The following is a 111,556-nucleotide window of genomic DNA, read 5'->3' on the forward strand; positions in this document are numbered from 1 at the left end:
TGCTGCACGTCGTGACTCCCGCGGATTGGGCGCGCGACGGGATGGCTGCGGGCACCCCGTTCGCGCTGGCGCACACGTTCACTCAGACCGGGCCGTTCCGCCCGGCCAACACCTTGCGCGGCGTCGAGAACGTGGTGCTGGCGGGATCGTCGACCGTGCCCGGCGTGGGTGTGCCCACTGCGCTGCTGTCCGGGCGGCTGGCCGCTGACCGGATCACCGGGGCGGCCACCCGGACGACCGTTGCCCGCCTACCGGGCCGGCCGCGATGATCGGTTCCGAACTCGACGCCGCCGGCGTGCGCGACCCCGCGCTGCGGGCCGCGTATCGGCACTGCCGCCGCCTCAACGCGCGATACGGCCGCACCTTCTTCCTGGCGACCAGGCTGCTCGCGCCCGATCAGCGGCCCGCGGTGCACGCGCTGTACGGGTTTGCCCGGCAGGCCGACGACATCCTCGACGATTTCGACCCGGGGCTTAGCACCACCGAGCGGGCCCGGCGACTGCAATGTCTGGCCGCTCGGTTGGCCGACCGGCTAAGGCACGGCCACCGGACCGACGACGACCCGGCGTTGACGGCGGTGGTGCATACCGCCCGCGCCTACGCGATCCCGTGGCAGCTGTTCGATGCTTTCCTGGCATCGATGCGAATGGACCTGACCGTCACCGACTATCCCGACCGGGATGCGCTGGACCGCTACGTGCACGGCTCAGCCGAGGTGATCGGGCTGCAGCTGCTGCCGGTGCTCGGCACCGTCGCTCCTCGCGAAGAAGCCGCCCCGTACGCCGCGGCACTGGGAAAAGCGTTTCAGCTCACGAACTTTCTGCGTGACATCGACGAGGATCTGCAGCGCGGGCGGATCTATCTGCCCGCTGACGAGCTGGCCGCCCACGATGTCGACCGCGACGTGCTGATGTGGTGCCACACCCACCGACGCACCGACCCCAGAGTGCGGGCCGCGCTGGTCGAGCAGCACGCGGTCACCCGCAAGATCTATGACTATGCCCGCGGCGGCATCGCGATGCTGCAGCCGCGATCACGCCCCTGCGTGGCGGTGGCCTCGACCTTGTACTCGGAGATACTGGACCGCATCGAAGACATCGACTTCGCTGTGTTCAGCCAGCGCGCCACCGTCGGCACCGGGCGGCGGCTGCAGGTGGCCGGCGCGGGCCTGTTGCGGGCATGGGCGGCGCGGTTGCGCGGGGGTAAGGGCTAACCATGGACCGCTGGCAATACCTGGTCGTGCTGGCCTGCTGCCTGGCCGTCACCGCGCCGCTGGAGATGTTCGGCGCCGGCGTATACCGGCAGCCCCGGCGGCTGCTGGCCGCGGTGTTGCCGGTCGCGGCCGTGTTCGTGGCGTGGGACGTGGCGGCCATCGCCGCCCATGTGTGGACCTACAGCCCGCGCTTCACCACAGGTGTCGTGCTGCCCGGGCGCATCCCGATCGAGGAGGTGCTGTTCTTCCTCGTCATCCCGCTGTGCGGGCTCCTTACCTACAACGCGGTCAGTGCAATTCTGGGCCGGCTGCGCCGAATCCGGATCAGGTCGGTGCGGCGGTCATGAGCGGCCTGGGATACACGCTGCCCGCTGTCGCGTCGGTGGTCGCGGTGTGTGCGCTGGAGTTCGCGGCGCTGCACACCGGGTTGTTTCGCCGACTGGCGTACTGGATTTCCCTGGTGATCGTGCTGGGCTTTCAGATTCCGGTGGACGGCTGGCTGACCAAGCGCAGCGCGCCGATCGTCAGCTACGACGAGCGGCACACCAGCGGCATCCGGTTTCCATTCGATATTCCGGTCGAGGACTTCATGTTCGGCTTCGCGCTGGTGACCGCGGTGCTGCTGCTGTGGGAACACCAGCGGCGGCGCGACCGACAGGATGCCTCGTGACCTGCCGTTTCCGCGGGCTGCCGCATGCCGACGTGCCCGCCGCGTTCGACGCTTCCGCCGCGGTGTACGACAAACTCGTCGCGGCCAGTCCCGGCTATCACGAGCAGCTGCGACTATCGGTGCGCCGCATGCGGTTACCCGATGAGGGCCGCGGACTGCGGCTGCTCGACGCTGGCTGCGGGACCGGAGCATCCACCGCCGCCCTGCTCGCGGTCGCGCCGCACGCCCAGATCGTGGCGGTCGACGCGTCGGCGGGCATGCTGGCCCAGGCCGCTGCCAAGCCGTGGCCGCCGACAGTGCGGTTCGTGCTCGGCCGTGTCGAAGATCTCGGCACGGCCGACATCGAAGGACCATTCGACGCCGTCTTCGCCGCCTACCTGCTGCGCAACCTGGCCGACCCGGACGCTGGGCTGCGCACGCTGCGCGGGCTGCTGCGCCCCGGCGGATTGCTGGCGGTGCACGAATATTCGGTGCGCGACTCGGCGCTCGCCACAGCGGCGTGGAACATGTTGTGCTGGGCCGTGGTCATCCCCGCAGGATGGCTGGCCAGCGGAGACCCCAGCCTGTACCGCTACCTGCGGCGCAGCGTCAACGATTTCGACGGCGCGGCTGCCTTTCGGGACAGGCTGCGCGACAACGGGTTCAGTGCGGTAAGCAGCCAAACCATGCCCGGCTGGCAACGGCACATGGTGCACACGTTCCTCGCGGAGGCGCCGCGATGACTGATCGCCGCCGTGTTACGCATCCCGCGCCCGTGGGTTCGGCCGATGCGGCCACCTTGCCTAGACGGCCCCACGCCGTGGTCGTCGGCGCGGGCATCGCGGGCCTGGCCGCCGCCACCGGCTTGGCCGAGCGCGGGGTTACCGTCGACGTCATCGAGCGCCAACCTTATCTGGGCGGGCGGGTGGGCGGCTGGACCGAGACACTTCAAGGCGGCACCCCGGTAGCCATGAACCGCGGCTTCCACGCGTTCTTCCGCCAGTACTACAACCTGCGAAACCTGTTGCGCCGCATCGATCATGGCCTGAGCATGTTGCAGCCCTTAGCGGACTACCCGCTGGTCGACGCGCACGGCCGACGTGACACGTTCCGCGGCCTCCCCAAAACTCCGCCGTTCAACGCGCTGGTTTTCGCGCTGCGCAGCCCGACTTTTCGGCTGCGCGACCTGGCACGGCTCAACGCTCGGGCCGCGGCGCCGCTGGCGGCGGTGTCGGTGCCCGAGATCTACCGGCTCCTCGACCACCTGGACGCCCTAACATTCCTGCGTGAGATCAACTTTCCCGACGCCGCACAGCATCTGGCTTTCGAGGTGTTCTCCCGCAGCTTCTTCGCCGAACCCGCCGAGCTGTCAGCCGCCGAACTGGCCACCATGTTTCACATTTACTTCCTGGGTTCCAGCGAGGGCATCATCTTCGATGTGGTCAACGCCAATTTCGATGCGGCGCTGTGGAATCCGCTGCGTTGCTATCTGGAAGACCGCGGTGTGCGTTTCCACACCGGGGTGTCGGTGACCGCGGTCGAGCCGGGTCCACGATTTGTCGTGCGTTGCGAGGGTGAGTCCGACATGGCGGCCGACGGTGTGGTGCTGAGCGCCGACGTCCGGGGACTGCGCCAGATCGTATGCAATTCGATGGGATTGGGCACCGAAGATTGGCGGCGACGCATCGCCGCGCTGCGCACCGCGCCGCCCTTCGTGGTTCAGCGACTGTGGCTCGACCGGCCGGTGCGCGCCGAGCGGGCGGCTTTCCTTGGCACCGGCGGGCGCCCGCCGCTGGACAACGTCAGCGTGCTGGAACGCTACGAACACCAAGCCGCACAGTGGGCTGCTCGCACCGGCGGCTCGGTCGTCGAACTGCACTCGTATGCGGTGACCAGCCCGCTGGACGGCTTGGGTAGCCAGCTGCTGGGCCGACTGCACGAGCTGTACCCGGAGACCGCGGCCGCGCGATCCCTCGGCGAACGGGTGCTGTGCGCCGACGACTGCCCACGATTTGCCCCCGGCGATTTCGCTTGGCGCCCGGGTGTCGTCACGCCCCATCCGGGCCTGGCGCTGGCCGGCGACGGTATCCGGATCGACTTGCCGGTCGCGCTGATGGAGCGGGCCGCGACGACGGGCTGGGCGGCGGCGAACCATCTGCTCGCGCATTTCGGCCTGGCGGGTCACACGCTGCAGACCGTGCCGATCGCGGGCCGCTCGACGGTGCTGCGCTGGCTTGCCCAGAAGGCGGGGCGGCGCCGATGAGCATTTTCGACGGCCTGAAGTCGTGGTGGTCGAAAACCTCGCCGCTGCAGCCGCTGCCAGCTACCCAGTGGGCGGCGCAGCAACCGACCTTCGCCGAGGCGCAACCGGCCGTCATCGACGGCGCGGTGCGCCGGTCACAGCTGCGGCCCAGCGGCAACTGGTACGTGATCGCCGCCAGCGCCCAGATCGGCCGTCGCCCGTTCGGGACGACCGTCGGCGGTCGCGAAATCGTGGCCTGGCGTGGCGCAGGCGGCGCGCTTCACGCCGGGCCTGGCACATGTCCGCATCTGGGCGCCGATTTGTCCGCCGGCAAGCTCGACTGCGGTGCACTGATCTGTCCGTGGCACGGCCTTCGCCTCGACGGCGGGCCGCGGTTCGGCTGGGAGCCATACCCTGCATACGACGACGGGGTGCTGGCCTGGGTGCGCCTTGATGACCTCGGCGGTGAGCCGCCGAGCGACTGTCCGGTGGTGCCCGATCGCCCGGACACCGCCCACCTGCACGCCGTGGCGCGCCTGGTCGGCCGCTGCGAACCGCGCGACATCGTCGCCAACCGCTTCGACCCCTGGCACGGCGCCTGGTTGCACCCGTACTCCTTAGCCGCTGCGCGTGCTGAGCGCGCCGGTGCCCGGCGCCGACGTGCCCCAGGATTGCGATCGTTTCCTGGTCGCGGTGACGTTTCGGATCGGCCGGTTCGGGGTTCCGGTGGTCGCCGAATTCACCAGTCCCGAGCCGCGAACCGTCGTGATGCGCATCGTCGACGGCGAAGGCACGGGTAGTGTGGTCGAAACCCATGCCACTCCAATGGGTTTGGGTCCGGATGGCCTACCCCGCACGGTGGTGCTGGAAGCCGTCGTCGCGCATTCCGACCGACCCGGCTTCGCCCACGCGGTGCGGGTTGCGCCGCTGTTCACTCCGCTGATGCGCCGCGCCGCGGCGCGGCTATGGCGTGACGACATCGCCTACGCCGAACGCCGCTACCGCTTGCGCACCCGTCGAACTTGACGCCCGCGCCTGAAGCTTGGCTAAGCGGTCACGACCCGTTGCCGTGGGCCGCAGCGGCGCGGGCAGTGACGTTTCGGAATACTTGACGAAACCGGTTGCGGTGCAACGGCAAACCGACATACCAGTAAATGCGGCCGGCAATGCCGTGCGGATAGAAGATCGAGCGTTGCTCATAGTGGCTGCCGGATCCGGCGGCCTCGCGCACGCGCATCTCAAGCCAGGCTTGGCCCGGCCCCCGAGTATGGCTGCGCAAAAGCAGCAACTCGCCGGGTTCGAGTTTTTCCAGCCGCCAACGATGGTGAGCCGCCGCGTCGTTGATCGATTTCCACAGCTCGGCGGGAGTTGCAGGCGTCCAGGCCGAACGGCTGGCCGTGTAAGCAACCTCACCCGCCCATTTCGGATCGCTGGGCAACGGTTCGGATGGCTCACCGTCGGATGCGGCTGACCTCCAAGAGGATTCGACCTTCGCCTGGGTGGTGCGCAGCAGTGCCAGCTTGACCGCATCGCGGTAACCCGTAAGACCCGCCGCTGGTGGTGCGATCACGGTGTCGATGTCGTGATCGGCCATGACAGCATTGCAGTGCAAGGACTCCACCAGCGGTCGGGCCAGCCCCGCCGGGATGGGCGTCACCAGGCCGACCCACCAGCTGGCGATCGTCGGCGTCAGGAACGGCAAGACCACGATGACACGCCGCCGCAATCCGGCCACCTCGGCGTAGACCTGCATCATCTCGCCGTACTCCAGCACATCGGGTCCGCCGACGTCCCAGGTTCGCGACGTCGGCACTGTTGCCTCGGCGGCCTCGACCAGGTAGTGCATGACGTCGCGGATCGCGATCGGCTGAATCCTGTTGTGCACCCACTTGGGTGTCGTCATCACCGGCAGCCGGTCGGTGAGATGTCTGATCATCTCGAAAGAGGCGGAGCCGGAACCGATGATCACCCCGGCCTGCAGCACGAGAGTCTCGATACCCGAGCTGAGCAGAATGTCGCCGACAGTGGTCCGCGACTCGAGATGCGGGGATAACCGCGCGCCTGAGGGATGCAGCCCGCTGAGATAAATCAGCCTGCGAACCTCGGCAGCACGGGCGGCAGCTACCACATTCATCGCCGCGCGGCGCTCTTCCGCGGCGAAGTCCGCGCTGGAGCCCATCGAATGGACCAGGTAATAGACGACGTCGACGCCGGTGAACGCGGCAGGCAGGGTTTCGGCGGCGCTGAGATCACCACACGCCACCTCAGCGCTTTCACGCCAAGGAACTTCGTCCAGCTTCCGCGGGTTTCGAGCCAATACCCGCACCTGATAGCCGCGGCCTAGAAGCCTCGGCACCAGACGAGCACCAACGTATCCCGTCGCCCCGGTTACCAAGCAGCGCATCTCACCCTCGTCGTTCACTTCAGTCGGCATCGTGCCCGAGCTGGTGAGCCAGCGCCTGCTGCACCGTGGGGTGACGGAACCGGTGACCCAGCTCTTGCAGCCTTGCCGGCAGCACCCGCTGGTCGGCTTCGCCGAGTTCGCGAGCGCCTTGCTGGCCCAACAGGATTCGCGGTGCCAGGGACGGAACGGGCAAAGCGGCGGGACGGCGCAGCAGGTGCGCAAGGGCTTTCGTGTAGTCGCTGTTGCGAACCGGGACCGGGCTGACCGCATTGACGGGTCCGCTCAGCCGGGCGTCGTAGAGCGCACGGTAGTAGATGTCGGTCAGATCGTCCAGGCCGATCCACGACAGCCACTGGCGGCCGCTGCCGAGCCGCCCACCCACGCCGGCAAAAAACAACGGGCGCAACAACTTCAACGTGCCCCCGCGAGCAGCCTGCACGATCCCGGTGCGCACCAACACCACCCGCACACCCGCGTCGGCGGCGGGCGTCGTCGCGGCCTCCCAGTCGGCGACCACGTCGGCCAGAAAGCCGGTGCCGCGCGCACTGTCCTCGCCCAATGGCGTATCGCCCCGGTCGTACCCGTAGTAGCCGATGGCCGAAGCGCTGACGAATACGGACGGGCCGTTTTCCGCGGTCGCGGCCGCTGCGGCCAGCCGACGGGTGGGTTCGATGCGGCTGTCGCGGACGGCCGCCTTGTGCCGTTCGGTGAACCGGCCCGCGATCGATGCGCCAGCCAGGTGAACGACCGCGTCCACCCCACGCAGCAGGCCCTCGGCCGGGGCGGCCGGGTCCCACTCGCGTTCCTCGGCCGTCGTCGCCGCTCGACGGACCAGCCGAATCACCCGATGCCCTCCGGTGGTGAGAAACGCGGTCAACGCCGAGCCGACCAAACCGGACGCCCCGGTGAGCGCCACCACGAGCGGTCTCGTCACATGCTCGGCGGCGTCGCGGTGTGCGGCCAGATCGTCGGCGAGCTGACGATGCCGATACACGAAGGTGGACTTGAGCGCCGTGCTCGGCACCGGGGTGTCGACCCGGTCGCGCACCAGGGTGGTGCCGTCGCCGCCGTCGTTGAACTCATGTGTGTGCCGCCACCAACCGACCAACCGCGGCGGCCAAGACCGTGGCCCCGCTGACGAGATCACATCGACGAACTTGTGCGGCGGCTCGAACTCGTCGGCACGGTGTTGCGCCACCCACTGCAAGCCGCCGGGTAGCCCCAGCACAGCGCGCCCGTCGGCGATCGACTCGGCTTCGGCCAGCACTGTCATCGGCTGCCAGGGCGGGATCAGCCGGGCCATCGCGCCTGGCCGCGTGTGCCAGGCGAAGACATCGGGCTGCGGGTGCCCGACGATGCTGTGGTATTCGATGCCCATGGCTGACCTCTCAAGGTCCAAATGCCAGGCCCTCAGCGCAAAAGCGTTGGGGCGTTAACGATTGAGCCACCAAATTCTGGTGGACAGCAGCGTCGCGAACGCGCACCACAGCGGGTAGGCGGTCAGCGCAATCCCGGCCGGCTGATTCGCTTCACCGACGCGTCGGGCCAGGTCGGAGCTGCTGAGTGTCAGCACGGCGGCCGCGGCCGCGGAGGCACCCAGCTTGCGGTGTCTGAAGAACAGCCAACTCCACCCGGCGTTAAGGACAAGGTTGGTGGCCAACGCAGCAACCAATTTGCGGGCCTGCGGACCACGGTTTTCGGCGTTCAAGCGGTCGATGGCGGCAGCGGAACTGACGGCGATATCGCCGTACAGCGTGGTCCACGCCAGCGGGAATACGTAGTTTGGCGGAACGTAGCGGGGTTTGCGCAATCGCGCGTACCAGTGCTCGGAGCGGCGTCGGCTGGCGATGCTGCCCACGCCGGAAGCCGCGGCCACCGCGAGGCCCGTGCCGGTCAATGTTGTTTTGTTCAACGCAACTGTCCTTTCACTGCGTGGTGGGTGTAGCGCCGCTTCGGGCGGCTTTGAAGTCGGTGGCGGCTTCCAGGTGATCGACGATGCGCGGCGGATAATCAGGGGCTGCCCCGGGCCGTTGCCACGGTGTGTGGATGTCAGGGCCGCAAATGTCGGCCAGCTCAGGGATCCAGCGCCGCACGTAATCGCCGTTGGGGTCGTAGCGTTGGGCCTGCCGTATCGGGTTCAACACCCGGTTGGGTCGGGTGTCGGTGCCGGTTCCGGCCACCCATTGCCAGTTGAGTTGGTTGTTGGCCACGTCCGCATCGACCAGCAGGCTCATGAAGTGAGCGGCACCGAGTCGCCAATCGAGGTAGAGAGTTTTGGCCAGAAAGCTCGCGGTGATCAGACGAGCGCGGTTGTGCATCCAGCCTTCGGCAGCCAGCTGCCGCATCCCGGCGTCGACGATGGGATAGCCGGTGCGTCCATCGCGCCAGGCGTCCAGCCAGCGCGCATTGTGGTGCCAGCGGTCGTGGTGGGTTCGGTAGTCGGAGCGGGCCGCCTCCGGCCGCGCGGCGAGGACTTGATGATGGAAGTCACGCCAGGCCAACTGGCGGACAAAGGATTTACGTCCCTCGCTGGACTGCGTTGTCCGGTGCGCGATTTCGGTGGGCGACAGGCACCCGAAGTGCAGGTACGGCGAAAGGCGTGAGGTCGCGTCGGCGGCCAGGTCGTCGTGGCGGCTGTCATAGCGATCGACCCCGGTGTAAAGCCAGCGGCTCAGCAGCCGCCGCCCAGTGCTCTCCCCACCCGTGGCCAGCCGCGGCGAGGCGGCCCCTGGGCACAGCTCGCCGGCGCGGGGGATGGGCTCGCCGCGGCTGTGCGGAACGGTCAACGTGGTTGGGGCCCGCAACGGTTTGCGGCCCCGCGTGGCCAGCCAGCGCCGGTAGTAGGGCGTGAACACCGTGAAGTGATCGCCGCCGCTCGGCACGATGCTGCCCGGCTCGGCCACCGTGATGGAGCCGGCGTGGACATGCAGATCGCAGCCATGCCCGGCCAGCGCGCGGCGCAATCGCCGTTCGCGGCGCTGGCTGTAGGCGCTCACATCGGCGGCGATGTGGACGTCGGTAATCGACAACTCGTCGACGACGCGCAGCACTTCGTCGACGAACTGCCCGCGCCGCACGATCAAGCGGCCACCTCGGCGACGTAGTTCGTCGTCGAGGTCGGTGAGCGCGTCAACCAGGAACGCGGCCTTGTTGGGCGTGACATAGTCGCTGGACAGGATCGCTTCGTCGAGGACGAAGACCGGCACGACTGCGTCGCCGCCGCGGTGGGCGGCGGTCAGCACGGGATTGTCGTGAACCCGCAAGTCCCTGGTAAACAGGGCCATCGTCACGGTCATGGCTTCGAATCCTTCGCGCAGTAGCCGCCGTCAGCTCGAACGCGGCAGCGATCGGGCTGGGTCGCGCGGCACTGCAGCGCCGGGCGGGCTCACTTAGCGAATCTACCCGTCGCTCAGGACCAGCCAAACCAAATTTGCATCATTTATGCATCGTTAGCTCTAGTACGGGATGATCCCGACGAGGCAGTGCGGCATCCGCTGGCAGTAGTACCAGCCGTACAGCGGTGCCGCCGCCGCCACCGACGCGAACAGCGCCGACATCACCGCGATCGCTAGCGCCGAAAGCAGCGGCCTGTCGTGCACCATCGCCAGCATCAACCCTGCGACGGTGCAGACGACGACGTAGACCAGGACCGCGAATACCGCGGGGGTCTTGTTGATCGAGTGATACCACCAATAGAACAGGCCCAACCCGATCGGCGCCGCGACGACCCACACTGCGCCGACGAGCAGGGCGAGCTTCCACCACTTCAGGAAGTAGTACCGGCCGGGCACGATGACTGGCTGCACCGGCGCCGGTATGGGCTCAGACGGTGACGCCTCGGCTGTCGATACCGGATCGGGGGCCGCGTGTCGCCCGGTGGCCGCTGCCTGGTCCGCGGCGGATTCCAGCGGCTGGGAAATCGCGCCGGTGTCAAAGGTCGGCGTGTACGGCTCGGTCTTCGGCTGCGATTCGTCGTCAGGCATTGGCGCCCACCTGGATCGCGACGAGCAGCCCGAACCACCCCGGTGCCAGCGCGAGGAGAAACGCGCCGAGGGCGGTCACCCAGCGATGCCGGGATAACAGGATCAGCAACAGGCCCAGCGCACTGGGCACCCCGACCACCAAGGCGATCACGACATCCGGCCGCACCCTGGTATGGACACTCACGGTGGCCGCCGCTGCCGCCAGCAACCCCGTCGCGGTGCCGGCCAGCATGGCGCTGGCGAGCAGCCAGGCACGTGGAAGCGGAATCACGCCTTACGACCTTACTGGCGCAGCCGTCGGCTAGCGCGTCACTTCCCCGGCGCGCCTTGCGGGTACCGGACATGCGTCGGCGGCCTGCGCGACAACCGGGCCGCGCGACGGCGGGCGCTCACCACGCTCGTAGTCGGCGCCGGTGATCACCGGCGCGTCGCCCAGCAACGCGTTCTCGGCGTCGCTGAAGGCCCGTCCGCGGCTCAGGAAGCGCATCCCCTCCGGTGCTTCCAGGCTGAACCCGCCGCCGCGGCCCGGCACCACATCGATGACAAGCTGGGTGTGCTTCCACGTCTCAAACTGCGGACCCGAGATCCACACCGGGACCCCGTCGCCGATGTCGAGCACACCGAGCAGCACGTCGCGGTCGCCGACCAGGAAGTCCCCGTCCGGATAGCACATCGGCGACGACCCGTCGCAACAGCCGCCGGACTGGTGGAACATCACCGGGCCGTGGCGCTCTTGCAGCTGGCGCAGCAGCTGCGCGGCGGCCGCGGTGATCACCACCCGGGGCGGCGGTGTGTTCATCACGCGCACATCAGAAGAACCCGAGTGCCTTCTCCGAATAGGACACCATCAGGTTCTTCGTGTGCTGGTAGTGGTCGAGCATCATCTTGTGGTTCTCCCGGCCGATGCCCGACTGCTTGTAGCCGCCGAAGGCTGCGTGCGCGGGGTAGAGGTGGTAGCAGTTCACCCACACCCGGCCGGCCTGGATGTCGCGGCCGGCCCGGTAGGCGGTGTTGCCGTCCCTTGACCACACACCCGCGCCCAGCCCATAGAGGGTGTCGTTGGCGATCGCGATAGCTTCGTCGTAGTCCTTGAACGACGTGACCGCCACCACCGGCCCGAAGATCTCTTCCTGGAAGATGCGCATCTTGTTGTGGCCGGTGAAAATGGTCGGCTGCACGTAGTAGCCGCCGGAGAGGTCCCCGCCCAGTTCGGCGCGTTCGCCGCCGGTGACGATCTTGGCACCCTCGCTCTTGCCGATCTCGATGTAGGACAACACCTTTTCCAGCTGGTCGTTGGAAGCTTGCGAGCCCAGCATCGTCTCGGTGTCCAGCGGGTCGCCCTGCCGGATGGCCTTGGTGCGGATGGCGGCTAGTTCCAGGAACTCATCGTAGATGTCGGCCTGGATGAGGCTGCGCGACGGGCAGGTGCACACCTCGCCCTGGTTGAGCGCGAACATGGTGAAGCCTTCCAGCGCCTTGTCCTGGAAGTCGTCGTGGGCAGCCATCACATCCGAGAAGAAGATGTTCGGGCTCTTGCCGCCTAGCTCCAGCGTCACCGGGATGAGGTTTTGGCTGGCGTACTGCATGATCAGCCGCCCGGTGGTGGTCTCCCCGGTGAACGCCACCTTGGCGACGCGGTGGCTCGACGCCAGCGGCTTGCCGGCCTCGGCGCCGAACCCGTTGACGACGTTGACCACGCCCGGCGGCAGCAGGTCGGCGATCAGCGACATCAAATACAGCACCGACGCGGGGGTCTGCTCAGCCGGCTTGAGCACCGCGGCATTACCGGCGGCCAGCGCGGGCGCGAGCTTCCACGACGCCATCAAGATCGGGAAGTTCCACGGAATGATCTGGCCGACGACGCCGAGCGGCTCGTGGAAGTGGTAGGCGACGGTGTCCTCGTCGATCTGGGAGAGTGTGCCCTCCTGGGCGCGGATCGCTCCGGCGAAATACCGGAAATGGTCGGCGGCCAACGGGATATCGGCGGCCAGCGCTTCGCGGATCGGCTTGCCGTTGTCCCAGACTTCGGCCAGCGCGAGCGCCTCGCGGTTGGCGTCGATGCGGTCGGCGATCTTGTTGAGGATCGCCGCCCGCTCGGCCGGAGCTGTCTTGCCCCACGCCGGCGCGGCGGCGTGGGCGGCGTCGAGCGCCTTGTCGATGTCGGCGTCGTCGGAGCGCGGCACCTCGCAAAAAGTCTGGCCGGTCACCGGCGTCGGGTTTTCGAAGTAGCGGCCGTGCACGGGCGGGACCCACTCGCCGCCGATGAAGTTGCCGTACCGGGATTCATACGACATCAGCGCCCCGGCCGAACCCGGGCGTGCGTAGACGGTCATCGGTATCAGCTCCTCGTTGCTTGCTGTAACACAGCTCACAGTACCGCTGCGGCCACAATGTGTTCCATGGCCGCTGAACCGTTGGACGACCCGTATCTGTGGCTGGAGGACATCACCGGCGAGGATGCACTGGACTGGGTTCGGGCGCACAACGAGCCGACCGTGGCCGAGTTCGGCGGTCCGGATTTCGAGCGGATGCGCGCCGATGCGCTGGAGGTGCTCGACACCGACGCCCGCATCCCCTATGTGCGCCGCCGGGGCGAATTCCTCTACAACTTCTGGCGCGATGCCGCCAACCCGCGCGGCCTGTGGCGGCGCACCACGCTGGAGAGCTACCGCAGCGAAAAACCGGACTGGGAGGTACTGATCGACGTCGACGAACTGAGCCGCGCCGACGACGAAAACTGGGTGTGGGCCGGGGCAACCGTCCTCGAACCCGAGTACACCCGGGCGCTCATCGGCCTGTCCCGTGGCGGCTCAGACGCGGCGGTGATCCGCGAACTCGACATGGCCACACGTGAATTCGTCCCCGACGGGTTCGCGCTGCCCGAAGCCAAGACGTACATCAGCTGGGCCGATGCGGATACCGTCCTGGTGGGCACCGACTTCGGCCACGACTCGCTGACCGAATCCGGCTATCCGCGCCTCGTCAAGCGATGGCGGCGCGGGCAGCCGTTGACCGAGGCACAGACGCTGTTCGAAGGGTCGCGGAGTGACGTCCTGGTGGCGGCCTCGGTCGACCGCACTCCCGGTTTCGAGCGCACCCTGCTGCGGCGGGCAGTCGACTTCTTCAACGACGAGGTCTACGAGCTGCGCGGTGATGAGCTCATCCGAATCGACGCACCCACCGACGCGACCCTCTCGGTGCACCGGCAGTGGTTGCTGATCGAGCTGCGCACGGACTGGTCCACCGGCACCGCGTGCTACCCGGCCGGCTCGCTGGTGGCCGCCGACTACGAGAAATTCCTCGCCGGAACAGCGTCCTTACAGGTGGTATTCGAGCCCGACGAGCACACCTGCCTGCACCAGTACGCCTGGACCCGCGACCGGCTTTTCCTGGTCACGCTGGCCGACGTGGCCAGCCGGGTCGAGGCCGTCACACCGGGCAGCTGGGCGCGCCAACCGGTGCCCGGCCTGCCGACCGCCGCGACGACGGTGATCGCCGCCGCCGACGACACCGGCGACGAGATCTTCCTGGATTCCAGCGGATTCGACACCCCGTCCCGGCTGCTGCGCGGCACTACCGACGAGCCGCTGGCAGAAATCAAATCCGCACCGTCGTTCTTCGACGCCGGAAACCTCAGCGTCACACAGCATTTCGTCGCATCTAAGGACGGCGCGTCGATTCCGTACTTTGTCGTCCGCCCGCGCGACGTCTCGGGGCCCGGGCCCACGCTGTTGTCCGGCTACGGCGGCTTCGAGGTGGCGCGCACGCCAGGCTACGACGGGGTGCTGGGCCGGTTGTGGCTCGCCCGCGGCGGCACCTATGTGCTGGCCAACATCCGCGGCGGCGGTGAATACGGACCACGCTGGCACACCCAGGCCATGCGGGAGCACCGGCACCTGGTGGCCGAGGACTTCGCCGCGGTGGCAACGGATTTGGTACAGCGCGGCATCACCACTGTCGACCGGCTCGGCGCCCAGGGCGGCAGCAACGGCGGGTTGCTGATGGGCATCATGCTCACCCAGTATCCGCAGCTCTTCGGTGCGCTGGTGTGCCAGGTGCCGCTGCTGGACATGCGCCGGTTTCACCGGCTGCTGGCGGGTGCATCGTGGGTGGCCGAATACGGTGACCCGGACAATCCCGACGATTGGGAGTTCATCTCCGAATACTCGCCGTATCAACATATTTCCGCCGACGCGCACTATCCGCCGGTGCTGATCACCACGTCGACGCGCGACGACCGGGTACATCCGGGGCATGCCCGCAAGATGACCGCAGCGCTGGAGGCCGCCGGGCACCGGGTCTGGTACTACGAAAACATCGAGGGCGGACACGCCGGCGCGGCCGACAACGCGCAGATCGCATTCAAAGCGGCACTAAGCTTCTCGTTCCTGTGGCGGATGCTCGGCCAGGAGCATTGAACCTCTTGGCCGCGCCGACCGTCTCACCAATAGGAGTCGAGGAGGTCGAGATGAGTCCATTACTGCTGGCCTGCCTGTCGATTGGCGGCCCGGTGGCGGGCCTTGGCCTAGTCGAGCTGCAAGCGCGCCTCGAGCGATGGGACCAGGAACGCCACGCCGAGGACTAGCCTCAGGGCATGACCGTCATCACCGTCGACGCCGGACCCAAACAGGTGAGTCGCGCGGTTGAGGTCGCCGCGCCGGCCAGTGAGTTGTTCGCCATCGTCGCCGACCCGCGCCGCCACCATGAGCTCGACGGCTCGGGCACGGTCGGAGCGAACATCCGCGGACCCGAGCGTCTCGAAGCAGGTGCGCGATTTGCCACCAAGATGAAGATGTTCGGCATGCCCTATCGCATCACCAGCACGGTGACCGCGTTCGAACCCGACCGGCTCATCGAATGGCGCCACCCCGTCGGCCACCGCTGGCGCTGGGAGTTCGCCGCGATCACGCCCACCAAGACCCGGGTCACCGAGACCTTCGACTATCGCGACGCCGGACCGGTGAAGAACTGGCTCAAGTACTACGAGCTGACCGGCTTCGCCAAGCGCAACGCCGCCGGCATCGAAGCCACCCTGCGACGGCTCGCGGACCGCTACGGCGGCTGACCCCTACCGGCCCGCGGGCTGGCCGGGCGTCGTAGCGCGCCGTCCGCGCCCCGCTCGGCTCCGAATCCCTCATGTGCGACGACGATTCGATGCACCGGCACGCTCCGTCGCGGTGATCGGCAGCGGCGTGGCGGGCCTCACCGCAGCCTATGTGCTGTCGCGGCGAGACCGGGTCACCCTATATGAGGCCGACGCCCGGCTCGGCGGGCACGCACACACCCACTTCGTCGACCGCGGCGACGGCGTCGTGGTCGCGGTCGACTCGGCATTCCTGGTCCACAACGACCGCACCTACCCGACCCTGTGCCGACTGTTCGACGAGCTCGGTGTCACCACTCAGGAATCCGAGATGTCGATGTCGATCACCGACGAAAACAGCGGTCTCGAATATGGCGGCGCGCTTGGCATGCGGGGGCTATTCGCCTGCTGGCAGTCGCTTCGACCGAGCTACCTGCGCATGCTCGCCGAAATCGTCCGTTTCCACCGTGCCGCGAAGCGGCTGCTGCGCAACGGCGCCGACGACGACCTCGAAACCCTTGGCAGCTTTCTGGACCGACACGGCTTCTCCGCGTTTTTCGTCGACCACTTCATCACACCGTTGGTGGCGGGCGTGTGGTCCTGTGGCGGCGGCGACGCGTTGCGCTATCCGGCGCGGTATCTATTCGTCTTCCTGGCCAACCACGGGATGCTGTCGGTGTTTGGTTCACCGACATGGCGCACCGTCAGCGGGGGCTCGGCAACCTACGTAGCGGCAGTCGCCTCGCGGCTCGATGAGGTCTGCACCGGGACGCCCGTGCATTGGTTGCGCCGGCTGCCCAACGGTGTGCAGGTGCAGGCGGGCGAGGCCGCGCCGCGGTTCTTCGACGCGGCCGTCGTCGCGGTCCATCCCGACCAGGCGTTGCTGCTGCTCGACGACCCCTCGCCGTACGAGCGCGCGGTTCTCGGCGCGATCCGCTACTGCCCGAACCGCGCGCTGCTGCACACCGACGAGTCGCTGCTGCCCCGCCGTCGCCACGCCCGCGCCTCGTGGAACTACCTGATCACCTCTACCAGCGACCAAGTGCTGATCACCTACGACGTCAGCAGACTCATGCGGATCCCCGGCGGCCGGCGATTTTTGGTGACCCTCGGCGGCCATGACCGGGTCGATCCACGATCGGTGCTCGCCGAGACGATCTACGCCCATCCATTGTACACACCGGAATCTGTTGCGGCTCAACGGATGTTGCCGACCATCGACGACGACCACGTGGTGTTCGCGGGTGCCTATCACGGCTGGGGTTTCCACGAGGACGGGGCAGCGTCGGGGCTCCGCGCGGCCCGGCGTCTCGGCGTGGACTGGCCAGCGGCTGCCGCACCGAAAGAGGCCGTCGCATGCTGACCCCTGCGATTTATCGGACCACCATCACTCACAGTCGACAGGCCCCGGTGCGCCACCGCTTCCGGTACCGCAGCTATAGCTGGTATGTCGACATCGATGATCTCCCGCGGCTGCCGTGGTGGCTGAGCTCCTTCGCACGGTTCGAACCGCACGACCACCTTGTCGGTCACCCCGGTGATTCGTTGCGCGACAGGGTTTCCGCGTTCCTCGCCGAGCACGACATCACGCCACCCGCTGGCCCCGTCACGGCACTGCTGCAGGCACGGGTGCTCGGCTACGTCTTCAACCCGCTGTCGCTGTTCTGGTGCCACGACCGCGGCGGCGCCGTGCGCCGTGTGATCGCGGAGGTGCATAACACCTACGGCGGTCGGCATGCCTACCTGTTGCCGTCCGCCGAATCACCGGTGCGGGTCGCTAAGGCGTTCTACGTCTCACCGTTCAATCCGGTAGATGGGTACTACACAGTGCGGGCGCCTAGGCCCGGCAGCCACCTGCGGATCATGGTGGCGTTGCACCGTGATAGCCAGCCAGCTTTCGTTGCGACCTTGAGCGGCAAGCGATTACCGGCGACGGTGTGGCACGTGCTGCGGATGCAGATCGTGGCGCCGCTGGCGCCGATGATGGTGGCGCTGCGTATCCGGGTGCAGGGAATCAAGTTGTGGTTGCGACGAGTTCCCGTGGTACCGCGATGAACGTCACCGTCAGCAGGCCACGACCGCCGGCGATCGATGCCCGACGATGGCGGCGGTGGCGAAAGTGCCGTCGGGCCTCCTCGCCGCAGCGGGCGGGGCGATCGCCGAGTGGTTGCTACGCCGGGCGGCTGCGGAGCTGCCACTGCGGCTGGTCTACCCTGACGGCACTGTCGTCGGCGCGGGCGATGCCGCCTCACCCGCATTGGTGATCGCCCGGCCGGACCGTTTCGCGCGCCGGGTCGGCCGCTACGGACTCATTGGCTTCGGCGAGTCCTACATGGCCGGCGAGTGGCACTCCGACGACCTCTGTGGGCTGCTGACCGTCTTGGCGACCGTGGTGTCGGATCTGGTGCCGCCGCCGATTCAATGGTTACGCCCGATCGCTCACATCGCCCAACCTCGTCCGCCGCGCGACGGCACGGCTCAGGCTCGGCACAACGTGGCCGCGCACTACGACCTGTCCAACGAGCTGTTCGCGGAGTTTCTCGACGAAACCATGACGTACTCGTGCGCATTGTTCACCGACCTACCGGCGTCGTGGTCCGACCTGCCCGGGGCGCAGCGACGCAAGATCGACCGGCTGCTTGACGCTGCCGGAGTGCGTCGCGGCAGCCGCGTACTGGAGATCGGGACCGGTTGGGGCGAGCTGTGCATCCGTGCGGCCGCAAGAGGAGCGCATGTCCGCTCGGTGACCTTGTCGGCCCAGCAACAACGGCTTGCCAGCCAACGGGTCTGCGCCGCGGGACTGTCGGAGCGGGTGCAGATCGACCTGTGCGACTACCGCGACGTGACAGGCAGCTATGACGCGGTGGTGTCGGCGGAGATGATCGAAGCCATCGGGTACCGCTGGTGGCCGCACTATTTCCGAGCTTTGGAGCGGCTGGTGAAACCGGGTGGCCGCGTGGCGATTCAAACGATCACCATGCCACACGCGCGGATGATGGCCACCCGCAAGACACACACGTGGATGCAGAAGTACATTTTCCCCGGCGGCCTGATTCCCTCAGCGGAGGCCATTCTGGGAATCACCGCGCGCTACACCGCTTTACGTCCTGTTGACCTACTGGCGATGCGTCCGCATTACGCCGAGACCCTGCGGTTGTGGCGGGAGAGGTTCAGCCAGAGGCGAGACCGATTAGCAGACTTAGGTTTCGACGATGTCTTCGCCCGAATGTGGGAGTTGTATTTGGCATATTCGGAGGCGGGCTTTCGGTCGGGTTACCTCAACGTCTATCAGTGGACGTTCGCACGAGAGCACAGCCGATGAACTTCGCGGTGGTCTCCGGGGTGTCGGCTTTGGTGCTCGCTGTGCTGCACGCGGCTACCTTCTTCATCGGCCGGCGGCTTGGACGCTACAACGTGGTGGACGTGGCCTGGGGCGTCGGCTTCGGTGCGGTGGCCGTCGTCGCGGCCATGCTCGGCCGAGGTGACGCGTCGCGTCGATACCTGCTGGTGATGCTGGTCGGGCTGTGGGCGCTGCGGTTGAGCTGGCATGTATACCGAAAAACGGCCGGACGCGGCGAGGATCCCCGTTATGCCGACCTGCTGCGGGGTGCCACCTTGGGCCAGGTGGTGCGCAAAGTGTTTGTCGCCCAAGCCTTCGCGACATGGTTTGTCTCGTTGCCGGTGCAATTGTCGGCAGTCACCGGTTCGACGCCGAGACGGTTGCTCGCTATCCCGGCGATCGGTCTGGTGGTGTGGGCCGTCGGCGTCACCGTCGAGGCGGTGGCCGACTGGCAGCTGCGGGCATTCAAATCCGATCCCGCGCACCGCGGTCAGGTGATGGACCGGGGCCTGTGGGCGTGGACGCGCCACCCCAACTACTTCGGCGACGCCTGCGTGTGGTGGGGGCTGTGGCTGATCACGGTCACCGGGTGGACGGCGCTGGCCACGCTGCCCTCACCACTGCTCATGACCTATTTTCTGGTCTACGCGACCGGTGGTCGACGCACTGAGAAGTACATGCAGGGCCGCCCTGGCTTCGACGAATACAAGGCGCGGACATCGTTTTTCGTCCCCTGGCCGCCCAGATCGGCACGCAGATGACCATGGTTGCCGAGCGGAGGATAGGCTACCGGTCGATGACCGGAGCGCCGCGGCTGAGCAGCGACCTGGACGCATTGTTGCGTCGGGTGGCTCGTCGCGACGCGGATGCGTTCGCCCAGTTCTACGATCGCACCAGGGCACGCGTCTACGGGCTGGTGACCCGGGTGTTGCGCGATTCCGGTTACGGCGAGGAAACCACCCAGGAGGTTTACCTCGAGGTATGGCGCACCGCAAAAGACTACGACTCCACCAAGGGCTCCGCGTTGGCGTGGCTGTTGACCATGGCGCACCGGCGCGCCGTGGACCGAGTCCGCAGCGAGCAAGCCGCCAGTCAGCGTGAGTCACGCTACAGCGCAGCCAACATCGACCCGTCCAGCGACGTCGTCGCCGACTCGGCGATCGCTGGCGACGAACGCCGCCGGGTGGTCGAGTGCCTGGACGGGCTGACCGACGCCCAGCGGCAATGCATCGAACTGGCCTATTACGGCGGGTTGACCTATGTCGAAGTGTCGCAGCACTTGTCCGCTAATTTGTCGACGATCAAGTCGCGCATGCGTGACGCGATACGCAGCCTGCGCAATTGTCTGGGTGTGACATGACCGAGCCCACCGAATTCGACCTGCTCGAGATGGCCACACCGTATGCCCTGGACGCCGTCTCCGACACCGAGCGCGCCGACATCGAGAGGCAAGTCCAGGCCGCGCCGCAGCCGGTGGCCGAAGCCTTCCACGAGCAGGTGCGCGCCGTCCGCGAGACCATGGCGGTGGTGTCGGCCGCTACCGGCGCGGAGCCGCCGGCCCACCTGCGCTCGCTCGTGCTGGCGGCGGTGGAGTCCGATCGGCGTCGCCAGAACCGTTGGCGCACAGGACTTATCGCTGCAGCGGCGGCGGTTGTAGTGGGCTTAGCCGCATTCGGTGTCGGAGCGGTCGTGCGGCCGTTTGCATCGCCCACGGTCGCTGAACAGGTGCTGACCGCGCCGGACGTGCGCACGGTCACCGGGCCCTTGCTCAGCGGCGGGAGCGCAACCGTGGTGTTCTCCCGCGACAAGAACGCCGGAGTGCTGGTGATGAACAACGTCCCGCCCCCGCCACCCGGTTCGGTCTATCAGATGTGGCTGCTCGACGCGCATGGCCCGACCTCGGCGGGCACGATGGACACCAAAGCCGTCGCGCCGTCGACCACCGCGGTGATCCCCAACCTGGGAAGTTCGAGCGCGCTGGCGTTCACCGTCGAGCCCGGCAACGGCTCCCCGCGCCCGACTGGGCAGATGCTGACCGAGTTGCCGCTGACCTGAGCCGCGCCACGGTGGCGTCACCGCCTGCGCAGACCGCCCAGTATCGCGACCAGCGCGCCGACCACCACCAGCGCGCCACCCACCGCCAGGGTGAGGTTGAGCCAATGGTGCAGGCTGGCTTCGGCCGAGCCGAGCAGCGCCTCAGCGATCCGGCGAGTGTCGCCGCCCGCTTGGTTAAGCGCGTCGTCGACGCGATGGCGGCCGACCTCGATGCCCGCATAACCGACCGCTGCGACCAGCAGGGCGGCCACCCCGAGGCTGGCCAACGCCTTGCCACGGCGCCGAGCAGCGGCTAGCGTCAGCGCCGCGCCGCCCCCGTCAGCACCGTCGCTCCAAGACTCACCCACGGACCCCAAGTGGCAAGTGGGTGTAATTGGCCGGGCCGCAAAGACTTTGGTGCGGACACCGTCAGCGGAACCGCCGTGACAGCGGGTAGGTAGATGTTCATGTCGGCCAGCATCTGGCGAAATGCGGTGTCGTTTAGCAGGGGCGCCAAATCGATCACCCATGGGTCGGGGCCGGGCTCAGTGCCGGCGAACGCCCAGCCGTGCGCGATCCGGTTGGCCTGTGCGAATTGCGGCGGGAACGACGGTCCGGCGGTATAGGCCGTCGCCAGACCGCGCACCAGCCCGGCATCGGCGCGGGATCCGTGGTGGCTGACCAGCGAACACGCCTTGGCGGTCAGTTGCGACGCCACCGCGGACTGCAACGCCGGATCGGCCGCAGCCTGCTGGGCCATCGCCGCATAACCGTTGGCATCGACAACATTTCGCTGCGCCCATGTCGCCGGCACCGCCACCGCCAGTGCCACAGTGGTGGTCAACCACAACAGCACCGTCGCAACGAATCGCACTGCGCTGCTCCCATTCCCGTTGCGCTGCAGAGTAATCCGGCGGCGATGCTAGCCGCGTCGACAAGCGTCAAGTCCGGCCGTCTGGGGCAATCCCCCGCACGTAGGCGGCCTGGCCGAGATGTTGGGCGCAGTCGTCGATGATGCTGACCAGTCGCACGCTCGCCGTCACCGGCGGATCCCAGCGCTCGTCGACGATCCGGGACAGCTCGTCGGCGCTCACGCTGGCGATGTACTCCAGCGTCAGCTTGTGCACTGCGTGGTAGTAGCCGGCCAGCAGCTCAGCCGGGGCGCGCACTTTGGCCACGTCGTCGGGGCTGTGCCCGTAGCCGGTGTCGCCGCGGGGCAGGTCCAGCCCGAAGCGGTCCACCCAGCCGTCGCGCGTCCACACCTGCTCGACCCCGGCGATGTCGGCGACCTGGATGTCCTGCACCCGGGCGCTGTGCCAGATCAGCCAGGCGATGCTGTTGGCGGTGGGGCTCGGCCGGTAGCGGGATTTCTCGTCCGTCAGCCCGTCGGTGAGCTCGTCGACGTGTTCGATCAACCGGGTGAACAGGTCACGCAGCAACTCTTGGGCGGAGGCGGCGTCGGTGCTGGGCATATCGGCGAGATTACGGGCCGCCGCCCGCTCCGTGAAAGACCGCTTCGTTGTTGCCGTCGGGGTCGCGGACGAACGCGCCGAAATAGCGGGGGTGATATTCCGGCCAGAGCCGCGGCGTCGGCGAACCGTAGTCGATGGCCGCGCACGCGATACAGCCTGGCATGAGCCACCGACCCGGTCGTAGATTATTTAGATGACCTACGACCTGGTGATTCGCAATGGCAGCATCGTCGACGGGTTGGGCGGCGAACCGTATGTCGGGGACGTCGCCGTGCGCGATGGGGTAATCGCGGCGGTGGGCACGGTCGACGCTTCCGGTGCGCGGGAAATCGACGCGAGCGGATTGCTGGTCACGCCCGGCTTCATCGACCTGCACACCCACTACGACGGCCAGTCGATCTGGTCGGACCGGTTGAACCCGTCGTCGGCGCACGGGGTGACGACGGTGGTGATGGGCAACTGCGGTGTGGGCTTCGCCCCATGCCGCCACGACGACCACGACGTGCTGGTCGACGTGATGGCCGGGGTCGAGGACATTCCGGGCGTGGTGATGACCGACGGGCTGCCGTGGACCTGGGAGACCTTCCCCGAATACCTCGACGCGCTGGAGGCGCGGCGGCGTGATATTGATGTGGCCGTCTACCTGCCGCATTCGCCGCTGCGGGTCTACGCGATGGGTCAACGCGGCGCAGACCGCGAACCGGCCACACCTGAGGACCTGGCGAAGATGCGGGCGCTGGCCAAGGAGGCCGTCGAGTGCGGGGCGCTGGGGTTCGCGTCGTCGCGGCTAATGATCCACAAGACCGCCAGCGGTGCGCCGATCCCGAGCTACGACGCGGCCCGCGAGGAGATCCTCGAGATCGCCAAGGGCGTCGTCGACGGCGGCGGTGGGCTGATCCAGTTCGTGCCCGACGTGCCCGCGGGCGGCTATCAGCCGGTGCTGCAGCAGGTGTTCGACGTGGCCGAGGACGTCGGACTGCCGGTGACGTTCACGCTGGCGATCGGCAACGCCGGCGACCCGATGTGGCCGGACGCCATCACCATGATCGAGAAGGCCAACGCCGTCCGCGGTGACGGTCCGTCGGTGACCGCGCAGTTGCTGCCGCGGCCGATCGGGCTGATCGTCGGGCTGGAGCTAAGCGCCAACCCGTTCGTGCTGTATCCCAGCTACCGGGAGATCGCCGAGCTGCCGCTGCCTGAGCGTGTGGCCGAAATGCGCAAACCCGAAGTGCGCGAGCGCATTCTGGCCGACAAGCCGGGGCAGGGCCATCCGCTGATGTATCTGGCGCAGGCCTGGGACTGGATTTTCCCGATGGGCGACGACCCCGACTACGAGCCGCGGCGCTCGGACAGCATCGCGGCCCGGGCCCGCGCCCGCGGGGTGCGCCCGATCGAGGAGGCCTACGACCGGCTGCTTGACGACGACGGGCATGCCATGCTGCTGGTCACCACCAGCAATTTCTATGACTATTCGCTGGACACCGTCGGCGAGTTGCTGCGCCGCGACGACGTGGTGCTGGGCCTTGGCGACGGCGGCGCGCACTACGGGATGATCTGCGACGCCAGCTATTCGACGTACTTCCTGACGCATTGGGCCCGCGACCGGGCGTCCGGGCGGTTCAGCGTGCCCGAGGCCGTTCGCCAACTGACCTCCGTGCCGGCCCGGGTAGCCGGGCTGGGCGACCGCGGCCGCATCGCCGTCGGCTACAAAGCCGACCTCAACGTCATCGACCACGCGCGGCTGCGGCTGCACAAGCCGATAGTCACCTACGACCTGCCCGCCGGCGGGCGTCGTCTGGACCAGACCGCCGACGGCTATGTGGCGACGATCGTCGCGGGCGAGGTCATCGCCCGCGACGGCGTGCCGACCGACGCGCGGCCGGGCAAGCTGATCCGCGGCCGACGCTGACCGCTGGCGCGCCGACTGTGCAGGTTATGGGCGAAGAATCGCCGAAATCGCCGGCATAACCTGCACAGTCGGCGCTAGAGTGGGCAACCCGCCGCCCGCAGCTTGGCCGTCACCCGCTCGATGATGACCCGCGGGCGGGTCATCATCTCGGCGCTGACTCGGACGACAACCCAGCCGAGCGCTTCGAGCATCGCGACGCGGTCGATGTCCCACGACCGTTGATACCGGTCCGACCAGTGCTGCACGCCGTCATACTCGACGGCCACTTTCCATGCACGCCAGCCCATGTCGACGCGGATCCGGGTAACGCCGTACTGGTCGACGAACGGGATCTGAGTTTCCGGCGGGGGAAGCCCCGCGCGGACGAGCAGCAGGCGCAGCCGGCTTTCCTGCGGCGACTCAGCGCCGCCGTCGACCAGCCGCAGCGCCGCTCGTAGCCGGCGGACACCCCGAATGCCCGGCTTGCTCTCGGCGAGCGCAACAACATCCAAGATCTTGAAATGGGTCGCATTCGCCAACGCGTCTAGCACGGGAACCGCGCGATCCTGGGGCATTGTCCGGCCGATGTCGAACGCGGTACGTTCCGGTGTCGTGATCCGGATACCGTTGGCAACACGAACTTCTCGGCGATCCAACTCATAGGAGCGCACGACGATGCCAGGCGGGACGTGCCGATTGACGCGGATCAGCTCGGCGGGACTCTCGGGGTCGAGCCATTTCGTTCCCAGCACCGCGGCTGCCGACAGCCCGGTCAGCGTCGCGCGGCCGCCGGACCACAGCCAGGCCGCGCGGGCCCGCGTCAGCGCGCTCAGCGGTTGCTGCTTCGGCACGTAGACATTGCGATACACAGCTCGGTAGTCCTTCTCTAGCTGGTATTCCGAGATGTCGCCCCGCCGCACGGCCTGCCGCCCGAGAAATGGCCAATCGTCCCCACCCACAGCGGGCAGCATGACCGCGACCCGCGACAACCGCATACAGTTATCCACATGAGCGCAGGCGTGGATCTCGACCGGCTGGCTGACGCCCTGGGCAGCTACGGGTTCGCCTATCTGATCACCGTCACCGACGACTACCGCGTGCGCGCGGTGGAAATCGAGCCGGCTTTCAACGGGCGGGCGTTCGACATCGGGCCGGTCGGCGGGCACACCCGCGCCAACCTCGCGCGGCACGGCACCGCCACCCTGGTGTGGCCGCCACGCGACCCCGGCGAGTACTCGCTGATCGTCGACGCCGACACCGAAAAGCCCGTCGACCCCGAAGCGACCGACCCCGTGACGATGGTGCCCACGCGCGCACTCTTGCACCGACCGGCCGCGGGAGACTCCCCGACCTGTGCGCGCGGGCACACCTACGACTGCGTGATCTTCAAGGCATCGTCGCCAGCATCCGCGTAACGGAAAAGCCCGGTCCTCAAGGGGACCGGGCTTTTCCGGCTCTCCGGCTATTCCGATACGGACTTAGAAGTCCATGTCGCCCATGCCGCCGCCAGCGCCGGGAGCAGCTGCCTTCTCCTTTTCCGGCTTGTCGGCGACGACGGCCTCGGTCGTCAGGAACAGCCCCGCGATCGACGCCGCGTTCTGCAGCGCCGAACGGGTGACCTTGACCGGGTCGGCGACACCCGCGGCGAGCAGGTCCTCGTACTCGCCGGTCTGCGCGTTGAGGCCGTGACCGGCGGGCAGGTTGCGGACCTTCTCGGCGACCACACCGGGCTCCAGACCGGAGTTGAACGCGATCTGCTTCAGCGGAGCCTCCAACGCCAACTTGACGATGTTGGCACCGGTCGCCTCGTCACCTTCGAGCTTGAGCTCGTCGAGCGTCGGGGCGGCCTGCAGCAGTGTCACCCCACCACCGGCGACGATGCCTTCCTCGACGGCGGCCTTCGCGTTGCGCACCGCGTCCTCGATGCGGTGCTTGCGCTCCTTCAGCTCAACCTCGGTGGCAGCCCCGGCCTTGATCACCGCGACACCACCGGCGAGCTTGGCCAGCCGCTCCTGCAGCTTCTCGCGGTCGTAGTCGGAGTCGCTGTTTTCGATCTCGGTGCGAATCTGGGCCACCCGACCGGCGATGGCGTCGGTGTCACCGGCACCCTCGACGATCGTGGTCTCGTCCTTGGTGACGACGACCTTGCGGGCCCGGCCCAAAAGCGACAGGTCGGCGTTCTCCAGCGTCAGGCCAACCTCTTCGCTGATCACCTGGCCGCCGGTGAGGATCGCCATGTCCTGCAGCATCGCCTTGCGGCGGTCACCGAACCCGGGGGCCTTGACCGCCACCGACTTGAAGGTGCCGCGGATCTTGTTGACGACCAGGGTCGACAGCGCCTCGCCCTCGACGTCCTCGGCGATGACCAGCAGCGGCTTGCCGGACTGGATCACCTTCTCCAGCAGCGGCAACAGGTCCTTGATGGCCGACACCTTCGAGCTGACGAGCAGGATGTACGGGTCTTCGAGGACCGCTTCCTGACGCTCGGCATCGGTGACGAAGTAGCCCGAGATGTAGCCCTTGTCGAAGCGCATACCCTCGGTGAGCTCGAGCTGCAGGCCGAAGGTGTTGGACTCCTCGACGGTGATGACGCCCTCGTTGCCGACCTTGTCCATCGCCTCGGCAATCAGGTCACCGATCGCCTGGTCACCCGCGGAGATGGCCGCGGTCGCGGCGATCTGCTCCTTGGTCTCGACCTCTTTGGCCGTCTTGAGCAGGGTCTCGGTGACCTTCTCCACGGCCTTTTCGATCCCACGCTTGAGCGCCAGCGGGTTCGCGCCCGCGGCGACGTTGCGCAGGCCTTCTTTGACCAGCGCCTGCGCCAGCACGGTCGCCGTCGTCGTCCCGTCACCGGCGACGTCGTCGGTCTTCTTGGCGACTTCCTTGACCAGCTCGGCGCCGATCTTCTCGTAGGGGTCCTCCAGCTCGATCTCCTTGGCGATGGACACGCCGTCGTTGGTGATCGTGGGAGCGCCCCACTTCTTTTCCAGCACGACGTTGCGACCCTTGGGGCCCAACGTCACCCGTACCGCGTCGGCGAGGCTGTTCAGGCCGCGCTCGAGACCGCGGCGGGCCTCTTCGTCGTACGCAATTATCTTGGCCATTGCGAAGTGATTCCTCCCGGATCGGGGATGACACGTCCTGGCCGGGTGCAGTGCCCGCGACGGACGACCGCGCTGAGCTCGGTCTCACCGTCCCGACCTAGCACTCACCGGTCGCGAGTGCCAACTCATTCTTAGCACTCGCCCATGCCGAGTGCAAGAACTTGGGACTCGGGCAGACTGAGGCGATGTCGCTTGTCGTGCCGCCCTATCCGCCACCGCGCTACCTCGAAGACGAACCGGAAGTCAGCGCCTGGCTCAGGCGCGGCGACCAACCGCCGGACTACGAGACCTTCGGCGTCAAATACCACTACCTGGCCAACCAGCAGGCCACCGCCGGTGATTACGGCCTGTACCGCGTCGACATCGCCCCGGCCGCTGGCGGACCCGGTCCGCATTTTCACCGCGCCATTTCCGAAGCCTTCTTTGTGCTCGCCGGGACGATGAGGCTCTACGACGGCAACGAGTGGCTCGACGGACATCAGGGCGATTTCCTTTACGTGCCGCCCGGCGGAATCCACGGCTTCCGCAACGAGGCCGACGAGCCCGCCTCGATCTTGATGCTGTTTGCACCGGGCGCGCCGCGGGAGGCCTATTTCGAGGGCTTCTCCGCGTTGGCCGCTATGAGCGACGATGAACGCCGCGAGTGGTTCATCCGCCACGACAACTTCTGGGTCCAGTAGCCCGGTCCGCGGTCTACCACCCCAGGAGCGTCGGCAGGTCGGCCACCGAGTCGATCACATGGTCGGGCTGCGGCGCGGATTCGTCTGCGGCCCACCGGTCCAGCGTGTCCTGACGAAACTTGCCGGTGCGCACCAGCACCCCCGTCATTCCCACCGCCTGTGCTGCCAGCACGTCGTTGTGGAGGTCGTCGCCGACCATGTACATCTCCTCGGGGTCGGCGCCGAGTCGCGCCGCCGCGGCCAGGAATCCGGCCGGTGCGGGCTTGCCGATCGCGGTGGCCTTGCGACCCGACGCCTCTTCCAGACCGATCAGGTAGATGCCGGTGTCGATGCGCAGGCCGTCGGCGGTTTTCCATTCGGTGCTGCGATGCATCGCGATCACCGGTACACCCTGCACCATCCAGTCGTAGACCCGGCTGAGGGTGAGGTGGTCGAATTCGGGTCCCGCGCCGCCGAGCAGGATCACGTCCGGGGTGCCGGGAGCGCTGTCGCCGGGGTAGACGATGTCGATGCCGGGCATATCCGCGGTGATCTGCCCGCTGTTGACCAGAAAGCAGCGGGCGCCCGGATAGGTGTTGCGGACGTAGTCGGCGGTCAGCACCGCGGCGGTGATCACCTCGTCGGCGGCGACCGGCATGCCGGCGTCGCTCAGCGCGGCGGCGATCTGCTCGCGGGTGCGGCTGGTGGTATTGGTCAGATACGAGCGGGGGATCCGATGCTCGGCCAGCACTCGCAGCGTGTCGGCTGCGCCGTCGACTGGCTGCCACGAAATCACCAGGACGCCATCGATATCGAACAACACACCACCGACCGACATGCTGCGACAGTAAACCGCGCGCAAGGCGCCCGCTTGGGCGCGCTGGGCGGCGGCTACGGCACCGCCCACCTGCTGTCGGCTACCCACGGCGAGGCCTGCGCCGCGATCGTCCACGCCAGTTGCTCGGGCACGTCGATCACGTGGTAGCGCTTGGTGCCCGCCGCGGTGGCCGCCACCAGCGTGGCGACCCCGGCACGGCGCTGCAGTAGCGTCTGCCGCACGGTCCAGCCGACGATCCCCGCCGCGGCGACGCAATCGCGATGTCGCTCAAGGCTTCCCGCCCGCGCCACCAGCCAACCGCCGTCGACCCGATGTCCCAGCGCGCGCACACGGTCGGCGGCCAGCCATGCGCCGCACACCATCAGCACGGCCCACCCCAGCCACAGCCACGGCGCCACGCCAGCCGTTGCCGTTAACCCGGCCAGCACAACACCGACCGCCGTCGGCAGCCCGAGCGCACGTGTCCAGCGTCGGCGCGCCGCACTTCGGCCGTGACCGCGCAGCGGGCCGCTGACCACGCGGGCATTCCCGACGAGCGCGGTCAGCACCGACTCGGCGGTGTGAATTGGGCACGGGGGCAGCAGCATCGACGATTCGCCGGCACCGCCGACACCGGTCATGACCGCGTCCAGCCGGGCACCGCCGAACATGCGCACCAGCAGCGGTTGCCGCAGCGTCCCACCGCGCAGCCGGCCCATGTCGTAGGTGTGTTCGCGCACCCGCAAAAGGCCATGCCGCAGATGCAGCACCTCGGCCCGTCGGGTCAGCACCAAGTTGCCGTAGGTGGTCAGCGACCGCAGCACCGCCAACACGACCGAGGCCAGCAACACGACCACCGCCAGCAGGACCACCGTGGCGGCCACCCCGGCGCGCTCGACGGTGGTCAACCCGGACTGGCCCACCCACGAATGTTGGAGCGCCGCAGCAACTCCGGTCTGATAGATGCCGCCCACCGCAGCGGCGATCATCGCCAGGCCGGAAACGCTTAGCGGCGCGAAGCGTAACCAGGACGGCTGCCAGCGGGCCAGCACCACCTCCGGCGCCGAAGGCTCGGCCACGGCGGGAGCGGCCTGCAGCGGCTCGTTGAGCAGGATCGCGCGCAGCCGAGGAACCTGCGCCACCTCGACGGCGTCGAGCTCGAAGAGACTGTCGCCCTTGGCTTCTTGACCGGTGCTCACCCGAAGCACAGCTAGCCCCAGCAGCCGGTGCAGCAACCGCGCGTCGGTCTGCACCGAGCGAATCCGGTTGCGCGGCACCGAAATCACCTTGCGCTGCAGCACACCGGTGCGCAGCCGCACCTCGTCGGGTTCGATGCGATAGCCGGTGGTGAACCAGCGCGCAACGCCGAGCAGGGCCGTCACCCCCAGCGCCGCCAACGCCCAGGCCGGATTGCCGGTGGTCGAGCCCAAGACGATCCCGCCGACCAGTAGCGGCAGTTGCCGCAGCAACTCATGCACCGGATGCACCAGCAGCATGCGCGGGCTCAGCCGCTGCCAGGTCACGTCGCATCCTCGGCGCCGATCGCCGCGATATCGGTCAACTGTGCGACCACCCGGTCCGCGACGTGGGAATCCAGCGCCGCGATGTGCACCGCCCCCGCCGACGACGCGGTGGTAACGGTGACGTTGGCCAGCCCGAACAACCGCTCCAGCGGGCCGCGGTAGGTGTCGACCGTCTGTACCCGCGAAATCGGCGCGATCCGCCGCTCCTGCACCAGCCAACCGCTGCGCGTGTAGACGGCTTGCGGGCTGATCTCCCAACGGTGCACGCGATACCGCCACCATGGCACCACCACGGCGGAGACCACCAGGCCCGCCGCGGTGCCGCCCGCGGCGACGGCGTGCAGCCACGGCTCGCGCCGATCCACCACCAGCCACGCCAGCTGGGCTACCGCCAACACCAGCCAGGGAATCGCGCCGCTGACCGCCCACAACAGCGGTGCCTTGCGGCTGGGTGGATGCGCGGGGTCGGCCAGGCACACAACCGGGCTGGGCGTGCCGTTGTCCATAGCGTCGAGAATGCCACCCGGCGGGTTAGGCCATCGCACGCCCAATCGCCCGGCTCACCCTCGCCGCTGTGCGGTGCGCGACGGTGTCGGCAGGTCGGTATCGTTTTCGGCCATGGGCGCTAACGGCAAGTGGACCGTCGCTGACGTACCTGACCAGAGCGGCCGGGTCGCCATCGTCACCGGCGCCAACACCGGAATCGGCTACCACACCGCCGCGGTGCTCGCCCAGCGCGGTGCGCATGTCGTGCTGGCGGTGCGTAACCTGGAGAAGGGCAACGCCGCCCTCGCCAAAATCGTCGCCGCCAGTCCCGACGCCGACGTCACCCTGCAAGAACTCGACTTGAGCTCACTGGAGTCGGTGCGCGCCGCCGCGCACGCGCTGCGCCGCGCCTATCCGCGCATCGACCTGCTGATCAACAACGCCGGCGTCATGTACACGCCCAAGCAGCTGACCAAAGACGGCTTCGAGATGCAGTTCGGCACAAACCATCTCGGCCACTTCGCGCTGACCGGGCTGCTGCTCGACCGGTTGCTGCATGTGCGGGAGTCGCGGGTGGTGACCGTCAGCAGCAACGCTCACCGGTTTCGAGCCGCCATCCACTTCGACGATCTGAACTGGGAGCGTCGCTACGACCGGGTCGCCGCCTACGGGCAATCCAAGCTGGCCAACCTGCTGTTCACCTACGAACTGCAGCGACGGCTGGCGGCCAAGAATGCGCCGACGATCGCCGTGGCCGCCCACCCCGGCGCCTCCAGCACCGAGCTCACCCGCAACCTACCCATCGTGCTCAAACCCGCTGTGGCAGTGTTCGGCCCGCTGATATTCCAAAGCGCAGCGATGGGTGCGCTGCCGACACTGCGCGCGGCCACCGATCCCGACGTGCAGGGTGGTCAGTATTACGGCCCGAGCGGGTTGGGCCAGCAGCGGGGACATCCGAAGTTGGTGGAGTCGAGCGCGCAGTCTCACGACGAAGAGCTGCAGCGGCGGCTGTGGGCCGTGTCCGAAGAACTCACCGGCGTCACGTTCCCGGTTTGAGGCCCGGTCTGATGCGATCAGTCGAGGAGCACCAGCGCGTCGTCGCAGGCCTGATCACCGCCCGCCCGGCCACCGCCGCCGGGCTCGCCGACGCGCAAGGTCTGGCCCTGGCCGACGACGTGACCGCCCCGCTGTCACTGCCGGTTTTCGACAATTCGGCGATGGACGGCTACGCGGTGCGCGCCGAGGATGTGGCATCGGCCACCGCCGAGCATCCCGTGAAATTGCCGGTGGCCGAAGACATTCCGGCCGGAAGGACCGACACGCTCACGCTGGCGCCGGGCACCGCGCACCGAATCATGACCGGCGCCCCGGTGCCGCAGGGTGCGACGGCCGTGGTGCCGGTGGAAAACACCGACGCGGGCACCGAGACCGTGGCGATCTACGCCGCCGCCGGCAAAGGCCGCCACATCCGGCGGGCGGGTGAGGACGTCACCGCGGGCACCACAGTGCTGCGCGCCGGGCAAGTGGTCACCCCGGCGGTGATGGGACTGGCGGCGGCGCTGGGGCTCGCCGAGCTGCCTGTGATCCCGCGACAGCGGGTGTTGGTGATTTCCACCGGCTCGGAGCTGGTGTCGCCGGGCACACCCCTGCGGCCGGGGCAGATCTATGAATCCAATGCGGTCATGCTGGCCGCTGCGCTGCGCGACGCCGGCGCCGCCGTGGTCGCCACCGCGACCGCGGGCGACGACGTCACCCAGTTCGTCGCGGTGCTGGACCGCTACGCCGCCGGGGCCGACTTGATCATCACCAGCGGCGGGGTCAGCGCGGGCGCCTACGAGGTGGTCAAGGACGCGTTCGGCCGCGCCGGCGACCAGGGCGTGGAGTTCGTCAAGGTGGCGATGCAGCCCGGCATGCCGCAAGGAATCGGAAGGGTGGCCGGCACGCCGATCGTCACGCTGCCCGGCAACCCGGTCAGCGCGCTGGTGTCCTTCGAGGTGTTCATCCGCCCGGCGCTGCGGCGCGCCATGGGCCTGCCGGCGCCCGACAGGCCACGGGTCTCGGCGGTGCTCACCGAGACGCTGACCTCGCCGAGCGGTAAACGCCAGTTCCGCCGTGGGGTGCTCGACGCCGCCGCGGGCACCGTCACCAGCTATGGCCCGCCGGCGTCACACCATCTGCGCTGGCTGGCGTCGGCGAACTGCCTGCTGGACATTCCCGAAGATGTCACCGAGGTGCCGGCCGGATCGACGGTCGAAGTGTGGGAGCTGTCGGCTTCGTAAGATGTCCGCGTGGCACGACGCCCCGGCGACCTGGAATCCGGTCCGCAGCGCCTGGCCGCGTTGGTGCGCTCCGCGGTTCCACCGGTACATCCGGCCGGGCTGCCATTCATCGGCGCTGGACTGGCTGTCGCGCTGGCCGGACGCCGCTCGCGGTGGCTGCGCCGGGCGGGGCTGCTGACCGCGGGCGCCTGTGCGGGCTTTTTCCGCCACCCGCCCCGGGTGCCGCCGACCAGACCCGGTGTGGTGGTCGCAGCGGCTGACGGCTTGATCTGCGTCGTGGACACCGCTTGTCCGCCAAGCGAACTCGGCCTACCCGACGTGCCCCTCCCCCGGGTCAGCATCTTCTTGTCACTGCTGGACGCCCACGTGCAGCGCGCCCCGGTCGGCGGCGAGGTGATCAGGGTGTACCACCGGCCGGGTCGCTTCGGTTCGGCCGACTTGGCCGCGGCCAGCGAACACAACGAGCGCACCAGCATGCTGCTACGCACTGAAAACGGCGCGCAGATCGTCGTCGTGCAGATCGCCGGGCTGCTGGCACGGCGCATCGTCTGCGATGCCCGGGCCGGCGACAAGCTGTCGATCGGCGACACCTACGGGCTGATCCGATTCGGTTCGCGGCTCGACACCTACCTGCCCGCGGGATGCGAGCCGCTGGTCAGCGTCGGGCAGCGGGCACTCGCCGGTGAAACCGTGCTGGCCGAACTGTGATCACCGCCAAGCCGCGCGGTAGGCCGTCGGTCAACTTGCGCATCCTGCCCAGCTCAATGAGCGTGCTGGCGATCTGCGCGGGGCTGACCTCGATCCGCTTCGCGCTGGTAGGCCAGCCGCACGCCGCGATGGCGCTGATCGCCGCGGCCGCCATCCTCGACGGGCTCGACGGGCGGGTGGCCCGCTTCTTCGACGCCGAGTCGCGAATGGGCGAGGAGATCGACTCGCTGGCCGACGCGGTGAACTTCGGGGTGGCGCCCGCGATGGTGATCTACGCGTCGCTGCTGTCCGCGTCGCCGGCGGGCTGGTTGGTGGTGTTGTTCTATGCGGTGGCGATCGTGCTGCGGCTGGCTCGGTTCAACGCGCTGCTCGACGACGCCACCCTGCCCGCCTACACCCGGGAATTCTTCGTCGGGATGCCCGCCCCGGCCGGCGCGATCGCGGTGCTCGGGCCGCTGGCCGCCAAACTGCAGTTCGGCAGCGGCTGGTGGAGCTCGCCGTGGGTCGTGTGCGCCTGGGTGGCGGGCTGTTCGCTGCTGGTGGTCAGCCGGATCCCGATGAAGAAGATGCACGCGGTGGCGGTACCGCCGAACCTGGCCGCGTTGCTGCTGGCGGGGTTGGCGATCGTCGCGGCGGCCGCGTTCCTGTTTCCCTACGTGCTGGTGATGGTGGCCATCGCCGCCTACCTGTGCCACATCCCGCTCTCCGTCCGCAGCCACCGCTGGCTCGCCGAGCATCCCGAGGTCTGGGGCGAGCGGCCCAAGCAGCGGCGCGCTGTGCGGCGGGCGATCCGCCGGGCACAGCCCAGTCGCCGGTCGATGGCGCGGCTGGGTCTGCGCAAGCCCGCCGGCCGGACATGACGCGCCCACAGCTGACCCTCACCGCCCGGCTGAACACCTCGCCGGTCGACTCCCGCCGCGGTGTCGTCCGTCTGCACCCGAAAGCCATTGCCGCCCTTGGCATTCGGGAATGGGACGCGGTGTCGCTGACCGGGTCGCGGACCACGGCGGCGGTCGCCGGCGTGGCGGGAGCAGACATCCCGGTCGGCACGATCCTGCTCGACGACGTGACACTGTCCAATGCCGGCCTGCGCGAGGGCACCGCGGTGATCGTCGCCCCCGTCACCGTGTACGGCGCGCGCTCGGTGATGCTGAGCGGCTCACCGCTGGCAACACAATCGATCGCGCCGACCACCCTCCGCCAAGCCCTGCTCGGCAAGGTGCTCACCGTGGGCGACGCGGTGTCGCTGCTGCCCCGCGACCTCGGGCCGGGCACCTCCACGTCCGCCGCCACCCGCGCGCTGGCCTCCGCGGTCGGCATCAGCTGGACCTCCGAGCTGCTGACCGTCACCGGCGTCGAGCCCGCCGGGCCGGTGAGCGTGCAGCCCAACTCCTCGGTGACCTGGGGAACCGGTGTGCCCGAAGCTGCGCCGGAACCGACCGCTCGTCGGGTCGCCGTCGATGACCTCAAGGGCGTCCACCCGCAGGTGGCCAAGCTGACCGAATGGCTCAAGCTCGCGCTCGACGAGCCGCACCTGCTGCAAACCCTGGGCGCATCCCCGCACCTGGGCGTGCTGGTGTCCGGCCCGGCCGGGGTGGGCAAGGCGACGCTGGTGCGCGCGGTGTGCGCCGGTCGCCGGCTGGTCGAACTCGACGGCCCGGAGATCGGCGCGCTGGCCGGCGACGACCGGCTCAAGGCGGTGACGACGGCGACCGCAACGGTGCGCGACGGCGGCGGGGTGCTGCTGATCACCGACGTCGACGCGCTGCTGCCCGCCACCGCCGAGCCGGTGGCCACCTTGATCCTGGCCGAGCTGCGCGCGCTGGTGGCCACCAGCGGTGTCGCGTTCGTCGCCACCTCGGCGGTGCCGGACCGGCTCGACACCCGGCTGCGCGCCCCCGACCTGTGTGACCGGGAACTCGTGGTGCCGCTGCCCGACGCAGCCACCCGCGCCGCACAGCTGGCTGCCCTGCTGCGGTCGGTGCCGACACGTGACCTTAATTTTGACGAAATTGCCAGCCGCACACCGGGATTCGTCGTCGCCGACCTGGCTGCATTGGTGCGTGAGGCGGCGCTGCGGGCAGCGGCGAGAGCCAGCGCCGACGGAAAACCGCCGGCCCTGACCCAAGGCGACCTGATCGGCGCACTGCAGGTGATCCGACCGCTGTCGCGCTCCGCCACCGAAGAGGTGTCGGTCGGGACCGTGACGATCGACGACGTCGGCGACATGGCCGGCACCAAGCAGGCCCTCACCGAGGCGGTGCTGTGGCCGCTGCAGCACCCCGACACCTTCGCCCGCCTCGGCGTGGAGCCGCCGCGCGGGGTGTTGCTCTACGGTCCACCGGGTTGCGGCAAGACGTTTTTGGTGCGGGCGCTGGCCAGCACCGGGCAGCTCTCCGTGCACGCCGTCAAAGGCTCCGAACTCATGGATAAATGGGTCGGCGCCTCGGAAAAGGCGGTGCGGGAACTGTTTCGGCGGGCCCGTGATTCCGCGCCGTCGCTGGTCTTCCTCGACGAGATCGACGCGCTGGCACCGCGGCGCGGCCAAAGCTTCGACAGCGGCGTCACCGACCGGGTAGTCGCTGCGCTGCTGACCGAGCTCGACGGCATCAACCCGCTGCGCGACGTCGTGGTGCTCGGTGCCACCAACCGGCCCGAGCTGATCGATCCCGCGCTGCTGCGGCCGGGACGGCTGGAGCGGCTGGTGTTCGTCGAGCCGCCGGACACCGCGGCGCGTTACGACATCCTGCGCACCGCGGGCAAGTCGATCCCGCTTGCCGCCGACGTCGACATCGACGCGCTGGCCGGCGAGCTCGACGGCTACAGCGCCGCCGACTGCGTCGCCCTGCTGCGGGAGGCCGCGCTGGCCGCGATGCGGCGCTCCATCGACGCCGCGGACGTCACCGCCGCCGACCTCGCCGCCGCGCGTGAAACAGTGCGGCCGTCGTTGGATCCGCTTCAGCTTGAGTCATTGCGCGCCTTCGCGGCCTCGCCGTAGCTGACCAGCAGCGCGCGCGCCGCCGCGGCGACGTCGTCCTCCAGCCACGCGGGCATCGGGTCGTCGTAGGCGTGGCGGCGCACGACGGCATAGGGCAAATCGGCGACCGCCCGGGCGACGGCGTCGACACAGCGGGGATCGCTGCTGCCATACAACTCCCGGGCCAAACCGCGCACCCGCTGTAGCAGCGGCGCATTCCTGGCGGCCAGGGCTTCCCGGAATGCCGCGTCAGGTTCGCCGTCGAGCAGGTCACCAGGCCGAATCGTCAACAGCAGCCGGGCGTCTTCGCTCGGATTCGTCCTCAGCGAAGCGCGACCGGGCGAACGGTTCGCACTGAAAGGCCGCCACCTGTTCGCGGTCTACCGGTGGGTGTTCGAGGTGGAACCCGACGGGCCCGGCCAGACTCGCGTGCGCTCGGCGACCTGGGCCGCCTTTCCCGGCATGCACGGCCAGGTTTATCGCGCCCTTGTCATCGGCACCGGCACCCATCGCGTCGTGGTGCGACGGATCCTTCGGCGGATCGCCCGGCGGGCACAGGTCGACGCCGACTATGTCGATGTGCTCGAAGTCCCGATCAGTCCTGACGACGCGCGAACTGCCGAACAAGCGTTCCATGACGCGCTGGGACACGCCCCGCGTCGACTCGGACGTCTCGCGTCGTGGATCCACCAGCACGTCCTGCGGCTCCGGTTAGCTGTTAGCTCCGCATCCGTCGTCGGCGCATGTCATCGGCTGGGCGGTTAGGCGTTCGGTTGACGACGAGATCGTGCTCAGCGCGGACGGCCCGCTCATGTCCGGCGAGCTGACCCTGCGCCGCCGGCACGGACGTGCGGCGCTGACCACTCGGCTGCACTATCACCACAAAATCGCCGCCCGACTGGTCTGGGCTGTGATCGGCCCCCTGCACCGGCTCGTCGCCCCGCGCCTGATGCAGCGTAGCACCGGTCGCGGCATGACTGACATTGCGCACCAACGGTTTTGATCCAGCGGTGTGGGAGTGTTCACAGTTTGGCTGTTATCCACAAACGGTGGTTTTGCACGGCATCAACGTCGGTGGCGCCCGCTAGTATTCGAACATGCTAGCGAGTAGCCGGGACGAGATCGTCGAGGTGTTCGACGCCCTCGAGGCTGAGCTGGACCGTGCCCTGGGGTTGTCCGTTGATGTGTTGACCACCCCGGAGTGCCTGGCCATGCTGGAGCGCTGCGAAAGGCTGCGCCGGCGGCTGCCGGCCGTCGAGCACCCGTTGATCAACCAGGTCACCGCGCGGGCCGATGAGACCGAGCTGGGCGGCAAGTTGCCGTTCGCGTTGGCCGAGCGGTTGCGCGTCACCCGCGCTGAAGCATCCCGCCGCATCGGTGAAGCCGCCGATCTCGGGCCACGGCGTGCGCTGACCGGCGAGCCGCTGCAACCGCTGTTGGCTGCCACCGCCGCCGCCCAGCGGGCCGGCCGGATCGGGACCGGCCATGTGGCGGTAATCCGCAGCTTCTACCACCGACTGCCCGACTTCGTCGACGCCCAGACCCGCGAACAGGCCGAGGCGCAGCTGGCCCGCCTCAGCGGGGAGTTTCGGCCCGATCAGCTGGGCAGGCTGGCCGACAAGCTTGCCGATTGCCTGAATCCGGACGGAGATTTCACCGACGACGACAGGGCCCGCCGCCGTGGCCTCACTATCGGCAAGCAAGGCATCGACGGGATGTCCCCGGTCAGCGGGTTTTTGACCCCGGAGGCCCGCGCCACCATCGACGCGGTGCTGGCGAAACTGGCCGCCCCCGGCATGTGCAACCCGGCCGATCTCAACCCTTGCCTCGGCGGCACCCCGTCGCAGCCGGCCATCGAGTCCGACACCCGAAGCGCTGCCCAGCGCAACCACGACGCGCTAACCGCTGCCGGGCGGGCGTTGCTGGCGTCCGGTGATTTGGGACAACACAACGGATTACCGGCGACCATCATCGTGTCCACCACACTCAAAGAGCTCGAGGCCGGTGCGGGCACGGCGCTCACCGGTGGCGGCAGCCTGCTGCCGATGTCCGATGTGATCCGGCTGGCCTCGCACGCCTACCACTACCTCGCGATCTTTGACAAAGGTAAGGCGATCGGGCTGTACCACACCAAACGGCTGGCCTCACCTGGCCAACGAATCGTGTTGTACGCGAAGGACCGCGGGTGCACGTTCCCGGGTTGCGATGTGCCGGGCTACCTCACCGAGGTTCACCATGTCACCGACTTCGCGACCTGCCGCGAAACCAACGTCGATGACCTGACCCAGGGCTGCGGCACGCATCACAAGCTGGTCACCTCGGGCGGTTGGAAGACGCGCAAGCTGAAAAACGGTGATACCGAATGGATCCCGCCACCGCATCTCGACCACGGCCAAGCCAGGACCAACACCTTTCACCATCCTGAACGGCTCCTGCGCGATGGCGACGGCGATGACGACGATGATCCCTAGCCTGACCGGCTACTCGGAGAGCTGAAACTCCACCATCGCGGCGACGGAATCCACGGCCTCGCCCAGCGCCGCCAACCGCTCGGCCGCCGACGGTGCCGACAGCACGGAGTAGCGATCGGCCGGTCCGATCGGCACGCGGGATGCCAAGGCATACAGCCGCTCGCCGGCATCGCCTGCTGGCTGCCGGCGGTAGCCCAAGACCGTTTCACGGTCTGGCGGCCGGACGCCGCGGGCGGTCGCGACCCGTTCGAACAACGCCAGCACCCGGTCCTCGAGCTCACCCAGCTGCGCATCGGTGACCGGCTCGCCCGGCTGGTCGGGCCAGCTCTGCACGACGGCCCGCGGGTAGGGGTCGTCCGGCAGCCAGCGGCACACCCGGATCCGCTCACCCATCCGGCAGCGCAGCAGGTAGCGACCGGAGCCTGCGTCCACGCACTCGGTGATATGGGCGAGGGCGCCGACGTCGCAGCGGGTGTCTCCACCGCCGACCTCGCGGCCACGAGAGATCAACACCACACCGAAGCACGGATCGGCCTGTCCCATGCAGTCACGCACCAACGCCGTGTAGCGCGGCTCGAAAATCCGCAGCGGCAGGTCATCACCCGGCAAGAACGCCGATTCCAGTGGAAACATCGGCAGTTCAACGGGTTTTGATCCCATCAGATGTCCAGCTCGGCAATCAGCGCGTCGACCACAGCACGCAAGTCTCCGTCATGCTCCTCGGCCACCCGACGCTGCCGCTGATACGACGCCCCTAACCGGGGAATGTCGGCGACGGAAGCTAGCTCGTCGGCGCAATGCAACGACTTCGCCACCGGCTCCAGACGATTGAGCACATCGATCAGATCGTCGGTGACCAGGCGTTCGTTGCTGTCGGCATCCAAGATGATCACGGCGTCCAGGCCGTAGCGTGCAGCGCGCCACTTGTTTTCCTGGACATGCCACGGCGGCATGTTCGGCAGTGTCTCGCCGGCTTCCAGACGACGGTCCAAGTCGACCACCAGGCAGTGCGTCAGCGCCACCAGCGCAGCCAACTCTCGCAGGTTGGAGACCCCGTCGCAGATGCGCACCTCAAGAGTTCCTTTGTGGGGCGAGGGCCTGATGTCCCAACGGATCTCGTCCATGTGGTCGATGATGCCGGTCTTCTTCTGGTCGTAGACGAAGCCTTCGAACTCGGCCCACGTCTGGAAATGAAACGGCAGCCCGGCAGTGGGCAGCTGCTGAAACATCATCGCCCGGTTGCTGGCATAGCCGGTATCTTCACCGCCCCACCACGGTGAAGAGGCCGACAACGCCAGCAGGTGCGGGTAGCGCTGCAGCAGCGCCGTCATGATCGGCATCACCTTGTGCGCGGAGGAGATTCCGACGTGCACGTGCACCCCCCAGATCAGCATCTGCCGGCCCCACCACTGGGTGCGCTTGATCAGTTCGGCGTAACGCGGTGCGTCGGTGAGCTTTTGGGCTGACCACCGCGCGAAGGGGTGGGTGCCCGCGCAAAACAGCTCCATGCCGCGATCGCGAACGATTCTGCGCGCGGTATGCAAAGTGTCACGCAGGTCGTCCATCGCTTGAGCGGTGCAATCGCAGATCCCGCTGACGATTTCGACGGTGTTGCGCAGCAATTCCTTGTGCACCCTGGGGTTTTCGCCTATTTCGGCGATGACCGCGGTGGCTTCGTTGCTCAGGTCTCGGGTCTGCGCATCGACAAGCGCGAACTCCCATTCCACGCCGACCGTCGGCCGGGGTGATCCGGCGAAATCGATGCGGGCTGCTGCCCTGCTGGCCGGCGGGCTAGCCGGAACCAATGACACCGCACGCCACCCGCTTGCCGGCGTCACCAGTCGACTTGGTCATCGCATCGGGACCGGGTGTGCCGTTGGCCTGTGTGTAGCGCTCCGGAGGGATGTTGGCGAAGTTGTCCGGGCCGGCGTGGATGATGATCGCCGTCTTGTTTCCGGACACCAGGTCCTCTTTGGTGAACGCGTCGGTCGTGGTGACAAGCAACGCGGCTCCGTCCTTGCGCACCTGCAGCGAGGTCAGGTCACCGCTCTCGGGTTCTCCCGTATGGCCGGGTGCCTGGTAATGCCCGCCGGCGGACAAGAAGTCTCCGGGTGGACCGCCGGTGGGTGCGACCGAATTGGGCTCGCACTTGCCGACCGAGTGGATGTGCAGCCCGTGGAATCCGGGAGTCAGCTGGCCCAAGCCGGTGGTTCGCACGGTGATGGTCACGTAGCCGGGGTCGAACTCGAACTTCGCAGTCGCCACCTGGGTCCCGTCGGGCGCCCGCAAATGGGTAGTGATGCTCTCCGGCGGCACCGGTCCCCCTTCTGGTGGCGTCTTCGGCGGCGCAGGTGAACCCGTCCACACCGACGGCGTGGTGCCGGGTGTGGTCGCGGGGGGTTGGTTTGGGGTGCATGCTGCCAGCGATGCGACCGGGATAGCGATCGCCCCCAATGCAGTTGCGGCAGCGACTGTGCGGCTCCTTGCGGGCTTGACCATATCGAGAGCCTATCGCCTCGCCGCGGCCGACGCGGCTAGCCGGCGACCACCACAATGACGCCCGGCGGCTGGTCGGCGACCGCTGATATTCGCGGCTCCACCGCTGCATGCAACTGCTTACCGACCGCGTCGGCGGTGTCACGCTCACCCGCTGCGTCGCTGAAATAGACCGTGGTGGACGCGACGTCGGGCAGCGAGAGGTTGCCGATCTCGGTGACGTTGAAGCCGGCGCCCCGTAGCTGATCGGCGGTACGCGCGGCGACGCCGTCTTGCCCGGAGATGTTGTACACCCGCACATCGGACCGAAGGGCGGCGGCGCCCTTGGCCGACGTTCGCGGTGCGGGCGTGCTCGTGGTCACAGTGGGAACCGTCGTCGAGTCGTCGTCATCGGATTTGCCGGCCGAACTCATGGCCTGAAACCCGACCAGCAGGAAGATCACGCCCAAAAACAGCAGCACCATCACCATGGCCCGCAGGGGTAATCCCGAGGAGTCGGGAACGCGTTCACTCATCGAGCCAACTGTAGCCAGCAGTGCCCGGAACGCCGCAAATACAGATGAAGCGTCAGGTGACCTCGAAGCCGAGCCGGCGCGCAGCGCGGGCCTTCTGCCGGCTTGCTCGCAGCCGGCGCAGCCGTTTGACCAGCATGGGGTCGGCCGCCAAGGCCTCAGGCCGGTCGATCAGCGCGTTGAGTACTTGGTAGTAGCGTGTCGCTGACATCGAGAACAACTCTTTGATGGCTTCTTCCTTGGCCCCCGCGTATTTCCACCATTGGCGTTCGAATGCCAAGATGTCGTGTTCGCGGCGGGTCAGGCCATCGGCGATGTCAGAGTCGTCCCCCGATCGATTTGCCCGCGCCATGGCGCCGTCCATATCGCTTCCCTGGACCCTTCCGGCGAATTCCTCAATCTGTCGAATGTCTTTATGAAGTGGCATGCTTCGGCGATATTCAACCATGCCCGCAACTGTTGGGCCGTAACCAAGCCCCGCGAGTCGGCTCCGTTCTATACGGCCAAGCCCAATCGCGATGCTCCTCCTCCCGCCGCTTCGCAGCGCGCATCGTCGCACCGCCCAAGCCCAATCGCGATGCTCCTCCTCCCGCCGCTTCGCAGCGCGCATCGTCGCACCGCCCAAGCCCAATCGCGATGCTCCTCCTCCCGCCGCTTCGCAGCGCGCATCGTCGCACCGCCTAAGCTGCAATGCCATGGCCGTCGTACCTATTCGCATCGTGGGCGATCCGATCTTGCACACCCCGACCGCTCCGGTGCCGGTTGGCCCCGACGGCTCATTGCCGGACGATCTGCCGGACTTGATCGCCACTTTGTACGACACCATGGACGCTGCATACGGGGTGGGCTTGGCCGCCAACCAGATTGGGGTGGGCCTGCGGGTGTTCGTCTACGACTGCGCCGATGAGCGCGGCCAAACTGCCCGCCGCCGTGGGGTGGTCATCAACCCCGTGCTGGAAACCTCCGAAATACCCGAAACCATGCCCGATCCCGAAACCGACGACGAAGGTTGCCTGTCGGTGCCCGGGGAGTCGTTCCCGACCGGACGCGCGAAATGGGCTCGGGTCACCGGACTCGACGCCGAAGGCAATCCGGTGAGTGTGGAGGGCACCGGGCTGTTCGCGCGGATGCTGCAGCACGAGACCGGGCATCTGGACGGGGTTTTGTACCTGGACCGCTTGATCGGCCGGCACGCCCGCGCCGCGAAACGGGCGGTCAAAGCGCACGGCTGGGGTGTGCCGGGACTTTCCTGGACGCCGGGCGAGGGGCCCGATCCGTTCGGTCACTGATGGTCTCATGGCCTGATCCGGGGACGCGGGTAACGGTGCGCTACCGCCGCCCGCCCGGGTCGGTGCCCCCACTGACCGACGCGGTGGGCCAGCTGCTTCAGGTCGACCCGGTGGTGCGGGTGCGGACCAAGACCGGAACCGTGGTGCAGTTCGCCCCCGGCGACGCGGTGGCACTGCGGGTGCTGACGGACGCGCCGGTACGCACGTCACAGATCCGCGCACTCGAACATGCCGCCGCGGCTGCCTGGCCCGGTGTCGAGCAGCACTGGCTGGCCGGCTGGCTGCTGCGCGCTGGGCACGGCGTCACCGTCGCCGCTAATTCGGCTGTGCCACTCGATATTTCGGCTAGCCCAAGTGCTATCCCCGCGATTGTGGACTGGTATCGGCAGCGTCGCCTCACGCCGCGGCTGGCGGTTCCCGACCGCCTGCTGCGGCTGCCAGCGGCGAGCGACCACCCGCATCAGATGCTGGTGCGCGACGTCGCCCCATCGGATCGGCAGCCGTCGGTCACGCTGGCCGCGCGACCCGACGACGAGTGGCTGCGGCTTCAGCACCGCGATGTGCCGGTCGACGTGCTGACCGCCGTCCTCGGCGGCGAAGTGGTGTTCGGCAACCGCGCAGGCAGGGCGGTCGCCCGCGGCGCGGTAACCGACGCGCCGGACGGCACCCGCTGGGTGGGCCTGTCGGCGCTGGCAGCAACCAACCACCCAGACGGGCCGGCGCACGCTCAGCGTCTGTGCGAGACCCTGCTGTCTTGGGGTGCTCGCCGCGGCGCGACCCGCGGCTATATCCGCGTCGACGACAACGACACGCTTGCCGCCACCGTGGCCGACTCACTGGGCTTCCGGCTGCACCATCGCGGCAGCTATCTGACGGTGGCGCCCGAGCTATGGTCGGGCCATGGTTGACGGCATGGTCGACGGCGACGGCCTGCTGCGCCCGGCCTCGCCGCGAGCACCGCTCCTTCGGCTCGCGACCTGGAACGTGAACTCAATTCGCATCCGGTTAGACCGTGTGCTTGATTGGATGCGCCGCGCCGACATCGACATCCTCGCCATGCAGGAAACCAAGTGCGCGGACGACCAGTTTCCCGCCCTGCCGTTCTTCGAACTGGGCTACGAGGTGGCGCACTGCGGGTTCAACCAATGGAACGGGGTGGCGATCGCGTCGCGGGTGGGCCTCGACGACATCGAAGTCGGCTTTCCCGGGCAGCCAACGTGGAGCAGCGGCCCGCGAGGCGATGACAAGCGCGGCGAAGCCCGAGCGCTGGCCGCAACCTGCGCCGGTGTTCGGGTGTGGAGCCTCTACGTTCCCAACGGTCGCGCGCTGAACGATCCGCACTACACGTACAAGCTGAATTGGCTTGCCGCGCTGCGTGATACAGCAGAAACCTGGTTGCGAGAGGATTCGTCGGCGCAGATCGCATTGGCCGGCGACTGGAATATCGCCCCCACCGACGACGACGTCTGGAGCATTGAGTTTTACCGGGGCTGCACCCATGTCTCCGAACCCGAACGCAAAGCGTTCAACGCCATCGTTGACGCCCAATTCACCGATGTGGTACGGCCTTTCGCTCCCGGCCCGGGCGTCTACACCTACTGGGACTACACCGCGCTGCGCTTCCCGAAAGGCCAGGGGATGCGTATCGACTTCATCCTCGCTTCACCGGCATTGGCGGTCCGGGTCGTCGACGCGCGAATCGTGCGCGAGGAGCGCAAGGGCAAGGCGGCCAGCGACCACGCTCCGGTTGTGGTGGATCTGCGCCGCGATTGAACTGATAACTAGTGTCTCGCGCCAGAAATTCGTTACATAAATGTAATCGGTGCGGATCGGCGGTGTTCCACGGCGAAACGCATTGGTGCGTGGGATGATTCGCATGTGGCATCACAGGGGCGACCGAAAGCGGAATTGGTGTTGACCGATGAAGAACACGAGACGCTGACCCGGTGGGCGCGGCGGCGCAAATCCGCCCAGGCGCTGGCGTTGCGGTCACGGATCGTGCTCGGTTGCGCCGAGGGCTTGACCAACAAGCAGGTCGCGGCGCGCGAGCGGGTATCGCAGCCGACCGTGGGCAAGTGGCGGAGCCGGTTCGTCGAGGCACGGCTAGACGGGCTGGTCGATGACCCCCGGCCGGGCCGGCCGGCGTCGGTGAGCGCCGAGCAGGTCGAGAACGTGGTGGTGGCCACCTTGGAGTCCACTCCGGCCAACGCCACGCACTGGTCGCGGGCCTCGATGGCCCAACGCTGCGGGCTGTCGAAGTCCACGATCGGGCGGATCTGGAAAGCATTTGAGCTGCAACCACATCGGGCCGAGCACTTCAAACTGTCCAATGATCCGCTGTTTGTGGAGAAGGTCTATGACATCGTCGGGCTCTATCTTGACCCGCCCGAGGCCGCGGTGGTGCTGTGCGTGGACGAAAAGAGCCAGGTCCAGGCGCTGGCGCGCAGCCAGCCGGCGTTCCCGATGATGCCCGGCATGCCCGAGAAACGCACCCACGACTACGTGCGCTCGGGCACCACCAGCCTGTTCGCCGCCTTCGACATCGCCGACGGCACCGTGATCACCGCGCTGCACCGGCGCCACCGCGCCATCGAGTTCCGCAAGTTCCTGGCCAGGATCGACGCCCAGGTCCCCGACCACCTCGACGTCCACCTGGTCTGCGACAACTACGGCACTCACAAAGCGCCCACCGTGCAAAGCTGGCTCGAGCGCCACCCTCGCTTCCACATGCACTACACCCCAACCTATTCCAGCTGGATCAACCAAGTTGAGCGCTGGTTCGCCGAGCTGACCCGCCAACTCCTTGAACGCGGCGACCACCGCAGCGTCCAAGCACTCGAAAAAGACATCCGTGCCTGGGTCGCCGCCTGGAACGACAACCCCAAACCATTCGTGTGGACCAAGACCGCCGAACAGATCCTCCAGTCCATCCAACGACTAATGAAACGAATTTCTGGCGCGGGACACTAGCTGTGGATCGGCTGCGTGTTCGCTTGCTGTGGGACGCGCGATTTATAGATAATGGTCAGAATCTTGCTGTTTCCGTGAGGACGACACGTTTGCGGGTATACCGTGGCGAACCGGTCTGCGGCGGAATCGAGCAAGGATCAGGGAGCGATCATGGGTGTCGGCGGCGCGGTACGCGGCGTAGGGCGGGCAGTCGGTCGTGCCGCGAATGCGACCACGATGGCCGCGGGCGCGGTAGGCGGGGCCGCGGTCAACGGTGTCGTCGGCGCTGTGCAAGGGGCGGCGGCCGGGGTCCAACGCGGACTGGCCAGTGGAAGCCATTCGACACCGGCCGCGGCGTTGACGTTGGGCGCGCTCGGCGTGACCGGGCTGGTCGAGTGGCCGTTGGTGCTGGCGATCGGCGGCACCGCGTTGGTGTTGCGGCAACTTAGCCGGCAATCCGCCGCCACGAAAACCGCGGCCAAAGCAGTGCCGGAGAAAGCAGCGACCGCCCAAGCGAGCGCACCCGCGACCGCTCAATCACCAAGGAAGGCTTCGCAATCGCCAAGGAAGCAGACGACATCGAAGGCCACGAAGGCGCCTGCGCGACGATCACGAAGCGGCCAATCACGTGGCAGGCAGTAGTCCAGAGGACATTGAGTAACGATTGAGTACCGTCGGATCGATGGGAAGATCCACACCGCTGCGCGCGGTCGCGATGGGACTACAGGCAACGTCAGCGCTCGTCGGCGCATCGGTTAACACCGCGGCCGCCACCGCGACGTCACTGGCCTCCGCCGGGATCGGGATTGCCACCATGCCGGTTCGCGAAGGTGCCAAGGTGCTGTCCCGCGGGCTTTCCGGCGCGACGCTGACCCGGCACTGCTGGCGTGGCGAGGACCGCGCCTGGATCGAGGTACGCGGGTTAACCGGTCCCGACGGCGACGAGCTCGGGCGCGTCGTGCTCGACGAGATTGCCGCCCAGCCAGGGGTCACCGCCGCCAGACTGAATCGCCCACTTTCCCGGGTGGTCGTGGACATCGACGGCGACCGGGTGTCGTTGCGTGACCTGTGCCGCGTGGTCGCCGAAGCCGAAGCGCGATACCCCCGGGCACCTCGCGACCGGGCGGCGCGCCCCACCAGCCTGCCGGGGGACGGCCTGCTGCTGGCGACCAGGATGGCAACGGTCAGCGCCAACGCGGTGGGGCTAGGCGCGGCCCTGGTCGGGCGAGCGCTGCGATGGCCGCCGATGCCCAACGCCGTCGTGGCGGCCGCCGCGGTCGCGACCTACCAGCCACGGGTTCGTCGTCTGCTTGAAGACCGCATTGGCAAGCCCACCGCCGACACGGTGCTCGAACTGGCCATGGCCGCCGCCGAAACCGTGACGCTCTCGCTGGGCTCACTGGCAGTGGATATGACGGTCGAGGCACTAAAGGCCGCCGAATCAGTTGCCGAGGCCAAAGCGTGGAACCGGCTTGAGCCGCGGCTGGCCCGGCACGCCGACAACGCGGCCGCCACCCGCCGTCGCGGCCCACGCCGCCGCGGGCGACGCCCGCCGACCGCCACGCCGCCGCCAGCGCACTCGTTCAGGCGGTCGCTGCGGCGCTGATCGGCGCCGCCACCCGCAGCATCGACGGGGCCGCCACCGCGACGTTGGTGACCGCGCCGAAGGCCAGCCGGACCACGCGGGAGTCGTTCGCAGCGACCCTCGGGCGCGGGCTGGCAGACCAGCATGCGGTGTTGCCGCTGCGCCCGGAGATCCTGCGCCGGCTGGACCGGGTTGACGTGCTGATCATCGACCCGAGGGTGCTGTGTACCGACCGGCTGCGCGTGGTGCGCGTCCGCGGTGCCGACGAAGACGAGTTGTCCCCCGCCTGGGCCCGGGCCCAGTCCCTGCTGGACAACACCGGCCTGCGCACTGGCTGGCACCGGGTGCCCGGAACCACCGGCGACGTCGAGGCGCTGATCTGCCCCGCCCATGACCCGCTGGCTTCGGCCGTGGTGACCGAGGCCCGCCACTGCGGGGTGGAGCTGGTGTCCGTCGACACCGACGACCTCGGCGAGCTGCGACCGGCGTTCGACGAGATCCAGCCGCTGGAAAACGGGTCGCTCGACGACGCGCTCACCGCCGCGGTGACCGCGCAGCAAAGTGCTGGCCACACCGTCGCTGTGTTGTCATCGGCTGGCGCGCAAGCGCTTTCCCGCGCCGATTTGGCACTCGGCGTGCTGCCCGACGACGACGCACAACCACCGCCCTGGTATGCCCACCTGCTGCTGCCCGACCTGGCGGCCGCTTGGCGGGTGCTGCACGCGCTGCCCGCGGCCAAATCGGCGAGCCGACGCGGGATGGAGATCTCGGCGGGCGCTTCGGCTTTGGGCGCGTTGTTCATGCTGCCTGGTGTCCGTGGGCGCGGGCCCGGACCGGTGACCACCGGCGCCGCGGCCGGTCTATTTTCCGGCTACCTGCTCGCCCGCAAGGTGATCACCGCCCCCGCCCCGATACCCACGCCTGTCCACGAATGGCATGCGATGACGGTCGAGCAGGTCCGCAGGATGCTGCCGCCGCCGGATATCGGTGAAACGGCGGAGCCGCGACACCGGCCGATGGCAACGCGCGCACTGGCCACCGCACAACGTGGTGCGCACGTCACCGCAACACCAAGTCGAGCGATTTGGCAGTTCCTCAAGGCCGTCCGCGCCGAACTGTCCGATCCGCTCACACCGGTGCTGGCGCTCGGCTCGGCGGCCAGCGCGATACTGGGCTCACCCGTCGACGCGGTGATGGTTGGTTCGGTGCTCACCGGCAATTCGATCCTGGCGGCAAGCCAGCGGCTGCGCGCCGAGAGTCGGCTCAATCGCCTTCTAGCTCAACAGGTTCCGCCCGCCCGGAAAGTCGAAACACGTGCCGACGGTACACGGGTGTATACCAATGTTCTCGCCGAGCAACTGCGGCCCGGTGACCTGATCGAGGTGCGCACCCACGAGGTAGTGCCCGCAGACGCCCGAATCATCGAGGAGGAGGACCTTGAGGTCGACGAGGCGACGCTCACCGGTGAGTCGCTGTCGGTGCCCAAGCAGGTCGAACCCACACCGGGCGCGGACCTGCCCGAGCGGCGCTGCATGCTTTACGCCGGGACCACCGTGGTGGCGGGAACGGCGACGGCGCTGGTGACCGCGGTCGGCCCCGAAACCCAGGTGCGTCGCGCTGCCGAGCTGGTATCCAGCGACTTGCCCGAGATAGGTCTGCAGCACCAGCTGAGCCAGCTCACTAATCGGGCGTGGCCGATCAGCGCGACCGGCGGCGCGTTGGTCAGCGCGCTGGGCTTGTTGCGGCGCAGGGGTTTACGCGAAGCGGTGGCCAGCGGCATCGCCGTGACGGTGGCGGCCGTTCCGGAGGGCATGCCGCTGGTGGCCACCCTGGCGCAGCAGGCTTCGGCGCGGCGGCTGACGAACTTCGGTGCGCTGGTCCGCGTTCCGCGTTCGGTGGAGGCGCTGGGCCGCGTCGACGTGGTCTGCTTCGACAAGACCGGGACACTCTCGGAGAACCGGCTGCGCGTAGCCCGGGTCCACCCGGTGTCGGGGTATTCCCGTGAAGAGGTGCTGCGGTGCGCGGCGCACGCCGCGCCGACAGCCAACGGTGGCCCGCAGATACACGCCACTGACGACGTGGCCATCACCGAGGCGGCGTCGGCCGTCGACGGTTCGGGCCCGCCCAGCGAACCCGATGCGCATCTGCCGTTCCGCTCCGGCAGATCGTTCTCGGCCTCGGTGACCGACGACGAGCTGACGGTCAAGGGCGCACCAGAGGTGGTGTTGGCCCGCTGCCGAGATGCCGGCTCGGACGTGGAGCGCACGGTTCGGGAACTGGCGGCCAGCGGTTTGCGGGTGATCGCGGTGGCGCGCCGACGGCTCGACCCGGCGCAGATCCGGGCCGTCGACGACGACCCCGACGACGCCATCGCCGAGTTGTGCGCCGGGCAGTTGACGCCGGTCGGATTGCTCGGGCTCGCCGACACCATGCGAACCGAAGCCCCGGAGCTGCTGGCAGACCTGCGCGACCGCGATGTCGACATCCGGCTGATCACCGGCGACCATCCGATTACCGCGGCGGCGATCGCCCAGGAACTGGGGATGCCGGTGACCGTGGATCAGGTCATCAGCGGGGCGGAGTGGGACGCGATGTCGCGCAAGGACCAGGAGCGCGCGGTCGCCGAACGGGTGGTCTTCGCCCGAATGTCACCGGAAAACAAGGTGCAGATTGTGCAGACTCTGGAGCGGGTGGGCCGGGTGTGCGCGATGGTTGGCGACGGCTCCAACGACGCCGCCGCGATCCGGGCTGCCACTGTCGGAATCGGAGTAGTGGCACGCGGCAGCGACCCGGCCCACACCGTCGCCGACGTGGTCCTGCCCGACGCCCGCATCGAGGCGCTGCCGCAAGCCATCGACGAAGGCCGCGAACTTTGGCGGCGGGTGCAGGCGGCGGTGTCGGTGCTGCTCGGTGGCAACGCCGGTGAGGTGGTGTTCGCCATCATCGGCAGCGCGATCACCGGGCGTTCGCCGCTGAACACCCGTCAGCTGCTGCTGGTCAACATGTTGACCGATGCGTTGCCGGCCGCGGCGCTCGCGGTGAGCCCGACAACCAGTGCCGGCGAGCGCGGCACACGCGGCCTCGATGAGCGCGTCCTGTGGCGCGCGGTTGGCGTTCGCGGGGCAACGACGGCGGCCGCGGCCACGGCGGCGTGGGCGATGGCCAGTGTCACGGGGCGGCCGCAACGTGCGTCGACCGCGGCGCTGGTCGCGCTGGTCGCCACCCAGTTGGGTCAGACGCTGCTGGATTCGCACGCGCCGCTGGTGGTGCTCACGGCCGGCGGTTCGCTTGTCGTGATGGGGACGCTGATCAGTATTCCTGGAGTCAGCCAGCTGCTTGGCTGCACGCCGCTTGGTCCGGTGGCGTGGGCACAGGCGCTGGGCTCGGCGACCGCTGCCACCGCCGCGGTGGGCGTGATAAACCGCCTTGTCGGTGCGCCGCGAGCAGCACTGCCAGAGCCGCCGACGCGTCAAGCCGAGCCGACGAACGGTCAGCCCGCACGACCTCCACGACGCCGAGCCGCCACAGCACCGCGTACAGCTCCACCAGGGGAACAGTCAGCAACGGTGCCAGCGCTGAAGCTAGCGGATCGGCCAGGGCATCCGTCGTCGCCATACATCCGACAGTGACCACAGCACCCGGCTCGGCGGAAAATCCTTCGTTACCGAAAGGCAAATGATGGTTGAAAGGAAGTCGCGCCTCCGCACATCCCAACGTGAAGCGGTGGAAGCGATACGCGCAGGGGAGACCTTCGCCGTGAATCTCCCGGTGGTGGGCCAACTCGAAATTCCGCGGCCCGAACAGCTGGCCTACTTTGGCGGGTTGGCCGCGCTCGCCATGTTCGAGCTCATCGACTGGCCGGTCGCGCTGGTCATCGCCGCCGGACACATCCTGGCCAACAACCACCACAACCGCGTCCTGGAGCAGCTCGGCGAAGCGATGGAAGACATCTGACGCTTAGTGCTGCTTGTCGGGATCGGGTGATCGCAGCGCCTCGGTGAGCGTGGGGTAGACGTCGAGTACCTGGTCCAGGTTGGTCACCTCGATCGTGCGGATCACCTGGGCGTTGTCGGCGACTAGTCGAACCGAGGTCCCGGCGGACGCACCCGCGTGGTGGCAATCGAGCACCGCGTTCAAGCCGGCGCTGCCGAAAAAGGTCACCGCCTGCAGATCGACGACAAGCATCCGGGCCTGATGCGTGGAAGCATCTTCCAGCGCCGTCGTCAGCTCGGAGACCAGCTCGCCGACGGTGCCAGAGTCAATGTCGCCCTTGACCCGGACGACGATGCAGTCCTCGCGGTCCTCGCGGTCAACCGCCAACAATTCCATCGGTGTTGCCTCGAATTTATCCGCCGGCCCGAAGACCGTGTGGGCAGTGTCCGGTCGAGAGACAAGGCGCGGTGCCCGAATCCGCCGTCTTCGCCGTCCAGGGGTGGTTCACAGCTTATCTCGGCGGCTTGCCCCAACAGTGGCAAATCGTCGTGCCACTACAGCGCCGGTTCCGCCGGGACGCGGTCGTGAACGGTCAGCAGCAGATGGTCGAATCGGTTCTGGACGGCCAACGGCATCGGAACGGCGGCAGTCACCTCAGTGACCAGCTGCTGGGCCAACGCACGCAGTTTGACGTTCGTCTCTTGCGACCGCCACCGCAGAACCCGAAACGCTTGCTCGGCGCTGATCCGATAGATGGCCATCAGCATGCCTTTGGCCTGCTCGATCACCGCCCGGGATTCCAACAGCTCGGGCAGGGCCTCGTCGAGGACCTCCTGACGGGTTTCGTCGCGGGCCTCGTCGAAGGCGCCGGTGAGGTCGATGTAGTAGCCCTCCGTGCCCACTACCGCGCCGTTGTCGTCCAGCATCCGGTCGGCCACCACGATCGCGTCGTGAACTTTGCCGGCTGTGTCGACAAACCGGTGACGGCTGGAAAACGATGTCTGCGACTGCAGTGCCTGGTCCAGAAGCTCTTGGACATGGGCGCGGTCGTCGGGATGCTTGTGTGACAACACCAGTTGGGTCGTCGGCTGCACTGACCCCGGCTCATACCCATGCATTCTGGCCAGCTCGTCGGACCACTCCCAGCGCTGGCCGACGAACCAGAAACGGAAGGCTCCCACGGTCAGGTTCTCGCCGACCACCGACGCCATCGCCGCACCCACCGGTTTCTTGGTCGTCGGGGTTGGCCTGTGCGCCATCCCGCGATCATCCCACGCTGGATACAGGCAGCAACAGCCTCGGGGCCGGTCCCACGCCGTCGTCACCAGGCTGGGCACCGCACTCGCGCTGCGCTAGCGTGGTGGCAGCCAACAATCCACGCGGGAGCGCACGCCGAGTGCGCTGAGAGGACGGCTGGGGCCGTCGACCGTCCGAACCTGACCGGGTAATGCCGTCGTAGGGAGATGCTCATGACCGATCTGTCTGTATCCGTCGCACCGTCCGTGACCACCGGCCCCATCGCCGGCAGCAGCAAGGTCTACCGCGATGTCGACGACGTTCCCGGCGCAAAAGTGCCATTCCGGCGGGTACACCTGTCCACCGGCGAGCATTTCGACCTCTACGACACCTCCGGCCCCTACACCGATCCCGACGCGGTGATCGACCTGCATCGCGGCCTGCCGCCGCGCCCGGGTGTGGTCCGTGACCGCGGCACACAGCTGCAGCGGGCCCGGGCCGGAGAGATCACCCCGGAGATGGCCTACATTGCCGTGCGGGAAGGCATGCCCGCCGAACTGGTGCGCGACGAGGTGGCTCGCGGGCGGGCGGTGATCCCTGCCAACCACAACCATCCCGAAGCCGAACCGATGATCATCGGCAAAGCGTTCGCGGTCAAAGTCAATGCGAACATCGGGAATTCGGCGGTGACGAGCTCAATCGCCGAGGAGGTCGACAAGATGGTGTGGGCCACCCGGTGGGGGGCGGACACCGTCATGGACCTGTCCACCGGCAAGGACATCCACGAAACCCGCGAGTGGATCCTGCGCAACTCGCCGGTGCCGGTCGGCACGGTGCCGATCTATCAGGCGGTGGAGAAGGTCAAGGGCGATCCCACCAAGCTGACGTGGGAGATCTACCGCGACACCGTGATCGAGCAGTGCGAGCAGGGCGTGGACTACATGACCGTGCACGCCGGGGTGCTGCTGCGGTATGTGCCGCTGACCGCCAAGCGGGTGACCGGGATTGTGTCCCGCGGCGGGTCGATTATGGCCGCCTGGTGCCTGGCTCATCATCAGGAGTCGTTCCTGTACACGCACTTCGAGGAGCTGGCCGATATCTTCGCCCGCTACGACGTCACGTTCTCACTCGGCGACGGGCTGCGGCCCGGCTCGATCGCCGACGCCAACGACGCTGCCCAGTTCGCCGAGCTACGCACCCTGGGCGAGCTGACAAAGCTCGCGAAATCACGTGGCGCCCAAGTGATGATCGAAGGCCCCGGGCACATCCCGATGCACAAGATCGTCGAGAACGTGCGCCTGGAAGAAGAGCTGTGCGAGGAGGCGCCCTTCTACACGCTCGGCCCGCTGGCCACCGACATCGCCCCGGCCTACGACCACATCACCTCGGCGATCGGTGCGGCGATCATCGCGCAGGCCGGCACCGCGATGCTGTGCTACGTCACGCCCAAAGAGCACCTGGGCTTGCCGGACCGCAAGGATGTCAAAGACGGGGTGATCGCCTACAAGATCGCCGCGCACTCTGCCGACCTGGCCAAGGGCCATCCCCACGCGCAGGAAAGGGACGACGCACTAAGCAAGGCCCGATTCGAGTTCCGCTGGAACGACCAGTTCGCGCTGTCACTGGATCCCGACACCGCCCGGGAATTCCACGACGAGACGCTGCCCGCCGAGCCGGCCAAGACCGCGCACTTCTGCTCGATGTGCGGGCCGAAGTTCTGCTCCATGCGCATCACCCAGGATGTCCGCGACTACGCCGCCGCGCACGGGTTGGAAACCGAAGAGGACATCGAAGCCGTGCTGGCCGCCGGGATGGCCGAAAAGTCGCGTGAGTTCGCCGAGCACGGCAACCGGGTGTATCTGCCCATCGCGCAGTGACTTACCTGCCACTGCCGCGCCGCGGTGCGACACCGCGGCGGGTGCTGACGATCGCCGGGTCGGACTCCGGAGGCGGTGCCGGCCTGCAAGCCGACATCCGCACCTGCGCGCTGCTGGGAGTGCACGCGCTGTGCGCGGTGACCGCGGTGACGGTGCAAAACACGGTGGGCGTCAAGGGTTTTCACTTAGTTCCTGATCAAGTGATCGCCGCGCAGATCGACGTCGTGTTGCACGACATCGGGTTTCAGGCGGCCAAGACCGGCATGCTGGCCTCCCCCGAGATCATCGCCGCCGTTGCTGCGGCCTGGCGCGACCACAGCCCGGATGCGCCGCTGGTTGTCGACCCGGTGTGCGCGTCCATGCACGGTGATGCGCTGCTAGAACCGAGCGGGCTGGAAACCCTTCGGGCCGAATTGTTTCCGCTGGCCACACTGGTCACACCCAATCTGCACGAAGTGCGGCTGCTGGTCGGCATCGAGGTCGTCGACGCCGAAACACAGCGTAAGGCGGCCAGTGCCCTGCACGCGCTGGGGGCCCGATGGGCGCTGGTCAAAGGCGGGCACTTGCGACCGTCGGAGTCCAGCACAGACCTGCTGTTCGACGGCCGGGAGTTTCACGAATTCGCCTCGCCGCGCGTCGACACCAGCCACGACCACGGCGCTGGTGACACGCTGTCGGCGGCGGTGGCGTGCGCGCTTGCGCACGGCTACACCGTCCCGGACGCGGTTGCGTTCGGCAAGCGGTGGGTGACCGAATGCCTGCGCGCCGCATACCCACTCGGGCACGGCCATGGCCCGGTATCGCCGCTGTTTCGGCTGGGCCGATGAATCTCCAGCAGATCGCCGGCATCGCGCACGAACCCCACCGCACCCCGTCCGGTGTGGTGGTGTTGGCCCACGGTGCTGGTGGCAGTCGCGAATCCGTACTGCTGCAGCAGCTTTGCGACGAGTGGGCACGACGAGGCTGGCTGGCGGTGCGCTACGACCTGCCTTACCGGCGGCGGCGGCCGACCGGCCCGCCCTCGGGTTCGGGCAGCGCCGACCGGGCCGGGATCGTCGAGGCCATCGAAACGTGCCGTGGCCTAGCCGACGGACCGCTGATCGCCGGCGGTCATTCCTACGGCGGCCGGCAGACTTCGATGGTGGTGGCCTGCGGGCAAGCGGCAGTGGAGCTGCTGATGCTGTTCTCCTACCCGCTGCATCCACCGGGCAAGCCGGAACGCGCCCGCACCGAGCACCTGCCCGACATCACCGTGCCGACGGTGTTCACCCACGGCGGATCCGACCCGTTCGGCACGCTCGACGAGATGCGCGCCGCCGCCGCGCTGATACCCGCGCCGGTGCAGCTGGTTGAGATTGCCGGCGCACGTCACGATCTGCGCTGCAAGGGGATTGACGTGCCGGCCTTGGCCGTGGACGCGGCGTTGCAACTGCTCGGGCACTGACTTGGGGTGCCGGTGGGCGACGGCGACGGCCGCAGCGCGGCGCACGCCTCCCCGGCGAGCGGCGCCGCGGTGTTCGGGTCAGCGCGGCACCGCTGCCTGGCGGCCGGGAGGGTGTACCGGCTCGCCGGCGCCGAGTATCGGTGCTGCCGTTTGCGAACCGCTGCGCCGCGTCGCCCACCGGACGGCTTATGCGTGGACGGCGTCCCGCTCAGCGGCCTTGTCGTCGTGGCCCTGGTGCCCGTCGCCATGAGCGACGGTGATCTTGCGCGGCTTGGCGCGTTCGGCCACCGGGATGTGCAGCCGCAAGACCCCGTCACAGTAGGACGCCTTGATCCGGTCGGTGTCGAGGTTTTCGCCGAGCACTAACTGCCTGCTGAACACCCCTCGGGGCCGCTCGGCGGCCAACATCTCCCGATTCGGGTCTAACTCTGGCCGCTCGGCCCGCACCGTGACGACGTTGCGTTCGACATCCAGGTCCAGCGAGCCCTCCTTGATGCCCGGTAGGTCGAACTCGACCACGAACTCGTCACCCTCACGCCACGCGTCCATCGGCATCACCGCTGGACGCGCTGACGTGCCCAGTACCTGCTGGGTGAGGCGATCTAGCTCGCGGAATGGGTCCGTACGCATCAGCATGGTGGTCACCTCGAGCTCCAATCTGACGCCTGCTGCGCCATAAATCTATGTTGATAGAGATAGATTTGATATACCATTCATGAAAATACGACGCAAGTGTGGTAAACAAGTTTTCTGTGAGAGACTCCAACGATGCTGCGAGGGGCGATGGGCTCCTACCCACCGGCGTGCCCGCTCCGGATCAGGGCGTGTACGGCATTTCCGTCGCTGCCGAGCTGGCCGGGACGGGCGCGCAGTCGCTGCGACTATACGAACGCCACGGCCTGGTTACCCCGGCTCGAAGCGACGGCGGTACCCGCCGTTACAGCGCGGATGACCTGGCCCGGCTGCGGCGCATCACCGAATTGGTCGCGGCCGGCGTCAATCTGGCCGGCGTCGCCCGAATCCTCAACCTCGAAGACGACAACGCCGCGCTGCGCGCCGACATCATGCGGCTGCAAGCCGGTAAGCGCAGCCGAGGCAGCGGGTCGAAGGCTCGTCGCGGCAAGACCGCGCGAGACAAACACAGCAGCACATAGCGGTGCCGGCGGGGTGCCCGCGCACTAGACGCGGGGTAAACGCTCGCTATCATCACCGTGGCCCTTAGCGCGCCGGGCAGGCTGCTACTGGGCAGTAAGGTACGGTTTTCAGCATGCACGCCGAGCAGTTTGACGTCGTGATCGTGGGCGCAGGCTTCGGTGGTATCGGGGCGGCCATCCAGCTCAAGCGGCTCGGATACGACAACCTCGTCGTCCTCGATCGCGAGGCAGATCTGGGCGGGACCTGGCATGTCAACCGCTATCCCGGCCTGGCCGTCGATATACCCTCCACGACCTACTCGTACTGGTTCGAACCCAACCCGTACTGGTCGCGGCTATTTGCGCCCGGTCCAGAGCTCAAGCAATATGCCGAACGCGTCGCCGACAAGTACGACGTGCGCCGTCACATGCGGTTCAACACGACCGTCGAGGGCGCTCGCTGGGACGAGGAGGCGCGGGTGTGGCAGGTCGAACTCGTCGGCGGCGAGACGCTCACCACACGATTTCTGATCACCGCAACCGGCTTTTTGTCTCAGCCGCACACCCCGGATATCCCCGGAATCGCCAGCTTCGACGGCAAGATCATCCACACCACCGCCTGGGACGACAGTCACGACTTTGCGGGTCGGCGTGTCGGTCTGATCGGAACCGGCGCGACCGCGGTGCAGTTGGTCCCCGAACTGGCCAAGCAGGTCGCCGAGATGACCGTGTTTCAGCGCACCGCGATCCACGTCGTCCCCAAGATCGACTTCGCGATCCCGCCCTGGCTGCAGCAGGTGTTCGCCCGAGTGCCGCTGGTACACCGGGCCTTCCGGCTGGTGACGGACACCCTCTTCGAGGTGATGACCGTGACCGGCGTGTTGCACTACCGGCAGTTTCGCCGCCTCAACATCGCCGCCGCGGACCTGGCCAAGATCAACCGCTTCGTCTCGGTGCGCGACAAGGAGTTGCGCCGCAAGCTGACCCCCGACTACGACTTCGGCTGCAAGCGGCCCACCTGGTCCAACAGCTACTACCGCACATTCACCAAACCGCACGTGCATCTGCAGACCAACTCGATCGAGCGGATCGAGCCCGACGGTATCGTCACCGCAGATGGCCACAAGACCCATATCGACACCCTTGTGCTGGCCACGGGATTTAACCTGTGGGACGCCAACTTCCCGGCTATCGAGCTGATCGGCCGGCGCGGCAGAAACCTCGGAAAGTGGTGGCGGGAGAACCGGTTCCAGGCCTACCAAGGAGTGTCCATCCCGTACTTCCCGAACTACCTCAGCTTGGCGAGTCCGTACGCGTTCTCCGGTCTGTCGTTCTTCAACACGATGGAATATCAGATGCGGCACATGGACCGGCTCTTCAGGGAACTGAAGCGTAGGGGCGCAACCACATTCGAGGTCACCGAAGAAGCCAACGCGCGATTCCTGGACCGGATGACCAAGCTGCTTGACAACTCGGTGTTCTATCGCGGCGACTGTGCTACGTCACGGTCCTACTACTTCAACCACAGCGGCGAGGCGGCGCTGCTACGACCCACGTCCACGCGCAACGCTGTGCGGGAGGGCTCGCGGTTCCCGTTGAGCGACTACAGATTTGCGTAAGGGGAATAATGCCGACAAGAAGCAGGCGCGTCGCGTGGTTTTACGGTCTGGCTTTGGCCGGCGCCGGCGTCAGCCACTTCACCAGTCCGCAATTGTGGGAGCCGATCACCAAGCCACTATTCCCGCGCAGCACTCGGCGCCACATCTACACCAACGGCGGAATCGAGACGATGCTCGGGCTGGGCTTCACCAATCCGAAGACCCGCAGCCTGACAATCGTCGGCCTGATCGGTTACGCCGCTTATCTTGTCGGCAGCGCAATTCGCGAGCGCCGAATAGCACAGCAGCCATTTGCAGTGCACCAGCCGTCCCAAGTCGACCACCAGCGCCATGGCGGCATGCACCAAAACCCGCGCCTGCCCGGGTGTTAGTGACAGCCGCGTCGCAGTGAGCAGCCGCACCCACCAGTCGATCGTCGACCGCTGTACGTTGCACAGCAGCTCTTGGTCGGCCAGAGTCACGTTGACTCGCTCGGTGTAACAGATTGCCGCCAACTCCCGCCAACTCCAGCAGACCGCCAGCGCGGCAATGACATCGGGACGGCGCAGCGACGATCTTGGGCTGCTGCAGTGCTGCGTTAAGCGTGCTGCGGGCGCGGCCACGCTGCCACCCGGTGGTTGGTGCGCTTGCTCGCCAGCTGGTGGCGGGTCACCGCCGCCTCGGTGATTGCTCTGCGCTGTGCCACTGGGCATGCGCGCGCATTTTCGATGAGGCACACCCAACCCCGACGACGACCCACCACCGTTCTGATGGGGCATGCCTATGGCCGCACCTGCTTGCGATGCCGCTGGTCATGGGTCGGCACACCGTTGACGCCGCCGATCGACTGGGCGTAGGTGCCCACAGCAAACGCCACACCCGAGCCCATGATGGCCAGCGCATCCCGGTTGACATGGTCAAGCGTGTCGCGGGCACTGTGGTAGTTCGGGTCGAAGGCCACTCCCGCTTGACCGCCCCAAAGCCGGGCTTGCACAGCGGTTTTCGTTTGCGACGAACCGGTGGTCATGCCGCCGATCGGCACGCCCGCGACCAGGAATGGGCTGTAGTCGCTTTGGGTGCTCAACGGCAGATCGAAGGGCCGCTTGCCGGCCAGGTTCAGGTAACCGGCAAGGGTGCGTTCGATACCGGCCGACCCGGTGGGCACGTTCTGTGGTGCGCCACCCGGGCCGACCGGGGCGGATTGGTCACCGTCGTCGGTGAAGAAACCGGCGTTGGGTGATCCGAGCGTGTCGAAATTCAAATACAGCGCGACGTCGTTGAGTTCGTCGCGGCCCATCCCGAGCACGTAGTCAAGAGAGCCGTTGAGCCCGGATTCCTCCGCACCCCAAAACGCGAACCGCACCATGTTGGCCAGCCGCGGGGATGGGCCCAGTTGCAGCGCGGTCTCCAACACCGCGGCCACCCCGGTCGCGTTGTCGTTGATACCAGGACCCTGCGGCACGCTGTCCAGATGTGCCCCCACCACCACGACATCGTGCGGTGAACCGGTCTTGGTCTGCGCCAAGACATTTCGAGAAGTGATTTTGACGGTGGCGGTGTCCAGCGTAAGTCGCACCGGTCCGGCGGCATCGCGTAGCGCCCCCGCGCCCTCGGCGCCGACGACGGCGACCGGCATCGTGAGCTGGTCGTAGTAGCCCGGGTTGAACAGCTTAGGCGACGCGCCTTGGTGGCCGGGCTCGCTGGTGACGACCAGCGCGACCGCGCCTTTGGCCGCCGCGGCCTTCTGCTTGTCGACCACGGTGCAGCCGCTGTCGTCGACGACGGCGATCGCGCCTTTCGGGCCCGCGCCCGGATAGTCGCTTGCCGCGCAGCCGGCGGCCTTGGCTGGTCGCACCACAGGGGCTGTTATCCCGCCGGGCGGCGTCTGCACCAGCAGCGACGCCTGGTCGACGGCGTAGTCGTGGCCGGAGACGGTCAGCGTCGGCTGGCCTGGCGAGGCGGTGTATAACCGGTCGAATTGTGGTGTCGATACGTCGAAACCCTTGCTGCGCAGTGCCTTAGCGACGTAGTCGACGCTGGCGGCGAAACCGGGCGTGCCTTCGGCCCGATTGCCTTTGTGCGCGTTGGCGATATCCTGAAATGCGCGCAGATGGGTAAGCATCGCGTCCGCGTTCACCTTGGCCGCCAGGACATCACCGAAGTGCGGTGGCGCGGGATGCGACGACGAGCACCCTGCCAGCAGGCCGACCGTCAGCGCCAGGGCGGCACCCGCTGGACGGATCATGACGTGGTGATCACGTGGCGGGTCCGGTCTTCCCGGATCGGGACGCCGTTGCGCCCGCTGAGGTCCTGCGCGTACAGCCCGACCGCATAGGCGACGCCGCCGCCCAGGATGCCCAGCGGGGTGCGGTCGATCTGGTCAAGTGTGTCGGTTTTCTTGTGGTAGTTGGGGTCAAATGGCTCGCCGGGCGTTCCGCCCCACAGCTTGGCTTGCTCCTCGGACTTCTTGTTTTCCGCTCCAGAAAACAATCCGCCCGATGGGATCCCGGCCTGGGTGAACCCGTCGTAGTCCGAACGGCCGTCGAATGAGGTGTCCTGCGCGGTCTTACCGGCCGACTTCAGGTAGGCCACCAGCGAGCGCTCGATGCCGGCCGAGCCCTCCGGAACCACCGGGTTACCCCGCTGGTCTGCCGGCAGCGATTGGTCCCCGTCGTAGGTGAAGTAGCCGGGATTTGGTGAGCCCAGCATGTCGAAATTGAGATACAGCGCGATGTCCTTGAGCCCGTCGACATCCAGTGATTCGATGTACTTGCGCGACCCGATCAACCCGAGTTCCTCCGCGCCCCAGAAACCGAATCGCACGGCGTTGTGGATTTTCGGCGAATTTCCAAGTCGCAGAGCGGTTTCCAAGACGGCGGCCACACCCGAGCCGTTGTCGTTGATGCCGGGCCCCTCGGGGACGCTGTCGAGATGCGCCCCGGCCATCACCACGTCGGTGGTCGAGCCGGTCTTGGTCTGAGCGATGACGTTGCGGGCCTGAAACGTTTGCGTTTCGGCCTTGAGCTTCACGGTGGCCGGTCCGGGCTGGGCACGCAGCTGTGCACCGTCGGCCTTGGTGACGCTGACCACCGGGATCTTGACGTCGGTGTTCTCGCCGAGCGTGCCGCCCATCTCCTTTTCATCGACGTTGTCCGCCACCACCATTGCCACCGCTCCACGCTCCACCGCCGCCTTCTCTTTTTGCGCGAACGGGCAGGTACCGCGGTCGACCAACACGACAGCGCCTTGCACCGGCAGGCCGTCGTAGTCGGAGGCAGTGCAGCCGGGGCTGTCCTCGGCGGGCGCGGCAACCAGCGGGCCGCTCACCCCCTCCGCCGGGGTGGCGAGGCTGAACTGCACGGCATGCGCCTCCACCGTCTTGCCGCTCACCGTCACCGATCCCGGGTCAGCGTGAAATACTCTGGCGGTAAACTGCGGGGTTTGCACGTCGAAACCATTGTCCCGCAAAGTCTTCGCCACATAGTCGACACTTGCGTCGTAACCGGGTGTGCCCACCGCGCGGGTGCCGTTGCTGGCGTTGGCGATCTCTTGCAGCTTCGACAAGTGGCCCATCATCGCCTCGGTGCTGATCCGGCCGCGGAGCCCCTCCGCAAACCGCACCGCGGCGGGCTTCTCGCGTGCCGGCGCCGAGGTGCTCGGCGGGCGAGCGCAGCCGCCGAGCACAACCGCGACTGCCGCAACCGCCGAAAGTATCGCCTTCGATGCATTTTCCACGTCGACCACGTTAGACGGCTCAGCCGGCGTCCACGGCCCCCGACCTGTCCAGCCGGACGCTTTCCAGTTCCAGCAGCTCAACCAGTCGCACAAGCATCTGCTGGTTGCTGATCAACACCACCTGCCGGCCATGGGCGCGGGCCTGCTCGTCTAGCGTCAGGAGCTCACGGTGGGTGACGAAGTCCAGCCAGCGCGCGTCGATGATCAGTTCCTCGCCCCCGGCGAGCGGCCAGATCCGTTGCAGCGCGGCGGTGAATGCCTGACGGTCTACAACGTCGATCTCACCGGCCAGCGCGAAGTGCGTGCCAGGCTCGGCGTATAGCCGGAAGCCCACCGCGCGCTCACCGACAAGCGGATGCAAGCACAGCATCTCCTTGGCGGCCTCCCCCAAGACCGTCAGGTTGTAGGCGCACAGCGCCGAGAAGGGCAGCACCGCCATTTTCTGGTCGACGAGATACTCCAGGCGGCTGAACGCGGCGCACTGCTCCGGTGTGCGCGCCAACACGGCCCCGTCAACCACGGCACGACAGCCGCTGCACCCCATGGCAACCACGTATTCCATCGCGGCGACCCCGGCCGCCACCGTCGCCTCGGGATCCACCACGTCGGTGCCCGCAACGAACACGTAATGTTCGGCGACCGGCGTTACCGAAATCTGACGGGACCTGACCGCGGAGCCGAAACCCATCTGCAGCAGCTCGGTGTGCAGCGCGGCGCGGCTACGGTCACGGGCGTACAGGATTCGCTGGTTTAGTGCCAGGCCGTCGGCGATGTACTCCGCAGCGCGGGCCAAGAACTCGGACTCATCCCGATACCCCCACCCCACATGCCCGAACGGGGTAAGGCCCGCGGCTGAGGTGACCACACCCTGCGGGCGCATCACGCTACCTCACCTGCGCACCGGTCAGTCCGCCGATCAGCCAGATGCGCTGGCTCGCAGACGGTGTCGCTCCCCGCGCCCGGATCGGTCCACAGGGGCTGGTTGCCGTTGTCGACCGCGAGGTCAACCGCAGGCGCATCATCTAACAACGCGACATCGCTTTCCGGCACTGTGATCAACACGGGTTGGCCTTACTCAACCATCCGGACAGCAATCGGGTCAGCGAATCGGCATACTCGCGCGCCGAGCGGTGAACCAACACGGAATGACCACCCGATGGCGGCGCGTCACCGGCCATCCTCGGCGGCCCGGTCCAGCCGCAGAAACGCCTGGATGGTCGTACCCCCCGGCGTTGTGTGGATGCGCACGAGGTCGGCCAGGGCGTTGACGACGAACAGCCCGCGGGGGCTCGTCTCCTCCCCGCTCGGCGGTCGTCGGCCGGCCAGCGGGTCGTCGAGAAATCCGGTGTCGCGCGCCTCGCAGACCAGGTGCCCGTCGTGTTCCCAGAACGCGAGCCAGCATTTCCCGTTGCCGTGCTGCAGGCTGTTGGTGGCCAATTCGGTGATGATCAGTTGCAGGTCGGCGATGCCGTCCGCGCTAAGGCCCAGCAACCTGCCGTACCGGCTGCCTTGCTGGCGGGCGGGGCTGAGATCGGCGAATTCCGCGACGGTGTAGGTCACCGCGGCGGGGCTGGTGGCCAGCGGCTCGTTGCAGCGCTCAAGCGCCACGCCGACCGCGTAGTCAGGGCTGGGCCGGTACGAGCCGGCCGACCAAATCAGCGGATGCGTGACCCGAGCGTCCGCCAGGACCTGGTCGGCCAACCGCGACGCGTCGTACAGGCATACCGCGGTCACCCGCCGACCGTCGAATGCCAGGTTGACCAACGCCTCGTGCTGCACGCAGGCCGGGTATTCGACTGCGCTGCGGCCCGCCCACACCGCTTCGCCGATCAGCCGGACGGGCCGGTGGCGATGCCGCTCCACGAAAGCACCCGCCAGCCCCAGCAGCCGGCCCGGATTGCGGCCCACCTCGGTGATGTCGGCCAGTGTCACCTCTGCGTCGTCGGTCATCGGCCCTAGTGCGCTGGACAGCGATGCCAGCTTGTCGGGAGGTAGGCCCAGCCACACCGGCTCGTAGTTGCGCATGCCGTCGGCGACGAACGCCACCGCGAAATCCAGACACTCCCGCCGGGAGCGATAGAGCATCGCCGAGTGCACGAAGCTGGCGTCTCCGGCCGGTGTACTCGCGGTCATGAAACGGCTCCACTCGGTAGACGCTGCACCCAGCCACATCTTGTTCCGGCCGAAGGCCTACCCGGTGGGACGGGTCCTTAATCAGCCAAGCTGGGCACCTACCTGTGCCGTGACCATTTCCGCGACGGCGCGCATCCCCGCGGCGTTGGGGTGAAACGGCGCCGTCCGCCACGGCAGTGGCCACGCTGCCCCGACGGTCCAGGGGTCCGACGACCAGGCGTGGTGGTCCCGGCTGGCCAGCCCGGCGCGCACCAGCTCACATCCGCTGGCCTCGGCGGCCGCGGCGGTCAGGTCCGCCAAGCGTGCAGCGACGTGCCGGCCCAGGTCGGCGTCGGCCGGCGACAGCGGCGCTGCGCTCCGCCCGGCCGGCGGCAGCATGGTCAGGTAGTCGACGAAGAGCACCCGCGCGCCCGGGGCGCGCCGGCGCACCGCCGCCCCGACCGCGCGCAACGAGTCGCCGACCTGACCGAGCGCCTGCTCGCGGGCATCGCGGTCCAGCAGCGCGCGGATGTTGGGCAGCATCCGCGCCGCCCGGGGCAGGGCCGCGGCCATCAACAGCGGGATGTAGCCGACGTCGTTTCCGCCGATCGTGATGGTGACCAGTGCCTCCGAACCGTCCAGGGCGTCGATCTGCGGCGGCGTGCCACGTTGACGTTCGGCGAGAATGTTCGCGGTCGTCGCACCGGAAAACGTGACGTCGACTAGATCAAGGTTCAGCCGCCGGGCGACCAGATGCGGGTAATTGCGGGCCGATCGGCCCGACCCCCACGGCGCGCCCTTGGCCCGCGGCCGGATGCCGGGGCCGGCTGCCATCGAACTTCCCAGCGCCACATAACGTTTCATCGCGTCACAATGGTGGACTGGAAGCGTGCGCCCAGAACCGTTTCGGGATGCGCCCGGCGCGGCGGGCCAGATAGCCAGCGGTGACGGCGGCGGCCATCGCGGCGGCCATCGCGGGCGGGTCGGCGGCCCGGGTCACCGCGCTGGCCAGCAGCACCGCGTCGCAGCCCAGTTCCATGGCCAGCGCGGCGTCGCTGGCCGTGCCGATGCCGGCGTCGAGCACCACCGGCACACCGGCGGCGGCAACGATCATTTCGATGTTGTGCGGGTTCGCGATGCCCAGGCCGGTGCCGATCGGTGACCCCAGCGGCATCACCGCCGCGCACCCGATGTCCTCCAGCCGTCTGGCCAGCACCGGGTCGTCGTTGGTATAGGGCAGCACCACAAATCCGTCGTCGACTAATTGTTCTGCGGCCCTTACTAATTCGACTGGATCGGGCAGCAGGGTGCGCTCGTCGGCGATGACTTCCAGCTTGACCCATTCGGTGCCCAGCGCCTCACGGGCCAGCTGCGCCGTCAGCACCGCTTCGGCAGCGCTGCGGCACCCGGCGGTGTTGGGCAGCGGGGTGATGCCGAGCCGGTTCAGCAGATCGAGCATCCCGGTTCCGCCCTCGGCATCGACCCGGCGCATCGCGACGGTGGTGAGCTCGGTGCCCGACGCCACCAACGCCTCCTCGAGCACCGCCAGGTTCGTCGCCCCGCCGGTGCCCATGATCAGCCGGGACGAAAAGCTGCGGCCGGCGATCGTCAACTTCGCATCAGCCACCCTGCACCGCCGTCACCACCTCGAGCCGTGCACCATCGCAAAGCGTTGTCTGCCACTGGTTTCGGGGAAGCACAGCTTGGTCCAGCGCCACCGCGATACCACGGTCGGGGTAGCCCAGCGTCTGCAGCAGCCCGGCCACCGTGGTCTGCTCGTCAACCTGGACCCGTTGCTCGTTGACCAGAACGATCATCTGTGCGCTCCCACCGGAATCAGTTCGGACACGATCTGTTCGGCAGTCCACGGCGCCAGCAGGAACCCATTGCGCCCGTGCCCGGCGGCGACCAGGGTGCGCTCGTCGAGGCGCCGCACCAGCGGAAGGTTGTCCGGTGTCATCGGCCGAAGCCCCGCGGCGCACTCGGCCAGCTCGTATTCGCCGAGGGCCGGCAGCACGGCGCAGGCATCGTCGAGCAGATCACGCACACCGGAGACGACCGGTGCGGTGTCGCGGCCGTGCTCGTATTGGGTGGCACCGACCACCACCCCGTCGGCGCGCGGCACCAGATACACCTGCCGGCCGTGCACCCGGGCCCGAATCACCCGCTGCGGCACCGGCATACAGCCTTTGCGCCAACGCAGCCGCAGCACCTCGCCCTTCACCGGCCGGATCGGCAAGCCGGGCCACAGCGTCGGGGCGTCGATGCCGTTGGCGATCACCACCGCGTCGGCGTCGACGCTGTCCAGCTCGTGCACGGGCCCGGCCCACCGGACGCCCAGTCGCTCGCAGGCTGCCACCAAGCCGTCCAGCACGGCACGATTGTCGACCGCAAGCTCGGTGGGCGCCCGAAAACCATGCCGAATTCCCTGCGCCAACAGGGGTTCCACATCGCGGGCAGCGGACTCCCACACCACCGGGTGGCCCTGGGCGGACAGCCAGCCCGCGACGGTGCGCAACTCGGCCGCATCGGCCGAGTCGACGGCCACCACCAGCGATTCGCGCGCGGTGATCACCTGCGGCGCCAACCCGTCCAGAAAATCGCTGTCATGCCAGAGCCGCAGCGACTCCAGACCTAGGTGTAACAGCCGTTCCTCACCTGGCCAGCCTTCGCTGTGGGGGGCCAGCATGCCGGCGGCCACCCAGGACGCGCCGGGTTCGCCGCTGCGGTGCACCCGCACCGACCAGCCGGCCTGGGCCGCTCGGCGCGCCACCGACAGCCCGATGACGCCGCCGCCGACGACGGCCAGCGATCCCAGGCCCGGTGACATTCCTCGCTCCCTTCGCCGGCATGATCCGGATCAGGTTCGACGGTAAGGGCGGGCGCGCCCACTCTCAGCCCCCGGCTTGCGCTCGTTGCCCGGCTCCTGTTTCGGCCTTGCGGCCCGCATCGTCACCGGGCCCTGGGACTCCCGTGTCGATCACCCACGCTAGCCGCTAGCGTCGCGGTGTGCACGAAACCCGCAGCCGTCTGGCCGCAGCCCGGCTCTACCTGTGCACCGATGCCCGCCGTGAGCGCGGTGACTTGGCTGAGTTCGCCGAGGCCGCGCTGGCCGGGGGGGTCGACATCATCCAGCTGCGCGACAAGGGGTCGGTCGGCGAGCAGCGGTTCGGCCCCCTCGAAGCGCGCGACGAGCTCGCGGCGCTGGAGATCCTCGCCGAGGCCGCCCGCCGCCACGCGGCCCTGGTCGCGGTCAACGACCGCGCCGATATCGCCCGCGCCGCCGGCGCCGACGTGCTGCACCTGGGCCAAAACGACCTGCCGCTGGCGGTGGCGCGCGAGATCGTGGGTCGCCACACGCTGATCGGCCGGTCCACTCACGACGTCGAGCAGGTCGCCGCCGCGGTCGCCGAGGATGCCGACTACTTCTGCGTTGGCCCCTGCTGGCCCACCCCCACCAAGCCGGGCCGGCCGGCGCCGGGCCTGCAACTGGTGCGTGTCGCCGCCGAAATAGCTGGCGAGAAGCCGTGGTTCGCCATCGGCGGCATCGACGCGGCGCGGCTGCCGCAAGTGCTCGAGGCCGGTGCCCGCCGGATCGTGGTGGTACGGGCCATCACGGCCGCCGACGACCCGAAGGCCGCGGCGAAACGGCTCAGTTCGGCGCTTGCAGCAGCGCGCTGATCCGGTCGGTCAGCTGCGAGGGCGCCTGATCCGGCGGGCCGGGCATGCACCAGACGAACACCCCGGCCTCGACCTCCACCGTGCACGGCAACCGTAGCCGCCGTTCGTCGGCGGCATGCAGCGGCACGGTGGCCGGGGCGGTGCGCAGCCGCTGCCAGCTGGCGGCGAAACCGGGATGCAACGGCAGGTCGGCCACCTCGTCTTCGGCGACCCAGCGCAGCTCGGCGCTTTCGCCGTTGGGGACCGCGGTCAGCAATTCGCCCGCGTCAGCGACGACGGTGGTGTAGGTCCAGTGAGCACCGCGAGCCCCGAAAACCTCGGCGGTGACCACCACGCCGCGCACCGCCAGCCGTTCGGTGGGCAGGCCCGCCTCCTCGCACGCCTCCCGGACCGCGGTCTGCTCAGGGGTCTCGTGGCTGTCGCGGGCGCCGCCGGGCAGACCCCAGGTTCCGCCTTGGTGGCTCCACCACGCCCGGTGCTGCAGCAGCACGGCGGGTGTGCCGTCGGGGCGCGGCGCGCGCAGCAGCAAACCTGCCGCACCGTAGCGACCCCAATAGCGGGCGCCGCTGTCGGAGATCACCCATCCGTCACCGTCGCCGCGCACGCGTTCAGGATAAGTGCCCGCCCGGCGACGACGCGTCGCGCAGCGCCGGGTACGGAGCAGTCGGGCGACCGGGCCGGCCCGCACACCGTGGACACGAACTATCCGCAAGGCCCACCCGCGGCGACGAGGGCTCTTAGAATTTGCTTATAGAGTTCGTTTCAGTTCATTTTGGGATCGGCGCAGTGATGGTGGGGTCCGAACAGACGTGACCGTGGAGTTGGCGCATCCGTCGACCGAGCCGTTGGGGTCACGGTCGCCGACCGAACCGGCTCACCCGCGTTGGTGGTTCATCGCGACCACACCGGGCCGCATCCTCACCATCGGCATCATCTTGGCGGCGCTCGGCGGGGCCAGCGCATTCGCCACCTCGACCACCATCAACCATCGCCAGCACGCGCTGTCCACTGTGCTCAACCACACCGAGCCGCTGGCATTCGCCGCCGGGCGGCTCTACACCACGTTGTCGGTGGCCGACGCCGCAGCCGCGACCGCATTCATCGCCCAAGCCGAGCCGCGCACCGTGCGGCAGCGCTACGAGCAAGCGATCACCGACGCCGCAGTGGCGGTGACCCGGGCGTCGAGTGGGCTGACCGACGAGCCGCTGGGGAAGTGCGGTCGCGGCGAGTCGGCGGTGTTGCTGCTTGGCAGGATCAACGCCGAACTGGCCGTCTACACCGGGTTGATCGAGATCGCGCGCACCAACAACCGAGCCGGCAACCCGGTCGGCGCGTCGTATCTGTCGGAGGCTTCGGCGTTGATGCAGTCGACGATCCTGCCCGACGCGCAATGCCTTTACCAAGCGACTTCGGCGCGGGTGGATACCGAAACCACTGCCTCCACCCAGATTCCCGCGCCGGTGATCCTGGTCGTCGCCACGACGATCGTCTTCGGCGCGTACGCGCACCGCTGGTTGGCCCGGCGCACCAGGCGGCGGATCAACCCCGGTCTGATTGTCGGCGCGCTCGCGATCCTGGTTATGGTGGTTTGGGTGGGGACGGCGCTGACGATTTCCACGACCGGCAGCCGCAGCGCGAAAGACACTGCGGCAGAATCACTTAAGACCATCACGAATCTCGCGATCACCGCCCAGCAGGCGCGCGCCGACGAAACCCTGGCGCTGATCCGGCGCGGCGATGAAGAGGTCCGCAAACAGTCCTTCTACCAACGCATCGACAGCATGCATCAGCAGCTCGCGCAGTATCTGTCGCGACCCGATGCCGTCGACCGAAGCGACCTGCAAGGCGCCGACCAGTTGCTGGACCGATGGCGGCAGGCCAACGACCGGATCAACTCCTACATCGCGGTCGGCAACTACCGGGCCGCCACCGAGGTGGCGTTGGGCCGCGGCGAAGACGACTCCACCCCCGCGTTCGACAAGCTCGACGAGGCGCTGGGCAAGACCATGCAACAAAGTCGCGAGCAACTGCGCACCGACATCCTCAACGCGCGCCGCGGATTGTCCGGCGCCACCGTGGGCGCCGTGGTGCTGAGCCTGGGGGCCGCTATCGCGGTCGCCCTGGGCCTGTGGCCCCGGCTGAACGAGTACCGGTGATGACGCGTATGCCCACGATCCGGTCGCGGTGGACAGTCCTGGTGTTCGCCGCGGCAACCGTGCTGGCTGGCTGCGGCCAGCCGGCGCCGCAGGTGGTGGAGTCGGTGCCGACGTTGCCGCCGCCCACGCCGGCCGGTATGCAAGAGCTGCCGGTGCAGCCGCCGCTTCCGCGGACGAACTCCCACGACGACTGCGATCTCACCGCAAGCCTGCGCCCGTTTCCCACCAAAGCCGAAGCCGACGACGCGGTGGCCGGCATCCGCGCCCGCGGCCGGCTGATCGTCGGGCTCGACATCGGCAGCAACCTGTTCAGCTTCCGCGATCCGATCACCGGTGAGATCACCGGCTTCGACGTCGATATCGCCGGCGAGGTGGCCCGCGACATCTTCGGCACCCCATCCGCGGTCGAGTACCGGATCTTGGCGTCCGACGAACGGGTGACCGCGCTGCAGAAGTCACTGGTCGACATCGTCGTCAAAACCATGACGATCACGTGCGAGCGGCGCAAGCTGGTCAACTTCTCCACCGTGTATCTCGACGCCTACCAGCGCATCCTGGCTCCCCGCGATTCGGCGATCACCAAACCCGCCGACCTGCCGGGCAAGCGGGTCTGCGTGGCAAAGGGCACCACGTCGCTGCGGCGGATCCGAGAGATCGCGCCGCCACCGATCATCGTGTCCGTGGTGAACTGGGCCGACTGCCTGGTGACGTTGCAGCAGCGCCAGGTTGACGCCGTCAGCACCGACGACTCCATCCTGGCCGGCCTGGTGTCGCAGGATCCTTACCTGCACATCGTCGGGCCAAATATGGACACCCAGCCCTACGGCATCGGGATCAACCTCAACAACACCGGGCTGGTGCGGTTCGTCAACGGCACGCTGGAACGTATCCGCCGCGACGGCACCTGGAACACGTTGTACCGCAAGTGGTTAACGGTCTTGGGTCCGGCGCCGGCCCCGCCCGCCGCGAGGTATTTGGACTGATGGCCGACCCCAGGGACCGCGGACGCGAAGAGCAGGGCCTGCACGACGAGGGCCCCGGCACCCAGCCGGCCGACTCGGCCTCGATGCGGCGCGCGATGTCCACCCGCGCGATCTTCCGCCCCGAGTTCGACGACTCCGAGCGCACCTCTGTGCCCACGGTCGACATCGAGCCACCGCAGCGGTTGCCGACCACCGCGACGCGCACGGTCCCGCCAGTGCGAAAGCTGGGTGGCGGCCTGGTGGAAGTGCCCCGAGTGCCCTATACCGACCCGCTCGAAGCCTTGATGCAGAACCCGGTCGTGCCGGAGTCGCGGCGGTTCTGCTGGAACTGCGGCCGTCCGGTGGGTCGCTCCGGCCCGGACGGCAGGGCGGCCTCGGAGGGCTGGTGCCCGTATTGCGGAAGCCCGTATTCGTTTCTGCCGCAACTGAATCCGGGTGACATCGTCGCCGGCCAGTACGAGGTGAAGGGTTGCATCGCGCACGGCGGGCTGGGCTGGGTGTACCTGGCGTTCGACAAGAACGTCAACGACCGCCCGGTGGTGCTCAAAGGCCTGGTGCATTCCGGCGACGCCGAGGCGCAAAAGATGGCGATGGCCGAACGGCAGTTCCTGGCCGAGGTGGTGCACCCGTCGATCGTCCAGATCTTCAATTTCGTCCAGCACCCGGACCGCCACGGGGAACCGGTCGGCTACATCGTGATGGAGTATGTCGGCGGGCAGTCGCTCAAGCGGGCCAAGGGCGAGAAGCTTCCGGTCGCCGAGGCGATCGCCTACATCCTGGAAATCCTGCCCGCGCTCGGCTACCTGCATTCCATCGGCTTGGTCTACAACGACCTCAAGCCGGAGAACATCATGCTCACCGAGGAGCAGCTCAAGCTGATCGACCTCGGCGCGGTGTCGCGGATCAACTCGTTCGGCTACCTCTACGGCACCCCCGGCTATCAGGCCCCCGAGATTGTCCGGACCGGCCCGACGGTGGCCACCGACATCTACACGGTGGGACGCACCTTGGCGGCGTTGACGTTGAATCTGCCCACCCGCAACGGCCGCTACGTGGAAGGGCTGCCCGACGACGACCCGGTGCTGGCCAAATACGACTCGTTCGCCCGGCTGCTGCGTCGGGCCATCGACCCCGACCCGCGGCGGCGGTTCGCCAGCGCCGAAGAGATGTCCGGACAACTGATGGGCGTGCTGCGTGAGGTGGTCGCCCAGGACACCGGGGTGCCGCGGCCGGGCCTCTCCACGATCTTTTCCCGCTCGCGCTCCACGTTCGGTGTCGACCTGCTGGTCGCACACACCGACGTGTACCTCGACGGGCAGGTGCATTCGGAGAAGCTGACCGCCAAGGAGATCGTCACCGCCCTGCAAGTGCCGCTGGTCGATCCGGCCGACGTGGCCGCGCCGTTGCTGCAGGCCACCGTGCTGTCGCAGCCGGTGCAGACCCTGGATTCGTTGCGCGCGTTCCGCCACGGCTCCCTGGACGACGAGGGCATCGACTTGTCGGAGTCGGTCGAGCTGCCGCTGATGGAAGTGCGGGCGCTGCTAGACCTCGGCGACGTCGGCAACGCCACCCGCAAACTCGACGACCTCGCCGAACGGGTCGGCTGGCGGTGGCGGCTGGTGTGGTATCGGGCGGTGTCGGAGCTGCTGACCGGCGACTACGACTCGGCCATCCAGCATTTCACCGAGGTGCTGGACACCTTCCCCGGTGAACTGGCCCCCAAGATGGCGCTGGCGGCCACCCACGAACTGGCCGGCACCGGCGAGCAGGAGAAGTTCTACCGCACCGTCTGGCAAACCGACAATGGGGTGATCTCGGCGGCATTCGGCTTGGCCAGGGCACTGCTGGCCGCAGGCGACCGGGCCGGCGCGGTGCGCACCCTCGACGAAGTGCCAGCCACCTCAAGGCATTTCACCACAGCGCGACTGACCAGCGCGGTGACGCTGTTGTCGGCGCGTTCGCGGAAAGAGATCACCGAGGAGGAGATCCGCGACGCCGCACGACGGGTGGAGGCGCTGCCGCCCACCGAACCGCGGGTGCTGCAAATCCGCGCGCTGGTGCTGGGCACCGCGATGGACTGGCTGGAAAATCACGAGGCCAGCACCAATCACATCCTCGGTTACCCGTTCACCAGGCACGGACTGCGCCTTGGGGTCGAGGCGTCGCTGCGCAGCCTGGCGCGCGTCGCCCCCACCCAGGCACACCGTTACACCTTGGTCGACATGGCCAACCGGGTGCGGCCCACAAGCACGTTCTAGCGGCTGGTCAGCTCGCCACCAGTTTGACCACTTGATCGTTGCCGTAGTCGGTGACGTAGATGCTGCCGTCCTTGTCCACCGCCACACCTTCGGTGTAGCTGAGGTCGGGAACCTGCAGCACGACCTGCTTGGTCGCGCCGGCCGTCAACCTCAGCACCCGGCTGCCGTCGGTGACGTAGAGGCTGTCCGACGCATCCACCGCCAACCCGGACGGATCTTTCAGGCCGGTGAACGGCAGCACCGTCTGACTGGTGTCGCCGGCCGCCAACTTCAGCACCCGATTGTTGCCGGTGTCGGCAACGTAGACGCTGCCCTCCTTGTCCACCGCGACACCCTTGGGACGCTCGAGGTCGGCGAACGGCAGCACCGTCTGACTGGTCGACCCGGCCGCCAACTTCACCACCCGATCGTTGCCGGTATCCACGACGTACACGCTGCCCGACGCATCGACCGCCAAACCCTCCGGTCGGTTGAGGCCGGTGAACGGCAGCACGGTCTGGCTGCCAGCGCCGCCGGGCAGCTTGACCACCCGATCGTTGTCGGTGTCGCCCACGTAGACGCTGGCGTCCTTGTCCACCGCCAATCCGTACGGTTCCTTCAGGCCGGTGAACGGCAACACGGTCTGCGTCGTCGACCCGGTGGCCAGCTTCATCACCCGATCGTTTTCGACGTTGGAAACGTAGACGCCACCCGCCGAATCGACCGCCACTCCCTCCGGTCCGGTCAGACCGGTGAACGGCAGCACCGTTTTTCGATAAGCGGTCGGCGCGGGTTTGGTCGGCCCGGACGGTTGCGCGGACGTGTTGGAGGCAAGCCGCCACACGACGATGCCGGCCGCGGCCAAGACCAGCACCGCCACCACCGCGAGGGCCAAGGGCAGCAGCTTCCAACGCTGCCAGGCTGGCGCGGCGAACTCGTCCGGGTAGGAATCGGCGTAGAAGTCGGGGTAGGAGTCGGCGTAGGACTCCGGGTACGAATCCAGGTCGGGCACCTGCTCGGCGGGACGCTCCGGCGGGCGCCGTCGCGCGGCTACCGCAGCGAGGTCGCTGGCCCGGCCCACCATGGTGGGCTGGTCACCAAGCGTTTGCGCCTTGAGCGCATCGCGGGCTGCGCGCGCAAGGTCGCCAGCAGTGGCGAACCGGTGCCGTGGATCCTTCGCCATCCCACGCGCGATCACCGCGTCGAAGTGCGATGAAATAGCTTGTGGCCGTATGCGACTCGGCTTCGGCGGTGCCGCTGTCAGGTGCGCCTTGATGACCTGGCCTACCGTGGCTGCAGCCGGGAATGGCCGCTCTCCAGTGAGCAGCTCGCTCAGCACGCAGGCAAGCGAATACACGTCGGCGCGGCTGCTCGGCGGCTGGTTGTCGAACCGCTCGGGCGCCGTGTAGGCATAGGTGCCCGCGGTGGGTCGCGGTGCGCTCAGTTCTGGGTCGGCGACGCCGAAGCCGAGCAGGTAGGCGGCATCGTCGGCGGTGACCAGGATGTTCTCCGGCCTGACGTCGCGATGGATCAGCCGATGACCGCGCACCGCATCCAGGGCCGCGGCGACCTGCTCGACGATCGCCACCGCCCGCTCGGGGTTCATCGGCCCAAACGTCGTCAGCAGCGACCGCAGCGTCTGGCCCGCGATCAACGGGGTGACGAAATAGCACGCGCCGCCGACCTCGCCCCAATCCTGGACCCGCATGAGGTGCGGTCCAGCCAGCCGCGCCACGACGGGCAACTCGGCGGCGAACCGCTGACGGTCCACGCTGGGCGGCAACAGGGTAAGCGCAACCGCGTGGTCGTCGGTTGTGTCGACGGCGTCGTAGACACGGCCCACGCCGGTCTGGCAGACGGTCGCCCGTATCTGGTAGCGCCCGAACCGCGTCCCGACCCGTTCGTCAGGGGCCGTCTCACCCATCGTGTGCCCTTGCCTCGAGTGCGGTTAGGCAGTCGCGGGCGATGGCCAGCTCTTCGTTGGTGGGGACCACCAGCACGCTGACCGGTGAGTCGTCCGTGGAAATCCGCCGCGCGCCGCTGCTTTCCGTGGTGTTGCGATGCTCGTCGAGCTTGATGCCAAGGTCCGCCATCCCGCTCAGCGCGTCGCGGCGCACCGTCGCGGCGTTTTCACCGATGCCGGCCGTGAAGGTCACCACATCGGTGTGGCCCAGCACCGCGAGGTAGGCGCCGATGTACTTACGCAACCGGTGGATGAACACGTCGTAGGCCAACTGGGCTGCGGTGTCGCCGGATTCGATCATTTTACGCAATCGGCGAAAGTCGAGCTCACCGGCGATTCCGAGCACGCCGGAGCGGTGGTTGAGCATCGACTCGATCTGGTCGACTTCCATGTTCGCCGTTCGCCACAGATAGCCGACGATGCCGGGGTCGATGTCACCGCTGCGGGTGCCCATAACCAGGCCCTCCATCGGAGTCAACCCCATCGACGTGTCGACCGGGCGACCACCGGTAATCGCCGAAGCCGAGGAGCCGTTACCTAAATGCAGCACAATCTGATTCAAGGTGTTCAGCGGCCTGCCCAAGAACGCGGCAGCCTGCTCGCTGACATATTGGTGTGACGTTCCATGGAACCCGTAGCGCCGGATATTCCATTTTTCGGCCAGTTCCCGGTCAATGGCATACGTCGCGGCGGCCGCGGGCAGGTCGTGAAAAAACGCGGTGTCGAACACCGCCACATGCGGCACCTCGGGCAGCATCCTGCGCGCCACTTCGATCCCTTGCACCGCGGGTGGGTTGTGCAGCGGCGCCAACGGCGCCAAGTCCTTGAGCTTGGCCACCAGAGAGTCGTCGACAACGGTAGGGCGATAGAACGTCGTCCCACCGTGCACCACGCGGTGGCCGACCGCGGCCAGGCCGCAGGTTTTCAGGTCGATGCCGGTTTGTGCGAACCGGTCGAACGCGCAACGCAGCGCCGCCTCGTGGTCGGCGACCGGCGACGAGCGCTCCCCGATCTGCTCGACAATGCCCGTTTCCCGGGAGGTTCCTGAAATAGGCTCAATCAGCTGGTATTTCAGCGACGACGAGCCGGAGTTGATCACCAGCACCAGAGGCTCAGCCATGTGCTTGTTGTGCCTGGATCGCGGTAATGGCGACGGTGTTGACGATGTCTTCGACCAGCGCGCCGCGGGACAGGTCGTTGACCGGTTTGTTCAGCCCCTGCAGCACCGGACCGATCGCGATGGCACCGGCGCTGCGCTGCACTGCCTTGTAGGTGTTGTTGCCGGTGTTGAGGTCGGGAAAGATCAACACAGTCGCGCGGCCGGCGACCTGCGACTCGTGCATCTTGGTGGCCGCCACCGAGGGGTCCACGGCGGCGTCGTATTGGATGGGTCCTTCGACCAGCAGGTCAGGTGCGCGGCTTCGCACCAATTGCGTTGCGGTCCTGACCTTGTCGACGTCGGCACCGGTGCCGGATTCGCCCGTGGAATACGACAGCATGGCCACCCGCGGTTCGATGCCGAACTGTGCAGCGGTGCGTGCGGAGCTGATCGCGATATCGGCGAGCTGCTCGGGTGTCGGGTCCGGCACGATCGCGCAGTCCCCATATGCCAGCACGCGATCCGGTAGGCACATCAGGAAGATGCTGGACACGGTGGAGACGCCCGGCGCGGTCCGGATGATCTCGAAGGCCGGCCGCACGGTGTGTGCGGTGGTGTGCGCGGCACCCGACACCATACCGTCGACATGGCCGTTGTGGACCAGCATGGTGCCGAAATACGACACGTCGTGCATGATCTCGCGGGCATGCTCGACGGTAACACCCCTGTCTTTGCGAAGCTCCGCATACTGGGCGGCAAATTGGGCGCACAACTCGCTGGTGCGTGGGTCGATCACCGCTGCCTCGTCGATGTCAACACCGAGTTCAGCTGCTCGAGAACGGATTTGGCTCTCGTCGCCGAGAATGGTCAGGTCGGCAACACCACGCTGTAGCACTCGACCGGCGGCTTTGAGGATGCGATCGTCGTCGCCTTCGGGCAGCACGATGTGCTTGCGGTCTGCGCGGGCCCGTTCGCGCAGCCGATAGGTGAACATCTGTGGCGTGGTCACCGTCGGTATCGGGATAGCCAACTGCGCCAATAGATCCGAGATATCTACGTGACTCTCCATCAGCTGCAGCGCAGTGTCGATCTTGCGCTGCGAGCCGACCGTGACCCTGCCGCGCGCCGATGCCACCGCACTGGCTGTGTCGAAGGTGCGTAGCGCGGTAGCGATCAGCGGCAGGCGCAGCCGAAGTCCGGCCACCAACGCCGCGATCGAGGGATGCAGCTCAAACCCGCCGTTGAGGATGATGCACGACAGTGACGGAAAGCCGTCGGCGGCATGGGCGCTGGCGACCGCCAGCACAACGTCGGAGCGGTCACCCGGGGTGATTACCGCAGCGCCTTCGGAAAGCCGTTCCAGCACATGCTCGGCGATCATCCCGGCGACGACCACACCCATCACTTCACGGCCCATCAGCGCGGGATCACCGCTGAGCAGACGGCCGTTCACGACGCGCTGTAGGTCGGCCACCGTGGGTGCCACCAGCACCGGCTCGTCGGGCAGCACGTAGGTCCGCGGGGTTAGCCCGGCCAGCGACTTGGTCAACCTCTCTTGGAAAACCGAAAGCTGCGCGGGTTCGCAACGGTTGGCCACCACCGCCACCAGGTGGGCGCGCTGCTCGGCCAACTCGGCCCGCGAGACCTCGACCACATGCGCGACATCGTCGGCGCTGCGGCCCTTGGCCCGCACCACCAGCAGCACCGGCGCGCCGAGGTTGACCGCAATGCGCGCGTTGACGGACAACTCCGCGGGGCTGGTGACGTCGGTGTAGTCGCTGCCGACGATGACCACCGCGTCGCACTGGTCAGCCACGCCGTGGTAGCGCTCGACGATGTCGGCGATCGCGGCGTCGCGGTCAGCGTGCAGCTGCTGGTACGTCACGCCGACGCAACGCTCATATGGCAAGCCGGCGCTGGCATGCGCCAGCAGCAGTTCCAGAATGTAGTCGCGGTCTTCGCCGAGGCGCGTAATCGGCCGGAACACACCGACTTTGGGCGCGGTCGCGGTCAGCCGGTGCAGTATTCCCAGCGCGATCGTCGACTTGCCGGTGTCGCCCTCCGGCGCGGCGATGTAGATGCTGGGCATGCCCGCTCAGGCCAGCCGCCGCAGCCTCGGCGCGAGATCGGTTTCGAACAGCCGCAGGAAACGCCGCTGGTCGTGACCCGGCGCATGAAACACCAGGTGGTTGAGGCCGTAGTCGAGGTAGGCCCGCACCTGTTCGACGGCTTCGTCGGGATCCGAAGCGACGATCCAGCGCTTGGCGACCTGTTCGATCGGCAGCGCGTCGGCCGCCTTCTCCATCTCGATCGGGTCGTCGATGCTGTGTTTTTGCTCGGCGGTCAGCGACAGCGGCGCCCAGAACCGGGTGTTCTCCAGCGCCAGCTCGGGATCGGGGTCGTAGGAGATCTTGATCTCGATCATCTTGTCGATGTCGTCGAGGTTGCGATCGGCGGCCGCCGCGCCCTCCTGCACGGCCGGGATCAGCTTGTCCCGGTACAGCTCCTCGCCCTTGCCGGAAGTGCAGATGAACCCGTCGCCGGCCCGTCCGGCGTATTTGGCCACCGCCGGGCCGCCCGCGGCGACGTAGATCGGCACCCCGCCCTCGGGGACGTCGTAGATCGACGCGCCCTTGAGGTGGTAGTAGTCGCCGTCGAAGTCCACCCGGTCCCCGCGCCACAGCTCGCGCATCAGCCGCACCGCTTCGCGCAGCCGGGCGAACCGCTCCTTGAACTCCGGCCAGGCGCCCTCGTAGCCGGTGGCGATCTCGTTGAGCGCCTCCCCGGTGCCCACCCCGAGGAAAACCCGGCCCGGATACAGGCAGGCCATGGTGGCGAACGCCTGGGCGACGACGGCCGGGTTGTACCGGAATGTCGGGGTGAGCACCGAGGTGCCCAGTTGGATGCGCTCGGTGCGCTCACCGACCGCGGTCATCCAGGACAACGAGAACGGGGCGTGCCCGCCCTTGTGCCGCCATGGCTGAAAGTGGTCGCTGACCGTGGCGCTGTCCATGCCGTGGGCTTCGGCGGCGACCCCGAGCTCGACGAGCTCTCGCGGCCCGAATTGTTCCGCCGACGCCTTGTATCCGAGTTTGAGTGCAGCCACCCGTCTTTTCTACTCCGTTGCCTTTGGGTGACCCGCCGCGCCCGGCGGCACCGGGTTCGCGATCGCTTGCTGGCTAAGCTCGCAGACATGGCACCGGTGCTCCAAAACGTCACCGAGGCAGTGCACCTTGTGCGGGGGGAAGCGGTCAACTGGCTTGTGGTCCGCGCCGACAGCGGGGTCATGCTGATCGACTCCGGCTATCCCGGCAACCGCGACGACGTACTGGCCTCGCTGCGCCAGCTCGGCCACGAGCCGCGCGACGTGCTGGCGATATTGCTGACCCACGCCCACATCGACCACCTGGGCACGGCGATCTGGTTCGCCGAACAGCACGGCACGCCGGTGTATTGCCACGCTGACGAAGTGGGACACGCCAAACGCGAGTACCTGCAGCAAGCCTCGCCGGTCGATGTCGCCCTGCGTGTGTGGCGGCCTCGCTGGGCGATGTGGGCCGCGCACGTGGTGCGAAGCGGCGGCCTGATCCGCGACGGCATCCCGAGCGCGCAACCGTTGACCGCAGACATCGCCGCCCAGCTGCCCGGCCGCCCGATGGCCATCCCCACCCCGGGGCACACCAGCGGGCACTGCTCGTATGTGGTCGACGGGGTGCTGGCCAGCGGCGACGCCCTGGTCACCGGGCACCCGCTATTGCGCCGCAGCGGGCCACAATTGCTCCCGGCGGTGTTCAGCCACAACCAAGACGATTGCGTCCGCAGCCTGGCCGCCCTGGCGCTGCTGGAGACCGAGATCCTGGCACCCGGGCACGGTGACCTGTGGCGCGGCCCGATCCGGGAAGCCACCGAGCGGGCCGCGGCACTGGCGCGTCAGTGACCGCGGCTGACGTGTTCGCGTACGTTGGACGACGGGGCGGATTCGGGCATCTACCCACCATTTCCACTGTGCAACCCGAAGGAACACCTACGAATGAAATCGAGTGGCAAAACCCTGCGCCGGCGCGTCACCGGCGCCTGCTTGCTGGGCAGTGCGGCTGCGACGATGATCGTGGCGCCGACGGCGACCGCAGCGCCCGACTGCAGTCCTGCTGCGGTGAACAACACCGTTAGTTCGGCGACGGGCACGGCTCGCCAATACCTCGACGCCCACCCGGACGCCAACGACGCGGTGACGTCAGCGTTCAGCAAGCCCCGGCCGCAGGCGGCGGCGGATCTGCGGGGCTACTTCACCGCCCACCCGCAGCAGTACTACGACCTGCGAGGCATCCTCGCGCCGATCGGTGACACGCAGCGTCAGTGCAACACACAGGTGCTGTCACCGGAGCTGCAGTCGGCCTACGACGAATTCATGGCCGGTTAACCCCGCGTCACGGATCACCGCGTCGTCTTCCCAGCTGTCCCACAGCGTGCGCACGACTTCGACGAAATCTTCTGCCTCGTCGAATAATTCGTCAACATCCGATGATCCGTCGCGCCGGCCGAATAGCGCCGCCTCATGTGCGGTCGCGCTGACGGCGGGTTGTCGGCGCGATGCGCGCGGCAACCAGCACGACGTGCGCGCGCCCGGCGAGCCGGCGCGGGTCGATTGCCTCGCGCCGTCCGGGTTGGGCCATCAGGGTGTCATCGATGGTGAGAAAGTCCAGCAGCCCTCGCTACGCGGTGGCCGGATCGGCGGCCAGCGTCGCCCGCCAGGCTTGCGGATGCCACCCATAACCGTCGAGCGCGACGCCCAGGTGTAGCTGGCCGGTCACCGCAGCCACTTCTCGAACGCGATCGGACGAAACGGCCCCCAGGCCGGTAGCGGCTCGTCGAGACGCGTGTAGCCGGCGGCGTGATACAGCGCCTCGGCCTCGGGCTGACGGTTGCCGGTGACCAGGTACACCCGCCGGTATCCCCGCGCCGCGGTCTGCGCCTCCAGCTCGGCCAGCAGCGCCGCCGCATAGCCGCGGCGGCGGTGCGCTCGGCCGGTCCAGATCCTCTTGAATTCGGCGGTGTGGGCGTCGTAGCGCCGAAATGCCCCACCGGTCACCGGGGCCCCGTCGAGCACACCGATGACCAGCCCGCCGTCCGGCGCTGCCAGCTCGGCGGACGGAACCCGCAGCCAGGTCAGATGGGTCTGCGGCGTGCCGCCGTACCGCTGCGCGTATTCGGCGGCCAACTCGGTCAGCAGCGGCTGCGCCAGCGGATCATCCTGGTCGGCCAACACGAACCGCAACCGGCCCGGGGTGATGGGCTGCAGGGGTCGCGACATCATTGAACTGTCTAACGTCTACGGGCTCGCCACATTCCGGGCTTGCCCGGTAAACACCGCGGTGACGTAAAGGCTTGACACCGGCGCGTCGGCCCGCTCGCCGCGCCGCAGCCCGGGCAGACCGGTCGCGACGCACACATCGGCCAACGTGGTGTCGACCGTCTCCCAGCCCCGTGCCGCCAGGTATGCAGCGACGTGGTCGTGTTCGCCGGGGAAGGTTAGTTCACTCATGTCGATGTCCAGGCCGTGTTCTTGCCACCGGGCGGCCAGGGCGGCCTCGTGGCGGGCCTGCATTTGGCTTGGGCCGTGATCGGCGGCGAACCGGCTACCGGCGGCGCTGAGCGCGGTGACGTTGTCCAGCAACCGATTCTGCGCTTCCGGCGGCAAGAACCCGATAAGCAGGCCTTCGGCGAGCCAGGCGCTGGGTTGGTTGGCGTCGAAGCCGACCCGACGCAGCGCCGCGGGCCAGTCCTGCCGCAGATCGACGCCGACCGCGCGGCGTCTCGCCGTCGGGGTGGCGCCCAGGGAGCGCAAGGTCTGGGTTTTGAACTCGATCACGTCGGGCTGGTCGAGTTCGTACACCGTGGTGCCCGGCGGCCACCACAGCCGGTACGGGCGGGCATCTAGGCCCGAGGCCAGGATCACCACTTGGCGGATGCCGGCGATTCCGGCGTCGGCGCAAAAGCCGTCGAAAAACCGGGTGCGCACCGCGAACAGGTCGGTCATCGTCCCGAACACGAAATCGTCGCCGAGGTCGACCATGTCAAGCTCGCCGGCGGCTAACCGGATGAAGAAATCGACGCCGACGGCCCGCACCAACAGCTCGGCGAACGGATCGTTGATCAGCCCGCGCTTGGTGGCCACGGCCCGGGCAGTGGCCACCATCGTTGCGGTGGCCCCGACGCTGGTGGCCGGGTCCCAGGTGTCGTTGTCAGTTCGCGCCATCTCGCCCCTTCGACGCGCCGCGGCGACCCTGTAACGTCGCCGCGACCGCCGCCCGCCAGCCGAGCAGCAGCGCCGCAGTCAGCGACCCCGCGACCGCCACGAAACCGAGGGCCACACTCGATCCGGTGGCCTTGCGCAACAGCATCCCGACCCCCACCGTGCACAGCCACACGGCCACCCCGGTCGGGACCAGAGCGGCGGGGCGTCGCCAGCCCGCCGACACCAGCCAGCCGACCACGGTCCCGCTCAGAAACGGCCAGGCCGTCGTCACCACGCCCGCCGCGCTGAGTCCTTCGTCGTGGCTGCGGCGTCCGAGCGCGCAGAACAGCAGCACACACAGCACGTCGACGCCCAGCCAGCCAGCACGCACCATGCCGTGACAGTACCTGCCACCTTGATCCCGCCCGGCCAATGAATGTAGGTTCGTCCGAAATGAATCCTGATTCACCCAAGTACACATGACCGCCAAGCTCGCACTGGTGACCGGCGCCGGCTCGGGGATCGGCAAAGCGATCGCGCTCGGCTTCGCCGCCCAAGGCGACCGGGTCGTCGCCGCCGACATCGACGGGGCGGCCGCCGAGGCCACGGCCAAAGAGCGGCCCGAGTTGATCACCGCGCTGCCGGTAGACGTGGCCGACCGTGCGCAAGTGGACACGTTGCGAGACCGGACCCACGCCGAGGTTGGCGTACCCAACGTGGTGGTCAACGCCGCGGGCTGGGATCGAAGTCATCAATTCCTGGACGCCACAACGGAATTCACCGAGAAGGTGGTCGCAATCAACTATCTCGGGCCGGTGTACGTCTGCAGCGCGTTCCTGCCCGGCATGATCGAGGCGGGAGGCGGCGGGCGGGTGATCAACCTGGCCAGCGACGCCGGCCGGGTCGGCAGCGCGGGCGAAACCATCTACGCCGGCGCCAAGGGCGGTGTCATCGCGTTCACCAAGTCGCTGGCCCGGGAGATGGCGCGACACCACATCACGGTCAACTGCGTGTGCCCCGGCCCGACCGACACCCCACTATTTGCAGCAATGCCCGAGAAGCTGAGAGATGCTTTGATCAAGGCGATTCCGTTCCGGCGGTTGGCGCGCCCCGAGGAGGTCGCGGCCCCGGTGCTGTTCTTCGCTTCGGATGCCGCGTCGTTCATCACTGGCCAGGTGGTCAGTGTCAGCGGCGGCCTTACCATGGCCGGATGACAAGCTTCCACCCATCCGATCCACTGAGCCTGGATGCGTCGCTGTCCAGCGACGAGCTCGCAGTGCGCGACACGGTCCGTGAATTCTGCGCCGAGCATGTCGCTCCCAACGTCGCCGAGTGGTTCGAGATAGGTGACCTGCCGGTGCGCGCGCTCGCGAAAGGCTTCGGCGAGCTGGGCCTGCTCGGCATGCACCTGAAGGGCTACGGCTGCGGCGGGGCGTCGGCGGTGCACTACGGATTGGCCTGCCTGGAGCTGGAGGCCGCCGATTCGGGAATCCGGTCGCTGGTGTCGGTGCAGGGCTCGCTGGCGATGTTCGCGATCTGGAACTACGGCTCCGAGGAGCAGAAGCAGCAGTGGCTGCCCGGCATGGCGGCCGGCGAACTGCTCGGCTGCTTCGGCTTGACCGAACCCGACGTGGGATCTGACCCGGCGGCGATGAAAACCCGTGCGCAACAGGATGGTTCGGACTGGGTGCTCAACGGCCGCAAGATGTGGATCACTAACGGCTCGGTCGCCGACGTCGCCATCGTGTGGGCGACCACCGACGACGGCATCCGCGGCTTCATCGTGCCGACCAACACGCCCGGCTTTACCGCGAACACGATCCACCACAAGCTCTCGCTGCGGGCCTCGATCACCAGCGAGCTCGTGCTCGACGACGTGCGAGTGCCGCAGGATGCCTTGCTGCCCAAGGCGATCGGCCTGCGTGGGCCGCTGGCCTGTCTGTCGGAGGCACGCTACGGAATCATCTGGGGGGCGATGGGCGCAGCCCGCTCGGCCTGGCAGTCCGCATTGGATTACGCTACCCAGCGCACGCAGTTCGGTCGTCCGATCGCCGGATTCCAGCTGACGCAGGCCAAACTCGTCGACATGGCGGTCGAACTGCACAAAGGGCAGCTGCTGGCGTTGCATCTGGGTCGGCTCAAAGACAGTGTCGGGTTGCGGCCCGAGCAGATCAGTTTCGGCAAACTCAACAACACCCGCGAGGCCATCGAGATTTGCCGCACCGCTCGAACCATTCTGGGCGGCAATGGAATATCGCTGGAGTACCCGGTGATCCGTCATATGGTCAACCTGGAGTCGGTGCTGACCTATGAGGGCACAGCGGAGATGCACCAGCTGGTGCTGGGCCAGGCGCTCACCGGTCTGGATGCCTTCCGATGAGCGCGCTGACCTACACCTCTGAGCACCAGCAGTTCCGGGAACTGGTCCGCGATTTCGTGCGACAGACCGTGCTACCGGCACACGAGGACTGGGAACGCGCCGGGTGCTGGGACCGATCGCTGTTCACCGAGGCCGGGAAGCTGGGCCTGCTGGGCTTCCCGGTGCCCGAGGAGTTCGGCGGCCCCGGAGTCGACGACTTTCGCTACCACGCGATCCTGATCGAGGAGCTCCAGCGGGCCGGCGCGGCGGCCGAGGCGGTCGCGTTCTCGCTGCAAAACGACATCGTGTTGCCCTACCTCGTCGACTTGACGACCGAGGCGCAGAAGCGTCGTTGGCTGCCCGGTGTGGTAACCGGCGAGACGGTGCTCGGCATCGCGATGACCGAGCCCGGCGCCGGCAGCGATCTGGCCGGGATTCGCACCACTGCGGTGCGCAGATCTGATTCAAAAGGCGACCACTACGTCGTCAACGGCGCGAAAACGTTTATTTCCAACGGGCAAACCGGTGACTTGTTCGTCGTCGCGGTGCGCACCGGGCCGGACCGGCACAAGGGGCTGTCGCTGCTGGTTGTCGACGCCGAAACACCGGGTTTTGTCCGCGGTCGCAATCTGGAGAAGATCGGCCTGCACGCCCAGGACACCAGCGAGCTGACCTTCACCGACATGCGGGTGCCTGTCGACAACCTTCTCGAGGAAGAGGGCAAAGGCTTTTACCAGTTGATGAACAACCTACCGCAGGAACGGCTTTCGCTGGCGGTTGGCGCGGTCGGCGCCGCGGAAGGTGTCCTGGCCGAGACCCTGGAATATGTCCGCCAGCGTCAGGCTTTCGGCGCCCCGATCGCAAGTTTGCAGAACACCCAGTTCGTACTCGCCGAGTTGGCCACCGAAATAGATATTGCGCGAACATATCTCGACGACTGTATCGCGGAACACCTGCACAGTGGGCTCACCGCGGCCCGGGCGGCCCGGCTGAAATGGTGGACGACCGAGCTACAGGTGCGCACCGCTGACCGTTGCCTGCAACTGCACGGCGGCTACGGCTACATGCGCGAATACCCGGTGTCGAGGGCGTTCGTCGACGCCCGCATCCAAACCATCTACGGCGGGACCACAGAGATCATGAAGACCATCATCGCCAAAGACCTCGGTCTGTGATGAAAGTTCATTTCGGCGACTACGCGGACCTTCCCGTCGAGGAGGCCGTGCGCGCGGCCCGGGCCAACTCGCGGCGCCGCCAGGTGCTCGACGCCGCGGTCAAGGTCATGAGCAAGACCGGGTTTCACCAGATGTCCATGCAGGACCTGGCCAGTGAAGCAAACGTCAGCGTCGGCTTGATTTACAAGTATTTCGGCGGTAAGGAGGATCTGCTGCTGGCGACGATCGTGCGGATCCAGGAGGCATTCCGCGATCAGCTCGCCCCGGTCATGGAAGCCGCCGGTGAAAATCCCGTCGAGCAGTTGGCCGCCGGCATCCGGCGCTACATCGAGATCGTCGACGAAAACCTGGATGCAGTGGTGCTGACCTACCGCGAGAGCCGCACCCTCGACGCGGCCGGCCGCGCCCAGATCAAGGAATTCGAAATCGCCACCGCCGCCCCGCTGCGCTCTGCGATCGAGGCCGGCATCGCCGAAGGCGTATTCCGCGACGTCGACGTCGACCTGATGGCGTTCGACATCATGTTGCTTGCGCACGGATGGGCGTTGAAACATTGGCATTTCGGGCCGATCTACAGCCTCGACTCCTACATCCGCCTACAGACTCGCCATGTGCTCGCCGCGCTGGGCGTTGACCCGAACGGCTGATCCGACGACCGGGTGCCGCGTCAAAACGGCGGCGGCTCGTCGTCGGGTGGCGCGAGGCCGGACCGGGCCTTTTCACGGAGTTGACGTGCCTGGCGATTGTGCTTGCGCTGTCTGGCAATGTAATTGGCCCGGTTTTGGGCGCGGGTGCGTCGCCGCTTGGGCACGATCACGCCGCGATCACTACACCGATCGGTGCGCGTCGATGGCGGCGGTTCCAGGTCTGCGGTGGGCACGCACAGGCTGGGAAACAGCAGCGCGCTTCCCGGCGCGGTGACATAACTCTGCCCCGACGGAGCCGTCCAGATCACTGTGCCATCCGGTAGCTGTTTGTCGTGCCAACCCCAAAACGTCTTCAGCAAATGATGAACGCGGCAAAGGCATTTGAGGTTGGTGACAAGTCGGGAAGCTACCCCCTGGCGGACCAGAGGGCGTCGATGGGGACGGCTGCGAGCCGGTCGCCGAATGGCTGGGCTTGTGGACCGGTGTGGAGGATGAGGCCGCCGGCGAAGCGTGTGCCGACTCTGTCGCGGAGTCGGGTGATCCAGCGGGTGTCTTTGCTTCGGAGGGTTGCCGCCGACTTGATCTCGATCGCGGCGATGAGGCCGTCGGCGGTTTCCAGTATCAGGTCTACCTCGGCGCCGTCTCGATCGCGGTAGTGGAACAGTCGAGGGGTCTGTTGTGACCATCCGAGTTGCCGCCGGAGTTCTGAGATCACGAAAGTTTCGATGATGGCCCCTGCTGCGTCGGGGTTGGCATTCGGCCCGGCTCCAGTAGGTGAGACGTTGACGAGGCGAGCGGCCAGTCCGGAATCGAGGAGGAGGACTTTCGGTCGATCGACGACCCGTTTGGAAAGGTTGGTCGACCATGCGGGTATGCGATCGATGAGATACAGGGTCTTGAGGAGATCGAGGTAGGGCGGCAGGGTGCGCACGGGGATCTCGGCGTCAGCGGCCAAGGAACTCAGGTTGAGCTCGGATGCACTGCGTGCGGCCAGGAGTCGGATGAGCCGCGGCAGGTCGGCGATGCGTTGGAGATTGGAGACGTCCAATGCGTCGCGTTTGACGATGCGGTCGACGTAGTTATCCAGCCATGCATTTCGGCGTCTGGTTGACGTCCGGTTGACAGCCTCGGGGTAGCTGCCGGTACAGGCGCGGGTGAGATAGTCATGACGGGTCAGGTCGCTTTCGTGACCAAGGAAGAGATCGCCGGCGAACAGCCGGTCGATGAAGGCCTCAGTAACTCCGGCGAGTTCGCCTTGGCTAAATCCGAACAGTTCGAGGCTCTCAGCCCTGCCGGCGAGGCTGTCCTCGGTCGCTGGGAGCTGCAAGAGATTGGCGGATCCGGTGAGCAGATACTGGCCCGGCCGCTGGTCGGCGTCAACGGTGGCCTTGAGCGCAAGGACCAGTTCTGGGGCCCGTTGCACTTCGTCGATCGTGAGTAGTCCGTCGGGGAACTGGCGAACGAAACTGTGGGGATCTGTGGCCGCTGCCGTTCGGGTCACGTCATCGTCGAGGGTGACTAAACGCCCGCCGCGGTGGCGTGTGATCTCGGTCGCCAGCGTGGACTTGCCAACCTGTCGCGCGCCCTGAACGACAACAATTCGCGTGTCGGCCAGCGCCTCTTCAACCCTCGGACGCAGGTTTCGAGCGACACGGTGCGGCACATTCACTGCGACAGCATATCCAAGAGGTCGCCGATCCGCGATAGCTACATCGCCGATTCGCGATATCTATTTCGCCGATCCGCGGGATATACGGTCGCCGATCCGCGGGATATACGGTCGCCGGAGCCGGTGCCCTCGCAGCGGGGCGTCAGGACTTGAATCGCCAGCAGGCCCACTGGTACGGGCTACCTCACATGTCGTGAACAACACCCCATGCCCTCGACAATGCCCTCACCAGTTGTTTTGCCGATCAGATGCAACTGAAGCGGCAGAGCAACATGTCCTTCGACGCGTGTGTGGGTCCACCGTCGGCGTAGGGGATCGTATGGTCGATATCACAGCGCAGCGCGGGACGATCACAACCGGGGAAGCGACACGTCAAATCTCGGCACCGCACGAAATCGGCCAGCCCGCGCGAGGGAGCGTAGCCAGCCTCGGGTGCGACGTCGGCAGGATGAATCAGCGGCCGCAGCTTGGCCGTGCGTGCCAACTCAGTGACCATCTCGGGTGGGATGAGCCCGTCGGCGCCGATCATCGAACCTGGGGTTGGTGCCCTGCAATCAAGGCTGGCTTGCTCGGCGATCATATGAACCACCACCGCGCTTGGCGGCGCCGCAGCGACGGCGGGGCAATCGGGCCGCCTACAGCGACATGCCAACCGTTCCGCCCCGGCAGCAAGCGCACCCATCGCGTCGGCGCGGCGCTGCTTGCGAGTGCGCGGATCGCGGTCGCAGACCGTGTCCGCCAACACATCCAGGCGGGCATCCACCGCGTGGGCGTCGGTGGACACCAGGCGCCCGAACACCTCGGCCAGTCCGCTGCCGGCATCCCAGATGCAAAACTCCCGATCCTCGTAACGGTCACGGCGTCGGCGCACCGCGTCGCGATCGGCACGGGCCACGATCTGATCCGCGTAAGCGCCCAACCGGCCTTGCGTCAGCGCGTGCCACCGCGGGATCCGGACCGCCAGCTGGGCATCCACCGCTGCCATGACGTCGTCGTCGATGAGCAATTCGGTGCGGTAGACGATCGTTTGAAACGTGCGGTAGTCGATGTCCCCCGCCACCAGCAGCGCCCCCACCCGCGGCAACCGCAACCGCAGCGCCGGCGAATAGTAGAGGTAACTGGCCGCGAGGGCCGGGGCGATCCCCAGCGCCGCGCCAATTTCGGCGCTGAGTGCCTCCTGCGTGTCGGTCAGCCAGGTCTCGCGCTCGCCGACCTCGCGCGACCGCAGCACATCGAGTTCGCCGATGATAGTCAGCCGCTGCCCGACCGCCCGGTTCTCCGCGCGCACCGCCGCGGCCATACGCTGCACCAACACCGCGGTGGTGCGGCCCCGGCTATCGAACATAGGTGCGACTATAGCGCCGTCCACTGACGAGAGGCCCAAGCCCAACCGCGCACCTGTGGATAACGCGCGGCCCAGCAACCTAGGGCTGCGTTTGGACCTGCGTTTTGCCGTTGGTGTAGGTGATGGTGCCGTGCTGAAAGGTCTGCTGCCAGCCGCTGGGGATGTCCTGCTGGTCGGAGGTCGGGTAGCCCAGTGGCCCGCCCGGGCCACCGTAGTCGTGTTTCCAGGTGTCACGGATGGCACCCATCACGATGTGTGCACCGGTTTGCGGGGTCCAGTAGATACCGCCGCCTTCGAATCTGGTGTAACGGCCACCGCCCGGGCCGGGTTGCTCATTGCTGATCGGCGACCCTAGCGGGCTATTCGACGCCCCGACCTCGTTGTACTTCTCCAGGATCGCGCCTTGCACCAGGAATTTGCCGGCAGTGGCCGCGAACCATTGGGTGGTGATGCCGGCCGCGCTGGTTGGACTGCTCGGGCTTGCCGTGCTCGAGCAGCCGGCCGCGACGATCCCGGCGATCACCATCGCTAGGGCCAGGCGGCTAGCGGTCATGTCGGCTTCTGCTGTGGGATAGCGGATCGGGTGCCACGGGCCGGGGTGCGCCGGCCTCCGGGCAGGCGGTCGACGAAGCGGCCCAGCCGGGCAACGGTGTTGTCGAGTGGGTCGACGATTTCGGTGAGTCGCTGCAAGGTGGGCAAGATCTGTGCCACCGACTGGATTTCACCGGTGAGGCGTTCAGCCTGCGTGTCGATGCCCTGCGCAGCTTTGGTCAGGCCGGTGATTTCCCGAGCGATCTCGGCCGAGTTGCGGTCAATACCCTTCGCGCTTTTGCTTAAGTCGGCGAGGTTGTCCGCGATGAACTGCGCCGCCCGGCGCAGCTCGGCGATATCGTCGAGGGCCCGGTCGGCGCGGTCGATTAGCCGCGCCAGCGCAATGGCCCGCCGCACGGTCAGCTGAGCGGACTGCGCCGTCCAGGCAACCACCGACCGCGGGTCCGCCAGCGCGAGCTGCGTGGATCCCTGGGCCATTGCGCTATCTCCTTCGGTGCAATAGAACGCGACCGTAGCATTACCGGCACGGCAATACAACGCTGTCGTAAAATTGTGGCCATGCCCGTGCAGGAGCGCCCCCGCCGCAAGTACGCACCGCGGCTCTCCCGCGAGGCACGCCGGGCTCAGCTGTTGGATACCGCGTTGGACGTGCTCGCCAGCTGCGAGCTGCATGAGCTCGCCATGGAAACCGTCGCCGCAGCCGCCGGAATTGCAAAACCCGTCCTGTACACCGTCTTTCGGACTAGGGCTGAATTGGTGGGCGAGCTATTGCATCGCGAGCACCAACGCGGCATCGCCCAAATCAGCGCCACGCTGCCCACCGATCTCACCACGCTGGGCCCGGCCGAAGCCTACATTGCTTCGATCACGGCTTTTCTGCAGGCGGTGCTCGCCAACCCCACGCGGTGGCGACTGATCCTCACCGTTCCCGACAGCGCCCCCCGCGCCTACCGCGACTCACTGCGTCGCACCCGTTCGGCGATCCTGGCCCAAGCCGAAGACCTAGCGCGCGCCGGGACCGCTCTGATGCCGCAGCTGGCCGACGTCGATCCGCACCTGCTCGCCCACACGCTGCTGTCGTTCGCCGAGATGCTGGGACGCCTCGCCGTTCGCCATCCCGACACCTACCCGCGCGAACGCCTCGAGAAGTTCGCCGCCAGCTTGATGGGATTGCTGGGCCGCACCACCGCGGAAGTACACAGCGCGCGTTGATCCCACACCAACACCGTCCATCTACTGAGCCCCACGAAATCTGGCTCACCGGGGCGGCCGCGGGCTTCGCTCGTTGAGCAGATCGATGACCTGTGCGGCGAGTTCATCGATGTCTGCGTTGGTGGTGTCGAGCACGAGGTCCGGGTGATCCGGTGGCTCGTAGGGCGCGTCCACACCGGTCAGACCGGAAAGCTGGCCGCTGCGGGCGCGCGCGTAGAGGCCTTTGGGGTCGCGTTTTTCGCACTCGGCCAGCGGGGTGGCGACGTAGACCTCGATGAACGGCAGTTTCGCCGCGTCATTTAGCGCGCGGGCGATCTCGCGGTCCGACTTCAGCGGTGACACCAGCGACGCCAGCGCCACCACGCCCGCGTCGGCGAGTAGCCGGGTCAAATGCCCTACCCGCCTGATGTTTTCAGCGCGGTCGCCGGGCGAGAAACCCAGGTCGTCGGACAAGCCGTGGCGCAGGTTGTCGCCGTCGAGCAGGTAGGCCACCCGCCCCGATTCGACGAGCGCGCGCTCCACCGCCACCGCGATCGTCGACTTGCCGGAGGCGGGCAGCCCGGTGAACCAGATCGTCGCACCTGGCTGCCCGGTGGCCCGCCACCGGTAACCGCGGTCCAGCGACGACGGATGCCAGCGGATGTCGGTGCGCAGATGCGCGCCCGGCTTGACCTCCCGCGCCTCCAGGATGGTGCCGGCGCCGACGGTGTCGTTGGTGGACTCGTCGATCAGGATGAACGCGCCGGTATCCCGGTTGTCGGCGTAGGCGTCGGCGATGACGACCGAACTAGTCCGCAAGGTCACGGTGCCGATATCGTTGAGCGCCAACTCAACTGGGCTGTCTAGCTCGTCGAGCGTTTCGGGATCGACCCGGGAGTGCAGCTCCTGCACGGTTGCCCGCACGGTCTTGGTGGTCTGCTTGAGGGCCAGCCGGTCGCCTGCGCGCAGCGGGGTGTCGACGAACCAGCACACCGTGGCATCGAGCTCGCGGGCCAGCACCGGGCGGACCGCGTGGGCGGCACCGCTGATCAGCACATCGCCACGGCCCACGTCGATGTCGTCGGCCAGCTCGATCGAAACCGACAGCGGCGCAACTGCCGTCGTGCGCTCGTTGTCGAGGGTATCGAGCGAGGTCACCGTCGAACGGCTACCGGCCGGCAGCGATACTACCGGGTCGCCGACGCTGAGCGTGCCCGCTGCGAGCCGCCCGGTATAGCGGCGGCGGATCTCGGCGGTGGGCCGCGATACCCACTGCACCGGCAGCCGCAGCCGTGAGGCTTCGGCTTGCGGTGCCGCCAATTCGACGCTTTCCAGATATTCCAGCAGCGTGGGCCCGCCATACCACGGCGTGCGCCCGGAGCGGTGCACGACGTTGTCGCCGTGCTTGGCCGCGATCGGGATCACGGTGATGTCCGCGCCGCCGAGGCGGGCCGCCATTTGGCGCAGCTGATCCTCCACCTCGGTGAACCGCGCCTGTGCAAAGCCGATCAAGTCCATCTTGTTCACCGTTGCCACAAGATGCTTGATGCCCAACAAGTTTGCGATCCAGGCGTGCCTGCGGGTCTGGCGCAGCACCCCGGCGCGCGCGTCGACCAGCAGGATCGCCACATGCGCGTTGGAGGCGCCGGTGAACATGTTGCGGGTGTAGCGTTCGTGGCCCGGCGTGTCGGCCAAGATGTAGCTGCGGGTGTCGGTGGAAAAGAACCGGTACGCGACGTCGATCGTGATGCCTTGCTCACGTTCGGCGCGTAGACCGTCGGAAAGCGCTGCCAGGTCTGCGATGCCGTCTTCGCCGGTGACGGCTTCCAGGTGGTCCAGTGGCAGGCTGTCGGTGTCGTGCAGCAACCGGCCGATCAGGGTGCTTTTGCCGTCGTCGACCGAACCAGCCGTGGCGATGCGCAGCAGCTGGCGCGTTATGCCCTTGGGCGGCAGGGTTTTCTCGGCGCTTGACATCAGAAGTAGCCCTCGCGCTTGCGGTCTTCCATCGCAGCGGCCGAGGTGCGGTCGTCGGCGCGCGTTTCGCCGCGTTCGGACACCGTCGCCGCCGAGATCTCGGCGATCACCCCGCTGATGTCGGTGGCGCGCGAGCGCACCGCTCCGGTGATGGTCAGATCACCGACGGTGCGGTAGCGCACCCATTCCACCGCGGCGTGTTCACCATCGCCGGGTTTGGCGTACTCCGAGACCGCCAACAGGATGCCGTCGCGTTCGAAGACCTCGCGTTGGTGCGCGAAGTAGATCGACGGCAGCTCAAGGTTTTCCAGCTGGATGTAACGCCACACGTCGAGCTCGGTCCAGTTGCTCAGCGGGAACACCCGCACCTGTTCGCCCTTCCTGATCCGGCCGTTGTACAGCGACCACGGCTCGGGCCGCTGGGCACGGGGATCCCACTGGCCGAATTCGTCGCGGAAACTCAAAATCCGTTCCTTGGCGCGGGCACGTTCCTCGTCGCGGCGGGCACCGCCGAACGCGGCGTCGAAGCCGCCGGCTTCCAGCGCGTCGAGCAGGGTGCGGGTCTGCGCCCGGTTGCGCGACGCCCCGGGGCCGGGGTCGGGCACCCGGCCGCTGTCGATGGATTCCTGTACCGAGGCGACGATCAGCTTGTGCCCGTGGCCGGTGACCCTGCGGTCCCGGAACTCGATCACCTCAGGAAAGTTGTGACCGGTGTCGACATGCATCACCGGAAAGGGCAGCGGTAATGGCCGAAACGCCTTCTCCGCCAAGCGAAGTAACACGATCGAGTCCTTGCCGGCGGAGAACAGCAGCACCGGACGCTCCAGCTCGGCGACTACCTCGCGGATGATGTGCACCGCCTCGGCTTCCAGCAGCCGCAATTCGTCGACGCGGCGCGCGTCACTTCGCACCGATTGCGGCGCGGCTTGCAGGCTGTTCGGCATCAAGAAAGACTAACCGGACCCAAATCCCGCCGCGGGGATGGATTACGTTCACAGTGAGCAAAACTCTGGGCGATGGCTGGTTGGCAAGGCTGGCAGAAGGTGGCGTTAAGCGATGAACCCCATAGAGCGGGCCGCTCGCGGCTTCGACGGCTGGCAGCAACGGCACCCGGTGATCGGGTTTCCAATCGCGGTGGTCAAGAAGTTCAGCGACGACCAAGCGGGCTATCACGTCTCGCTGTTGGCCTACTACGGCTTCGTGGCGGCGTTTCCGCTGCTGTTGGCGCTGACAGCGATCGTCGGTGTGGTATTGCGGTCACATCCGAAACTCCAAGAGCACCTGGTGAACTCGGCGTTTGCCGAGTTCCCGATCGTCGGCGGGCAGATCCACCAGCAGCTGGGCGTCACTCATTTCGGAAACACCCTCACGTTGACCATCGGGATACTGGGCTCGTTATACGGTGCGCGCGGTTTCGCCTACTCCCTGCAGAACACCCTCAACACGCTGTGGGCCGTGCCGAAGGTCGACTGGCCCGGTTTCCCGCACCGCTACCTGCGCACGGTTGCGACGCTGTTGATGCTGGGGTTGATTGTCGTGGTCACCGGCGCTTCCAGCGCGGCGGCGGTCAAAGCGGCGTCCTGGGGCTTCGGCGGCTGGCCCGCGCGGGCAGTCAGCTTCGCGGTGGGGTGCGCATTGGGAACGGGGTTTTTCCTGGCGCTGTTCCGGGTCGCGGCGGCCAAGCAGGTGGCCACCCGCGCGATGCTTCCGGGCGCGGCGATCAGCGCCGTGGGCTGGCAGCTGCTGCTCACCGCGGCCGGTGACATCGTCACCCACCAGCTGCGTCACGCCCAGGCGGTGGCCGGATTCTTCGGTGCGGTGCTCGGGTTGCTGGCCTGGCTGGCGCTGCAGGCGACGGTGATCGTCTACGCGATCGAATTCGACGTGGTGCGCACCAACCGCTTGTGGCCGCGCAGCATCGTGCAGCCGCCGCTGATCGAGGCCGACAAGGCCTACTACAGCCAGGCGCTGCGCACCGAAACCCGCCGACCCGAACAGCGGCTCGACATCGCCTACGACGGCGCCGAACAGGACGAGGAGTCCCCCACCGGGTAACTGTTCCACCGCGAACTTGACAGCTGTAAAGTCCGTCGTCATGGACAGCATCAAGGCCAAGACCGTCGTCATCACCGGCGCCGCCCGCGGCATCGGCTACGCCACCGCCAAGGCGCTGCTGGCCCGCGGCGCTCGGGTGGTGATCGGCGACCGCGACGTCGATGTCCTCGACAAGGCCGTCACCGACCTGAGCGGCCTGGGCCCGGTGTCGGGTCACCCGCTCGACGTCACCGACCGCGAATCGTTCGCCGCGTTCCTCGACAAGGCCCGCGCCGACGGCGCGGATGGTCAGCAGGGGCGCGTCGATGTGCTGATCAACAATGCCGGGGTGATGCCGGTCGGCCCCTTCCTGCAGCAGTCGCAGCAGGCGATTCGGTCGGCCGTCGAGGTCAACTTCTACGGCGTGCTCAACGGCTGCCAGCTGGTGCTGCCGGAGATGGTCAACCGCCGCAGCGGACACATCGTCAACATCGCGTCGATGGCCGGGATGGTCGCCGTACCAGGACAGGTGGTCTACGCGGGCACCAAATTCGCCGTGGTCGGGCTGTCCACCGCGCTGGCCGACGAGGTCGCCCCGCATGGCGTCGACGTCACGGTGGTCATGCCGGCGTTCACCAACACCGAGTTGATCTCCGGCACCAAAACCTCCGGAGCGAGCAAACCGGTGCAGCCCGAGACAATCGCCGCAGCGATCGTCAAGGCACTCCGCAAGCCCAAAACGCATGTGTCCGTGCCTATTTCGGCACGATTCATCGCCGCTTCGACCTCCATGCTGGGTCCGCGCGGCCGTCGTTGGCTGAGCAAACGCACAGGCATCGATCGCATCTTCCTCGACTTCGACCCGCAGGCCAGGCAGGCCTACGAGGAGCGCGCACAGTCGGCGCTCGGCATCCGCGACCACACCGACTGACCGGTCAGTTCACGCTCGCCGAAAAGCCCCCCTGACATGCGGCGACGGCATAGCCTCGTGGCATAACGACAAAGCGGGGTGGAGGCTTGACATGACAGACGTGAACCCGCATGCCTACAACACCGCATGGCAGTTCCGCGCCGACGCCTGGTGCCGGCTCGAGGAAGCCAGCGAACGGCTGTCGACCGCGGCGGCCCGCGGACGCGATCCCGCGCCGTGCATGCAGCTAGTGGAGGGGCTGCTTGCGCAGCTACGGCCGTTCGAACGCTACTGGGCGTTCCCGGGCATTCATGTGTTCAACCAGACGCACCGGCTTTTTGCCACCGGTGCTTTCGACAAGTTCGGCAGAACGGTCGCCAAGATCAACCGCGCATTGGTCACCGAGTCCTACCGCACCGGCACGCTGGGCTCACCGCTGGAGGGCGAGAACGAGGCGCTGACTGCGGCCCCGGTGATTGCCGAAGTGCTGGGCCACCACCGGCCGAGCCGGCCATATTTCGAGCTGCTGGTCGTGGCGACGATGACCGAGGCCCAAGAACACGCGCTTGCCAACGAGATTCGCAGCTGGCGCCGCCCCGATGACGCGTTCATCTACGAGATCGTGGTCGTCGGCAGCGGTGACGAGGCGGTGATCGCCGCCCGGCTCAACTCCAACGTGCAGGCGTGCGCGATCACCCGGCGATTCTCGCATCGCTCGCGACGGGACCTCTCGGCGTTGGAGCATTTCTGCGACGCCCACGTCGCCGAAGACCTCGCCGATCACTCGCCGGAAGAACGGGCCGAAATCCTGGCCAAAGCGCTGCGCGAAACCCGACCGGAAATCGACCTGTATCTGATCACCGAACTCGAGGTGGAGGACGTCGCCGCGCGGCTCGGCCACCATTTCCGGCGGGTGTTCCACGCGGGGGAAGGCACCCTGGACCGGCACCTGTCGCTGCTGGAGGGGGTCGCGGCCCGATACCGGACGCCATTCTTCAGCGCGTTGCGCGAATACAGCCACCGGCCCACCGGGGTGTTTCACGCGCTGCCGATCTCGCAGGGCAAGTCGATCGTCAACTCGCACTGGATCGCCGACATGGTGCAGTTCTACGGACTGGATTTGTTCTTGGCGGAAACCTCGGCAACCTGCGGCGGCTTGGACTCGCTGCTGGAGCCGACCGGGCCGCTGCGCGACGCACAACAGTTGGCGGCCAAGACGTTTGGCGCGCGGCAGACCTACTTCGTCACCAACGGCACCTCGACGGCCAACAAGGTCGTCGAGCAAGCGCTGGTCGCGCCCGGCGATATCGTGCTGATCGACCGCAACTGCCACCAGTCCCATCACTACGGGCTGATGATGGCCGGCGCCCAAGTCACCTACCTGGATGCCTATCCGCTGAACCAGTTTTCGATGTACGGCGGGGTGCCGCTGCGCGAGATCAAGTCTCGGCTGCTGGCGTTGCGCGCGGCCGGCAAGCTGGAACGGGTCAAGCTGCTGTGCCTGACCAACTGCACCTTCGACGGGATCGTGTACGACGTCGAGCGGGTGATGGAGGAATGTCTGGCAATCAAGCCCGATCTGGTGTTCCTTTGGGACGAAGCATGGTTCGCGTTCGCCCGATTCCACCACGTGTATCGCAGGCGCACGGCTATGCACGCAGCACGGGTGATCCGCGAACGGCTGCGCTCGCCGGAGTACCGGCAGGCTTACCGCGACTACGCCCAGCAGATCGCCGGTGCCGACGACGAAACGCTGCTCAACACCCGCTTGCTGCCCGATCCGGCCCGCGCCCGGGTCCGGGTCTATGCCACCCAATCCACCCACAAGACGCTCACGTCGCTGCGGCAGGGCTCGATGATCCACGTGTTCGACCAGGATTTCGATCAGAAGGTGCAGGAGACCTTCCACGAGGCATACATGGCGCACACGTCCACGTCGCCGAACTACCAGATTCTGGCGTCGCTCGACATCGGCCGGCGGCAAGCCGACCTCGAAGGCATGGAGCTGGTGCAAAAGCAGGTCGAAAATGCGATGCAGCTGCGGGACGCGATCGACAAGCACCCGCTGCTGAGCAAATACATGCATTGCCTGTCGACAGCGGAGATGATTCCGCAACAGTTCCGCCCGTCGGGCCTCGACCAACCGCTGCGCAGCGGGCTGCGCAACATGGCCACAGCCTGGGAGCAAGACGAATTCGTCCTGGACCCGAGCCGCATCACCTTGTACATCGGGCCCACCGGGATCGACGGCGACACCTTCAAACGCACCGAGCTGATGGACCGCTACGGGGTGCAGATCAACAAAACCTCCCGCAACACGGTGCTGTTCATGACCAACATCGGCACCACCCGCAGCTCGGTGGCCTACCTGGTGGAGATTTTGGTCAAGATCGCGCAAGAACTCGACGATCGGGTCGCGGACATGAGCTTGACCGATCGCGCGCACCACGAGCGGGCGGTGCTGCGGTTGACGACCCCCTCGGCGCCGCTACCTGATTTCAGCGGGTTCCACGCATGCTTCCTCGAAAAGAACGGCGACAAGGCGGCGTCGACCCCGGACGGTGACCTGCGCCGGGCGTTCTACCTCGGCTACGACGACAGCCTGTGCGAATACCTGAGCGCCGACGAGGTCGAGGAGAAAATGGAGTCCGGGCAGCCGGTGGTCTCAGCCACCTTCGTCACCCCCTATCCACCGGGCTTCCCCGTCCTGGTTCCCGGGCAGGTCTTCAGCCGGCAGATCCTGTCGTTCATGCGCGGCCTCGACATCGCCGAAATCCACGGCTACAAGCCACATCTCGGGTATCGAGTGTTCACCGACAAGGCGCTGGAGATGGCCGAGGCCAGCCTTCGCCCGTGGAGCCGGGTCGGTGACGGGCGCCAGGTGCCCAGCGGGTCGGGAATACGTCTCGACGCGGAAAGCCCTGCGGCTCAAGCTAAACCGCAACCGTCGTCGGCCGGCCCGACGGCGGCTGAACCCGCCGCCCGCCGGAGCCGCGGGGAGCAGGGCTATGACCCAGGCAGCCCATCGGCATCGTGTGGTGATCATCGGCTCCGGGTTCGGCGGGCTGACTGCGGCCAAGGCGTTGAAGCGCGCCGACGTCGACGTCGTCGTGATCTCGAAGACCACCAGCCACTTGTTTCAGCCGCTGCTCTACCAGGTGGCTACCGGGATTTTGTCCGAGGGCGAAATCGCCCCGACCACCCGGCTGATCCTTCGCAAACAGAAGAACGTCCGGGTGCTGCTGGGCGAAGTGGAGGCCATCGACCTCGCCGCGCAGACGGTCACGTCGCGCCTGATGACGATGCGCACCGTAACACCGTTCGACAGCCTCATCGTCGCCGCCGGCGCCCAGCAGTCCTACTTCGGCAACGACCACTTCGCCACCTACGCACCCGGCATGAAAACCATCGACGACGCGCTGGAGCTGCGCGGCCGGATCCTGGGTGCGTTCGAGGCCGCCGAGGTCAGCACCGACCCCGTCGAGCGGCAACGCCGCCTGACCTTCGTGGTGGTCGGCGCCGGGCCGACCGGTGTCGAGGTGGCCGGGCAAATCGTCGAGCTGGCCGAGCGCACCCTGGCGGGGGCGTTCCGCTCGATCAAGCCGAGCGATTGCCGGGTCATCCTGCTGGACGCAGCACCCGCGGTTTTGCCCCCGATGGGCAAAAAGCTGGGACTGAAGGCGCAGCGCCGGCTGGAGAAGATGGACGTCGAGATCCAGCTCAACGCAATGGTGACCGCGGTCGACTACTACGGCATCACCGTCCAAGACAAGGACGGCAGCCAGCGTCGCATCCAGTGCGCATGCAAGGTGTGGGCGGCCGGCGTTCAGGCCAGCCCATTGGGCAAGATCTTGGCCGAGCAGTCCGACGGAACCGAAACCGACCGCGCCGGACGGGTTCTCGTTCAACCCGATCTCACCGTCAAAGGACACCCGAATGTCTTCGTCGTCGGTGACCTGATGGCCGTACCCGGCGTGCCGGGGATGGCGCAGGGCGCGATCCAGGGGGCAAAGTATGCGACAAAGTGCATCAAGCGCGCGCTGAAGGACCGCGACGATCCCGCGCATCGCGCGCCGTTCAAGTACTTCGACAAGGGCAGCATGGCCACGGTCTCCAGGTTCAGCGCGGTCGCGCGGGTCGGCAGGCTGGAATTCGGTGGCTTCATCGCCTGGCTGGCCTGGCTGGTGCTGCACTTGGTCTACTTGGTCGGGTTCAAAAACCGCTTCACCACTTTGATCCACTGGGGGGTAACCTTTTTGGGCCGCAGTCGCAGTCAGATGGCCATTACCAGCCAGATGATCTACGCGAGGTTGGCGATGAGCAAGCTCGGCGAGCAAGAGCAGGGCGCCCTGGCCGCCGCCGAACGCGCCGAGCAAGCCGAGCAAGAGGCGGCCGGGCTAGCCGCGCTTGGCGCGGTCAGGACGGCGCGCCGACGCTCAGCGCCCGAATCGTTTGAATCTCGTTGTCTTGGAAGGGCCGTCCGTCGGGTCGCAGCAAGTCGTGAAACCACGGGTTGGGAATCGTCGAGTATGGGTGATCCCAAGAGTCCCAAGGAAAATAGGTCTGGGTCTTGCCGGCGACCAAGCCCCAATTCAGTGCACCGACGTTGTAGCGCTTCGCAATTGGCAGAACTCCCTGGATGGTGCTGCCGAGCGAGCGAGCCATGTATTCGGTGCACAGGATGGGCCTGCCCAGCGGGGTGAGCTCGTTGATGCGGCTTTCGAAATTCGCCGGCTCGCCATAGCAGTGGAAGGTGATCACGTCGGCGTTGTCGAGTTGGATGGCGGCGATTGTGCTGCGACGTGCGGGATCTGCCCACTCGCCGTCCCAGACGCCGCTGGTGAGCGGTTGGCTCGGGTTTACCGAGCGTGCCCACTGGAACACTTGCGGAAGCAGGTCGGCGACAAGCTGCTGCTTGTCCTTTCTTTCGACCGAGCTGTACACCCGCGCGGGGTTGTCGGGTTCATTCCACACGTCCCATCCCAAAACCCGGTCGTCGTTGCGGAATTGGCTCACCACGCCAGTGACATAGTCGTACAAAGTGCGAATGTAGCGGCGGTCGTCGAGGCGCTCCGCGCCCGGGCTTTGCACCCATCCGGAGTTGTGCACCCCCGGACGCGGAGCACGCTGGCGGCCCAGTTTCGGCAACGGGTCCCAACAGGAATCGAACAACACGAACAGCGGCTTGATGCGGTGGCGCGCCGCAATGGCCACGAACTGCGCGAGACGGACTTGGAAGCCCCGGTGATCCTGTGCCCACAGCAGATCGTGCAGGAAGACCCGCACCGTGTTGAGCCCGTGAAACCGCGCCCAGGACAACTCGGTGTCGATGCGCCGCGGATCGTAAGTGCCGGGCTGGAACATCTCGAGCTGGTTGACTGCATTCGAGGTGATGTAGTTCGCGCCGACGAGCCAGCCTTGGGCTTGATACCACCGGTTGGCACGCTCCGCCGACCACCGGAGCGACTCACCAGATGCGCGGGGTGGTTCCGCAGCAGCGCGAGGTGCTCGGGCCAGTGCAGCGCCTCCTGCCAATAGCAGTGGGAGCTTCAAGACCGTTCGACGGTACACGAACAGACCATAATTTGCCCAAGGTCCTATCCCTGGTATTTGCCGGGCGAGTCCGATTTGCGTTCGGAATCGTTATCTTTGGCGTCACTGGGCAGACGGCCCGAGCGAAATCAACGTGTTGGCACGGCAAACTCGACAAGCGCCCCCCGGAGACGTCGACTTCTATGATACCCGCTGCGGCCCAAGGCATCATCCATCCGGCCGATGATGTCTGCCACGCGGCGCCTAGCGCAGCGCCTGGTCGAGGTCGGCGATCAGGTCGTCGGTGTCCTCCAGCCCGACGGAGATGCGCACCACGTTGTCGCCCAGCCCGATCGCGGCTCGACCTTCGGGGCCCATCGCGCGGTGAGTGGTCGTCGCCGGGTGGGTGATAAGTGATTTCGCGTCGCCGAGGTTGTTGGAGATGTCGATCAGACGCAGCTTGTCGAGCACCTCGAACGCCCGCCGTTTGGCTACTGACTCCGGTGCGTCGAGCGCGAAGGTGACGACCGTGCCACCGCCCGACATCTGCCGCTTGGCGAGGTCGTACTGAGGATGCGACGTCAGGTAGGGGTAGCGCACCCAGCTCACCGCGGGATGGCTTTCTAAGAACTCGGCCACCCGCTGCGCTGAGGCGTTGGCGTGCTCAACCCGAATAGCAAGTGTCTCGAGGCCTTTCAGCAGAATCCAGGCGTTGAAGGCACTGATGGCGGGACCGGTGTGCCGCATCAGCTTCTGCACCGGGCCGTCGATGTAGTCCTTGTCGCCAAGGATGGCCCCGCCCAGCACCCGACCCTGCCCGTCGAGGTGCTTAGTGCCCGAGTAGACCACCACGTCGACTCCGAGCGGAAAGCCCTGTTGCAGCAGTGGGGTTGCAAAAACGTTGTCCAGGACCACTTTTGCACCGGCAGCGTGGGCCAGCTCGACGACTGCGGCGATATCTACCAGCGACTGCATCGGGTTCGACGGCGTCTCGAAGAACACCGCTTGAGTGGGCTCGGAGAGCGCCTTCTCCCATTGAGCCAGGTCGTCGCCGTCGACGAAAACGGTCTGGATTCCCCAGCGGGGCAGGATCTCGTCACACACCACGAAACACGAGCCGAACAGGCTGCGCGCGGCCACCAGCCGGTCGCCGGCGCCCAGCAGCGCGCCCAGCGACACGAACACCGCCGCCATCCCGCTGGCGGTGGCGAACGCCGCCGGCGCCCCCTCCATCAGGCGTAACCGCTCCTCGAGCATGGTGATGGTGGGGTTGCCGTAGCGCGAATACACGTAGCGGTCGATCTCTCCCGCGAACGCCTGTTCCGCGGCGGCCGCCGACTCATAGACGTAGCCCGAGGTCAAGTACATGGCCTCGGCGGTCTCGTCGAACTGCGAACGCATGATCCCGCCGCGCACCCCGATAGTGCCCGGCCCGACACCGTCGGGCAGCGGCGCCGGTGTGCGGACCGAAGGCTCGTCGCTCATGACTGCTTCCAGGGCAACCCAATCGCCCGCCAGCCGGAGCCACCGCGATGACCGGCCTCGTCGAGATGGCCCTCGAACCCGTCGAGCACGTTGTATGCCGGTGTGATGCCCGCCGCGGTCGCGGCCTCGGCTGCACCGACCGAGCGGTTGCCCGAGCGGCACAAGAAGATCACGGGTCGGTCCTGCCGGGCCGGGACCTGCTCCAGCAATTCGGCGACGAAGTTTTCGTTGCGCTTGCCGTCGACGCGATTCCACTCGATGTAGACGACCTCGCGGCCGAGGCTGGACAGGTCGGGCACCCCGACGAAGCGCCATTCGGCGTCGGTGCGCACGTCGACCAGCACCGCCTCGGGATTATCACTGAGCAGCTTCCAAGCCTGCTGGCACGTGATATCTCCTGCGTAGCTCACTTGGGTGAGTCTCGCATATTCAGCCTGGCCCCGGCGAATTCGCCGGCTGCCACAGCCGGCGCAGCGCAGCCGACACCTGCCGGGCGCGGTCCCGCGCGGTCGACACGTCAGCCGCGGTGGCCAGTGCCACGCCGAGCCTGCGCGGCGTTTCCGGCTCGTGGTGAGCGAAAACCCGAACGTCGCTCTCGGGCACCCGCAGCGCATCGGCCAAGACGCCAACATCGGGCCTGCCCTGATGCGCCTCGCGCCCGGCATACAGCACCGCCGCCGCACCCGGCGAGATCATGATCGTGTCGATCGCCAGACCGAGGATCGCGCGGGCCTGCAACTCGAATACGGAAAGCCGCTGAGTGCGCAGCGTCACCAGACCGCTGTCGTAGGGCCGCGCGGTGACGTCGCAGAAGTAGACCTCGTCGCCGCGGGCCATCAGTTCCACCCCGAAGACCCCGCGCCCGCCAACCGCCTTGACGATCCGCGCGGCGATCGACTTGCCGGCATCCAGCGCTGCGTCGCTCATCGGTTGCGGCTGCCAGGATTCCACCGCATCGCCGGTGACGTCGCCGTGACCGATCGGCGCGCAGAACTCGAACACCGGTCCCTTCGGTCCGTCGGTGCACACCGTGAGCAGCGTGACGTGGTAGTCGACCTCGACCACTGTCTCGGCCAGCACCCGGGGGCGGCTGACGCGCCCGCCAGCGGCAACTGCACGCTGCCAGGCGGGTTCGACGTCATCGGGCCCGGACACTACCGAGGGGGCCTGACCGCCGACCGCACGCACCGGTTTGACCAGCAGCGGATAGCCGGCATGCGCGGACACGGCTTTGAGTTCGTCGAGCGAACCGGCGAACCAGAACGGCGCGGTCGGCAGCCCCAATTCGTCGGCGGCCAGTCGCCGCAGTCCCTCGCTGTCGGTGGACAAGCGCACGCCGCGGGCGCCGGGGACCACCTCGGTGAAACCGGTCTCGCCCGCCGCGGCCAGCGCATCGGCGGCCACCGCGTCGGTCAGGGCCACCACGAAATTGGGCTGCACACGTCCGATGACCGCCGACAGCTCGTCGGCATCGGTGATCTTGACCACCAGCGACTGGTCGGCGACCCGGTGTGCGGGCGCGTCGGCGTAATGCTCGACCGCGATGACTTCGGCGCCGAAACGCTGAAACACGATGACCAGTTCCCGGCTGAGCTCGCCGGCCCCCAAAAGCATCACCTTGGGGCGGGGGCTGTCGTCGTCGGCGCGGGCCACGTCGCTTGGGTTTTCGCGATCCGCCCCCCGCTCATGTTGCTCATGAGCCTCCTGCGCCCGGTGAGGTTCGGCGGTCAGATCCTCGGCCACGAACTCACCCCGTGCTGCAACATGCTGCTCAGAATAGGGCCGCCGGCTATGACGAGGGCCCGGCGTCACTTTTGTGATGCAACTAAGATGGTCCTCATGCTGCCACGCACTTACGAGCATCAGGTCTGCTCCATCGCCCGCAGCCTGGAACTGATCGGCGACCGCTGGACGCTGCTGATCGTTCGCGACGCCCTGCGTGGTGTGCGCCGGTTCGACGACTTCCGCGCGCGGCTAGGCGTCGCGCACAACGTGCTCAGTGATCGGCTGTCGCGGCTGACCGAAGCCGGGGTGCTCGAGCGCCGCCGCTACCAGCAGCGGCCGGATCGCTACGAGTACCACCCAACTCAGCAGGGCCTCGACCTGTGGCCGGTGTTGATGTCGCTGCTGTTGTGGGGCGACCGCTACCTCGCACCCGACGGACCGCCCGCGCTCGTGTCACATCGCGACTGCGGGGGCCGGCTCACGTCCCAGCTGACGTGTGCCACCTGCGGGACGCAGCTAGGGCCGCGCGATGTCGAGCTCACGCCCGGGCCGGGCGCAGGGTCTATTGCGTCATGCAAGCCACTCTGAAATAGTGGGTTGCATGACACAATCGAGTACCGGTTACCTTCTGGGTCATGCCGACGCCGAAGTTCGGCGACTGCTCTTGCAGGCACGGCTCTACGACGACCACACCGCCGCGGCATTGCGACTGGCTGGCCTGCGACCCGGTATGCGGGTGCTCGACGTGGGCTGCGGGCCCGGTGATGTGTCGTTTGTGGCCGCGCGGCTGGTGGGCTCGACCGGCACGGTGCTGGGCGTGGATGCCGCCGACATCGTCGAGCTCGCCACTAGCCGTGCGGCGGAACAGGGGCTGTCGAACGTCCGATTCCAGCGCAGTTCGATCGCCGAAATCGCCTTGGACGAGCCCGTCGACGCGGTGATCGGACGGTTGATCCTCATGCATCTGCCCGACCCGGTCGGGGCGTTGCGGCAGCTGGCCACGCTGGTGCGACCCGGTGGCCTGATCGCGTTTTCGGAAATCGACACGACGGCGGCAACCAGTGCGCCCGACCTGCCGTTGCTCCGCGCCGTACGAGACGGTATCGCGGGCGCGTTCACGGGCATGGGTCTTGACCCGGCGTTTGGCGCCACACTGCACACGTTGTTCCGGCACGCGGGTTTGGGTGAGCCGCGGCTGACGCTCGGCGCGCCGGTGGGCACGATCGCAGACCCGGAGCCGCTGTCCTACGTGGTCGAGACCTGGCGCTCGCTGTTGCCGGTGGCGCGGCAGCTGGGCTTGGCCACCGACGGGCTGTCCGATGTGGACAAGCTCGTGCCCCGATTACGCGAAGAAGCCGCCAGTGCCGACGCCATCCTTGTGCTGCCGGCCCTGATCAGCGCCTGGATATGTCGTTAGGTCAAGGCTGGCCGGGCAGCAAGCGCACCATCAGCGCATGCACCTCGGCCAGCACGGTGTCGTCCTGGTCGACGAGTTCCCCGGCGATGAATGCCTTGCGGCCCTCGGTTTCAGTGATGCGCCCACGCGCGACCAGCGGGCGGTCGATCGGGGTGACCTTGCGGTAGTCGACCTTGAGGTACGCGGTCCGGCTGATCGGGCGGCCCGCGGCGTGCACCACCATGCCGCACAGCCAGTCGAACACCAGCGATATCACACCACCGTGCACCGCCATGTTGCCGCCGACGTAGTAGCGGCTGAACTGGCCGCGCATTTCGACACCGTCGGCGTCGAACTTCGTCATCGTCCACGGCGGCATCAGCAGGCTGCCCATGCCGGGCAGCGACGGCACCCGCCCCGCGGGGGCAACTCCTTCCGCAGCCTGGAACGGGTCGAGCAGCTTAACCAGCTCTTCGGCCCGCTCGGCGGCTTCGTCCCAGGTGTCACTGTCCGGATTCGCCGACACGGCCAGGTCCTGCAGGCGCCGCATGGCAGCGACGAACTTGGCGAACCCCGGTCCGGGCTGCGCGGGCTCGTAGCGCGGGAACCCGCCGTGATGCTCGTATTCGGGGTCTAGCGCCTCCGGTTGGTCGGTCACGGGTTGACCTGCAGCACGTCGCGGCGCACGATGGTCTGCTCGCGGCCCGGGCCCACACCGATACACGAAACCTGCGCTCCGGCAAGCTCTTCCAGTCGTAGCACATAGTCACGCGCCTTGGCCGGCAGGTCGTCGAACTTCCGCGCAGCCGAGATGTCCTCCCACCAGCCGGGCAGCTCTTCGTAGACGGGTTCGGCGCGGGCCAGTTCGCTCTGGGTCATCGGCATATCCGGGGTCTGTTTGCCGTCGATGCGGTAGCCGACGCAAACCGGCACGGTTTGCAGGCTGGAGAGCACATCGAGCTTGGTCAAAAAGTAGTCGGTGATGCCGTTGACCCTAGTGGCATAGCGGGCGACCACCGCGTCGAACCATCCGCAGCGGCGGCGCCGGCCCGTCGTCACCCCGAACTCGCCGCCGGTCTTGGACAGGTATTCGCCGTACTCGTCGAACAGCTCGGTGGGAAACGGTCCCGATCCCACCCGGGTGGTGTAGGCCTTGAGGATGCCGAGCACGGTGGTGATCCGCGTCGGGCCGATGCCCGACCCGACGGCCGCGCCGCCCGCCGTCGGATTCGACGACGTCACATAGGGATACGTGCCGTGGTCGACGTCGAGCAGGGTGCCCTGCGATCCCTCCAGCAACACCGTCTCGCCGCGCTCTAGCGCCGCGTTGAGCAGCAGCCGGGTGTCGGCGACGCGGTGCTTGAAGCGCTCGGCCTGTGCCAGCAGCGTGTCAACCACCTGCGCGGGCTCGAGCGCCTTGCGGTTGTAGATCTTGACCAGCACCTGGTTTTTGAATTCCAGCGCGGCCTCGATCTTGCGGGTCAGCGAGTCCGGGTCGAACACGTCGGCCACCCGGATCCCGATGCGGGCGATCTTGTCCTGATAGCACGGGCCGATCCCGCGGCCGGTGGTGCCGATCTTCTTGTTGCCCATGTAGCGTTCGGTGACCTTGTCGATAGCGACGTGGTAGGGCATCAACAGGTGGGCGTCGGCGGAGATCAGCAGCCGCGAGGTGTCCACGCCGCGGGCCTCGAGGCCCGCCAGCTCGTCGAGCAGGACACCGGGGTCGACCACGACCCCGTTGCCGATGACGTTGGTGACGCCGGGTGTCAGCACCCCGGAGGGAATAAGGTGCAGTGCGAAGTTCTCGCCGGTGGGCAACACCACGGTGTGCCCGGCGTTATTGCCCCCCTGATAGCGCACCACCCATTGCACGCGGCCGCCGAGCAGGTCGGTGGCCTTGCCTTTGCCCTCGTCGCCCCACTGGGCGCCGATCAGCACGACTGCCGGCATGACTTGCTCCCGCTGATTGTGGTCCAGCCGGTGACCCACACTATCCCAGTGGCTTGCGAGGACGCCCGGAACACGGCGGTGCTGGTGTTCGGCGACCGGCCCGTACTGCGCCCGTTGAACGGCTTGCCCGTCTTGCGCATCGACGGGCCCGCCGACGTCGATGCCGCGATCGGAAAGTTTCGCCGTCTGGTGGTGGTCGGTGAGGATGCCGACTTGGCGACGGTGCTGGCCCGGCTGCTGCGCGCCGACCGGCTCGGTATCGAGATCGGCTATGCGCCCCGGCGGCGCAGCGCGGCCACCCGAATCTACCGGCTGCGGGCGCCGTCGGGCGGCACGGCGGGCGCGGCGCGGTCGTGCACGCTTGATGCCGCTGATCCGCGACGAGACCGGGGCGGTGATCGTGGGCGGCGCGCTGTGGCGCGGTGCCGACGGCCCGCTGCACGGCGAGGCGGTCGTCGACGATACGACGCTATTCGACGGCGATGTCGCCGGAGTGCGGGTCGAGCCGACGGCGGCACTGCCGGGCCTGCGGGCCCGCGTGCTGGGTAGTTGGCCGCGTCGTTGGGTGGCCGGGCGGGCCGCCCAGTTGGGTTGCACCGGGGTAATGGTCACCCGCGACGACGTGCCCGCCCGCCGGCCGATACGGCGCTCGACGTTCTACCGGCACACCCAGGGCTGGTTGCTGGTCCGGTAGTTTCGAACGGTGAGCGTTCGCGGCCTGCACGAGTCGGTGCGACCGAGCCCCATTTTCTTGGCGATCGTCGCGCTGACGGCTTGCGGCGGCGTGCTGGCCTGGCTGGCCGGGGCCGACACTCGGGCGCTGGCCTATGTCGGGGTGTTCGTCTTCGTGATCGCGGGCTGGCTGGTGTCGCTGTGCCTGCATGAGTTCGGGCACGCGGTCACCGCATGGCGATTCGGCGACCGCGACGTCGCAGTGCGCGGCTATCTGACGCTTGACCCGCGGCGCTTCACCCATCCCATGCTGTCGCTGGGCCTGCCGATGCTGTTCATTGCGCTGGGCGGCATCGGGTTGCCCGGCGCGGCGGTGTACGTGCGCACGTCGTTTATGACGCCAGCGCGACGCACCCTCGTGAGCCTGGCCGGACCGTTCGCCAACCTTGTGCTGGCCGTGCTGCTGCTGGCTTTGGTCCGGTTGTACTACGAGCCCGCGCACCCGGTGTTGTGGGCCGGGGTGGCGTTTCTGGGCTTTCTTCAGGTGACCGCGGTAGTGCTGAACCTGCTGCCGATCCCGGGCCTGGACGGCTACGGCGCGCTGGAACCGCACCTGAGCCCCGAGACGCAGCGCGCGCTGGAACCGGCGAAGCAATTCGGGTTCTTGTTCGTGCTCCTGCTCTTCCTCGCGCCGGCGCTGAACCAGTGGTTCTTCGGTGTCGTCGACTGGTTTTTCGAACTGTCCGGGGTCCCCGCCATGCTGGCCCGGTTGGGCAGCGCGCTGACCCGATTCTGGGGTGCCTGGTTCTGAACGTCTTGCAATATATGCGTCAATACGCATATATTGCGGGCATGGGTGCCGGCCATACGCACAACCACGCCGACGCCCGGATATCGCGGATGCTCGCCGCCGCCGTGCTCCTCGCGAGCTTCTTCGTGGTGGAAGTGAGCACGGCGTTGCTCATCGGGTCGATTGCGTTGCTGGCCGACGCCGGGCATCTGCTGACCGACCTAGCCGCCGCGTTCATGGGGCTGGCCGCGCTGATGCTGGTCCGGCGCGGCAGCTCGTCGCCCCGGCGCACCTACGGCTGGCACCGCGCGGAGGTGTTCACCGCGGTGGTCAACGCGGTGCTGCTGATCGGGATCGCGGCGTTCATCCTCTACGAGGCGGTCCGGCGGCTCGGTGACGCCCCGGCCATTCCGGGCGTGCCGCTGACAGCCGTCGCACTCGGCGGGCTGGCCACCAACACCGCGGTGGCGCTGCTGCTGCGGTCGCAGTCCACGCGCAGCCTCGCCGTCAAGGGCGCCTACACCGAGGTCGTCGCCGACACGGTAGGCAGCCTCGGTGTGCT

Annotated in this window: 106 protein-coding genes, 10 pseudogenes and 1 riboswitch (2 of these 117 cut by a window edge); of the genes and pseudogenes, 59 read left to right on the forward strand and 57 right to left on the reverse strand. The window is 67.6% G+C overall.

Going from position 1 to position 111,556, the window contains the following annotated elements; all coding sequences use genetic code 11:
* From crtI to MYXE_RS20875, 7 genes and pseudogenes are all read left to right on the forward strand, one after another.
* Window positions 1-269, forward strand: the end of a protein-coding gene (crtI, locus tag MYXE_RS20845; protein WP_332102253.1) for a phytoene desaturase family protein. 925 nt of this gene lie to the left of the window's left edge; 269 of the gene's 1,194 nt are visible here — the last part of the coding sequence; the start codon falls outside the window, past its left edge; its stop codon occupies window positions 267-269.
* Window positions 266-1,213 (forward strand): phytoene/squalene synthase family protein, encoded by a 948-nt coding sequence (locus MYXE_RS20850; RefSeq protein WP_085196939.1) that lies wholly within the window; start codon window positions 266-268, stop codon window positions 1,211-1,213. Before crtI ends, MYXE_RS20850 begins: the two co-directional genes overlap by 4 nt.
* A gap of 2 nt (window positions 1,214-1,215) precedes the next feature.
* Window positions 1,216-1,560: a lycopene cyclase domain-containing protein gene (locus MYXE_RS20855; protein ID WP_003919746.1), complete on the forward strand. Its 345-nt coding sequence runs from the start codon at window positions 1,216-1,218 to the stop codon at window positions 1,558-1,560.
* Entirely contained in the window at window positions 1,557-1,883 is a 327-nt protein-coding gene (locus MYXE_RS20860; RefSeq protein WP_003919747.1) for a lycopene cyclase domain-containing protein, read from the forward strand. The genes MYXE_RS20855 and MYXE_RS20860 overlap by 4 nt, the downstream gene beginning before the upstream one ends.
* Window positions 1,880-2,605, forward strand: coding sequence for a class I SAM-dependent methyltransferase (locus MYXE_RS20865; protein ID WP_085196941.1), 726 nt, complete (start codon window positions 1,880-1,882; stop codon window positions 2,603-2,605). The genes MYXE_RS20860 and MYXE_RS20865 overlap by 4 nt, the downstream gene beginning before the upstream one ends.
* On the forward strand, window positions 2,602-4,125 hold the full coding sequence (locus MYXE_RS20870; RefSeq protein WP_112650223.1) for an FAD-dependent oxidoreductase: 1,524 nt from the start codon (window positions 2,602-2,604) through the stop codon (window positions 4,123-4,125). Before MYXE_RS20865 ends, MYXE_RS20870 begins: the two co-directional genes overlap by 4 nt.
* Window positions 4,122-5,130, forward strand: a pseudogene (locus MYXE_RS20875) (DUF5914 domain-containing protein). Before MYXE_RS20870 ends, MYXE_RS20875 begins: the two are co-directional and overlap by 4 nt.
* 28 nt (window positions 5,131-5,158) lie before the next feature.
* Here the strand turns inward: MYXE_RS20875 and MYXE_RS20880 are convergent.
* The 8 genes from MYXE_RS20880 to exaC all read right to left on the reverse strand — a co-directional run bounded on the left by MYXE_RS20880 (window position 5,159) and on the right by exaC (window position 12,824).
* The gene (locus MYXE_RS20880) at window positions 5,159-6,538 is read right to left on the reverse strand and encodes a DUF2867 domain-containing protein (RefSeq protein ID WP_085196785.1); all 1,380 of its coding nucleotides are present in this window, start codon (window positions 6,536-6,538) and stop codon (window positions 5,159-5,161) included.
* Window positions 6,528-7,886 carry a TIGR01777 family oxidoreductase gene (locus tag MYXE_RS20885; RefSeq protein WP_085196787.1) on the reverse strand — a complete coding sequence of 453 codons (1,359 nt, stop codon included), beginning with the start codon at window positions 7,884-7,886 and terminating at the stop codon, window positions 6,528-6,530. The genes MYXE_RS20880 and MYXE_RS20885 overlap by 11 nt, the downstream gene beginning before the upstream one ends.
* Before the next feature lie 54 nt (window positions 7,887-7,940).
* Entirely contained in the window at window positions 7,941-8,420 is a 480-nt protein-coding gene (locus MYXE_RS20890; RefSeq protein WP_039891405.1) for a TspO/MBR family protein, read from the reverse strand.
* Between the two features lie 13 nt (window positions 8,421-8,433).
* Window positions 8,434-9,804, reverse strand: coding sequence for a cryptochrome/photolyase family protein (locus tag MYXE_RS20895; protein WP_085196789.1), 1,371 nt, complete (start codon window positions 9,802-9,804; stop codon window positions 8,434-8,436).
* A gap of 159 nt (window positions 9,805-9,963) precedes the next feature.
* Window positions 9,964-10,491 (reverse strand): hypothetical protein, encoded by a 528-nt coding sequence (locus tag MYXE_RS20900; protein ID WP_003923272.1) that lies wholly within the window; start codon window positions 10,489-10,491, stop codon window positions 9,964-9,966.
* Window positions 10,484-10,762, reverse strand: coding sequence for a putative holin (locus MYXE_RS20905; RefSeq protein WP_085196791.1), 279 nt, complete (start codon window positions 10,760-10,762; stop codon window positions 10,484-10,486). The genes MYXE_RS20900 and MYXE_RS20905 overlap by 8 nt, the downstream gene beginning before the upstream one ends.
* 30 nt (window positions 10,763-10,792) lie before the next feature.
* Window positions 10,793-11,290, reverse strand: a complete 498-nt coding sequence (locus MYXE_RS20910; RefSeq protein WP_003923274.1) for a DUF779 domain-containing protein — start codon at window positions 11,288-11,290, stop codon at window positions 10,793-10,795.
* A 10-nt stretch (window positions 11,291-11,300) separates the two neighbouring features.
* Complete coding sequence (gene exaC / locus MYXE_RS20915) at window positions 11,301-12,824, reverse strand: acetaldehyde dehydrogenase ExaC (protein WP_085196793.1); 1,524 nt, start codon at window positions 12,822-12,824, stop codon at window positions 11,301-11,303.
* 57 nt (window positions 12,825-12,881) lie between these two features.
* Between exaC and MYXE_RS20920 the strand changes: the two genes are divergently transcribed.
* The 8 genes and pseudogenes from MYXE_RS20920 (at window position 12,882) to MYXE_RS20955 (ending at window position 20,969) form a co-directional block, all read left to right on the forward strand.
* Window positions 12,882-14,909 carry a prolyl oligopeptidase family serine peptidase gene (locus MYXE_RS20920; RefSeq protein WP_112650222.1) on the forward strand — a complete coding sequence of 676 codons (2,028 nt, stop codon included), beginning with the start codon at window positions 12,882-12,884 and terminating at the stop codon, window positions 14,907-14,909.
* A gap of 176 nt (window positions 14,910-15,085) precedes the next feature.
* Complete coding sequence (locus tag MYXE_RS20925) at window positions 15,086-15,556, forward strand: SRPBCC family protein (protein ID WP_003923278.1); 471 nt, start codon at window positions 15,086-15,088, stop codon at window positions 15,554-15,556.
* 73 nt (window positions 15,557-15,629) lie between these two features.
* Complete coding sequence (locus tag MYXE_RS20930; protein WP_039891406.1) at window positions 15,630-16,937, forward strand: NAD(P)/FAD-dependent oxidoreductase; 1,308 nt, start codon at window positions 15,630-15,632, stop codon at window positions 16,935-16,937.
* Window positions 16,931-17,629 (forward strand): DUF1365 domain-containing protein, encoded by a 699-nt coding sequence (locus tag MYXE_RS20935; RefSeq protein ID WP_003923280.1) that lies wholly within the window; start codon window positions 16,931-16,933, stop codon window positions 17,627-17,629. The genes MYXE_RS20930 and MYXE_RS20935 overlap by 7 nt, the downstream gene beginning before the upstream one ends.
* Window positions 17,626-18,896 (forward strand): annotated as a pseudogene (locus MYXE_RS20940) (class I SAM-dependent methyltransferase). Before MYXE_RS20935 ends, MYXE_RS20940 begins: the two are co-directional and overlap by 4 nt.
* The gene (locus MYXE_RS20945) at window positions 18,893-19,675 is read left to right on the forward strand and encodes a DUF1295 domain-containing protein (protein ID WP_085196799.1); all 783 of its coding nucleotides are present in this window, start codon (window positions 18,893-18,895) and stop codon (window positions 19,673-19,675) included. Before MYXE_RS20940 ends, MYXE_RS20945 begins: the two are co-directional and overlap by 4 nt.
* Window positions 19,676-19,710: 35 nt before the next feature.
* Window positions 19,711-20,274, forward strand: a complete 564-nt coding sequence (locus MYXE_RS20950; protein WP_003923283.1) for a sigma-70 family RNA polymerase sigma factor — start codon at window positions 19,711-19,713, stop codon at window positions 20,272-20,274.
* Window positions 20,271-20,969, forward strand: a complete 699-nt coding sequence (locus MYXE_RS20955; protein WP_003923284.1) for an anti-sigma factor — start codon at window positions 20,271-20,273, stop codon at window positions 20,967-20,969. The genes MYXE_RS20950 and MYXE_RS20955 overlap by 4 nt, the downstream gene beginning before the upstream one ends.
* Before the next feature lie 17 nt (window positions 20,970-20,986).
* Here the strand turns inward: MYXE_RS20955 and MYXE_RS20960 are convergent.
* The 3 genes and pseudogenes from MYXE_RS20960 to MYXE_RS20970 all read right to left on the reverse strand — a co-directional run.
* Window positions 20,987-21,822 (reverse strand): annotated as a pseudogene (locus MYXE_RS20960) (hypothetical protein).
* Window positions 21,823-21,889: 67 nt separating this feature from the next.
* Window positions 21,890-22,420, reverse strand: a complete 531-nt coding sequence (locus tag MYXE_RS20965) for a mycothiol transferase (protein WP_003923286.1) — start codon at window positions 22,418-22,420, stop codon at window positions 21,890-21,892.
* A 10-nt stretch (window positions 22,421-22,430) separates the two neighbouring features.
* Window positions 22,431-22,535 (reverse strand): annotated as a pseudogene (locus MYXE_RS20970) (VOC family protein); the annotation flags it as partial.
* A 78-nt stretch (window positions 22,536-22,613) separates the two neighbouring features.
* On the opposite strand from MYXE_RS20970, the gene MYXE_RS20975 reads away from it, so the two are divergent.
* Window positions 22,614-24,329 (forward strand): N-acyl-D-amino-acid deacylase family protein, encoded by a 1,716-nt coding sequence (locus MYXE_RS20975; protein ID WP_085196803.1) that lies wholly within the window; start codon window positions 22,614-22,616, stop codon window positions 24,327-24,329.
* A gap of 74 nt (window positions 24,330-24,403) precedes the next feature.
* On the opposite strand, the gene MYXE_RS20980 is transcribed toward MYXE_RS20975, so the two are convergent.
* Window positions 24,404-25,303 (reverse strand): DUF559 domain-containing protein, encoded by a 900-nt coding sequence (locus MYXE_RS20980; protein ID WP_003923288.1) that lies wholly within the window; start codon window positions 25,301-25,303, stop codon window positions 24,404-24,406.
* A 12-nt stretch (window positions 25,304-25,315) separates the two neighbouring features.
* On the opposite strand from MYXE_RS20980, the gene MYXE_RS20985 reads away from it, so the two are divergent.
* On the forward strand, window positions 25,316-25,723 hold the full coding sequence (locus tag MYXE_RS20985) for a hypothetical protein (RefSeq protein ID WP_085196805.1): 408 nt from the start codon (window positions 25,316-25,318) through the stop codon (window positions 25,721-25,723).
* A 63-nt stretch (window positions 25,724-25,786) separates the two neighbouring features.
* On the opposite strand, the gene groL is transcribed toward MYXE_RS20985, so the two are convergent.
* Window positions 25,787-27,412, reverse strand: a complete 1,626-nt coding sequence (gene groL / locus MYXE_RS20990; RefSeq protein WP_003923290.1) for a chaperonin GroEL — start codon at window positions 27,410-27,412, stop codon at window positions 25,787-25,789.
* Window positions 27,413-27,597: 185 nt separating this feature from the next.
* Here groL and MYXE_RS20995 point away from each other — a divergent pair, with 185 nt between their 5' ends.
* The gene (locus tag MYXE_RS20995) at window positions 27,598-28,092 is read left to right on the forward strand and encodes a cupin domain-containing protein (RefSeq protein ID WP_085196807.1); all 495 of its coding nucleotides are present in this window, start codon (window positions 27,598-27,600) and stop codon (window positions 28,090-28,092) included.
* A 13-nt stretch (window positions 28,093-28,105) separates the two neighbouring features.
* Here MYXE_RS20995 and MYXE_RS21000 read toward each other — a convergent pair whose 3' ends face one another.
* Genes MYXE_RS21000 through MYXE_RS21010 form a run of 3 tightly spaced genes read right to left on the reverse strand, consistent with a single transcriptional unit; the run spans window position 28,106 to window position 30,917 of the window.
* Window positions 28,106-28,909 carry an HAD-IIA family hydrolase gene (locus MYXE_RS21000; RefSeq protein WP_085196828.1) on the reverse strand — a complete coding sequence of 268 codons (804 nt, stop codon included), beginning with the start codon at window positions 28,907-28,909 and terminating at the stop codon, window positions 28,106-28,108.
* 53 nt (window positions 28,910-28,962) lie between these two features.
* Entirely contained in the window at window positions 28,963-30,384 is a 1,422-nt protein-coding gene (locus MYXE_RS21005) for a PH domain-containing protein (RefSeq protein ID WP_085196832.1), read from the reverse strand.
* Between the two features lie 23 nt (window positions 30,385-30,407).
* On the reverse strand, window positions 30,408-30,917 hold the full coding sequence (locus MYXE_RS21010) for a PH domain-containing protein (protein ID WP_197904877.1): 510 nt from the start codon (window positions 30,915-30,917) through the stop codon (window positions 30,408-30,410).
* A 112-nt stretch (window positions 30,918-31,029) separates the two neighbouring features.
* On the opposite strand from MYXE_RS21010, the gene MYXE_RS21015 reads away from it, so the two are divergent.
* From MYXE_RS21015 to MYXE_RS21035, 5 genes are read left to right on the forward strand one after another with little or no spacing between them, the layout of a single operon-like run.
* The gene (locus MYXE_RS21015; protein WP_003923295.1) at window positions 31,030-31,953 is read left to right on the forward strand and encodes an SDR family NAD(P)-dependent oxidoreductase; all 924 of its coding nucleotides are present in this window, start codon (window positions 31,030-31,032) and stop codon (window positions 31,951-31,953) included.
* A gap of 11 nt (window positions 31,954-31,964) precedes the next feature.
* A complete protein-coding gene (gene moeA / locus MYXE_RS21020) occupies window positions 31,965-33,176 on the forward strand; it encodes a molybdopterin molybdotransferase MoeA (RefSeq protein ID WP_085196809.1) in 1,212 nt (403 codons plus the stop codon).
* A gap of 9 nt (window positions 33,177-33,185) precedes the next feature.
* Window positions 33,186-33,884, forward strand: coding sequence for a phosphatidylserine decarboxylase (locus tag MYXE_RS21025; protein WP_085196811.1), 699 nt, complete (start codon window positions 33,186-33,188; stop codon window positions 33,882-33,884).
* A complete protein-coding gene (locus tag MYXE_RS21030; RefSeq protein ID WP_085196834.1) occupies window positions 33,884-34,744 on the forward strand; it encodes a CDP-alcohol phosphatidyltransferase family protein in 861 nt (286 codons plus the stop codon). The genes MYXE_RS21025 and MYXE_RS21030 overlap by 1 nt, the downstream gene beginning before the upstream one ends.
* Window positions 34,741-36,882 (forward strand): AAA family ATPase, encoded by a 2,142-nt coding sequence (locus tag MYXE_RS21035; protein WP_085196813.1) that lies wholly within the window; start codon window positions 34,741-34,743, stop codon window positions 36,880-36,882. Before MYXE_RS21030 ends, MYXE_RS21035 begins: the two co-directional genes overlap by 4 nt.
* Here the strand turns inward: MYXE_RS21035 and MYXE_RS21040 are convergent.
* Window positions 36,843-37,169 (reverse strand): annotated as a pseudogene (locus MYXE_RS21040) (TetR/AcrR family transcriptional regulator); the annotation flags it as partial. The gene MYXE_RS21035 and the pseudogene MYXE_RS21040 sit on opposite strands and share 40 nt — an antisense overlap.
* Window positions 37,170-37,260: 91 nt before the next feature.
* On the opposite strand from MYXE_RS21040, the gene MYXE_RS24745 reads away from it, so the two are divergent.
* From MYXE_RS24745 to MYXE_RS21055, 3 genes are all read left to right on the forward strand, one after another.
* Window positions 37,261-37,626 carry a hypothetical protein gene (locus tag MYXE_RS24745; protein ID WP_232061669.1) on the forward strand — a complete coding sequence of 122 codons (366 nt, stop codon included), beginning with the start codon at window positions 37,261-37,263 and terminating at the stop codon, window positions 37,624-37,626.
* Between the two features lie 22 nt (window positions 37,627-37,648).
* Window positions 37,649-37,864: a hypothetical protein gene (locus tag MYXE_RS21050; protein ID WP_085196816.1), complete on the forward strand. Its 216-nt coding sequence runs from the start codon at window positions 37,649-37,651 to the stop codon at window positions 37,862-37,864.
* A 94-nt stretch (window positions 37,865-37,958) separates the two neighbouring features.
* Window positions 37,959-39,332, forward strand: a complete 1,374-nt coding sequence (locus MYXE_RS21055; RefSeq protein WP_085196818.1) for an HNH endonuclease signature motif containing protein — start codon at window positions 37,959-37,961, stop codon at window positions 39,330-39,332.
* A gap of 9 nt (window positions 39,333-39,341) precedes the next feature.
* On the opposite strand, the gene MYXE_RS21060 is transcribed toward MYXE_RS21055, so the two are convergent.
* Genes MYXE_RS21060 through MYXE_RS21080 form a run of 5 tightly spaced genes read right to left on the reverse strand, consistent with a single transcriptional unit; the run spans window position 39,342 to window position 42,704 of the window.
* Window positions 39,342-39,992, reverse strand: a complete 651-nt coding sequence (locus MYXE_RS21060; RefSeq protein ID WP_003923302.1) for an LON peptidase substrate-binding domain-containing protein — start codon at window positions 39,990-39,992, stop codon at window positions 39,342-39,344.
* Complete coding sequence (locus MYXE_RS21065; RefSeq protein ID WP_085196820.1) at window positions 39,992-41,143, reverse strand: glutamate--cysteine ligase; 1,152 nt, start codon at window positions 41,141-41,143, stop codon at window positions 39,992-39,994. Before MYXE_RS21065 ends, MYXE_RS21060 begins: the two co-directional genes overlap by 1 nt.
* Window positions 41,124-41,831 carry a superoxide dismutase[Cu-Zn] gene (sodC, locus tag MYXE_RS21070; RefSeq protein ID WP_085196822.1) on the reverse strand — a complete coding sequence of 236 codons (708 nt, stop codon included), beginning with the start codon at window positions 41,829-41,831 and terminating at the stop codon, window positions 41,124-41,126. The genes MYXE_RS21065 and sodC overlap by 20 nt, the downstream gene beginning before the upstream one ends.
* A 35-nt stretch (window positions 41,832-41,866) precedes the next feature.
* Window positions 41,867-42,343: a LytR C-terminal domain-containing protein gene (locus MYXE_RS21075; protein ID WP_039891412.1), complete on the reverse strand. Its 477-nt coding sequence runs from the start codon at window positions 42,341-42,343 to the stop codon at window positions 41,867-41,869.
* 52 nt (window positions 42,344-42,395) lie between these two features.
* Window positions 42,396-42,704: a DUF3263 domain-containing protein gene (locus MYXE_RS21080; RefSeq protein WP_003923306.1), complete on the reverse strand. Its 309-nt coding sequence runs from the start codon at window positions 42,702-42,704 to the stop codon at window positions 42,396-42,398.
* 331 nt (window positions 42,705-43,035) lie between these two features.
* Here MYXE_RS21080 and MYXE_RS21085 point away from each other — a divergent pair, with 331 nt between their 5' ends.
* From MYXE_RS21085 to MYXE_RS25400, 7 genes and pseudogenes are all read left to right on the forward strand, one after another.
* Entirely contained in the window at window positions 43,036-43,629 is a 594-nt protein-coding gene (locus MYXE_RS21085; RefSeq protein WP_085196824.1) for a peptide deformylase, read from the forward strand.
* The gene (locus MYXE_RS21090) at window positions 43,629-44,537 is read left to right on the forward strand and encodes an N-acetylglutamate synthase, CG3035 family (protein ID WP_085196826.1); all 909 of its coding nucleotides are present in this window, start codon (window positions 43,629-43,631) and stop codon (window positions 44,535-44,537) included. The genes MYXE_RS21085 and MYXE_RS21090 overlap by 1 nt, the downstream gene beginning before the upstream one ends.
* Before the next feature lie 4 nt (window positions 44,538-44,541).
* Window positions 44,542-45,402 (forward strand): exodeoxyribonuclease III, encoded by an 861-nt coding sequence (locus tag MYXE_RS21095; protein ID WP_050947806.1) that lies wholly within the window; start codon window positions 44,542-44,544, stop codon window positions 45,400-45,402.
* Window positions 45,403-45,507: 105 nt separating this feature from the next.
* Window positions 45,508-46,599, forward strand: coding sequence for an IS630 family transposase (locus MYXE_RS21100; RefSeq protein ID WP_085193132.1), 1,092 nt, complete (start codon window positions 45,508-45,510; stop codon window positions 46,597-46,599).
* A gap of 150 nt (window positions 46,600-46,749) precedes the next feature.
* Window positions 46,750-47,220, forward strand: a complete 471-nt coding sequence (locus MYXE_RS21105; protein ID WP_003923104.1) for a hypothetical protein — start codon at window positions 46,750-46,752, stop codon at window positions 47,218-47,220.
* Between the two features lie 40 nt (window positions 47,221-47,260).
* Window positions 47,261-48,184 carry a hypothetical protein gene (locus MYXE_RS25395; RefSeq protein ID WP_415624438.1) on the forward strand — a complete coding sequence of 308 codons (924 nt, stop codon included), beginning with the start codon at window positions 47,261-47,263 and terminating at the stop codon, window positions 48,182-48,184.
* Between the two features lie 1,172 nt (window positions 48,185-49,356).
* A pseudogene (locus tag MYXE_RS25400) lies at window positions 49,357-51,519 on the forward strand (cation-translocating P-type ATPase); the annotation flags it as partial.
* On the opposite strand, the gene MYXE_RS25405 reads toward MYXE_RS25400, so the two are convergent.
* The gene (locus tag MYXE_RS25405) at window positions 51,488-51,778 is read right to left on the reverse strand and encodes an Rv1535 domain-containing protein (RefSeq protein WP_415624500.1); all 291 of its coding nucleotides are present in this window, start codon (window positions 51,776-51,778) and stop codon (window positions 51,488-51,490) included. The pseudogene MYXE_RS25400 and the gene MYXE_RS25405 sit on opposite strands and share 32 nt — an antisense overlap.
* A 60-nt stretch (window positions 51,779-51,838) precedes the next feature.
* On the opposite strand from MYXE_RS25405, the gene MYXE_RS21115 reads away from it, so the two are divergent.
* Window positions 51,839-52,117: a hypothetical protein gene (locus MYXE_RS21115; protein WP_039891328.1), complete on the forward strand. Its 279-nt coding sequence runs from the start codon at window positions 51,839-51,841 to the stop codon at window positions 52,115-52,117.
* Window positions 52,118-52,120: 3 nt separating this feature from the next.
* Here MYXE_RS21115 and MYXE_RS21120 read toward each other — a convergent pair whose 3' ends face one another.
* Together MYXE_RS21120 and MYXE_RS21125 are read right to left on the reverse strand one after the other, a co-directional pair.
* Window positions 52,121-52,492 carry an STAS domain-containing protein gene (locus tag MYXE_RS21120; RefSeq protein WP_003923100.1) on the reverse strand — a complete coding sequence of 124 codons (372 nt, stop codon included), beginning with the start codon at window positions 52,490-52,492 and terminating at the stop codon, window positions 52,121-52,123.
* 158 nt (window positions 52,493-52,650) lie between these two features.
* Window positions 52,651-53,307 carry a PAS and ANTAR domain-containing protein gene (locus MYXE_RS21125; RefSeq protein WP_085193253.1) on the reverse strand — a complete coding sequence of 219 codons (657 nt, stop codon included), beginning with the start codon at window positions 53,305-53,307 and terminating at the stop codon, window positions 52,651-52,653.
* Window positions 53,308-53,465: 158 nt separating this feature from the next.
* Window positions 53,466-53,575: riboswitch (TPP riboswitch) on the forward strand.
* On the opposite strand from MYXE_RS21125, the gene thiC reads away from it, so the two are divergent.
* The 3 genes from thiC to MYXE_RS21140 all read left to right on the forward strand — a co-directional run bounded on the left by thiC (window position 53,566) and on the right by MYXE_RS21140 (window position 56,653).
* On the forward strand, window positions 53,566-55,209 hold the full coding sequence (gene thiC, locus MYXE_RS21130; protein WP_415624439.1) for a phosphomethylpyrimidine synthase ThiC: 1,644 nt from the start codon (window positions 53,566-53,568) through the stop codon (window positions 55,207-55,209). (Overlaps the previous riboswitch by 10 nt.)
* Complete coding sequence (gene thiD, locus MYXE_RS21135; RefSeq protein WP_085193135.1) at window positions 55,206-56,036, forward strand: bifunctional hydroxymethylpyrimidine kinase/phosphomethylpyrimidine kinase; 831 nt, start codon at window positions 55,206-55,208, stop codon at window positions 56,034-56,036. Before thiC ends, thiD begins: the two co-directional genes overlap by 4 nt.
* Window positions 56,033-56,653 carry an alpha/beta hydrolase family protein gene (locus MYXE_RS21140; protein ID WP_085193136.1) on the forward strand — a complete coding sequence of 207 codons (621 nt, stop codon included), beginning with the start codon at window positions 56,033-56,035 and terminating at the stop codon, window positions 56,651-56,653. Before thiD ends, MYXE_RS21140 begins: the two co-directional genes overlap by 4 nt.
* 186 nt (window positions 56,654-56,839) lie before the next feature.
* Here MYXE_RS21140 and MYXE_RS21145 read toward each other — a convergent pair whose 3' ends face one another.
* A complete protein-coding gene (locus tag MYXE_RS21145; RefSeq protein ID WP_039891337.1) occupies window positions 56,840-57,289 on the reverse strand; it encodes an Hsp20/alpha crystallin family protein in 450 nt (149 codons plus the stop codon).
* A gap of 116 nt (window positions 57,290-57,405) precedes the next feature.
* Here MYXE_RS21145 and MYXE_RS21150 point away from each other — a divergent pair, with 116 nt between their 5' ends.
* Entirely contained in the window at window positions 57,406-57,807 is a 402-nt protein-coding gene (locus MYXE_RS21150; protein WP_050947804.1) for a MerR family transcriptional regulator, read from the forward strand.
* A gap of 113 nt (window positions 57,808-57,920) precedes the next feature.
* Entirely contained in the window at window positions 57,921-59,405 is a 1,485-nt protein-coding gene (locus MYXE_RS21155) for a flavin-containing monooxygenase (RefSeq protein ID WP_085193137.1), read from the forward strand.
* 116 nt (window positions 59,406-59,521) lie between these two features.
* Here the strand turns inward: MYXE_RS21155 and MYXE_RS25140 are convergent, their stop codons facing one another.
* The 9 genes from MYXE_RS25140 to thiO all read right to left on the reverse strand — a co-directional run bounded on the left by MYXE_RS25140 (window position 59,522) and on the right by thiO (window position 68,061).
* On the reverse strand, window positions 59,522-60,007 hold the full coding sequence (locus MYXE_RS25140; RefSeq protein WP_157139314.1) for a hypothetical protein: 486 nt from the start codon (window positions 60,005-60,007) through the stop codon (window positions 59,522-59,524).
* Between the two features lie 158 nt (window positions 60,008-60,165).
* Window positions 60,166-61,629 carry a M28 family peptidase gene (locus MYXE_RS21165; protein ID WP_085193138.1) on the reverse strand — a complete coding sequence of 488 codons (1,464 nt, stop codon included), beginning with the start codon at window positions 61,627-61,629 and terminating at the stop codon, window positions 60,166-60,168.
* Window positions 61,626-63,068, reverse strand: coding sequence for a M28 family metallopeptidase (locus tag MYXE_RS21170; RefSeq protein ID WP_232061882.1), 1,443 nt, complete (start codon window positions 63,066-63,068; stop codon window positions 61,626-61,628). The genes MYXE_RS21165 and MYXE_RS21170 overlap by 4 nt, the downstream gene beginning before the upstream one ends.
* A gap of 70 nt (window positions 63,069-63,138) precedes the next feature.
* Window positions 63,139-63,999 (reverse strand): MEDS domain-containing protein, encoded by an 861-nt coding sequence (locus MYXE_RS21175; RefSeq protein WP_003923083.1) that lies wholly within the window; start codon window positions 63,997-63,999, stop codon window positions 63,139-63,141.
* A 287-nt stretch (window positions 64,000-64,286) separates the two neighbouring features.
* Window positions 64,287-65,252, reverse strand: a complete 966-nt coding sequence (locus MYXE_RS21180) for a sensor histidine kinase (protein WP_085193141.1) — start codon at window positions 65,250-65,252, stop codon at window positions 64,287-64,289.
* Window positions 65,253-65,333: 81 nt separating this feature from the next.
* Entirely contained in the window at window positions 65,334-66,095 is a 762-nt protein-coding gene (locus tag MYXE_RS21185) for an SGNH/GDSL hydrolase family protein (RefSeq protein WP_085193142.1), read from the reverse strand.
* 4 nt (window positions 66,096-66,099) lie between these two features.
* Entirely contained in the window at window positions 66,100-66,858 is a 759-nt protein-coding gene (thiG, locus tag MYXE_RS21190; protein WP_003923078.1) for a thiazole synthase, read from the reverse strand.
* Window positions 66,851-67,048, reverse strand: coding sequence for a sulfur carrier protein ThiS (gene thiS, locus MYXE_RS21195; protein WP_003923077.1), 198 nt, complete (start codon window positions 67,046-67,048; stop codon window positions 66,851-66,853). Before thiS ends, thiG begins: the two co-directional genes overlap by 8 nt.
* Window positions 67,045-68,061, reverse strand: coding sequence for a glycine oxidase ThiO (thiO, locus tag MYXE_RS21200; protein WP_085193143.1), 1,017 nt, complete (start codon window positions 68,059-68,061; stop codon window positions 67,045-67,047). Before thiO ends, thiS begins: the two co-directional genes overlap by 4 nt.
* 179 nt (window positions 68,062-68,240) lie before the next feature.
* Here thiO and thiE point away from each other — a divergent pair, with 179 nt between their 5' ends.
* Window positions 68,241-68,912: a thiamine phosphate synthase gene (thiE, locus tag MYXE_RS21205; RefSeq protein ID WP_085193144.1), complete on the forward strand. Its 672-nt coding sequence runs from the start codon at window positions 68,241-68,243 to the stop codon at window positions 68,910-68,912.
* Here the strand turns inward: thiE and MYXE_RS21210 are convergent.
* Entirely contained in the window at window positions 68,884-69,516 is a 633-nt protein-coding gene (locus MYXE_RS21210) for an NUDIX hydrolase (protein WP_085193145.1), read from the reverse strand. The genes thiE and MYXE_RS21210 overlap by 29 nt on opposite strands.
* 205 nt (window positions 69,517-69,721) lie before the next feature.
* Here MYXE_RS21210 and glnX point away from each other — a divergent pair, with 205 nt between their 5' ends.
* Genes glnX through MYXE_RS21225 form a run of 3 tightly spaced genes read left to right on the forward strand, consistent with a single transcriptional unit; the run spans window position 69,722 to window position 74,309 of the window.
* Window positions 69,722-71,068, forward strand: coding sequence for a protein kinase G-activating protein GlnX (glnX, locus tag MYXE_RS21215; RefSeq protein ID WP_085193146.1), 1,347 nt, complete (start codon window positions 69,722-69,724; stop codon window positions 71,066-71,068).
* Window positions 71,068-72,051 (forward strand): glutamate ABC transporter substrate-binding protein, encoded by a 984-nt coding sequence (locus tag MYXE_RS21220; protein ID WP_085193257.1) that lies wholly within the window; start codon window positions 71,068-71,070, stop codon window positions 72,049-72,051. The genes glnX and MYXE_RS21220 overlap by 1 nt, the downstream gene beginning before the upstream one ends.
* A complete protein-coding gene (locus MYXE_RS21225) occupies window positions 72,051-74,309 on the forward strand; it encodes a serine/threonine-protein kinase PknG (protein ID WP_085193147.1) in 2,259 nt (752 codons plus the stop codon). Before MYXE_RS21220 ends, MYXE_RS21225 begins: the two co-directional genes overlap by 1 nt.
* Before the next feature lie 7 nt (window positions 74,310-74,316).
* Here MYXE_RS21225 and MYXE_RS21230 read toward each other — a convergent pair whose 3' ends face one another.
* From MYXE_RS21230 to fgd, 4 genes are read right to left on the reverse strand one after another with little or no spacing between them, the layout of a single operon-like run.
* Window positions 74,317-76,212, reverse strand: coding sequence for a serine/threonine-protein kinase PknD (locus tag MYXE_RS21230; RefSeq protein WP_085193148.1), 1,896 nt, complete (start codon window positions 76,210-76,212; stop codon window positions 74,317-74,319).
* Complete coding sequence (locus MYXE_RS21235) at window positions 76,205-77,371, reverse strand: acetate kinase (protein ID WP_085193149.1); 1,167 nt, start codon at window positions 77,369-77,371, stop codon at window positions 76,205-76,207. Before MYXE_RS21235 ends, MYXE_RS21230 begins: the two co-directional genes overlap by 8 nt.
* Window positions 77,364-79,439 carry a phosphate acetyltransferase gene (pta, locus tag MYXE_RS21240; RefSeq protein WP_085193150.1) on the reverse strand — a complete coding sequence of 692 codons (2,076 nt, stop codon included), beginning with the start codon at window positions 79,437-79,439 and terminating at the stop codon, window positions 77,364-77,366. The genes MYXE_RS21235 and pta overlap by 8 nt, the downstream gene beginning before the upstream one ends.
* 6 nt (window positions 79,440-79,445) lie before the next feature.
* Entirely contained in the window at window positions 79,446-80,456 is a 1,011-nt protein-coding gene (gene fgd, locus MYXE_RS21245) for a glucose-6-phosphate dehydrogenase (coenzyme-F420) (RefSeq protein ID WP_003923067.1), read from the reverse strand.
* Window positions 80,457-80,543: 87 nt separating this feature from the next.
* Here fgd and MYXE_RS21250 point away from each other — a divergent pair, with 87 nt between their 5' ends.
* Together MYXE_RS21250 and MYXE_RS21255 are read left to right on the forward strand one after the other, a co-directional pair.
* The gene (locus MYXE_RS21250; protein ID WP_003923066.1) at window positions 80,544-81,287 is read left to right on the forward strand and encodes an MBL fold metallo-hydrolase; all 744 of its coding nucleotides are present in this window, start codon (window positions 80,544-80,546) and stop codon (window positions 81,285-81,287) included.
* Window positions 81,288-81,380: 93 nt separating this feature from the next.
* Window positions 81,381-81,770 carry a heme-binding protein gene (locus MYXE_RS21255; RefSeq protein WP_003923065.1) on the forward strand — a complete coding sequence of 130 codons (390 nt, stop codon included), beginning with the start codon at window positions 81,381-81,383 and terminating at the stop codon, window positions 81,768-81,770.
* Window positions 81,771-81,776: 6 nt separating this feature from the next.
* Here MYXE_RS21255 and MYXE_RS21260 read toward each other — a convergent pair.
* From MYXE_RS21260 to MYXE_RS21275, 4 genes and pseudogenes are all read right to left on the reverse strand, one after another.
* Window positions 81,777-82,161: pseudogene (locus tag MYXE_RS21260) on the reverse strand (LLM class flavin-dependent oxidoreductase); the annotation flags it as partial.
* The gene (locus tag MYXE_RS21265; protein ID WP_003923061.1) at window positions 82,158-82,661 is read right to left on the reverse strand and encodes a GNAT family N-acetyltransferase; all 504 of its coding nucleotides are present in this window, start codon (window positions 82,659-82,661) and stop codon (window positions 82,158-82,160) included. The pseudogene MYXE_RS21260 and the gene MYXE_RS21265, both read right to left, overlap by 4 nt.
* Before the next feature lie 18 nt (window positions 82,662-82,679).
* Window positions 82,680-83,606, reverse strand: coding sequence for an SAM-dependent methyltransferase (locus MYXE_RS21270; protein ID WP_003923060.1), 927 nt, complete (start codon window positions 83,604-83,606; stop codon window positions 82,680-82,682).
* Window positions 83,593-83,979 carry a DUF3054 domain-containing protein gene (locus tag MYXE_RS21275; protein WP_161552133.1) on the reverse strand — a complete coding sequence of 129 codons (387 nt, stop codon included), beginning with the start codon at window positions 83,977-83,979 and terminating at the stop codon, window positions 83,593-83,595. The genes MYXE_RS21270 and MYXE_RS21275 overlap by 14 nt, the downstream gene beginning before the upstream one ends.
* Before the next feature lie 85 nt (window positions 83,980-84,064).
* Between MYXE_RS21275 and MYXE_RS21280 the strand changes: the two genes are divergently transcribed.
* The 4 genes from MYXE_RS21280 to MYXE_RS21295 are packed head-to-tail and all read left to right on the forward strand — an operon-like array spanning window position 84,065 to window position 87,766.
* Entirely contained in the window at window positions 84,065-84,799 is a 735-nt protein-coding gene (locus MYXE_RS21280) for an SDR family NAD(P)-dependent oxidoreductase (protein WP_003923058.1), read from the forward strand.
* A complete protein-coding gene (locus MYXE_RS21285; RefSeq protein ID WP_085193151.1) occupies window positions 84,796-85,965 on the forward strand; it encodes an acyl-CoA dehydrogenase in 1,170 nt (389 codons plus the stop codon). The genes MYXE_RS21280 and MYXE_RS21285 overlap by 4 nt, the downstream gene beginning before the upstream one ends.
* Window positions 85,962-87,119: an acyl-CoA dehydrogenase family protein gene (locus tag MYXE_RS21290; protein ID WP_085193152.1), complete on the forward strand. Its 1,158-nt coding sequence runs from the start codon at window positions 85,962-85,964 to the stop codon at window positions 87,117-87,119. Before MYXE_RS21285 ends, MYXE_RS21290 begins: the two co-directional genes overlap by 4 nt.
* Window positions 87,119-87,766 (forward strand): TetR/AcrR family transcriptional regulator, encoded by a 648-nt coding sequence (locus MYXE_RS21295; protein ID WP_003923055.1) that lies wholly within the window; start codon window positions 87,119-87,121, stop codon window positions 87,764-87,766. Before MYXE_RS21290 ends, MYXE_RS21295 begins: the two co-directional genes overlap by 1 nt.
* Before the next feature lie 20 nt (window positions 87,767-87,786).
* On the opposite strand, the gene MYXE_RS21300 is transcribed toward MYXE_RS21295, so the two are convergent.
* The 5 genes from MYXE_RS21300 to MYXE_RS21320 all read right to left on the reverse strand — a co-directional run bounded on the left by MYXE_RS21300 (window position 87,787) and on the right by MYXE_RS21320 (window position 91,809).
* Window positions 87,787-88,125, reverse strand: a complete 339-nt coding sequence (locus MYXE_RS21300) for a hypothetical protein (RefSeq protein WP_172468602.1) — start codon at window positions 88,123-88,125, stop codon at window positions 87,787-87,789.
* A 47-nt stretch (window positions 88,126-88,172) separates the two neighbouring features.
* A complete protein-coding gene (locus MYXE_RS21305) occupies window positions 88,173-89,435 on the reverse strand; it encodes an ATP-binding protein (RefSeq protein ID WP_085193153.1) in 1,263 nt (420 codons plus the stop codon).
* A 244-nt stretch (window positions 89,436-89,679) separates the two neighbouring features.
* A complete protein-coding gene (locus MYXE_RS21310) occupies window positions 89,680-90,780 on the reverse strand; it encodes an HNH endonuclease signature motif containing protein (RefSeq protein WP_085193154.1) in 1,101 nt (366 codons plus the stop codon).
* Between the two features lie 79 nt (window positions 90,781-90,859).
* Complete coding sequence (locus MYXE_RS21315; protein WP_112650219.1) at window positions 90,860-91,333, reverse strand: LGFP repeat-containing protein; 474 nt, start codon at window positions 91,331-91,333, stop codon at window positions 90,860-90,862.
* Window positions 91,330-91,809: a hypothetical protein gene (locus MYXE_RS21320; RefSeq protein ID WP_085193155.1), complete on the reverse strand. Its 480-nt coding sequence runs from the start codon at window positions 91,807-91,809 to the stop codon at window positions 91,330-91,332. Before MYXE_RS21320 ends, MYXE_RS21315 begins: the two co-directional genes overlap by 4 nt.
* A gap of 81 nt (window positions 91,810-91,890) precedes the next feature.
* Here MYXE_RS21320 and MYXE_RS21325 point away from each other — a divergent pair, with 81 nt between their 5' ends.
* Window positions 91,891-92,544 (forward strand): TetR/AcrR family transcriptional regulator, encoded by a 654-nt coding sequence (locus tag MYXE_RS21325; protein WP_085193156.1) that lies wholly within the window; start codon window positions 91,891-91,893, stop codon window positions 92,542-92,544.
* 45 nt (window positions 92,545-92,589) lie between these two features.
* Here the strand turns inward: MYXE_RS21325 and cysC are convergent, their stop codons facing one another.
* The gene (gene cysC, locus MYXE_RS21330) at window positions 92,590-94,497 is read right to left on the reverse strand and encodes an adenylyl-sulfate kinase (protein WP_085193157.1); all 1,908 of its coding nucleotides are present in this window, start codon (window positions 94,495-94,497) and stop codon (window positions 92,590-92,592) included.
* Complete coding sequence (gene cysD, locus MYXE_RS21335) at window positions 94,497-95,441, reverse strand: sulfate adenylyltransferase subunit CysD (RefSeq protein ID WP_003923048.1); 945 nt, start codon at window positions 95,439-95,441, stop codon at window positions 94,497-94,499. The genes cysC and cysD overlap by 1 nt, the downstream gene beginning before the upstream one ends.
* Window positions 95,442-95,553: 112 nt before the next feature.
* Here cysD and MYXE_RS21340 point away from each other — a divergent pair, with 112 nt between their 5' ends.
* The 4 genes and pseudogenes from MYXE_RS21340 to MYXE_RS21355 all read left to right on the forward strand — a co-directional run.
* Window positions 95,554-96,552, forward strand: coding sequence for a YihY/virulence factor BrkB family protein (locus MYXE_RS21340; protein ID WP_003923047.1), 999 nt, complete (start codon window positions 95,554-95,556; stop codon window positions 96,550-96,552).
* A gap of 40 nt (window positions 96,553-96,592) precedes the next feature.
* Window positions 96,593-97,462 carry an SDR family oxidoreductase gene (locus MYXE_RS21345; protein ID WP_085193158.1) on the forward strand — a complete coding sequence of 290 codons (870 nt, stop codon included), beginning with the start codon at window positions 96,593-96,595 and terminating at the stop codon, window positions 97,460-97,462.
* Window positions 97,463-97,553: 91 nt separating this feature from the next.
* Window positions 97,554-100,271, forward strand: a pseudogene (locus tag MYXE_RS25455) (aminotransferase class I/II-fold pyridoxal phosphate-dependent enzyme); the annotation flags it as partial.
* A gap of 178 nt (window positions 100,272-100,449) precedes the next feature.
* Window positions 100,450-101,838 (forward strand): annotated as a pseudogene (locus tag MYXE_RS21355) (NAD(P)/FAD-dependent oxidoreductase); the annotation flags it as partial.
* A gap of 19 nt (window positions 101,839-101,857) precedes the next feature.
* Here the strand turns inward: MYXE_RS21355 and MYXE_RS21360 are convergent.
* The 4 genes from MYXE_RS21360 to purT all read right to left on the reverse strand — a co-directional run bounded on the left by MYXE_RS21360 (window position 101,858) and on the right by purT (window position 106,201).
* Window positions 101,858-103,012 carry a glycoside hydrolase 5 family protein gene (locus MYXE_RS21360; protein ID WP_039891322.1) on the reverse strand — a complete coding sequence of 385 codons (1,155 nt, stop codon included), beginning with the start codon at window positions 103,010-103,012 and terminating at the stop codon, window positions 101,858-101,860.
* Between the two features lie 225 nt (window positions 103,013-103,237).
* Window positions 103,238-104,458: an O-succinylhomoserine sulfhydrylase gene (locus MYXE_RS21365; protein ID WP_085193163.1), complete on the reverse strand. Its 1,221-nt coding sequence runs from the start codon at window positions 104,456-104,458 to the stop codon at window positions 103,238-103,240.
* Complete coding sequence (locus MYXE_RS21370) at window positions 104,455-104,868, reverse strand: rhodanese-like domain-containing protein (protein WP_003922483.1); 414 nt, start codon at window positions 104,866-104,868, stop codon at window positions 104,455-104,457. Before MYXE_RS21370 ends, MYXE_RS21365 begins: the two co-directional genes overlap by 4 nt.
* Window positions 104,869-104,887: 19 nt before the next feature.
* Entirely contained in the window at window positions 104,888-106,201 is a 1,314-nt protein-coding gene (gene purT, locus MYXE_RS21375; RefSeq protein ID WP_085193165.1) for a formate-dependent phosphoribosylglycinamide formyltransferase, read from the reverse strand.
* Window positions 106,202-106,297: 96 nt separating this feature from the next.
* Between purT and MYXE_RS21380 the strand changes: the two genes are divergently transcribed.
* Window positions 106,298-106,771: a winged helix-turn-helix transcriptional regulator gene (locus MYXE_RS21380; RefSeq protein WP_232061670.1), complete on the forward strand. Its 474-nt coding sequence runs from the start codon at window positions 106,298-106,300 to the stop codon at window positions 106,769-106,771.
* Window positions 106,772-106,784: 13 nt separating this feature from the next.
* A complete protein-coding gene (locus tag MYXE_RS21385; RefSeq protein ID WP_085193169.1) occupies window positions 106,785-107,600 on the forward strand; it encodes a class I SAM-dependent methyltransferase in 816 nt (271 codons plus the stop codon).
* A gap of 1 nt (window position 107,601) precedes the next feature.
* Here MYXE_RS21385 and MYXE_RS21390 read toward each other — a convergent pair whose 3' ends face one another.
* Entirely contained in the window at window positions 107,602-108,237 is a 636-nt protein-coding gene (locus MYXE_RS21390; protein ID WP_085193171.1) for a PaaI family thioesterase, read from the reverse strand.
* The gene (locus tag MYXE_RS21395; protein WP_085193259.1) at window positions 108,234-109,532 is read right to left on the reverse strand and encodes an adenylosuccinate synthase; all 1,299 of its coding nucleotides are present in this window, start codon (window positions 109,530-109,532) and stop codon (window positions 108,234-108,236) included. The genes MYXE_RS21390 and MYXE_RS21395 overlap by 4 nt, the downstream gene beginning before the upstream one ends.
* Window positions 109,533-109,562: 30 nt before the next feature.
* Here MYXE_RS21395 and MYXE_RS21400 point away from each other — a divergent pair.
* The 3 genes and pseudogenes from MYXE_RS21400 to MYXE_RS21410 all read left to right on the forward strand — a co-directional run.
* Window positions 109,563-110,226 (forward strand): annotated as a pseudogene (locus tag MYXE_RS21400) (peptidase M50).
* A 9-nt stretch (window positions 110,227-110,235) separates the two neighbouring features.
* A complete protein-coding gene (locus tag MYXE_RS21405) occupies window positions 110,236-111,015 on the forward strand; it encodes a site-2 protease family protein (protein ID WP_003922476.1) in 780 nt (259 codons plus the stop codon).
* Window positions 111,016-111,056: 41 nt separating this feature from the next.
* A protein-coding gene (locus MYXE_RS21410) for a cation diffusion facilitator family transporter (RefSeq protein WP_003922475.1) crosses the window boundary here: on the forward strand, window positions 111,057-111,556 show its 5' portion. The gene runs 388 nt beyond the window's last position; only the first 500 of its 888 coding nucleotides appear in the window; the start codon lies at window positions 111,057-111,059; the stop codon falls past the right edge of the window.

Source organism: Mycobacterium xenopi (assembly GCF_009936235.1).
GTDB lineage: Bacteria > Actinomycetota > Actinomycetes > Mycobacteriales > Mycobacteriaceae > Mycobacterium > Mycobacterium xenopi.

What these genes read in the sequence shown, in the direction of transcription:
- MYXE_RS21185 (WP_085193142.1), bottom strand. Translation starts at nt 66,095, where the DNA reads ATGAAACGTTATGTGGCGCTGGGAAGTTCGATGGCAGCCGGCCCCGGC.
- groL (WP_003923290.1), bottom strand. Translation starts at nt 27,412, where the DNA reads ATGGCCAAGATAATTGCGTACGACGAAGAGGCCCGCCGCGGTCTCGAG.
- MYXE_RS21315 (WP_112650219.1), bottom strand. Translation starts at nt 91,333, where the DNA reads ATGACCGCTAGCCGCCTGGCCCTAGCGATGGTGATCGCCGGGATCGTC.
- MYXE_RS20950 (WP_003923283.1), top strand. Translation starts at nt 19,711, where the DNA reads ATGACCGGAGCGCCGCGGCTGAGCAGCGACCTGGACGCATTGTTGCGT.
- MYXE_RS21235 (WP_085193149.1), bottom strand. Translation starts at nt 77,371, where the DNA reads ATGGCTGAGCCTCTGGTGCTGGTGATCAACTCCGGCTCGTCGTCGCTG.
- MYXE_RS21295 (WP_003923055.1), top strand. Translation starts at nt 87,119, where the DNA reads ATGAAAGTTCATTTCGGCGACTACGCGGACCTTCCCGTCGAGGAGGCC.
- MYXE_RS21120 (WP_003923100.1), bottom strand. Translation starts at nt 52,492, where the DNA reads ATGGAATTGTTGGCGGTTGACCGCGAGGACCGCGAGGACTGCATCGTC.
- MYXE_RS21125 (WP_085193253.1), bottom strand. Translation starts at nt 53,307, where the DNA reads ATGGCGTCGGTGGTCGGCGAGAACCTGACCGTGGGAGCCTTCCGTTTC.
- MYXE_RS21165 (WP_085193138.1), bottom strand. Translation starts at nt 61,629, where the DNA reads ATGATCCGTCCAGCGGGTGCCGCCCTGGCGCTGACGGTCGGCCTGCTG.
- MYXE_RS20850 (WP_085196939.1), top strand. Translation starts at nt 266, where the DNA reads ATGATCGGTTCCGAACTCGACGCCGCCGGCGTGCGCGACCCCGCGCTG.
- MYXE_RS21280 (WP_003923058.1), top strand. Translation starts at nt 84,065, where the DNA reads ATGACCGCCAAGCTCGCACTGGTGACCGGCGCCGGCTCGGGGATCGGC.
- MYXE_RS21035 (WP_085196813.1), top strand. Translation starts at nt 34,741, where the DNA reads ATGACGCGCCCACAGCTGACCCTCACCGCCCGGCTGAACACCTCGCCG.
- MYXE_RS25395 (WP_415624438.1), top strand. Translation starts at nt 47,261, where the DNA reads ATGGGAAGATCCACACCGCTGCGCGCGGTCGCGATGGGACTACAGGCA.
- MYXE_RS20920 (WP_112650222.1), top strand. Translation starts at nt 12,882, where the DNA reads ATGTGTTCCATGGCCGCTGAACCGTTGGACGACCCGTATCTGTGGCTG.
- MYXE_RS21155 (WP_085193137.1), top strand. Translation starts at nt 57,921, where the DNA reads ATGCACGCCGAGCAGTTTGACGTCGTGATCGTGGGCGCAGGCTTCGGT.
- MYXE_RS21115 (WP_039891328.1), top strand. Translation starts at nt 51,839, where the DNA reads ATGATGGTTGAAAGGAAGTCGCGCCTCCGCACATCCCAACGTGAAGCG.
- MYXE_RS21380 (WP_232061670.1), top strand. Translation starts at nt 106,298, where the DNA reads ATGCTGCCACGCACTTACGAGCATCAGGTCTGCTCCATCGCCCGCAGC.
- MYXE_RS20965 (WP_003923286.1), bottom strand. Translation starts at nt 22,420, where the DNA reads ATGCCCAGCACCGACGCCGCCTCCGCCCAAGAGTTGCTGCGTGACCTG.
- MYXE_RS20860 (WP_003919747.1), top strand. Translation starts at nt 1,557, where the DNA reads ATGAGCGGCCTGGGATACACGCTGCCCGCTGTCGCGTCGGTGGTCGCG.
- MYXE_RS20935 (WP_003923280.1), top strand. Translation starts at nt 16,931, where the DNA reads ATGCTGACCCCTGCGATTTATCGGACCACCATCACTCACAGTCGACAG.
- MYXE_RS21075 (WP_039891412.1), bottom strand. Translation starts at nt 42,343, where the DNA reads ATGAGTGAACGCGTTCCCGACTCCTCGGGATTACCCCTGCGGGCCATG.
- MYXE_RS21310 (WP_085193154.1), bottom strand. Translation starts at nt 90,780, where the DNA reads ATGTTCGATAGCCGGGGCCGCACCACCGCGGTGTTGGTGCAGCGTATG.
- MYXE_RS21275 (WP_161552133.1), bottom strand. Translation starts at nt 83,979, where the DNA reads ATGGTGCGTGCTGGCTGGCTGGGCGTCGACGTGCTGTGTGTGCTGCTG.
- MYXE_RS21220 (WP_085193257.1), top strand. Translation starts at nt 71,068, where the DNA reads ATGACGCGTATGCCCACGATCCGGTCGCGGTGGACAGTCCTGGTGTTC.
- thiS (WP_003923077.1), bottom strand. Translation starts at nt 67,048, where the DNA reads ATGATCGTTCTGGTCAACGAGCAACGGGTCCAGGTTGACGAGCAGACC.
- MYXE_RS20910 (WP_003923274.1), bottom strand. Translation starts at nt 11,290, where the DNA reads ATGAACACACCGCCGCCCCGGGTGGTGATCACCGCGGCCGCCGCGCAG.
- MYXE_RS21285 (WP_085193151.1), top strand. Translation starts at nt 84,796, where the DNA reads ATGACAAGCTTCCACCCATCCGATCCACTGAGCCTGGATGCGTCGCTG.
- MYXE_RS21265 (WP_003923061.1), bottom strand. Translation starts at nt 82,661, where the DNA reads ATGTCGCGACCCCTGCAGCCCATCACCCCGGGCCGGTTGCGGTTCGTG.
- MYXE_RS21095 (WP_050947806.1), top strand. Translation starts at nt 44,542, where the DNA reads ATGGTCGACGGCGACGGCCTGCTGCGCCCGGCCTCGCCGCGAGCACCG.
- MYXE_RS21225 (WP_085193147.1), top strand. Translation starts at nt 72,051, where the DNA reads ATGGCCGACCCCAGGGACCGCGGACGCGAAGAGCAGGGCCTGCACGAC.
- moeA (WP_085196809.1), top strand. Translation starts at nt 31,965, where the DNA reads ATGCGATCAGTCGAGGAGCACCAGCGCGTCGTCGCAGGCCTGATCACC.
- MYXE_RS21385 (WP_085193169.1), top strand. Translation starts at nt 106,785, where the DNA reads ATGACACAATCGAGTACCGGTTACCTTCTGGGTCATGCCGACGCCGAA.
- cysC (WP_085193157.1), bottom strand. Translation starts at nt 94,497, where the DNA reads ATGTCAAGCGCCGAGAAAACCCTGCCGCCCAAGGGCATAACGCGCCAG.
- MYXE_RS21175 (WP_003923083.1), bottom strand. Translation starts at nt 63,999, where the DNA reads ATGCGCCCGCAGGGTGTGGTCACCTCAGCCGCGGGCCTTACCCCGTTC.
- MYXE_RS21180 (WP_085193141.1), bottom strand. Translation starts at nt 65,252, where the DNA reads ATGACCGCGAGTACACCGGCCGGAGACGCCAGCTTCGTGCACTCGGCG.
- MYXE_RS21015 (WP_003923295.1), top strand. Translation starts at nt 31,030, where the DNA reads ATGGGCGCTAACGGCAAGTGGACCGTCGCTGACGTACCTGACCAGAGC.
- MYXE_RS21010 (WP_197904877.1), bottom strand. Translation starts at nt 30,917, where the DNA reads ATGGACAACGGCACGCCCAGCCCGGTTGTGTGCCTGGCCGACCCCGCG.
- MYXE_RS20980 (WP_003923288.1), bottom strand. Translation starts at nt 25,303, where the DNA reads ATGCGGTTGTCGCGGGTCGCGGTCATGCTGCCCGCTGTGGGTGGGGAC.
- MYXE_RS21365 (WP_085193163.1), bottom strand. Translation starts at nt 104,458, where the DNA reads ATGAGCGACGAGCCTTCGGTCCGCACACCGGCGCCGCTGCCCGACGGT.
- MYXE_RS21270 (WP_003923060.1), bottom strand. Translation starts at nt 83,606, where the DNA reads ATGGCGCGAACTGACAACGACACCTGGGACCCGGCCACCAGCGTCGGG.
- MYXE_RS20925 (WP_003923278.1), top strand. Translation starts at nt 15,086, where the DNA reads ATGACCGTCATCACCGTCGACGCCGGACCCAAACAGGTGAGTCGCGCG.
- MYXE_RS20880 (WP_085196785.1), bottom strand. Translation starts at nt 6,538, where the DNA reads ATGCCGACTGAAGTGAACGACGAGGGTGAGATGCGCTGCTTGGTAACC.
- MYXE_RS21290 (WP_085193152.1), top strand. Translation starts at nt 85,962, where the DNA reads ATGAGCGCGCTGACCTACACCTCTGAGCACCAGCAGTTCCGGGAACTG.
- MYXE_RS21005 (WP_085196832.1), bottom strand. Translation starts at nt 30,384, where the DNA reads ATGCTGCTGGTGCATCCGGTGCATGAGTTGCTGCGGCAACTGCCGCTA.
- MYXE_RS25405 (WP_415624500.1), bottom strand. Translation starts at nt 51,778, where the DNA reads ATGGCGACGACGGATGCCCTGGCCGATCCGCTAGCTTCAGCGCTGGCA.
- MYXE_RS20885 (WP_085196787.1), bottom strand. Translation starts at nt 7,886, where the DNA reads ATGGGCATCGAATACCACAGCATCGTCGGGCACCCGCAGCCCGATGTC.
- MYXE_RS21255 (WP_003923065.1), top strand. Translation starts at nt 81,381, where the DNA reads ATGAAATCGAGTGGCAAAACCCTGCGCCGGCGCGTCACCGGCGCCTGC.
- MYXE_RS20870 (WP_112650223.1), top strand. Translation starts at nt 2,602, where the DNA reads ATGACTGATCGCCGCCGTGTTACGCATCCCGCGCCCGTGGGTTCGGCC.
- thiC (WP_415624439.1), top strand. Translation starts at nt 53,566, where the DNA reads ATGACCGATCTGTCTGTATCCGTCGCACCGTCCGTGACCACCGGCCCC.
- MYXE_RS21230 (WP_085193148.1), bottom strand. Translation starts at nt 76,212, where the DNA reads ATGGGTGAGACGGCCCCTGACGAACGGGTCGGGACGCGGTTCGGGCGC.
- sodC (WP_085196822.1), bottom strand. Translation starts at nt 41,831, where the DNA reads ATGGTCAAGCCCGCAAGGAGCCGCACAGTCGCTGCCGCAACTGCATTG.
- MYXE_RS20855 (WP_003919746.1), top strand. Translation starts at nt 1,216, where the DNA reads ATGGACCGCTGGCAATACCTGGTCGTGCTGGCCTGCTGCCTGGCCGTC.
- MYXE_RS21340 (WP_003923047.1), top strand. Translation starts at nt 95,554, where the DNA reads ATGAACCCCATAGAGCGGGCCGCTCGCGGCTTCGACGGCTGGCAGCAA.
- MYXE_RS21000 (WP_085196828.1), bottom strand. Translation starts at nt 28,909, where the DNA reads ATGTCGGTCGGTGGTGTGTTGTTCGATATCGATGGCGTCCTGGTGATT.
- MYXE_RS20975 (WP_085196803.1), top strand. Translation starts at nt 22,614, where the DNA reads ATGACCTACGACCTGGTGATTCGCAATGGCAGCATCGTCGACGGGTTG.
- MYXE_RS20895 (WP_085196789.1), bottom strand. Translation starts at nt 9,804, where the DNA reads ATGACCGTGACGATGGCCCTGTTTACCAGGGACTTGCGGGTTCACGAC.
- MYXE_RS21145 (WP_039891337.1), bottom strand. Translation starts at nt 57,289, where the DNA reads ATGCTGATGCGTACGGACCCATTCCGCGAGCTAGATCGCCTCACCCAG.
- MYXE_RS21345 (WP_085193158.1), top strand. Translation starts at nt 96,593, where the DNA reads ATGGACAGCATCAAGGCCAAGACCGTCGTCATCACCGGCGCCGCCCGC.
- thiO (WP_085193143.1), bottom strand. Translation starts at nt 68,061, where the DNA reads ATGTCACCGGGCCTGGGATCGCTGGCCGTCGTCGGCGGCGGCGTCATC.
- MYXE_RS21105 (WP_003923104.1), top strand. Translation starts at nt 46,750, where the DNA reads ATGGGTGTCGGCGGCGCGGTACGCGGCGTAGGGCGGGCAGTCGGTCGT.
- exaC (WP_085196793.1), bottom strand. Translation starts at nt 12,824, where the DNA reads ATGACCGTCTACGCACGCCCGGGTTCGGCCGGGGCGCTGATGTCGTAT.
- MYXE_RS20985 (WP_085196805.1), top strand. Translation starts at nt 25,316, where the DNA reads ATGAGCGCAGGCGTGGATCTCGACCGGCTGGCTGACGCCCTGGGCAGC.
- MYXE_RS21140 (WP_085193136.1), top strand. Translation starts at nt 56,033, where the DNA reads ATGAATCTCCAGCAGATCGCCGGCATCGCGCACGAACCCCACCGCACC.
- MYXE_RS21080 (WP_003923306.1), bottom strand. Translation starts at nt 42,704, where the DNA reads ATGGACGGCGCCATGGCGCGGGCAAATCGATCGGGGGACGACTCTGAC.
- MYXE_RS21325 (WP_085193156.1), top strand. Translation starts at nt 91,891, where the DNA reads ATGCCCGTGCAGGAGCGCCCCCGCCGCAAGTACGCACCGCGGCTCTCC.
- MYXE_RS21085 (WP_085196824.1), top strand. Translation starts at nt 43,036, where the DNA reads ATGGCCGTCGTACCTATTCGCATCGTGGGCGATCCGATCTTGCACACC.
- MYXE_RS21320 (WP_085193155.1), bottom strand. Translation starts at nt 91,809, where the DNA reads ATGGCCCAGGGATCCACGCAGCTCGCGCTGGCGGACCCGCGGTCGGTG.
- MYXE_RS20995 (WP_085196807.1), top strand. Translation starts at nt 27,598, where the DNA reads ATGTCGCTTGTCGTGCCGCCCTATCCGCCACCGCGCTACCTCGAAGAC.
- pta (WP_085193150.1), bottom strand. Translation starts at nt 79,439, where the DNA reads ATGCCCAGCATCTACATCGCCGCGCCGGAGGGCGACACCGGCAAGTCG.
- MYXE_RS21250 (WP_003923066.1), top strand. Translation starts at nt 80,544, where the DNA reads ATGGCACCGGTGCTCCAAAACGTCACCGAGGCAGTGCACCTTGTGCGG.
- MYXE_RS21395 (WP_085193259.1), bottom strand. Translation starts at nt 109,532, where the DNA reads ATGCCGGCAGTCGTGCTGATCGGCGCCCAGTGGGGCGACGAGGGCAAA.
- MYXE_RS21090 (WP_085196826.1), top strand. Translation starts at nt 43,629, where the DNA reads ATGGTCTCATGGCCTGATCCGGGGACGCGGGTAACGGTGCGCTACCGC.
- MYXE_RS20945 (WP_085196799.1), top strand. Translation starts at nt 18,893, where the DNA reads ATGAACTTCGCGGTGGTCTCCGGGGTGTCGGCTTTGGTGCTCGCTGTG.
- cysD (WP_003923048.1), bottom strand. Translation starts at nt 95,441, where the DNA reads ATGCCGAACAGCCTGCAAGCCGCGCCGCAATCGGTGCGAAGTGACGCG.
- MYXE_RS21055 (WP_085196818.1), top strand. Translation starts at nt 37,959, where the DNA reads ATGCTAGCGAGTAGCCGGGACGAGATCGTCGAGGTGTTCGACGCCCTC.
- MYXE_RS21060 (WP_003923302.1), bottom strand. Translation starts at nt 39,992, where the DNA reads ATGGGATCAAAACCCGTTGAACTGCCGATGTTTCCACTGGAATCGGCG.
- MYXE_RS20900 (WP_003923272.1), bottom strand. Translation starts at nt 10,491, where the DNA reads ATGCCTGACGACGAATCGCAGCCGAAGACCGAGCCGTACACGCCGACC.
- MYXE_RS20955 (WP_003923284.1), top strand. Translation starts at nt 20,271, where the DNA reads ATGACCGAGCCCACCGAATTCGACCTGCTCGAGATGGCCACACCGTAT.